General features: G+C 35.6%; 105 protein-coding genes (1 of these 105 only partly in view). 91 read left to right on the top strand and 14 right to left on the bottom strand.

Annotation, left to right across the window (positions count from 1 at the left end):
- On the bottom strand, positions 1-501 hold the 5' portion of the coding sequence (locus tag TEPIDINF_RS03010) for a 2-phosphosulfolactate phosphatase (protein WP_069797603.1). It extends 222 nt beyond the left edge of the window; the window shows 501 of its 723 coding nt (coding positions 1-501); it begins with the start codon at positions 499-501; its stop codon lies off the left edge, out of view.
- Positions 502-741: 240 nt separating this feature from the next.
- Between TEPIDINF_RS03010 and TEPIDINF_RS03015 the strand changes: the two genes are divergently transcribed.
- From TEPIDINF_RS03015 to ltrA, 46 genes are all read left to right on the top strand, one after another.
- Entirely contained in the window at positions 742-1,011 is a 270-nt protein-coding gene (locus TEPIDINF_RS03015) for a YqhV family protein (RefSeq protein WP_421691339.1), read from the top strand.
- A 62-nt stretch (positions 1,012-1,073) separates the two neighbouring features.
- Entirely contained in the window at positions 1,074-1,538 is a 465-nt protein-coding gene (locus TEPIDINF_RS03020) for a CD1247 N-terminal domain-containing protein (RefSeq protein WP_421691340.1), read from the top strand.
- 128 nt (positions 1,539-1,666) lie between these two features.
- Positions 1,667-2,641 carry a stage III sporulation protein AA gene (gene spoIIIAA, locus TEPIDINF_RS03025; protein ID WP_068723590.1) on the top strand — a complete coding sequence of 325 codons (975 nt, stop codon included), beginning with the start codon at positions 1,667-1,669 and terminating at the stop codon, positions 2,639-2,641.
- Positions 2,634-3,152, top strand: a complete 519-nt coding sequence (gene spoIIIAB, locus TEPIDINF_RS03030; protein WP_068723592.1) for a stage III sporulation protein SpoIIIAB — start codon at positions 2,634-2,636, stop codon at positions 3,150-3,152. The genes spoIIIAA and spoIIIAB overlap by 8 nt, the downstream gene beginning before the upstream one ends.
- 11 nt (positions 3,153-3,163) lie before the next feature.
- The gene (gene spoIIIAC, locus TEPIDINF_RS03035; RefSeq protein WP_068723595.1) at positions 3,164-3,367 is read left to right on the top strand and encodes a stage III sporulation protein AC; all 204 of its coding nucleotides are present in this window, start codon (positions 3,164-3,166) and stop codon (positions 3,365-3,367) included.
- A 21-nt stretch (positions 3,368-3,388) separates the two neighbouring features.
- Complete coding sequence (spoIIIAD, locus tag TEPIDINF_RS03040) at positions 3,389-3,784, top strand: stage III sporulation protein AD (protein WP_068723597.1); 396 nt, start codon at positions 3,389-3,391, stop codon at positions 3,782-3,784.
- Positions 3,784-4,965 (top strand): stage III sporulation protein AE, encoded by a 1,182-nt coding sequence (gene spoIIIAE, locus TEPIDINF_RS03045; RefSeq protein WP_421691341.1) that lies wholly within the window; start codon positions 3,784-3,786, stop codon positions 4,963-4,965. The genes spoIIIAD and spoIIIAE overlap by 1 nt, the downstream gene beginning before the upstream one ends.
- 11 nt (positions 4,966-4,976) lie before the next feature.
- Positions 4,977-5,666 (top strand): stage III sporulation protein AF, encoded by a 690-nt coding sequence (gene spoIIIAF, locus TEPIDINF_RS03050; RefSeq protein ID WP_068723601.1) that lies wholly within the window; start codon positions 4,977-4,979, stop codon positions 5,664-5,666.
- Positions 5,667-5,682: 16 nt separating this feature from the next.
- Positions 5,683-6,318: a stage III sporulation protein AG gene (spoIIIAG, locus tag TEPIDINF_RS03055; protein WP_068723603.1), complete on the top strand. Its 636-nt coding sequence runs from the start codon at positions 5,683-5,685 to the stop codon at positions 6,316-6,318.
- 11 nt (positions 6,319-6,329) lie between these two features.
- A complete protein-coding gene (locus TEPIDINF_RS03060; RefSeq protein ID WP_069797595.1) occupies positions 6,330-6,911 on the top strand; it encodes a SpoIIIAH-like family protein in 582 nt (193 codons plus the stop codon).
- 171 nt (positions 6,912-7,082) lie between these two features.
- On the top strand, positions 7,083-7,595 hold the full coding sequence (gene accB / locus TEPIDINF_RS03065) for an acetyl-CoA carboxylase biotin carboxyl carrier protein (protein ID WP_068723608.1): 513 nt from the start codon (positions 7,083-7,085) through the stop codon (positions 7,593-7,595).
- A 19-nt stretch (positions 7,596-7,614) separates the two neighbouring features.
- Entirely contained in the window at positions 7,615-8,961 is a 1,347-nt protein-coding gene (gene accC, locus TEPIDINF_RS03070) for an acetyl-CoA carboxylase biotin carboxylase subunit (RefSeq protein ID WP_068723610.1), read from the top strand.
- Positions 8,962-9,030: 69 nt separating this feature from the next.
- Complete coding sequence (locus tag TEPIDINF_RS03075) at positions 9,031-9,408, top strand: Asp23/Gls24 family envelope stress response protein (RefSeq protein ID WP_068727455.1); 378 nt, start codon at positions 9,031-9,033, stop codon at positions 9,406-9,408.
- Positions 9,409-9,466: 58 nt separating this feature from the next.
- Positions 9,467-10,015, top strand: coding sequence for an alkaline shock response membrane anchor protein AmaP (amaP, locus tag TEPIDINF_RS03080; protein WP_161937280.1), 549 nt, complete (start codon positions 9,467-9,469; stop codon positions 10,013-10,015).
- Positions 10,016-10,028: 13 nt separating this feature from the next.
- The gene (locus tag TEPIDINF_RS03085) at positions 10,029-10,244 is read left to right on the top strand and encodes a DUF2273 domain-containing protein (RefSeq protein WP_068723616.1); all 216 of its coding nucleotides are present in this window, start codon (positions 10,029-10,031) and stop codon (positions 10,242-10,244) included.
- A gap of 120 nt (positions 10,245-10,364) precedes the next feature.
- Positions 10,365-10,799, top strand: coding sequence for a transcription antitermination factor NusB (nusB, locus tag TEPIDINF_RS03090; RefSeq protein ID WP_068723618.1), 435 nt, complete (start codon positions 10,365-10,367; stop codon positions 10,797-10,799).
- Between the two features lie 8 nt (positions 10,800-10,807).
- Positions 10,808-11,767, top strand: a complete 960-nt coding sequence (locus tag TEPIDINF_RS03095) for a Kae1-like domain-containing protein (RefSeq protein ID WP_068723620.1) — start codon at positions 10,808-10,810, stop codon at positions 11,765-11,767.
- Between the two features lie 87 nt (positions 11,768-11,854).
- On the top strand, positions 11,855-12,712 hold the full coding sequence (gene folD / locus TEPIDINF_RS03100; protein ID WP_421691342.1) for a bifunctional methylenetetrahydrofolate dehydrogenase/methenyltetrahydrofolate cyclohydrolase FolD: 858 nt from the start codon (positions 11,855-11,857) through the stop codon (positions 12,710-12,712).
- A 13-nt stretch (positions 12,713-12,725) separates the two neighbouring features.
- On the top strand, positions 12,726-14,087 hold the full coding sequence (gene xseA / locus TEPIDINF_RS03105; RefSeq protein WP_421692134.1) for an exodeoxyribonuclease VII large subunit: 1,362 nt from the start codon (positions 12,726-12,728) through the stop codon (positions 14,085-14,087).
- Positions 14,077-14,343: an exodeoxyribonuclease VII small subunit gene (xseB, locus tag TEPIDINF_RS03110; RefSeq protein ID WP_068723625.1), complete on the top strand. Its 267-nt coding sequence runs from the start codon at positions 14,077-14,079 to the stop codon at positions 14,341-14,343. Before xseA ends, xseB begins: the two co-directional genes overlap by 11 nt.
- A gap of 8 nt (positions 14,344-14,351) precedes the next feature.
- Entirely contained in the window at positions 14,352-15,242 is an 891-nt protein-coding gene (locus TEPIDINF_RS03115) for a polyprenyl synthetase family protein (protein WP_421691343.1), read from the top strand.
- Positions 15,243-15,933: 691 nt separating this feature from the next.
- Positions 15,934-16,557, top strand: a complete 624-nt coding sequence (locus tag TEPIDINF_RS03120; protein ID WP_068723628.1) for a hypothetical protein — start codon at positions 15,934-15,936, stop codon at positions 16,555-16,557.
- Complete coding sequence (gene dxs / locus TEPIDINF_RS03125; protein WP_421691344.1) at positions 16,538-18,424, top strand: 1-deoxy-D-xylulose-5-phosphate synthase; 1,887 nt, start codon at positions 16,538-16,540, stop codon at positions 18,422-18,424. The genes TEPIDINF_RS03120 and dxs overlap by 20 nt, the downstream gene beginning before the upstream one ends.
- Complete coding sequence (locus TEPIDINF_RS03130) at positions 18,424-19,239, top strand: TlyA family RNA methyltransferase (RefSeq protein ID WP_421691345.1); 816 nt, start codon at positions 18,424-18,426, stop codon at positions 19,237-19,239. The genes dxs and TEPIDINF_RS03130 overlap by 1 nt, the downstream gene beginning before the upstream one ends.
- Before the next feature lie 103 nt (positions 19,240-19,342).
- On the top strand, positions 19,343-19,792 hold the full coding sequence (gene ahrC, locus TEPIDINF_RS03135) for a transcriptional regulator AhrC/ArgR (protein ID WP_068723634.1): 450 nt from the start codon (positions 19,343-19,345) through the stop codon (positions 19,790-19,792).
- Positions 19,793-19,828: 36 nt separating this feature from the next.
- Positions 19,829-21,559, top strand: a complete 1,731-nt coding sequence (recN, locus tag TEPIDINF_RS03140) for a DNA repair protein RecN (RefSeq protein WP_421691346.1) — start codon at positions 19,829-19,831, stop codon at positions 21,557-21,559.
- A gap of 227 nt (positions 21,560-21,786) precedes the next feature.
- Positions 21,787-23,100 (top strand): SpoIVB peptidase, encoded by a 1,314-nt coding sequence (gene spoIVB / locus TEPIDINF_RS03145; RefSeq protein ID WP_068723638.1) that lies wholly within the window; start codon positions 21,787-21,789, stop codon positions 23,098-23,100.
- 179 nt (positions 23,101-23,279) lie between these two features.
- Positions 23,280-24,071: a sporulation transcription factor Spo0A gene (gene spo0A, locus TEPIDINF_RS03150; protein WP_068723641.1), complete on the top strand. Its 792-nt coding sequence runs from the start codon at positions 23,280-23,282 to the stop codon at positions 24,069-24,071.
- A gap of 118 nt (positions 24,072-24,189) precedes the next feature.
- A complete protein-coding gene (gene steA, locus TEPIDINF_RS03155; RefSeq protein ID WP_220126412.1) occupies positions 24,190-25,350 on the top strand; it encodes a putative cytokinetic ring protein SteA in 1,161 nt (386 codons plus the stop codon).
- A gap of 9 nt (positions 25,351-25,359) precedes the next feature.
- Positions 25,360-26,010, top strand: coding sequence for a copper transporter (locus TEPIDINF_RS03160; RefSeq protein ID WP_068723643.1), 651 nt, complete (start codon positions 25,360-25,362; stop codon positions 26,008-26,010).
- On the top strand, positions 26,010-26,702 hold the full coding sequence (locus TEPIDINF_RS03165) for a glycosyltransferase family 2 protein (protein WP_068723646.1): 693 nt from the start codon (positions 26,010-26,012) through the stop codon (positions 26,700-26,702). Before TEPIDINF_RS03160 ends, TEPIDINF_RS03165 begins: the two co-directional genes overlap by 1 nt.
- Complete coding sequence (locus tag TEPIDINF_RS03170) at positions 26,699-27,493, top strand: MraY family glycosyltransferase (protein WP_421691347.1); 795 nt, start codon at positions 26,699-26,701, stop codon at positions 27,491-27,493. Before TEPIDINF_RS03165 ends, TEPIDINF_RS03170 begins: the two co-directional genes overlap by 4 nt.
- A 13-nt stretch (positions 27,494-27,506) precedes the next feature.
- Positions 27,507-29,570 (top strand): sigma-54 interaction domain-containing protein, encoded by a 2,064-nt coding sequence (locus TEPIDINF_RS03175; protein WP_068723653.1) that lies wholly within the window; start codon positions 27,507-27,509, stop codon positions 29,568-29,570.
- Positions 29,571-29,757: 187 nt separating this feature from the next.
- Positions 29,758-30,666: a phosphate butyryltransferase gene (gene ptb, locus TEPIDINF_RS03180; RefSeq protein ID WP_068723656.1), complete on the top strand. Its 909-nt coding sequence runs from the start codon at positions 29,758-29,760 to the stop codon at positions 30,664-30,666.
- Positions 30,667-30,717: 51 nt separating this feature from the next.
- Positions 30,718-31,809 carry a Glu/Leu/Phe/Val family dehydrogenase gene (locus TEPIDINF_RS03185; RefSeq protein ID WP_068723659.1) on the top strand — a complete coding sequence of 364 codons (1,092 nt, stop codon included), beginning with the start codon at positions 30,718-30,720 and terminating at the stop codon, positions 31,807-31,809.
- A 56-nt stretch (positions 31,810-31,865) separates the two neighbouring features.
- Positions 31,866-32,975 (top strand): butyrate kinase, encoded by a 1,110-nt coding sequence (gene buk, locus TEPIDINF_RS03190; protein ID WP_421691348.1) that lies wholly within the window; start codon positions 31,866-31,868, stop codon positions 32,973-32,975.
- Positions 32,962-33,639, top strand: coding sequence for a hypothetical protein (locus TEPIDINF_RS03195; RefSeq protein WP_069797556.1), 678 nt, complete (start codon positions 32,962-32,964; stop codon positions 33,637-33,639). Before buk ends, TEPIDINF_RS03195 begins: the two co-directional genes overlap by 14 nt.
- A gap of 30 nt (positions 33,640-33,669) precedes the next feature.
- Positions 33,670-33,900, top strand: coding sequence for a 4Fe-4S dicluster domain-containing protein (locus tag TEPIDINF_RS03200; RefSeq protein ID WP_069797554.1), 231 nt, complete (start codon positions 33,670-33,672; stop codon positions 33,898-33,900).
- A gap of 25 nt (positions 33,901-33,925) precedes the next feature.
- Positions 33,926-34,987 (top strand): 3-methyl-2-oxobutanoate dehydrogenase subunit VorB, encoded by a 1,062-nt coding sequence (locus tag TEPIDINF_RS03205; protein WP_421691349.1) that lies wholly within the window; start codon positions 33,926-33,928, stop codon positions 34,985-34,987.
- The gene (locus TEPIDINF_RS03210; protein ID WP_421691350.1) at positions 34,987-35,736 is read left to right on the top strand and encodes a thiamine pyrophosphate-dependent enzyme; all 750 of its coding nucleotides are present in this window, start codon (positions 34,987-34,989) and stop codon (positions 35,734-35,736) included. Before TEPIDINF_RS03205 ends, TEPIDINF_RS03210 begins: the two co-directional genes overlap by 1 nt.
- Before the next feature lies 1 nt (position 35,737).
- Entirely contained in the window at positions 35,738-36,277 is a 540-nt protein-coding gene (locus TEPIDINF_RS03215) for a 2-oxoacid:acceptor oxidoreductase family protein (protein WP_069797550.1), read from the top strand.
- A 200-nt stretch (positions 36,278-36,477) separates the two neighbouring features.
- Complete coding sequence (gene lpdA / locus TEPIDINF_RS03220) at positions 36,478-37,905, top strand: dihydrolipoyl dehydrogenase (protein WP_069797546.1); 1,428 nt, start codon at positions 36,478-36,480, stop codon at positions 37,903-37,905.
- Between the two features lie 27 nt (positions 37,906-37,932).
- The gene (locus TEPIDINF_RS03225; RefSeq protein ID WP_421692135.1) at positions 37,933-38,925 is read left to right on the top strand and encodes a thiamine pyrophosphate-dependent dehydrogenase E1 component subunit alpha; all 993 of its coding nucleotides are present in this window, start codon (positions 37,933-37,935) and stop codon (positions 38,923-38,925) included.
- A 14-nt stretch (positions 38,926-38,939) separates the two neighbouring features.
- Positions 38,940-39,923: an alpha-ketoacid dehydrogenase subunit beta gene (locus tag TEPIDINF_RS03230; RefSeq protein WP_068723678.1), complete on the top strand. Its 984-nt coding sequence runs from the start codon at positions 38,940-38,942 to the stop codon at positions 39,921-39,923.
- Between the two features lie 14 nt (positions 39,924-39,937).
- Positions 39,938-41,248: a dihydrolipoamide acetyltransferase family protein gene (locus TEPIDINF_RS03235; protein WP_068723680.1), complete on the top strand. Its 1,311-nt coding sequence runs from the start codon at positions 39,938-39,940 to the stop codon at positions 41,246-41,248.
- 457 nt (positions 41,249-41,705) lie between these two features.
- Positions 41,706-43,115 (top strand): group II intron reverse transcriptase/maturase, encoded by a 1,410-nt coding sequence (ltrA, locus tag TEPIDINF_RS03240; RefSeq protein ID WP_421691351.1) that lies wholly within the window; start codon positions 41,706-41,708, stop codon positions 43,113-43,115.
- Positions 43,116-43,208: 93 nt separating this feature from the next.
- Here ltrA and TEPIDINF_RS03245 read toward each other — a convergent pair whose 3' ends face one another.
- Together TEPIDINF_RS03245 and TEPIDINF_RS03250 are read right to left on the bottom strand one after the other, a co-directional pair.
- Positions 43,209-44,756, bottom strand: coding sequence for an MDR family MFS transporter (locus TEPIDINF_RS03245; protein ID WP_068723682.1), 1,548 nt, complete (start codon positions 44,754-44,756; stop codon positions 43,209-43,211).
- A gap of 162 nt (positions 44,757-44,918) precedes the next feature.
- A complete protein-coding gene (locus tag TEPIDINF_RS03250) occupies positions 44,919-45,557 on the bottom strand; it encodes a hypothetical protein (protein WP_421691352.1) in 639 nt (212 codons plus the stop codon).
- A gap of 217 nt (positions 45,558-45,774) precedes the next feature.
- Here TEPIDINF_RS03250 and TEPIDINF_RS03255 point away from each other — a divergent pair, with 217 nt between their 5' ends.
- Positions 45,775-46,515, top strand: a complete 741-nt coding sequence (locus TEPIDINF_RS03255) for a hypothetical protein (protein ID WP_068723690.1) — start codon at positions 45,775-45,777, stop codon at positions 46,513-46,515.
- A 33-nt stretch (positions 46,516-46,548) separates the two neighbouring features.
- Here TEPIDINF_RS03255 and TEPIDINF_RS03260 read toward each other — a convergent pair whose 3' ends face one another.
- The 5 genes from TEPIDINF_RS03260 to TEPIDINF_RS03280 all read right to left on the bottom strand — a co-directional run bounded on the left by TEPIDINF_RS03260 (position 46,549) and on the right by TEPIDINF_RS03280 (position 49,306).
- Entirely contained in the window at positions 46,549-46,881 is a 333-nt protein-coding gene (locus TEPIDINF_RS03260) for a hypothetical protein (RefSeq protein ID WP_068723693.1), read from the bottom strand.
- 227 nt (positions 46,882-47,108) lie between these two features.
- A complete protein-coding gene (locus TEPIDINF_RS03265) occupies positions 47,109-47,339 on the bottom strand; it encodes a hypothetical protein (RefSeq protein WP_068723695.1) in 231 nt (76 codons plus the stop codon).
- Positions 47,340-47,344: 5 nt separating this feature from the next.
- Positions 47,345-47,506 carry a YvrJ family protein gene (locus TEPIDINF_RS03270; protein WP_082732368.1) on the bottom strand — a complete coding sequence of 54 codons (162 nt, stop codon included), beginning with the start codon at positions 47,504-47,506 and terminating at the stop codon, positions 47,345-47,347.
- Positions 47,503-48,330, bottom strand: a complete 828-nt coding sequence (locus TEPIDINF_RS03275; RefSeq protein WP_421691353.1) for a sigma-70 family RNA polymerase sigma factor — start codon at positions 48,328-48,330, stop codon at positions 47,503-47,505. Before TEPIDINF_RS03275 ends, TEPIDINF_RS03270 begins: the two co-directional genes overlap by 4 nt.
- Before the next feature lie 634 nt (positions 48,331-48,964).
- Positions 48,965-49,306, bottom strand: coding sequence for a glycoside hydrolase domain-containing protein (locus TEPIDINF_RS03280; RefSeq protein ID WP_268807451.1), 342 nt, complete (start codon positions 49,304-49,306; stop codon positions 48,965-48,967).
- Positions 49,307-49,786: 480 nt separating this feature from the next.
- Here TEPIDINF_RS03280 and TEPIDINF_RS03285 point away from each other — a divergent pair, with 480 nt between their 5' ends.
- Positions 49,787-50,272 carry a hypothetical protein gene (locus tag TEPIDINF_RS03285; protein ID WP_068723703.1) on the top strand — a complete coding sequence of 162 codons (486 nt, stop codon included), beginning with the start codon at positions 49,787-49,789 and terminating at the stop codon, positions 50,270-50,272.
- 34 nt (positions 50,273-50,306) lie between these two features.
- On the opposite strand, the gene TEPIDINF_RS03290 is transcribed toward TEPIDINF_RS03285, so the two are convergent.
- Positions 50,307-50,630, bottom strand: a complete 324-nt coding sequence (locus TEPIDINF_RS03290) for a hypothetical protein (RefSeq protein WP_068723706.1) — start codon at positions 50,628-50,630, stop codon at positions 50,307-50,309.
- A gap of 628 nt (positions 50,631-51,258) precedes the next feature.
- Between TEPIDINF_RS03290 and TEPIDINF_RS03295 the strand changes: the two genes are divergently transcribed.
- Positions 51,259-51,687 (top strand): hypothetical protein, encoded by a 429-nt coding sequence (locus TEPIDINF_RS03295; RefSeq protein ID WP_068723708.1) that lies wholly within the window; start codon positions 51,259-51,261, stop codon positions 51,685-51,687.
- Positions 51,688-51,901: 214 nt separating this feature from the next.
- On the opposite strand, the gene TEPIDINF_RS03300 is transcribed toward TEPIDINF_RS03295, so the two are convergent.
- Positions 51,902-52,306, bottom strand: coding sequence for a hypothetical protein (locus TEPIDINF_RS03300; RefSeq protein ID WP_068723710.1), 405 nt, complete (start codon positions 52,304-52,306; stop codon positions 51,902-51,904).
- A 473-nt stretch (positions 52,307-52,779) separates the two neighbouring features.
- Here TEPIDINF_RS03300 and TEPIDINF_RS03305 point away from each other — a divergent pair, with 473 nt between their 5' ends.
- The 7 genes from TEPIDINF_RS03305 (at position 52,780) to TEPIDINF_RS03335 (ending at position 60,130) form a co-directional block, all read left to right on the top strand.
- Positions 52,780-52,980 (top strand): Mu transposase domain-containing protein, encoded by a 201-nt coding sequence (locus TEPIDINF_RS03305; RefSeq protein ID WP_421692136.1) that lies wholly within the window; start codon positions 52,780-52,782, stop codon positions 52,978-52,980.
- Positions 52,981-53,237: 257 nt separating this feature from the next.
- Positions 53,238-54,890 (top strand): acyl-CoA mutase large subunit family protein, encoded by a 1,653-nt coding sequence (locus tag TEPIDINF_RS03310; RefSeq protein WP_068723713.1) that lies wholly within the window; start codon positions 53,238-53,240, stop codon positions 54,888-54,890.
- 15 nt (positions 54,891-54,905) lie between these two features.
- Positions 54,906-55,718 (top strand): methylmalonyl-CoA epimerase, encoded by an 813-nt coding sequence (gene mce / locus TEPIDINF_RS03315; protein WP_068723715.1) that lies wholly within the window; start codon positions 54,906-54,908, stop codon positions 55,716-55,718.
- 12 nt (positions 55,719-55,730) lie between these two features.
- On the top strand, positions 55,731-57,272 hold the full coding sequence (locus TEPIDINF_RS03320; protein WP_068723718.1) for an acyl-CoA carboxylase subunit beta: 1,542 nt from the start codon (positions 55,731-55,733) through the stop codon (positions 57,270-57,272).
- A 14-nt stretch (positions 57,273-57,286) separates the two neighbouring features.
- A complete protein-coding gene (locus TEPIDINF_RS03325; protein ID WP_068723720.1) occupies positions 57,287-57,481 on the top strand; it encodes a hypothetical protein in 195 nt (64 codons plus the stop codon).
- Positions 57,482-57,503: 22 nt separating this feature from the next.
- On the top strand, positions 57,504-58,616 hold the full coding sequence (locus TEPIDINF_RS03330) for a M20/M25/M40 family metallo-hydrolase (protein WP_421692137.1): 1,113 nt from the start codon (positions 57,504-57,506) through the stop codon (positions 58,614-58,616).
- 422 nt (positions 58,617-59,038) lie between these two features.
- The gene (locus TEPIDINF_RS03335) at positions 59,039-60,130 is read left to right on the top strand and encodes a DUF3866 family protein (protein ID WP_421691354.1); all 1,092 of its coding nucleotides are present in this window, start codon (positions 59,039-59,041) and stop codon (positions 60,128-60,130) included.
- On the opposite strand, the gene mciZ is transcribed toward TEPIDINF_RS03335, so the two are convergent.
- Positions 60,127-60,255 carry a Z-ring formation inhibitor MciZ gene (gene mciZ, locus TEPIDINF_RS03340; protein ID WP_082732371.1) on the bottom strand — a complete coding sequence of 43 codons (129 nt, stop codon included), beginning with the start codon at positions 60,253-60,255 and terminating at the stop codon, positions 60,127-60,129. The genes TEPIDINF_RS03335 and mciZ overlap by 4 nt on opposite strands.
- A gap of 97 nt (positions 60,256-60,352) precedes the next feature.
- Between mciZ and TEPIDINF_RS03345 the strand changes: the two genes are divergently transcribed.
- From TEPIDINF_RS03345 to TEPIDINF_RS03510, 34 genes are all read left to right on the top strand, one after another.
- Positions 60,353-60,898 carry an NUDIX hydrolase gene (locus TEPIDINF_RS03345; RefSeq protein WP_068723725.1) on the top strand — a complete coding sequence of 182 codons (546 nt, stop codon included), beginning with the start codon at positions 60,353-60,355 and terminating at the stop codon, positions 60,896-60,898.
- 5 nt (positions 60,899-60,903) lie between these two features.
- Complete coding sequence (locus tag TEPIDINF_RS03350) at positions 60,904-62,064, top strand: endonuclease Q family protein (protein ID WP_421691355.1); 1,161 nt, start codon at positions 60,904-60,906, stop codon at positions 62,062-62,064.
- Positions 62,065-62,126: 62 nt separating this feature from the next.
- Positions 62,127-62,771, top strand: a complete 645-nt coding sequence (spoIIM, locus tag TEPIDINF_RS03355; RefSeq protein WP_068723727.1) for a stage II sporulation protein M — start codon at positions 62,127-62,129, stop codon at positions 62,769-62,771.
- A 75-nt stretch (positions 62,772-62,846) separates the two neighbouring features.
- Entirely contained in the window at positions 62,847-63,302 is a 456-nt protein-coding gene (gene fur, locus TEPIDINF_RS03360) for a ferric iron uptake transcriptional regulator (RefSeq protein WP_421691356.1), read from the top strand.
- A gap of 111 nt (positions 63,303-63,413) precedes the next feature.
- Positions 63,414-64,532, top strand: coding sequence for an alanine dehydrogenase (gene ald, locus TEPIDINF_RS03365; RefSeq protein ID WP_421691357.1), 1,119 nt, complete (start codon positions 63,414-63,416; stop codon positions 64,530-64,532).
- Between the two features lie 138 nt (positions 64,533-64,670).
- Positions 64,671-64,910: a DUF4227 family protein gene (locus tag TEPIDINF_RS03370; protein WP_069798782.1), complete on the top strand. Its 240-nt coding sequence runs from the start codon at positions 64,671-64,673 to the stop codon at positions 64,908-64,910.
- A 112-nt stretch (positions 64,911-65,022) separates the two neighbouring features.
- Positions 65,023-65,913, top strand: a complete 891-nt coding sequence (gene xerD / locus TEPIDINF_RS03375) for a site-specific tyrosine recombinase XerD (RefSeq protein ID WP_421691358.1) — start codon at positions 65,023-65,025, stop codon at positions 65,911-65,913.
- A gap of 179 nt (positions 65,914-66,092) precedes the next feature.
- Positions 66,093-67,268: a phosphopentomutase gene (deoB, locus tag TEPIDINF_RS03380; protein ID WP_421691359.1), complete on the top strand. Its 1,176-nt coding sequence runs from the start codon at positions 66,093-66,095 to the stop codon at positions 67,266-67,268.
- 33 nt (positions 67,269-67,301) lie between these two features.
- Complete coding sequence (locus TEPIDINF_RS03385; protein WP_407701947.1) at positions 67,302-68,102, top strand: purine-nucleoside phosphorylase; 801 nt, start codon at positions 67,302-67,304, stop codon at positions 68,100-68,102.
- Positions 68,103-68,115: 13 nt separating this feature from the next.
- Positions 68,116-68,946, top strand: coding sequence for a purine-nucleoside phosphorylase (locus tag TEPIDINF_RS03390; RefSeq protein ID WP_421691360.1), 831 nt, complete (start codon positions 68,116-68,118; stop codon positions 68,944-68,946).
- Positions 68,943-70,271, top strand: coding sequence for a pyrimidine-nucleoside phosphorylase (locus tag TEPIDINF_RS03395; RefSeq protein ID WP_421691361.1), 1,329 nt, complete (start codon positions 68,943-68,945; stop codon positions 70,269-70,271). Before TEPIDINF_RS03390 ends, TEPIDINF_RS03395 begins: the two co-directional genes overlap by 4 nt.
- Positions 70,272-70,351: 80 nt before the next feature.
- Positions 70,352-71,518 carry a D-alanyl-D-alanine carboxypeptidase family protein gene (locus TEPIDINF_RS03400; protein ID WP_068723744.1) on the top strand — a complete coding sequence of 389 codons (1,167 nt, stop codon included), beginning with the start codon at positions 70,352-70,354 and terminating at the stop codon, positions 71,516-71,518.
- Between the two features lie 147 nt (positions 71,519-71,665).
- Entirely contained in the window at positions 71,666-72,016 is a 351-nt protein-coding gene (gene spoIIAA, locus TEPIDINF_RS03405) for an anti-sigma F factor antagonist (RefSeq protein WP_068723747.1), read from the top strand.
- Positions 72,017-72,454: an anti-sigma F factor gene (spoIIAB, locus tag TEPIDINF_RS03410; protein ID WP_068723749.1), complete on the top strand. Its 438-nt coding sequence runs from the start codon at positions 72,017-72,019 to the stop codon at positions 72,452-72,454. It abuts the gene before it with no gap.
- A 10-nt stretch (positions 72,455-72,464) separates the two neighbouring features.
- Positions 72,465-73,217, top strand: coding sequence for an RNA polymerase sporulation sigma factor SigF (sigF, locus tag TEPIDINF_RS03415; RefSeq protein ID WP_068723751.1), 753 nt, complete (start codon positions 72,465-72,467; stop codon positions 73,215-73,217).
- Between the two features lie 95 nt (positions 73,218-73,312).
- The gene (locus tag TEPIDINF_RS03420) at positions 73,313-73,936 is read left to right on the top strand and encodes a stage V sporulation protein AA (RefSeq protein WP_069798770.1); all 624 of its coding nucleotides are present in this window, start codon (positions 73,313-73,315) and stop codon (positions 73,934-73,936) included.
- Positions 73,937-74,368: a stage V sporulation protein AB gene (locus TEPIDINF_RS03425; RefSeq protein WP_068723754.1), complete on the top strand. Its 432-nt coding sequence runs from the start codon at positions 73,937-73,939 to the stop codon at positions 74,366-74,368. It begins immediately after the preceding gene.
- A 17-nt stretch (positions 74,369-74,385) separates the two neighbouring features.
- Positions 74,386-74,859, top strand: a complete 474-nt coding sequence (spoVAC, locus tag TEPIDINF_RS03430; protein ID WP_082732373.1) for a stage V sporulation protein AC — start codon at positions 74,386-74,388, stop codon at positions 74,857-74,859.
- Positions 74,860-74,872: 13 nt separating this feature from the next.
- Complete coding sequence (gene spoVAD, locus TEPIDINF_RS03435) at positions 74,873-75,883, top strand: stage V sporulation protein AD (protein ID WP_068723756.1); 1,011 nt, start codon at positions 74,873-74,875, stop codon at positions 75,881-75,883.
- A gap of 2 nt (positions 75,884-75,885) precedes the next feature.
- Positions 75,886-76,239 carry a stage V sporulation protein AE gene (gene spoVAE, locus TEPIDINF_RS03440; RefSeq protein WP_068723758.1) on the top strand — a complete coding sequence of 118 codons (354 nt, stop codon included), beginning with the start codon at positions 75,886-75,888 and terminating at the stop codon, positions 76,237-76,239.
- A 14-nt stretch (positions 76,240-76,253) separates the two neighbouring features.
- Positions 76,254-76,835, top strand: a complete 582-nt coding sequence (gene spoVAEA, locus TEPIDINF_RS03445; protein WP_068723760.1) for a stage V sporulation protein SpoVABEA — start codon at positions 76,254-76,256, stop codon at positions 76,833-76,835.
- Positions 76,813-78,375 carry a spore germination protein gene (locus TEPIDINF_RS03450; protein ID WP_235589061.1) on the top strand — a complete coding sequence of 521 codons (1,563 nt, stop codon included), beginning with the start codon at positions 76,813-76,815 and terminating at the stop codon, positions 78,373-78,375. The genes spoVAEA and TEPIDINF_RS03450 overlap by 23 nt, the downstream gene beginning before the upstream one ends.
- A gap of 129 nt (positions 78,376-78,504) precedes the next feature.
- Positions 78,505-79,830 (top strand): diaminopimelate decarboxylase, encoded by a 1,326-nt coding sequence (lysA, locus tag TEPIDINF_RS03455; RefSeq protein WP_069798763.1) that lies wholly within the window; start codon positions 78,505-78,507, stop codon positions 79,828-79,830.
- A gap of 240 nt (positions 79,831-80,070) precedes the next feature.
- The gene (locus TEPIDINF_RS03460) at positions 80,071-80,847 is read left to right on the top strand and encodes a segregation and condensation protein A (RefSeq protein ID WP_068723763.1); all 777 of its coding nucleotides are present in this window, start codon (positions 80,071-80,073) and stop codon (positions 80,845-80,847) included.
- Positions 80,828-81,394, top strand: coding sequence for an SMC-Scp complex subunit ScpB (gene scpB, locus TEPIDINF_RS03465; RefSeq protein ID WP_068723765.1), 567 nt, complete (start codon positions 80,828-80,830; stop codon positions 81,392-81,394). The genes TEPIDINF_RS03460 and scpB overlap by 20 nt, the downstream gene beginning before the upstream one ends.
- Before the next feature lie 84 nt (positions 81,395-81,478).
- Positions 81,479-82,150 carry a DUF2953 domain-containing protein gene (locus TEPIDINF_RS03470; RefSeq protein ID WP_068723768.1) on the top strand — a complete coding sequence of 224 codons (672 nt, stop codon included), beginning with the start codon at positions 81,479-81,481 and terminating at the stop codon, positions 82,148-82,150.
- A complete protein-coding gene (gene ytfJ / locus TEPIDINF_RS03475) occupies positions 82,120-82,563 on the top strand; it encodes a GerW family sporulation protein (RefSeq protein WP_068723770.1) in 444 nt (147 codons plus the stop codon). Before TEPIDINF_RS03470 ends, ytfJ begins: the two co-directional genes overlap by 31 nt.
- Positions 82,564-82,669: 106 nt before the next feature.
- The gene (locus TEPIDINF_RS03480; RefSeq protein ID WP_068723773.1) at positions 82,670-83,794 is read left to right on the top strand and encodes a D-alanyl-D-alanine carboxypeptidase family protein; all 1,125 of its coding nucleotides are present in this window, start codon (positions 82,670-82,672) and stop codon (positions 83,792-83,794) included.
- Between the two features lie 3 nt (positions 83,795-83,797).
- A complete protein-coding gene (locus tag TEPIDINF_RS03485; protein WP_068723776.1) occupies positions 83,798-84,382 on the top strand; it encodes a nucleoside recognition domain-containing protein in 585 nt (194 codons plus the stop codon).
- Positions 84,383-84,396: 14 nt separating this feature from the next.
- Entirely contained in the window at positions 84,397-84,927 is a 531-nt protein-coding gene (locus TEPIDINF_RS03490; RefSeq protein WP_068723778.1) for a spore maturation protein, read from the top strand.
- Positions 84,928-84,984: 57 nt separating this feature from the next.
- Entirely contained in the window at positions 84,985-85,704 is a 720-nt protein-coding gene (locus TEPIDINF_RS03495) for a pseudouridine synthase (protein WP_421691362.1), read from the top strand.
- An 83-nt stretch (positions 85,705-85,787) separates the two neighbouring features.
- A complete protein-coding gene (locus tag TEPIDINF_RS03500) occupies positions 85,788-86,510 on the top strand; it encodes a response regulator transcription factor (protein ID WP_068723783.1) in 723 nt (240 codons plus the stop codon).
- On the top strand, positions 86,511-88,259 hold the full coding sequence (locus TEPIDINF_RS03505; RefSeq protein ID WP_069798751.1) for an ATP-binding protein: 1,749 nt from the start codon (positions 86,511-86,513) through the stop codon (positions 88,257-88,259). It begins immediately after the preceding gene.
- A 196-nt stretch (positions 88,260-88,455) separates the two neighbouring features.
- Positions 88,456-89,358 (top strand): M14 family metallopeptidase, encoded by a 903-nt coding sequence (locus TEPIDINF_RS03510; RefSeq protein WP_068727464.1) that lies wholly within the window; start codon positions 88,456-88,458, stop codon positions 89,356-89,358.
- A 50-nt stretch (positions 89,359-89,408) separates the two neighbouring features.
- Here the strand turns inward: TEPIDINF_RS03510 and TEPIDINF_RS03515 are convergent, their stop codons facing one another.
- The 3 genes from TEPIDINF_RS03515 to TEPIDINF_RS03525 all read right to left on the bottom strand — a co-directional run bounded on the left by TEPIDINF_RS03515 (position 89,409) and on the right by TEPIDINF_RS03525 (position 91,174).
- A complete protein-coding gene (locus TEPIDINF_RS03515; RefSeq protein WP_068723785.1) occupies positions 89,409-89,903 on the bottom strand; it encodes an inorganic diphosphatase in 495 nt (164 codons plus the stop codon).
- 137 nt (positions 89,904-90,040) lie between these two features.
- Complete coding sequence (locus tag TEPIDINF_RS03520; RefSeq protein WP_068723788.1) at positions 90,041-90,250, bottom strand: ferredoxin; 210 nt, start codon at positions 90,248-90,250, stop codon at positions 90,041-90,043.
- Between the two features lie 117 nt (positions 90,251-90,367).
- Positions 90,368-91,174 carry a YneF family protein gene (locus tag TEPIDINF_RS03525; protein ID WP_068723790.1) on the bottom strand — a complete coding sequence of 269 codons (807 nt, stop codon included), beginning with the start codon at positions 91,172-91,174 and terminating at the stop codon, positions 90,368-90,370.
- A gap of 174 nt (positions 91,175-91,348) precedes the next feature.
- Between TEPIDINF_RS03525 and TEPIDINF_RS03530 the strand changes: the two genes are divergently transcribed.
- Positions 91,349-91,641: DUF4372 domain-containing protein (locus tag TEPIDINF_RS03530; protein ID WP_421691363.1), on the top strand; the 293-nt coding region annotated here is incomplete at its 3' end.

Genomic DNA, 91,641 nt, shown 5'->3' on the forward strand with positions numbered 1-91,641 from the left:
CTTCATTAAGCGATCAATAAGAAAACCGGCAGCTAAACCGTCTTCAAGCGCAAATTCATTTCGCTCACCCACACATAGTAAGACTAAATCTTTTTTAAAATGCAAAGCTTGCTCGATACATTTATCACCATTTAAAAAACTTCCTATTAATACTTCTTCTCCTTTTAATGCTTTATTGATTGCTCGAGTGCCATTTGTCGTGGTTAAGATGATACTTTTACCATTTAATTGTTGTTTAACAAAATCTAAAGGAGAATTTCCTAAATGGAAGTTAGAAATTTTCTTGAAAAATCGATCACCAGCTAATAAATACTCTTGTTTTTGACTTTGCAAATTTTTTGCCTGACCTATTGTTTCAACGGGAACAATCATCTGAACACCATTAGCGATTGCAGTAATAATGGTGCTGGAGGTTCGAAGAGCATCGATAATGATAACTGTTTTATTGAATAATTCTTCTGTTTTTATTTCATCTACATGAGAAACCACATCAATTCGCATCTTTCTTCTCCTTCCCTTTAAGGATTCCAGCACAAAAACGAACTTCTTTGCTTTCCTATACCTATTCCTTATGTCACAATATATGCATAAATTCTATAGATGAGCCAATTAAATTTAGTTTTTTATAAAATAATTTGATGTTTAGTGCCATTTTGGCACTCATTTTTTTTTATAAAAAATAATAGAAATAATAGGAAGAGAGCTTTTCCATATTTCAAAAAAAATCTTGGGGGGCGGAAAATGGAATTATTAAATAAGTTTGTTCTAAGTATGGCCTTATTACGTTTTATCTCGGGGAGCCTTGAAATTTTAGCCGGTTTAACGATGTTAAAGTTAAATGATTTAAATAAAGCCTTAGTAGTCAATTCACTTCTTGCATTAGTAGGACCAACTGTGCTTATTCTGACTACCTCCATTGGATTGTTTGGAATAAGTGATAAAATCTCTTTTTCAAAATTTTTTTGGATTTTTTTCGGTATAGGATTTATTTTAATTGGTGTTAGAAAATAGAATGGGATAAATCCCTTAAAAACGTACATACTACTGATGAAAAAAAATGAGGGGGATTTTTGATGAGTAACATTCAAGAAAGAATTGCCTATTTAGAAGGATTAGCTGAAGGATTAGAGATGTATCAAAATAAAAAAGAAGGTAAATTTTTTGAAGAAATTGTAGGTATTATGACAGAAATGAATCAAACCTTACAACATTTCATGGATCGACTAAGCGAATTAGAAGAGTATGTGGAAGCGATTGATGAAGACCTTAATGATTTAGAATGGGACTTTTATGAAGATGATGAAGACCTAGAAGACGATGAGCTCGAGGAGGGGATAGATGATGAATTATTGGTGATGGAAGACGACCAAAATGAAGGTTATTACCAAGTGGAATGTCCAACATGTCATGAAACGGTCATGATCGATCATCATTTACTTGAACATGATGAACCAACTGAGGTTGTTTGTCCGAATTGTAATGAAGTAATAATTATTGATGATGAGGATCAATATATTGGGACGAATACCACTTTATAAGTAATAATTCTTTTTATTTTACGGGACCCTTTTTAAGGGTCTCTTTTTCATTCTTTTAGCATAATTTGGTCAAGCAGGCATATGTATTAGTGAAGATTCTTAGTGGACAGGTTTAAGGGGGCAATGTGGTGAAAGAGGAGATCTTAAACGTTTTGCCAACAGAGATTCGGAAAATCATCCAGCAGATTGAGCAAAAACTCAGTGAACAAATTGAAGAAATAAGAATACGGGAAAATCGTCCTCTCGAGATTGTTTACAGTGGTCATCATGCATTTCTCACTATAAAGGGAGAACTTACTTTAGATGTTAAAAAATCCTATCTACCTACAAATGAAGATACAATGAAAATGTTAAATTTAATTAGTAACCATTCGCTTTATCGTTTAGAAGAAGAATTAAAAAGAGGTTATATTACTGTCCATGGTGGACATAGAGTAGGTATATCAGGAAAAGTAATCATGGAAAAGGGAGAGGTTAAGACCATTAAAGATGTGACAAGCTTTAATATTAGAATTGCAAAGCAGAAGCTCGGAATGGCAGATCCCCTTATTCCATTTCTCATCAATTTAAGAGAAATGAAGGTGCACAATACTCTAATCATTTCACCCCCTCAATGTGGAAAAACAACGATATTAAGAGATTTGGCAAGACAATTAGGAACAGGGATTTCAAAATTTGCTTTTTTAGCTAAAAAAATAGGGATTGTGGATGAACGATCTGAAATAGCAGGAAGTGTAAGGGGAGTTCCACAAAATGATGTTGGATTAAGAACCGATGTATTAGATGCATGTCCTAAAGCTGAAGGAATGATGATGATGATTCGTTCCATGTCACCAGACATTTTGATTGTTGACGAAATAGGTCGGCAGGAGGACACATTAGCCATATTGGAAGCTAGAAATGCTGGTGTTCAAGTGATTGCAACTGCTCATGGAAGTGATATCCATGAAATCATAAAAAGGCCTTCCCTTTCTTCTCTTATCCAACAAGAGATCTTTACTAGATACGTCATATTAAGCAGGGAACGGGGAATAGGGACGATTGAAACGATTCTTAATGAACAGCTAAGGCCAATCACGGGAAAGGTGAAAAACTATGTTTAAGTTAATTGGTGCCACACTGATTATAGGTGCTTCTACTATAGCTGGATTTCAAATTGCAAGAAATTACCATGAAAGAACGAAACAACTAAGAATTCTTCAACAAGCTTTACAAATGCTTGAAACAGAGATCGTTTATGGGGCAGTACCCCTCCATTTAGCAATGGAGCATATTGGTCAGCGAATTACTAATGTTGTTAAAACATTTTTTCTTGAGATGAGTGAGAATTTAAAAATGCTGGACGGAGCTTCAACCTATGAATGTTGGCGGTTAAGTATAGAAAAACATTATCAAAAGACGGCATTAAAAACCCAGGACAAAGCAATCTTAATTCAATTTGGCCATACACTTGGCATCTCTGATCGAGAAGACCAGATGAAGCATATTCGTTTAACAATGCAAAATTTAGCTACGGAGGAACAGCTAGCAAGAGACGAACAAAAAATAAATGAAAAATTAAGCAAAAATTTAGGCGTATTATTAGGAATCTTAATCGTAATTTTGATGTATTAGAGGTGGGGAATATGACATTTGACGTAAATACTCTTTTTACAATTGCAGGAATCGGAATCGTTATCGCCATGATGCACACGATATTTAAACAAATGGGAAAAGAAGATATTGCTCACTGGATCACAGTGATTGGGTTTATCATTATCCTTTATATGGTTGCTACGTTCTTGAACGATCTTTTTCAAGAAATCAAAAGAGTTTTTTTATTTCAATAACGATACTTAGAGGGTGAAATGATGGAAATCATCCAAATTGTAGGACTGGCTTTTATAGCAACCATACTTTCCGTTTTATTAAAAGATCAAAAACCTCAATTTTCTTTTTTAATTACTGTTTTTACTGGAGTTGCTATCTTCTTATTCTTAATTGGGAAAATATCATCTGTAATCAATGTATTAGAAAGATTAGCTGTTCAAAGCAACGTCAATATAATTTACCTTGAAACCATATTAAAAATTATAGGTATTGCCTACATTGCAGAGTTTGGAGCACAAATGACAAAGGATGCGGGGCAGGGTGCAATTGCAGCGAAAATTGAATTAGCAGGGAAAATTTTGATTATGGTTATGGCAATCCCTATTATTAGTGTAATTATTGAAACGGTTATTCAATTGCTTCCTACTAAAGGATGATGAATATGAGAAGAAAACATGCTTTAATAATATTCTTAATTACATTTATTTTTCTTGGGTTAAATCACCTTTCAGTAAAAGCAGCAATAAATCCTTCTGAAGAGATGATAAAAGAGCAACTAAAGGGAGTGGAAACCCAAAAAATAGAGCAATACTGGGATAAGCTCATGAATGAATATGGTGGTTTTTTTCCTGAAAATAAAAAGAGTTTGTTTGATATGGTTCTTCCTAGTCGTGATTTCAAATTACAGTCATTTTTTGTAGGACTTTTAAAATACTTTTTTTATGAAATTTTATACAACGCCAAACTAATTGGAACTATTATTCTTTTAACCGTATTTAGTACTGTTCTTCAACATATTCAAACCGCATTTGAAAAAAATACAGTGAGTAAAGTCGCATTTGCCATCTCTTACATGGTTCTTATCATCATTGCCATCAATAGTTTTACTGTAGCTATTAATTCAGCTAGAGATGCTATTCAAGAAATGATAAACTTTATGGTCGCCCTTATTCCTTTGGTATTAACCCTATTAGCCTCCATGGGAAATGCAATCTCTGCGGCCATGTTTCATCCGTTAATTATTTTCCTCATCAATGTGATCGGGACTGTAGTGTATAAGGTGATCTTTCCGTTAATCTTCTTTTCTGCTGTCCTATCCATTGTAAGCTCGATCTCAGATAAATTTCAGGTATCGCAATTGGCCAAGCTTCTAAGAAATATAAGTGTCGGGGCTTTGGGTGTTTTTTTAACCATCTTTTTAGGAGTGATCTCTGTTCAAGGGGCGTCGGCTTCAGTGGCTGATGGAGTTACTCTTCGAACTGCTAAGTATATCACTGGGAATTTTGTACCTGTCGTTGGCAAAATGTTCTCCGATGCTGCAGATACGGTAATCGGAGCTTCATTGCTAGTTAAAAATGCAGTAGGAATGGCAGGTGTCTTAATCCTTTTATTGATTGTTATCTTTCCAGCGGTTAAAATTTTAACTTTAGCCTTTATTTACAATTTGTCTGCTGCAATCATGCAGCCTTTAGGAAACAGTCCTATTATAGGAACACTTAATATGATTGGGAAAAATTTAATTTTTGTCTTCGCAGCTCTTGCCGCAATTGGTCTTATGTTTTTCCTTGCACTAACCATAATTATTACAGCTGGAAATATTTCTGTCATGATGCGATAGGATGTGAGCATATGATTGAGTGGATAAGCTCTTGGTTACAAAATATTATCTTAATCGTATTGTTAGCAACCTTTGTCGATCTTTTACTACCAAATTCCGACTTGCAAAAGTATTCTAAGATGGTTTTGGGGTTGTTGATTATGTTAACAATTCTTTCACCTTTATTAGATCTTTTCTCTAACCAATTTTCAGTCACAACGCTACTTCAACAACTGGATCAAAAGGCTTATTCAAAGGAAGATAGCGTTATTACGATGGAGGGATTTAATCAAAGCAATCAAATACCAGATACCTACCAAAAAAACTTAGTTGATAATGTAGAGAAAATTATGAAGGAGTATTTAAAAGAACAGCTAGAAAAACGTTTTAATATCACGGTCTTTGATGTCAATCTTGAAGCATCGATTGTTAATGAAGTATGGACGATCCAACAAGTTCGACTTAGCATAGTTGAAGGGCAAGGAAAAAGTGAACAAAACAACAAAAGTAATCAAAACGATGCACCCAATGAAATTGAAAATGTAAAGGCTGTATCGATTGAGATAGAACCATCTAAGAATCTTACGCAGTCTGGATTATTAGAATCTGAAAAAAGTATACATTCGATAGAAAATAAGCAAGTAAATGAGATTATAGCATTTATTCAAAAAGAATGGGGCTTACAAAAGGAACAAATTTTGATTAACTTTAATTCTGATTAGAGTGAGGGGGAAAGCAATGGACAAAGAAAAGCAGCAACATTGGTTACTGAAATGGCTTGGAGGTGAATCTGGAGAAAAAAAGCGTACGAATAAGTTGTTTGGGCTCGTCCTTTTGATCTTACTTGGCATGGCGATTATGCTTTTATCCCCAATTTTTGGGATTACTGAACAAGTGAAGCCCTATGATGCACCACCATTAACTGTACAAGAAACAGCTGGAGTGATTGATAAGACCCCATCTCCGAAAACCATGCAAGACTATGAAAAAATTTTCGAAAATCAATTAACAGATATACTTACAGATATGATTGGTGTTGAAGAGGTAACAGTTAAGGTAAATCTTGATTCAACTGAAGAGATTGTGATTGAAAAAAACAGGAATTATACAGAACAGCAAACAAAAGAAAGAGATAAACAAGGTGGAACTCGTGATATTACAGATATAAAAAAAGATGAACAAGTCGTACTTTATCAAACAGATAACCAAGAACAACCAGTCGTTCTTAAAACCCTAAAACCAAAAGTAAGGGGGGTTGTTGTCATAGCGAAGGGGGCTGAGAAAGTACAAGTTAAAGCGATGATTGCTGAAGCAGTCCAACGTCTTTTGGATGTCCCGCCATATAAAATTGCTATTCTACCGAGGAAAGGTTAGGAGGAATGAAAATGAAAATGAAAAAAACAGTTGAAAAATCTAAACAAACTGTGTGGGTATTGACAATGTTAACCGTAATGGTGGTCCTATCTGCTTACTATTTAGTGACAGATCCAATTACTCCCACACAAATGGCAACTACTAAAGAAATAACATCACCTGAGAAAACAACAATAGATGTAAATACAGAGGAGGTTAGTAAAGCTACAGATTTAACTGACGAAATCGGCTCAAATGAGAGTGATTACTTTGTTAGTTTAAAAATGGATCGTAATACGATGAGAACCAAACAATTAGATGATTATTACATGATGATGAAATCAGATTTATCTGAAGAAGCAATCGCCAATATTCAAGATAAAATCGATTACCTTCAATCGATCGAAGAGTCTGAGTTGGTATTGGAAAATCTAATCATTGCTGAAGGATATGATGATGCAGTTGTTTTAACAAAAGAAAATGGCGTTGATATCATGATACAGACCAATTCGATGAAAAAGGAAGACGCTGTAAAGATTATAAAGTTGGTTAGTGATCGACTTAATATTCCAGCAGTGAACGTTCATATTAAGCCAGTCGCATTCAATAAATAGGAATAAATAATAAAAATATTCGTAAAATTTTTAAAAATACGCCCGGTCAGCAGGAGATCGGGTTTGTTTGTATAATAATCTAATGTAGAATAAAAACAACTAGTGGCTTACCACTGGAATAAACCTATGGTATAATGTCGATTATGATTAAAGGAAACGGAGGTTAACAAAATGTTTAAAATTCATGAATTAAGAGAACTAATCAAACTGATTGATCAATCAAGTATCCAAGAATTTGAACTCGAGGTTGAAGGATCAAAATTGTCGATGAAAAAAAGAGGTGAGGAGCCGGTATTTATCACCGCACAACCACAAGTTCAGGCTCCAGTTGCTCTTCAACAACCTACTCCGACACCACAAGTGGTAAAAGAAAAAGTAGAACCTGAAACGAAGGCGAATGCATCGGTAGTTGAAACTGTCCCAGCAAAAGTAGAGGATAAAAATCTTCATAAGATTAATTCGCCAATGGTGGGAACCTTTTATAAAGCACCTGCTCCAGATGCAGACCCATATGTAAAAGTTGGGGATAAAGTAAATGAAAAGACCATTGTTTGTATTGTTGAAGCAATGAAATTAATGAATGAAATTGAAGCAGAAGTAAAAGGAGAGATTGTTGAGGTTCTTGTAGAGAATGGGCAATTGGTTGAGTATGGCCAACCATTGTTTTTAGTCAAGGTTGAGTAGAGGTGGGAAGGAGATTATCATGTTTCATAAAGTATTGATCGCAAATCGTGGCGAAATTGCAGTAAGAATCATTAGAGCATGTCGTGAAATGGGTATTTTTACGGTAGCAGTTTATTCAGAAGCAGACCGTGATTCTTTACACGTAAAAATGGCCGATGAAGCCTATTGCATAGGGCCAACTGCTTCAAGGGATTCATATTTAAACTTCGCAAATATTATAAGCGTTGCTAAACTAACTGAGGCAGATGCAATCCATCCTGGGTATGGTTTTTTAGCCGAAAATGCCGATTTTGCTGAAGTATGCTCCTCTTTTCAAATTGAATTTATTGGACCAACACCTGATGCGATACAGAAGATGGGAGAAAAAGCTGTTGCAAAGGACACAATGAAAAAAGCAGGTGTACCTGTTGTACCAGGATCTGATGGTTTGATTGAGGATGTAGAAGAAGCCATTCAGTTAGCAAAGAAAATTGGTTATCCAGTGATTATCAAGGCGACAGCTGGTGGTGGCGGCAAAGGAATGAGGGTCGCCTATAATGATGAAGAATTGCGAAAATCCATTCGTATGGCACAACAAGAAGCAAAATCAGCATTTGGTAATTCAGGGGTTTACCTTGAAAAATACTTAGAAGAACCTAGACATATAGAAATACAAATTATTGGAGACAAGTATGGAAATGTGGTACATTTAGGCGAAAGAGATTGCTCTATTCAAAGACGACACCAAAAATTGATAGAAGAAGCACCTTCACCTGCCTTAACAAAAGAACTAAGGGAAAAAATGGGGGAAGCTGCTGTTCGTGCAGCAAAAGCAGTCAATTACCATGGAGCCGGTACCATTGAGTTTTTATTAGATAAAGACCAATTTTATTTTATGGAGATGAATACAAGAATTCAGGTTGAACATCCTGTGACTGAACTTGTTACAGGAGTGGATCTGATAAAAGAACAAATTCGTGTAGCAGCAGGGGAGCCCTTATCGTTTAATCAAGAAGATATCCAATTTAATGGATGGGCGATAGAATGCAGAATCAATGCAGAAGATCCTTTTAAAAATTTCATGCCATCGCCTGGGAAAATCGACTTTTATTTACCACCAGGAGGGCTTGGAGTCCGATTGGACAGTGCCGCTTATCCAGGTTATACAATATCTCCTTTTTACGATTCTATGATTGCAAAATTGATCGTTTGGGGAAGAGATCGTGATGAGGCGATCTCAAGAATGAAGCGTGCTTTAGATGAATTTACAGTCGAAGGGGTTAAAACGACGATTCCTTTTCACTTAAAACTCTTAAATCATGAGTTATTTATAAAGGGTGATTTTGATACCAAATTTTTAGAAAAACACCCCATTCATAAAACATAATGTAAACTTGTCTTTTTTTACCTCCCATTGGTATAATAAACCCAAAGGACATTGGGAGGTAAAATCATGATGGAAAATGAGATCAAGGATTATGAAGTAACTGAAATCGGAACGATTCAGATCTCTCCGCAAGTTATTGAGGTCATTACCAAATTAAGTACGATTGAAGTAGAAGGTGTTGCAGGTTTAAGTGGTGGATTTACAGAAGGAATTGTAGAATTCTTGGGTCGTAATAAAAATACCACAAAAGGTATTAAAGTAGAAGTTGGGCAAAAAGAAACAGCTGTTGATGTCTCCGTGATTATAAAATACGGATATCCTATTCCTAAAGTGGCTGAGGAGATTCAGCAAAGTGTAAAAAATGCGATTGAGAGTATGACTGAATTAACCGTAGTTGAAGTGAATGTACATATTGATGCCATTCAAATTGAAGAAAAGGATGAATAATGAATGGAAAAGTCCCCCTGTGCACAAACAGGGGGTTCATAGGTTGGGAGGACGTCAAATGAAAAGTTTCGATCGTTTTTTCCTATTCCTTTACAGTATTACTTTCTTAATTGTATCGTTGGTTGCACTACTGGTAGGAGTGGGATTTCTACAATATAACTTGCTTATTGAACTTATTGAAAAGATCTATTTTGATTATCCACTTGTTTTATTAGGGATAAGCATAGTTACTTTGTTTTTTAGCATTTATTTCTTGGCTAGAAGTTTACAATCTAAAAAGGGAATCTCCACATTTCGTAAACGTTTAGAAATCGGAGAGGTTCAAATTTCAATGGAATCATTAGAAACTCTTGTAACTAGAGTTTCTTCTAAAGTCAAAGGTGTAAGAGAATTAAAAGCAAGGGTAAAACCGGAAGAAAACGGGACGATTACGATTCTAGTGAAAGTATTTGTTGATGGAGAAACGCCTATGCCTTTAATTACAGAAGAAATTCAACAACAGGTTAAAGAAAATATAGAACATATTTCTGGTATTACAGTTGGACAAGTGCATGTAATGATCTCCAATATTAGCCAAAATACTGTGAGAAAGCCTCGTGTAGAATAGGGGGGCTAATAGAGTGTTCTTAAAACTTTGGGAAGAGCATCCAGGTACTATAGTTGGGCTGATTAGTGGTTTATTTGTTGGATTTATCTTTTTATTCGTTGGGTTTTGGAAAACAATTATTTTTCTAGGATTTGTTGGTATGGGGTTGTACATCGGGAAAAAAATAGATGCTAGAGAAGACTTGCATGATGTCTTAGCGGAAATCCTTCCAGAAAAATTCTTAAAATAAGATAGTCAACTAAGTAGAAACCTATCATTCTTTTACACGTATTAAGCCACCTAGTATGGTGGTTTTTCTTTTTTGGTATGATAAGATAAAAGAGGAAATTTTTAAGAAGGAGAAATGACTGTGAAACGTAGTGTCTTAAGAGAAAAAGTATTACAAATTTTATTTCAAATGGATCTAGCTGATATTGAAATAGAGAATGCCATAGATTCAGTAACAGAAGACGAAAATTTTAGCGAGGAAGATCTCTCATTTATCAAAAATCGAGTAAATGGATCGTATCATCATCTTAAGGAAATTGATGAGGAAATTAGTCAATTTTTAAAAGGATGGCAACTAGATCGACTTGCAAAGGTTGACAGAGCGATTTTAAGGATGTCAACATTTGAACTGATGAATATTGAAGATGTACCAGTTAAGGTAACCCTTAATGAAGCAGTAGAATTAGCTAAAAGATTTGGTTCAGATCAATCTCCAAAATTTATAAATGGTGTATTAGGTTCAATGGTTAAAGCCAACCCACAGTGGGATTCAAAGGGACAGACGGTTACAGAATAGGAGTTAAAATGAGGAAAAAAAGTTTTTTGGGAATAGATACCAGCAATTATATGACATCAATCTGTTTTATTGATAAAAATAGGGAAGTACTCTATGAAGCAAAAAAGCTCCTTCAGGTTGGACATGGGAAAAGAGGACTTCAACAGTCGGAAGCCTTATTTCAACATGTCAGGAATTTACCTGAACTATTTAAAAATTGGTATGGAACAGAGGAGTTTGAACTAAGTGGAATTGCAGTTAGTCGTGCACCTAGGCCTGATAAAGATTCTTATATGCCCGTATTTTTAGCAGGGTTAAGTGTTGCTGAAAGTATGTCAGCAACGTTTCATGTTCCAATCTATTTTACAACGCATCAAGAAGGCCATATCGCTGCAGGGTTATATAGTGCAGAAAAACGACCAAAAAATAAGCATTTTCTTACAGTTCATTTATCTGGTGGAACAAGCGAGATTTTATTTGTAGATCAGATGGATTCAGGTTTTCAAATCATAAAGCTTGGGGGAACCCTTGATCTTCATGCTGGTCAACTCATTGATCGTATTGGTGTGCTACTCGGATTTTCATTTCCAGCTGGACGTTTTGTCGAGGAACTCGCCTTGTCAAGTCACACTGAGTTCAAAAGAATTCCTTCTTCAATCAAAGAGCTTTCTTTTCATTTTTCAGGTGCAGAGAATGAAGCAATGAAAAGAATTAAGAATGGTGAGCCTAAAGAAGAAGTAGCTAGGGCAATAGAGCACAATATTGCAACAACGATAAGTAAGGTATTAAGAAAAGCTATTGAACAAGGCTATCCAAAAGAAATTTTAATTGTTGGTGGGGTTGCTCAAAACCAATATATTCGAGAATATTTAATCAAACGTTTAGAACATAGAAGTGTTGGAGCAGCTCTGTTTTTTGCAAAAAAGGAATACTCTGGGGACAATGCTTTTGGAGTAGCAAACATCGGACTTAATCAATGGAATGTTTAGAATATTATTATGTTTTGCCTTTACAAAATCTTTCCTATCCATATACACTAGATGATAATGATGAAATAATTTTTAGGAGGTCTATTTATGTCCGCGCAAATCATTAGTGGTAAAGAGGTAGCAAAAAGTATAAGAGAAGAATTAAAATTAGAAGTTGAAACGTTAAAAGAGCAAGGAATTACTCCTGGATTATCGGTTATTTTAGTAGGAAATGATCCTGCTTCCCACTCCTATGTCAAGGGGAAGGCAAAGGGGTGTGAAGAAGTTGGAATTAAATCTGAAGTGATTTACTTGGAAGAAACAATTTCTCAAGAGACCCTTTTGGCAGAAATAGAAAGATTAAATCTAGATTCAAATGTTCATGGTATATTAGTTCAGTTACCTCTACCGAAACATATTGAAGAAGACGCGATCATTAATGCGATTGACCCTAAAAAGGATGTAGATGGTTTTCATCCAATCAATGTTGGGAAAATGATGATTGGTGAAGATGCTTATCTACCTTGTACACCACATGGGATCATTGAGTTAATTAAACGTACGGGCACTGAAATCAAAGGTAAGCATGCAGTTGTGATTGGCAGAAGTAATATTGTAGGTAAACCCGTTTCAATTCTTTTATTAAAAGAACATGCCACTGTCACCATTGCCCATTCTAGAACACAAAATCTTAAGGAAATTACGAGACAAGCAGATATTCTGGTGGTAGCAATCGGAAAGCCTCAAATTATCACAAAAGATTTTGTATCACCAGGAACACTCGTGATTGATGTTGGGGTTAATCGTTTAGAAACTGGGAAATTGGTTGGAGATGTTGATTTTGAAGGAGTCTCTAACGTCGCTAGTTATATCACGCCAGTACCAGGTGGAGTAGGGCCAATGACCATCACCATGTTATTAAAAAATACGATTGAAGCTGCAAAAAAAATAAACAAACTGAAGTAGGAGGATTTTTTTGATAATTGATCAAAATAAAGTATATAGTATTAAAGAATTAACCTTATATCTTAAGACTTTATTGGATCATGACCCAATCCTTTCAAATGTATGGTTGCAAGGAGAAATCTCTAACTATACCCACCATTCTAGCGGGCATATGTATTTTACGTTAAAGGATGAAGAAAGCCGATTACGTTGTATTATGTTTGCTGGAAATAACCGTTTTCTAAAGTTTATTCCGAAAAACGGAATGAAAGTGATGGCAAGAGGGTATATATCTATTTTTGAACGAGATGGTCAATATCAATTCTATATTCAGGAAATGCAACCTGATGGGATTGGTCAACTTTATTTGGCTTATGAACAATTAAAAGAAAAATTAGAAAAAGAAGGATTATTTGATCCGCTAAATAAAAAATTATTACCCCCCTACCCACAAACAATCGGGATTATTACATCTCCGACTGGCGCAGCAATTCGGGATATGATTATAACCATGAAGAGGAGATATCCTCTGGTAAACATCTTGCTTTTTCCTGTCTTGGTACAAGGACAAGGAGCTGCTGAATCAATCGCAGAGGCCATACAGAAGTTGAATCAATACGCTGGGATCGATATCCTAATTGTAGGGCGTGGTGGGGGATCGATAGAAGAATTGTGGGCTTTTAATGAAGAGATTGTTGCTAGGAGTATTTATCAATCAAAGATACCGGTGATTAGTGCAGTAGGGCATGAAACAGATTTCACCATTGCTGACTTTGTCGCAGATATCAGAGCAGCAACACCAACTGCAGCAGCTGAAATTGCTGTACCTCATATTGACGAATTAAAGGTAAGCTTAGCTTATTTAGTAAAGAGATTAGAAAAACGATTATTACAAAATGTAGAACATTCAAAAAACTTGTTATCCAATGTTCTACGCTCTATTATTTTTCGGCGCCCTGAACAACTGTGGTCTAACCAGATACAACAATTGGATCGATTGGAAGAAAGGTTAAACCACTCCCTACAACGTTATGTGTCGATTCACAAGGAAAAGGTTCAAAATGTTTATCAGCAGTTATTATTAGAAAAACCTGATCAAAAACTGAAAAGGGAAAGAGAAAAACTAAACTTTTTAAAAACACAGCTCATTCGCGAACTTAAAGTGATTAAAGATCAATCCGAAAAAAAATTAGCAGTAAAAATGGGACAATTAGATGCTTTAAGCCCTTTAAAAGTAATGCAAAGAGGATTTTCAATCGCATATAATGAGGAAGGCACCCAATTATTAAAATCTATCCAACAAGTGAACTTAGGTGATATTATTCGACTTCGCTTGCAAGATGGACAGTTACACTGTCAGGTGTGGAGTTTGGAGGAAGAAAAAAATGAAAAATGAAGAGTTATTAACTGATGATCAAATCAATGAACTTTCTTTTGAACAATCATTAGAACGGTTGGAAATCATCGTGGAGAAGCTGGAGTCTGGGAATGTACCTCTAGAAAAAGCAATCGATCTATTCCAAGAGGGAATGAAATTAGCAAAACGTTGTCATTCAAAATTAGAAAATATCGAGCATAAAGTTGAAGTTTTGTTAGAAAAAGATGGCGAATGGCTTAAAAAACCATTTGAATATGATGAGGGAGCGGAATAAATACCAAGATGACAGTCATTAGTAATTACATCACTGAAAAAGCCCATCTGATTAACCAAGCAATTACTAAATTTTTACCATCAGATGGGGTGCCTTCCATTTTAAAAGAAGCTATGGAATACTCTTTAACCGCTGGAGGAAAACGGATTCGACCTGTTTTAGCAATTGCAACTTACGAAGCTTTTAATAAAAATGGTAATGACATTCTACCCATAGCAATTAATCTTGAATATCTTCATACCTATTCGTTAATTCATGATGATTTGCCTTGCATGGATAATGACGATTTTCGAAGAGGAAAACCAACGAATCATAAAGTGTATGGCGAAGCAATAGCCGTTTTAGCTGGTGATGCGTTACTAACTCATGCCTTTGGTAATATGGCTAAATTTCTAAAAAAAATGTCTGTATCTATTGAAACGGCTTTACAAATAATTGAAGAGTTTGCTAACTACACTGGTGCAAGTGGAGTGGTTGGTGGCCAAGTCCTAGACATGCTAGGTGAGCAAGGTACCACCACATTAGAAAATTTACTTCAAATACATACACATAAAACAGGTGATTTATTGGTTTTCTCTGTTCGCTTGGGAGCCTTAGCAGCTGGTGCATCAGAATTTCAATTACAAAAACTAACAGAATTTGCGCGGAAAATAGGATTAGCTTTTCAAATCCAAGATGATATTCTTGATATCATTGGGGATTCGAATAAATTAGGGAAGAAAGTTGGAAGTGACCAAATCAATCAAAAAGTTACTTATCCATACTTTAAAGGGATCGAACAATCGAAAAAAGAAGTAGACGAACTAATTACATCAGCAAAAAAATCGATTCAGGATATTGGTATTGAGACCAATCATTTATATGAAATTGCTAATTTCCTCATATACCGGGAAAATTAAGATGAAATGGCTTTTGTTAATTTAATAGATTTATGGTATAATTATTGCTGTTTATTGGAGTGGTGCAGTATTTCTAGTCAATCTACCTATCTTGAAGACGGGCCTAAAAATCCGTCAAAGGGCACATCGATGAAGTTCTTGGTGTTGGCTTCTGACGCCCAGTCGGGGGTCGATGCTGGGAGTTAAGGTTGAAGGGCGATCCACAATGGCATGTGGGCGTAGACCCTTCTTCCGCGGAGGCCCAAGTTCGTAGTAAGGAGGTTCCTACCAAATTATTATGGCTTGGGGTATGAACCTGCAATGCGAGGTTTCACTTGTATGCAGCGTAGCCTGCCTTGAGTGATATAGTGTGGGATTATAGGCTAACAATAAATCATCTTCGGCCAAGATGATTTATTCGTTCTATATGAAATCTATATTGCAAAAGAGGCTAGGGATAGGTTAAAGGTTGTTGAGGAAAACTCCTAGACTGCTCATAATGAGGCTCTTTGAGGATTGTAGTGTGGACTAAGTGGTAATCTAGTCCAATGTTTGGTGACAACATTGAGGAGAGCGTAAAGGGAAACCGCCTTTTTGGCGACGAAAAGGTGTCTCTCTTGGGAAAACCTACTGGACCTAAGCCACAGTGTTTACTCAAAGAGTTACCACTCCAATATTGGCTTAAAAGATTAATATTAGGAGATTTACATAAATGAAATTTTCCTTTAAGGACTCTATAAAATGGAGTCTATTGATTAGTTTGGTTACCTTACTACTTTCCGCAACATTTACAATTGTTTCTACTATTGTATTAGCGGGTGTTGGTTGGGGAATAGGTATGGTCGTTGTCTTGATTATTGTGATCATAGGAGTCTTTTTTGATATGTTAGGGCTAGCTGCGGCCTCTGCACAAGAAAAACCTTATCATTCTATGGCTGCGGAAAAATTACATGGTGCTAAGCAAGCGATTAAGATTGTAAGAAATGCGGATAAGTTTTCTAATTTTTGCAATGATGTAATTGGAGATATTAGTGGAATTGTAAGTGGTACGGCTAGTGCAGCGGTGGTTTTACAGTTAGTATATACCTTTGGCGAAACGGAACAGTCTATGTTGTTTAAAGCGCTTTCTGTGCTGTTCACTGCTACTGTGGCGGCACTTACCGTGGGTGGTAAAGCATTGGGGAAAGCATTTGCCATTCAAAACTCGATAAGAATCGTTTTAAAAGTAGGTCAATTTTTTTATTTACTCGAAAAAAATTTTAACATAGAAATATTTAATGGAGATAAAAAGAGTAAAAAGAAAGTGAGGGGGAAAAATGGAGTTAAATCAAATTAAAGATCCAAAGCAAATTAAACCCCTTTCAGTACAGGAATTACAAGTTCTTGCAGAAGAAATCAGATATTTTTTAATTGAAAAGTTGTCCTTAACAGGTGGTCATCTTGCTCCAAACTTAGGGGTTGTTGAATTAACATTGGCTCTACACTATTTATATGATAGCCCAAAGGATAAGATTTTATGGGATGTTGGTCACCAAGCTTATGTTCATAAAATTTTGACAGGGAGATCAGATCAGTTTGATAGTTTGCGACAGTTTAAGGGGTTAAGTGGTTTCCCTAAACGGTCTGAAAGTGAACATGATGTTTGGGAAACCGGACACAGCAGTACATCTCTATCTGCAGCAATGGGATTAGCCATTGCTAGAGATTTAAAAAAAGAAAACCATCGAGTGATTGCTGTGATTGGCGATGGAGCAATGACTGGTGGGATGGCTTTAGAGGCTTTAAATCATATTGGACATGAGCAAAGAAATATTATGATCGTATTAAATGACAACGAGATGTCCATTGCGCCTAACGTAGGGGCTATCCATAATTATTTAGGTAAGCTACGAACGAATGTCCATTATATCAAAGCAAAAGATGAATTAGAGGCATTATTAAATAAAATCCCAGCAATCGGTGGGAAACTGGCCAAAACTGCTGAACGGATTAAAGATAGTTTAAAATATTTGGTATTAAACGGAGTTTTGTTTGAAGAATTAGGTTTAACTTATTTAGGGCCAATTGATGGGCATAATATAGAAGAGCTAATCACAACTTTTAAGCAAGCTAACAAAACGGAAGGGCCTGTACTCGTTCATGTTGTCACCAAAAAGGGTAAGGGATATAAACCTGCAGAACTAGATTCTGATAAATTCCATGGGATTAGCCCATATAAAATTGAATCTGGAGAAGTTATGAAAAAAGATGGTCCACCAAGCTATACAGAGGTTTTTGGAAGCTCAATTGTAAAGATTGCAGAGAATAATACCAAAGTAGTTGCGATTACAGCTGCCATGCCAAGTGGTACAGGATTGAAAAAGTTCCAAGAAACGTTTCCAGATCGTTTTTATGATGTCGGTATCGCTGAACAACACGCTACTACAATGGCTGCTGGATTAGCGGTTGCTGGAATGAGTCCTGTTTTGGCTATTTATTCAACTTTTTTACAGAGAGCATATGATCAATTGATTCACGATGTTGCAAGGCAAAATTTACATGTAACCTTTGCGATTGATCGTGCAGGATTTGTTGGAGCTGATGGTGAAACACATCACGGCGTTTTTGATATTGCTTATCTACGTAGTTTGCCTAACATGATAATTATGGCTCCAAAGGATGAAAATGAATTACAACATATGCTTTATACGGCTATTGAAGAATGTGAAGGACCAGTTGCTATTCGCTATCCAAGAGGGAATGGAGTCGGGGTAGCGTTAGAAGATGCCTTTAAAAGAATACCTATAGGTAAATACGAAATTCTTAGATCAGGTCAAGATATTGCTATTCTTGCAGTGGGATCTATGGTACAGATTGCTGAACAAGCTGCTGATCAACTGATGGAACTGGATATTTATCCAATGATTATTAATGCTCGATTTGTAAAACCATTAGATGAAGATTTACTGATGCAATTAGCTGAACAGCGATATAAAATCATCACGATTGAAGAAGGTGTTGAAAAAGGTGGTTTCGGTAGCGCAATTTTAGAATTTTATTCGAAACACCTTCAAAACGAAATGGAAGTAACAATCATGGGTATACCGGATGAATTTGTGGAACAAGGTAGTATGGCACAACTTCGAAATCTTGTAGGGTTGTCTGTTGGAAATTTAGTCAATCAAGTAAAAAACTTGGGAACTCAAATAAAGCAAAGGGCATAATGATGGCAAATAAAGAAAGACTTGATATTATTGTAACTCAAAAAGGTTTTTTTCAGTCGAGAGAACAGGCCAGAAGAGCGATTATGGCTGGTCTAGTCAAAGTAAATGAAGAAGTGATCGATAAACCAGGTATGAAGATAGCAAATGATGCTAAAGTGACCATTAAAGGGGAGATACATCCTTTTGTTTCTAGGGGAGGGCTTAAGCTTTTAAAAGCGATAGAAACCTTTAAGATCAATCTGACAAATAAAATTGTGATTGATATTGGTGCTTCAACAGGTGGATTTACGGATTGTTCTTTACAACATGGTGCAAAAGAAGTGTACGCTGTGGATGTAGGATATGGACAATTGGCATGGTCTTTGAGACAAGATGAAAGGGTACATGTAATGGAAAGGACTAACTTCCGTTACTTAAAAAAAGAGGATCTTGTTTCCTTGCCACCAAACTTTGCAACCATTGATGTTTCATTTATTTCATTGAAAACCATTTTAGCCCATTTAACTTCTATTCTACAACCTAATGGTGAAATTGTGGCATTAGTAAAACCACAATTTGAAGCTGGTAAGTATCTAGTAGGGAAAAATGGAATTGTTAAGGACCCCAAAATTCATCTGGATGTTCTTAAAACAATGATAACTTTTGCCATAGATCATGGTTACAAAATACTAGGAGTTACCTATTCGCCAATTAAAGGTGGAGAAGGAAATATTGAATTCCTCTTATACCTTCGTTATCAAACTAGTGAACAGTCGATAGAAGATCTTGAGGATTTAATTTTTCAAACAGTGAACCTCGCTCATCGTGAGTTATAACAACCCTTCAAGGGTTGTTTCTTTTTTAAAATAGATGGTTTGCTTTATTTTAAAATTAACGTATAATTATTCATAAGAATACATTGTTTCTTCCTGGAGGGAAATCATGAAAGGAAAAAGACATCTTAAAATCCGTGAACTAATAGCTAATAAGGATATAGAGACCCAAGATGAATTAGTTGATGAGTTAAGAAATGCTGGGTTTCAAGTTACCCAAGCAACGATTTCTAGGGACATAAAAGAACTTCATTTAGTAAAAGTTCCTATAGAAGATGGGAGATATAAATACTCCTTACCTGCTGATCAACGATTTAATCCATTACATAAGTTAAAGCGAACTCTTAGTGACAGCTTTGTTGGGATTGATTCCACTGAAAACCTGATCATATTGAAAACGCTTCCTGGTAATGCTAATGCACTAGGAGCGTTAATTGACCATTTACAATGGAATGAAATCATGGGAACAATTTGTGGAGATGATACCTGTCTAATTATTTGTCGCACTAAAGAAAATGCAAAGGAAATTTCAAAAAAATTTTTAGAAATGTTATAAAGCCAATATCAGATTAAGACAAAGTGGTGAAATGAAATGTTAGTAGAATTAGCGATTCGCCAATTTGCAATTATTAAAGAGTTGAGAATTAATTTTAAAAAGGGACTCAACATTTTAACTGGGGAAACAGGTGCAGGTAAATCAATCATTATCGATGCGATACAACTTATAATTGGGGGAAGAGGGTCCGTTGATTTTATTCGTAATCAAGCTGAAAAAGCTGAAATAGAAGCTTTATTCGATTTACCTGATCAACATCCTGTATTTCAGATTCTAAGTTCTTTAGGTATTGAACTACCTCAAGATGGTATGCTTTTGATTAGAAGAGAACTGTTGCAAAATGGAAAAAGTATATGTCGAATCAATGGGCAGTTAGTGACATTGGGTATGTTAAAAGAAGTTGGGCAGTGGTTAATCCAACTTCATTCACAACATCAAAACCAGAGCTTATTTTTTCAGGACAAACAATTGGCTTTGTTGGATGCATACGGTGAATTAAGTCTAGACAAGACTAAAAAAGAATTTAGGCATTTATTTGATCAATATGATACCCTAAGGAAAGAGGAAAAACTCTTACTTGAAAATGAAAAGGAATTAGTTCAACGTTACGATTTATTAAAATACCAATTGAATGAAATTATTACTGCTGAATTACAACCTGGAGAGGATCAAGAACTCATTCAGAAAAGGGATCAAATTAGATATTCAGAAAAAATCGTAAAGGGGATTGGTCATTCTTATAAAATTCTTTCCAAAGAAAATGGTGTTATTGATTTATTATCACATACACTTAGCATACTTGATCAAATTACTCAGTACGATACAAAGATTAAAGAATACTATAATCAGCTTATGAACTCTTATTATCAAATTGATGATATAAGTGCTCAACTTAATCAAATGTTATATCAGATGGATTTTGAACCGAACCAGCTTAACCAAATTGAAGAACGTTTATCGGTTATTCACCATTTAAGACGGAAATACGGTGAATCTGTTGATGCTATCTTAGAATATGCCGCCTCTATTGAGGATGAAATCGACGTGATTGAAAATAGGGATCAACACCTTCAACATATACAACAAAAATTAAAAGATATTACACATGATTTAATTCTTGAGGCTACTGAGTTATCTAATCAAAGGAAAAAATTAGCTAAAGAACTAAGTCAAAAAATTGAATACGAATTGCGTGATCTTGAAATGAAAAATGCAATTTTTAATATTGACATTTATTATAAAGAAGATACAGATGGTATTGATATAAATGGAAAAAAGCTACATATAAACCATTTAGGTATTGATAAAGTTAATTTTCTTATCGCTCCTAACCCAGGAGAACCATTAAAAGCCATTCAAAAAATTGCCTCTGGTGGGGAATTATCTAGAATCATGCTAGCGATTCAAACCATTTTGGCAAATAATGATGAAGTAGAAACCATTATATATGATGAAATTGACGCTGGTGTAAGTGGTCGTGCAGCACAAGCGATTGCAGAAAAATTAGCGTTAGTTGCAAAGAATAAGCAAATTTTTGTTATTACCCATTTACCACAAGTTGCTTCTATGGCTGACCATCATTATTTGATTCGAAAACATATAAAGGATCAGACTACTACTACAGAAGTAACAGTTCTTAACCATCAACAAAAAGTGGATGAAATTTCTCGTATGCTTAGTGGTGTAGAAATGACAGAATTAACAAAGAAACATGCTACAGAAATGCTTGAAAAAGCTTCATCCTTTAAAAAAACAAAAATAAATTGAGCTAGGGGAAAGCTGTCTTTTATGGTGGTTTTCCTTTTTTTTCATTATTAATTGTGACCCCACAAAGTAATCGGAATACGCTTCTAAGGAGATCGTCACTTTTGTGGGAATAATATCTTTACCGCTAAAGGAATGATTTAGATGTTTAAATCAATTTGAGAAAGGATACCTTAAGTGTACAGAGAAATTGGAGGTGTACAGGTAGGTGGCCTAGGAGAGTGATGTGATTGTCCCTTAATAAGCGCAAATGGTTTGGGTTATTTGTTGCAACATTGATTGTTGTTTTCTCTTTTACTTCATCCTTTCAGTCCTTTGTCAATTTTCCTAAAGAAATTCGCATGTTTGAATCTGCAATTAAACAATTAAAATTAGCTTTTCCTCTTTCAGTAATAGTAAGTTCAAGTAATCCTGAGATTTTAGAAGTAAATGGTCATCAAGATGAATTTAAGGCAAATTTAAGTTATCCTTTAACAGTAAAGCCAAAGAAAGACGGAAACACAAAAGTTTCAGTTAAATTATTTGGGGTTATTCCTTTTAAATCACTTGATGTAAATGTGATGAAGGATATTAAAGTAATACCTGGTGGACAAACCATTGGCGTCAAATTAAAATCCGCTGGTATTATGGTTGTTGGGCACCATGTTATTCAACAAGAGAATGGTGTCACTGTGTCTCCTGCAGAAAAGGCAGGTATTCGAGCAGGGGATTTAATTATTAAAATCGGAAATAAAAAGATAAAAGATGTCACAGAAGTGGCTGAAATCGTAAACAAAATGGGGAAAAAGAAAGAAGAAATTGTACTGGATATCGTGAGAAATAGGGAGAAAATAAAAGTAAAAGTAAACCCATTATATGACAAAAAGGCTCAGCTTTATCGTCTAGGTTTATATATACGTGATTCAGCTGCCGGAGTTGGTACATTAACTTTTTATGACCCTGTAAACCATAATTATGGCGCACTGGGGCATGTGATCACGGATATGGATACTCAAGAACCAATCATTGTTGGCGATGGTCAAATTTTATATTCAAACGTAACTTCGATTGATAAGGGGATAAGTGGAAAACCTGGCGAAAAAAGAGCCATATTTGTAGATGAAGATCATGTAATTGGAAACATTAGTAAAAATACGCCATTCGGTATTTTTGGGAAGATGGATCAACAGCCGATCAATGGTGTTATCAACCAATCAATTCCAATTGCATTTCCTGAAGAGGTAAAAGAAGGACCAGCTGAAATCTTAACGGTGATTGAAGGCCAGAAAGTAGAAAAATTTAAGATTGAGATAGTTAATGTAGTTCCCCAAAAATATCCCGCAACTAAAGGGATGATTATCAAAGTCACGGATCCAAAATTATTAGAAAAAACAGGTGGTATTGTCCAAGGAATGAGTGGAAGTCCAATCATTCAAGATGGCAAACTTGTTGGGGCAGTTACTCACGTCTTTGTTAATGACCCAACATCTGGGTATGGTTCCTTTATCGAATGGATGATTAGAGATGCAGGGATGTTAGATGATGAAAAACTCAAGGCAAGCTAAGCCTTGGGTTTTTCTCCGTTAATAAAAAATAAGTGAAAAGTGGAGAATACGGGCGTAATACGGAAAAAAATGCTGAAAAAGTTTTTTCGACAAGAAGGAAAAAAGTTCTAGATGTCGAATAATTTTTAACAGAAATAAAAAATGGAAAAGTTTAGGGCGAGGCTGAAGGAGGAAAAAACTTGTCAAAAATTAAAATTTTAATTGCAGATGATAACAAAGAATTTGTAGATTTGTTAAAAGAATTTATGCTAGCCCAGTCAGATATTGAAGTGATAGGGGTAGCATATAATGGGAATGAGGTTTTAAAAATATTAGAACGTGAAACCCCCGATGTTATGATTTTAGACATTATTATGCCTCATTTGGACGGACTTGGGGTTTTAGAAAAAATGAAAGAAATTCATTTTTCAAAGCCGCCAAAAATCATTATGCTCACCGCTTTTGGCCAAGAAAATATTACACAGCGAGCTGTTGAATTGGGAGCATCTTATTACATACTAAAACCATTTGATATGGATGTATTAACAAATCGTATTAGGCAGGTTGTTAGTAACAAAATTGTCACTCCTCCAACTAAATTAACAACTAATCAAATGATTACTGTTCCTGTAAAAACCAAAAATTTGGATGCCAATATTACGAATATAATCCATGAAATTGGGGTGCCTGCCCATATTAAAGGCTATATGTATTTACGTGAAGCAATTACTATGGTTTATAACGATGTTGAAATTCTTGGCTCGATAACAAAAGTCTTATATCCAAAAATTGCAGAAAAGTTTAACACAACACCTAGTCGTGTCGAGCGTGCCATTCGCCATGCTATTGAAGTGGCTTGGAGTAGAGGAAATGTAGATGCTATTAAGAACTTATTTGGTTATACCGTGAATATTAGTAAAGCAAAGCCGACGAACTCAGAGTTCATCGCCATGGTGGCAGACAAGTTAAGAATTGAAAGTAAAGTAGGATAAAATAACAATATCTAAATTATGCAAAACCCTTGTGGTTTTGCTTTTTTTGTTTCCATAGAATGGCATTTAATATTATGCAAATACTATAAAAGAGCTAAAAAGTAAGGGAATGATTTTGATGATATTTACTAAAACTAATAAAACAATGAAAAGTACCTATATTGTGGATAAAAAAACAAAACACTTATTAACTCGTATCAAACCCAATCAAATTGCAGTCGTTCGTCATTCGGATATTGATGAGATTGCGGCATCTGGTTTTATTGAAAAAAAAGTAAAAGCAATTATTAATTTTTCTCAAACGATGACAGGTAGATATCCTACATTAGGGTTAAAAACATTATTAGAAGCAAAAATACCTGTTTTTGATGTTTTAAAAGGTTATCATATATTTGAACAATTACATGATGAAAATGAAGTTGAAATTAATTTTGATGAAAATATAGCATTTTTTTATTCAATTTGGAAATCGCAAATGGAAGTAGCAATTCAAGAGTGGACTTTTGATAAGTGGAAACAGATTTATAGAGTCGCGACAGAGAATATTGAACAAGAATTGAACAATTTCATCGATAATACCTTAGAATACGCATCAAGAGAAAAAGATTTTGTTTTAAAACCGTTAAAAATTCCACCTCTAAAAACAAAATTTAAAGGTAAACATGCTGTTGTTGTTGTAAGAGGAAAACATTACCGAGAAGATTTGGCAGCCATTCGCTCCTATATTGAAGATTATCATCCGATTTTAGTTGGTGTAGATGGTGGTGCAGATGCTTTAATGGAGCATGGTTTAATCCCTCAGGTGATTCTAGGGGATATGGATAGTGTGTCGGATGAAGCTCTAAAATCAGGCGCTGAAATTATAGTCCACGCTTACCCAGATGGCAGGGCGCCAGGGATAACAAGGGTTAAAGAATTGGGGCTTGAGGCTAAGGTGATTCCCTCATTAGGGACCAGTGAAGATGTGGCGATGTTATTAGCATATGAACAACAAGCGGAAATCATTGTGGCACTAGGCGCCCATTCCCATATGATTGATTTCTTAGAAAAAGGAAGAAAGGGAATGGCTAGCACAGTATTGGTTCGAATGAAAATTGGCACCAAGTTGGTGGATGCAAAAGGTGTTAGTCAGCTGTATCATCCAAGTACACAATGGAAATCAATTAGTTTAATCGGAATTGCGGCAATTACCCCAATCTTAGCGATTAGCTTAATCAATCAAGATATGGTAAGACTTTTAGAAATGATGTGGCTCAATATAAAAATGCTTTTTACGTAGGTGAAACTATTGATTACCAACAAATATTACATTACAACGATCATTGCAATTTTTTTATCTTTAAGTTTGGGAATTTTAATTGGAGGAACATTAGGCCAACAATGGATTAATAACAACCAACAAAAACTGGTTTCCTATTTTAAAGCAAAGTCAGAAGAACTACAAAAAACCAATCAAGATTTAGAGAAAAAAAATGATGAATTACTGTCCTCATATCAGTCCTTAAAAGATGATTTTCAAATTCTTTTCACCAAAAGCATTACTCATACAATTGATGGTCGCAAACTCTTATGGATTAACTCAACGAATGAAGATTTTGAACCGATAAAACGATCAATTAAAATCGCTGGGGGAATTATTTATGAATTAGATCATGAGATTAGTACTGTTGTGATGAAGGGGTCATCTTTTTCAATGAATGCCTCTAAACAGTACGACGCGATTATATTTGTTCCAGAGAATAATGAGCAATTAAAGGAAAGCCAACAACTAGCTCAATATGGAATTCCAGTCATTTATATGGCCAATCAATCAAATGAGTGGATTGAAAAATTGGATTTAGAAGCAGAAGTTTATGAACAGAAGATCAATATCGAATCATTTAATGACCAGTATCAGTTTATTACTTTTCTTAAAAACTTGTTTGAGGAGAAATCTTAATGACTCAACCCAAGATTTCGATTATTGTTCCAGCGTTTAATGAAGAAAAATATATCGAAAGTACGATTCAGGCGATTCGTAAGTGGACCTATGATAAAGAAATTATTATAGTTGATGATGGAAGTACTGATAAGACGAAAGAGATTTTAATGAAAATAGCTTCAGATTCAGTGATAAAGCCAATTTTTCTTAAACTAAACCAAGGAAAAGGACAGGCTCTAAAGGCAGGTATTAAACAAGCTGAAGGAGAAGTGATTATGTTTTTAGATGCTGACCTTGGTGATTCCGCAAAGGATGCTGATCGTTTGCTTGATCCAATTTTTAAGAATGATGCAGATATGACCATTGCTATTCTTCCGCGATCAAGTATGAAGGCAGGTTTTGGTCTAGTTAAAAAATTAGCTAGGAGTGGAATCTATTTCATGACAGGTTATCAACCTATTGCCCCATTATCTGGTCAAAGGGCAATGAAAAGAAAAGTAATCGATCAAATCACAGAATTAGTTAGTGGTTTTGGAATAGAAGTAGGTTTAACCATTGATGTACTTAGAATGGGGTTTAAAATAAAAGAAGTTGAAGTAGCTCTTTACCATCGAGAAACGGGCAGGGATTTAAAAGGGTTTATTCATAGGGGGAAAGAATTTATTGCGGTGGCAAAAGCTTTATTTATTAAGTGGAGGCAGCAACGATGATTATAATATTTGTTACTTTTTTTGTGACGTTCGTATTCTTTCCGTTTTATCAAAGATTTTTAATAAGGTTTGGTAGCTTAAGATTTAATTTTCAAAAACAAATAATTCCTGTTAGTTTTGGAGGCTTTATTTTTTTGATCGAGTCGATCATCATTTATTTATTTCAATTAAACGAAAATAGGTATATATGGATTTCATTGTTAATTATAACTCTTATAGGTACATATGATGATTTATTTGGTGATACTAAAGTAAAAGGACTACGAGGACATATAAAGGCTTTCTTTCATGGGAAGATCACTTCTGGATTTTTAAAAGCAGCTATAGGAGGGCTGATCGCTTTATTTCTAGCTATCTATATCGGTGATTCAAACTTAGTTAAAGTAACGAACTTTTTACTTATATTATTTATGATCAATACGATTAATTTGTTTGACCTTCGCCCAGGGAGAGCGCTTAAGGTTTTTTTTATTTTATTTTTTTTGTTAAGCATATCTAGCACTTTTTTATCTAAAAATCAGTTAGGTTTAGTGGTTTTTACAATATTAACAATAGTGTTCTTTCAAGATGTTCATGCTAAAATAATGTTAGGTGATAGTGGAGCCAATCTAATCGGTTTACACCTTGGGATTTGGTATAGTATGTATTTCTCAATGAGTGGAAAATGGATAATGATTCTTTTTTTAATTGGCTTACATATCTACACAGAACGCTATTCGCTTTCTCGATTAATAGAAAATAATAAAATCTTAAAAAGGATAGATTTATGGGGCCGTCGGGGTACGGTATAGAGGATGTGGGGAAATGAAGGTAAGAAAAGTTTTAATTATAGGTGCTGGTAATGGTGGGAGCTCCCTGCTTAAGGCTTTACAAGGAATGGAAAAACTTAAAATTGTGGCTATCGTTGATCAGAATCTTTTAGCACCAGGGATTCAATTAGCAAAAGAATTAGGAATTGAGGTTTCATTAGAATTTTATTCTTTTTTAAATGAGAATATAGATGTCATTTTTGATGCGACAGGAGATGTACGTGTATTTGAGGAGCTTCAGAATCATAAACCAGAGCACACTGTTATCATTCCTGGAACCATCGCTAATATTATTATGAGCTTAATTGAAGAGAAGGAAAGTTTAATACAGGAATTAACGCGGCAACAAAGGGAACTAGATGTGATTCTTAATTCAACCCATGACGCCATGATTGCAGTCAATAAAGACGGAAGAATTACACTATTTAATCGAGCGGCTGAACTTCTATTAGACAAAAAATCTTCGTCTATTTTGGGTACGTTAGCACAAGTCTCTATTCCAAATACTAGGCTACACTTGGTTTTACAAACAGGGAAACCAGAATTAAATCAAGAACAACAATTGGATAATAATAAAAAAATTGTGACCAACCGAGTGCCGATGATTAATGCAGATGGAGAGATTATAGGTGCTGTAGCAGTATTTAGAGATATAAGTGAAGTATCTAACTTATCAGAACAAGTCTCCGATTTAAAATCGATACAAAGCATGCTTGAAGCGATTATCAATTCTTCTGAGGATGCCATATCTGTTGTCGATCATGAGGGAAAAGGATTGATGATTAATCCGGCATACACAAGACTAACAGGTCTAACAGCAGAAGAAGTGATCAATAAACCAGCTGATGTGGATATTTCTGAAGGAGAAAGCATGCATATGCAAGTATTGCGTACGAAAAAACCAGTGCGTGGCGTTCATTTAAAAGTTGGTCCCAAACGTAGAGATGTTGTTGTCAATGTTGCACCTATTCTTGTGGATGGACAATTAAAAGGTAGTGTAGGAATCATTCATGACACGTCAGAAATCAAAAAGCTAACAGAAGAACTTGAAAAGGCAAGAAGAATTATTCGTACGTTAGAAGCTAAATATACCTTTGATGACATTGTAGGCAGTAGTGAAGAAATGAGATTAGCTATAGAGACAGCTAAAAAAGCAGCGTTAACCCATGCAACAGTATTAGTTAGAGGAGAATCAGGAACTGGAAAAGAACTCTTTGCCCATGCAATTCATAATGCCAGTGATCGTAAATATAACCAATTTGTAAGAGTGAATTGTGCAGCCATTTCTGATTCATTGCTAGAGAGTGAATTATTCGGCTACGAAGAAGGAGCCTTTACTGGTGCTCGAAAAGGTGGAAAAAAAGGTTTTTTTGAAGTAGCTAGCGGTGGAACGATTTTTCTTGATGAGATTGGTGAATTAGAATTAAACACCCAAGCCAAATTACTGCGAGTCCTACAAGAAAAGGAAATTGTTAGAGTAGGTGGCACAAAGCCAATACCTATTGATGTTAGAGTGATTGCAGCGACAAATGTAAATTTGGAAAAAGCAATACGGAATGGGAAATTCCGTGAAGATTTATATTATCGTCTAAATGTTCTTCCGATTATGATTCCATCTCTAAGGGATCGGAAGTCGGACATTCCTTTATTAGTAAGTTATTTAATTAAAAAGTTAAATATTGAATACGGGAGAAAAGTGGAAGGGATAGCAGAAGAAGTCCAGCATATTTTCCTTGAATATGCTTGGCCAGGAAATGTTCGGGAACTAGAGAATGTTATTGGCCGTGCGATTATGAATATGACTTTTAACGAAACGTTTATTCAAATAGAACACTTACCTTCTTTAGGAAAGAGTATTGTTCCTTCCAATTACGAAAAGGTCACAACCGTTCCTTTGGAAGATCATATTCTTCCATTAAGTGACATGATTTCTAAGATGGAAAAAATGTATTTAAAACATGTTCTTAAGAAAGTAGATGGAAATAAGACGAAAGCAGCCCATTTTCTAGGAATCTCGATCAGAAACTTATATTATAAATTGGAAAAATACGGATTATAACGAATAATCATGAAAAATACTGCTTGCAAAAATTTGCGCATGTGCAATTTTTTGCAGGCAGTATTTTAATATAAACTTATTTAAACCTGAAAAAGTAAAGCGCTTTCATAAAGAAAATCTTGGCATGGTTTTTGCTATTTGTTATATTGAAAAGATAAAATGTGTTGTTGAATGAAGGTGGTTTTAAATGAATTCTTTTAAAAAAATCATCTCGAAGATAAAAAGGGATGCCCTACCTCAAGTTGCGGTTGCCGTTGCTGAAGATGAGGAGGTTTTAATTGCTGTACAAAACGCGTTAGAGAAAGGATTTGCTCGCTTTCATTTGTTTGGAGATGAAAGCAAAATAAGGCAGCTAGCTGAAAAAAGTATGATCCCACTAGATCAAGTGAAGATTACAGATGAGAGAGATCATGTTAAGGCGAGTCTTAAAGCGGTAAATTCGGTGAATACTGGAGAGTCGCAAATTTTGATGAAGGGATTAGTACCAACTCCAATTATTTTAAAAGCGGTTCTAGATAAGGAGATAGGTCTTAGAACCCATCGAATTTTGAGTCATATTGCGTTATTTGAAGTAGAAGGACTTGATCGTTTGATCTTTTTAACAGACGCGGCAATGAATATATCTCCGTCGTTAGAACAAAAAGTACAAATTACTCAAAATGCGATTGACTTTGCTCGTATTATAGGACTCACAGAACCAAAAGTTGCTGTTCTTACTGCATTAGAAACTGTAAATCCTAATATGATCGCTACATTGGATGCTGCACTTTTATCAAAAATGGCTGAACGAGGACAAATTTCTGGTGGGATTGTTGATGGGCCATTAGCACTTGATAATGCAATTTCCTTGGAGGCTGCAATGCATAAAGGAATTAAAAGTAAAATAGCTGGCCAAGCAGATATTTTATTAGTTCCTAATATTGAAGTGGGAAATACTTTATACAAATCCCTTGTTTATTTTGGAAAGGTCAAGGTTGGTGCAGTGATTACCGGAGCAAAATCACCCATTGTATTAACTTCAAGGGCTGATTCTTTTGAAACAAAGTTAAATTCTATTGCATTAGCGGTTCTTTTATCACAACAAGCAAATATTTAGTTTTTATTTTTCTATTAAGATATAAATTTATTTAAATGGGAGGAAGAAAGAATGAAAATTTTTGATTACATGGAGAAATTTGATTATGAACAACTGGTATTTGCTCACGATGAGGCTTCAGGGCTAAAAGCAATTATCGCTATTCACGATACTACGTTAGGCCCTGCATTAGGTGGGACAAGGATGTGGACATATGCTTCTGAAGAAGAAGCGATTATTGATGCCTTGCGTTTAGCAAGGGGAATGACCTACAAAAATGCTGCTGCTGGATTAGATCTAGGCGGTGGGAAAACGGTAATTATAGGTGATCCAAGAAAAGATAAAAGTGAGGCATTATTCCGAGCGTTGGGACGATATGTACAAAGTCTTAATGGACGTTATATTACGGCTGAGGATGTAGGGACTACGGTTCAAGATATGGATTATATTCATTTAGAAACTGATTATGTAACTGGTATATCCCCAGCATTTGGTAGTAGCGGTAATCCATCACCAGTCACAGCATATGGAGTTTACCGTGGGATGAAAGCTGCTGCTAAAGTAGCTTTTGGTAGCGATAATTTATCTGGTAAAACAATAGCTGTTCAAGGTGTAGGAAATGTTTCTTACAATCTTCTCAAACATTTACATGAAGAAGGAGCAAATTTCATTGTTACCGATATCAATGAAGATAATGTAAATAAAGCAGTAAAAGAATTTGGGGCCAAGGCTGTAGGTATCAATGAAATATATGGTGTTGAATGTGATATCTTTTCACCGAATGCATTAGGTGCAGTGATTAATGATGATACTATCCCACAACTTAAGGCAAAATTGATCGCAGGATCAGCAAATAACCAATTAAAAGAGGAAAGACATGGAGATATTCTTCAGGAAAAAGGGATTATTTATGCACCTGATTTTGTGATCAATGCTGGTGGTGTGATTAACGTAGCTGATGAGTTAAACGGGTATAATCGTGATCGGGCAATGAAAAAGGTAGAGACCATCTATGATAATATTTTAAAAGTGTTTGAGATTGCTGAAAGAGATGGAATTCCATCCTATAAAGCGGCTAATAAAATGGCTGAGGAAAGAATTGAACAAATGCGTAAGATCCGCAGTAATTTTATTAGGCAAGAAAAAAGTATTCTAGGCCGTTAGACCTTATTGAGTGAAAAGCACTTATCAAGTGCTTTTCACCTTCTCTAAGAAATGGAGTGGAAGTGATGGAGCAAATTTTTCGTTTATTGGTAATCAATCCTGGGTCAACATCCACTAAAATAGCGTTATATGATAATGAAAAATCGGTTTTTGAAGAAACATTAAGACACGACCTCGATGAGTTGAAGCAATTTAATAAAGTAATCGATCAATATGATTTTCGTAAAAATATGATCTTAGAAACCCTTCACAACCAAGGTATCAATTTAACCAAATTAAATGCGGTTGTTGGCAGGGGGGGGTTGTTAAAACCTATTCCGGGTGGAACATATCTAGTGAACGAACATATGGTCAAAGATTTGAAGGATGCTCGATATGGAGAACATGCCTCTAATTTAGGAGCGATGATTGCATACGAAATCTCAAAACAATTAAATATTGCTGCTTATATTGTAGATCCAGTTGTAGTAGACGAATTACAAGCGATTGCTAGAATCAGTGGTATGCCAGAAATTAAACGCAGGTCAATTTTCCATGCTCTCAATCAAAAAGCAGTTGCGCGTAAAGTAGCAACTGAACTTAACCTCACTTATGAATCAGCAAATTTTGTTGTATGTCATATGGGCGGTGGAATCACGGTAGGTGCTCATCATCATGGGAAAGTAATCGATGTTAATAATGGTTTAGATGGAGAGGGTCCATTTTCTCCAGAACGTACAGGAAGTTTACCTGTTGGAGATTTACTTTCATTAGGTTTTTCAGGACAATTTACCCAAGAAGAATTAAAGAAAAAGATAAGTGGCCAGGGTGGAGTTGTTGCCTATTTAGGCACAAATAGCATGGTTGATGTTGAGAAGATGATTACAAACGCCAATGAGAAAGCAAAACTGGTTTGGGATGCGATGATCTATCAAATCGCAAAGGAAATTGGGGCTAGTAGTGCAGCACTTAAAGGAAAGGTTGATGCAATTATATTAACAGGGGGGATTGCATACAGTAAAACCTTTATTGACCAATTGGTAGAGTATATTGCATGGATCGCACCTGTGAAAATACTTCCTGGGGAAAATGAATTGCAGGCATTAGCTGAAGGTGGTTTAAGGGTACTCCGTGGGTATGAACAAGTAAAAGAATACGCTCTAGAGGAAGTTTATGTTGAATCATAATGCTAGAATAACCATTATCACTGGTCACTTTGGCAGCGGGAAAACGGAGATTTCTATCAATTTAAGTTTGAAGGAGAAAGAACAATTTCTAAAAGTTGCAATTAGTGATTTAGATGTCATCAATCCTTACTTTCGTTCTAGGGAGGCTCATTCTCTTTTTGAACAAAAAGGGATAGAACTGATTGCTCCAAAGGGGCAACTCGCTACTGCTGATCTACCAATTGTTTCAGGGGAAATTTATCGTGTACTTCATGATCCCAATTATCATGTAATCATCGATGTAGGTGGGGACAAGGATGGAGCTACTGCTTTAGGACAATATTACAATGATCTAAAGCGAATGAATGTACAAATGATTTTTGTTGTCAATATCAATCGTCCTTATGTGAGTACAGTAGAAGGTATCATCGAAACCATACAGCAAATCGAAAGGGTCTCCCGTCTTAAAGTTTCAGCTTTAATCAACAATACAAACTTAGGTAGAGAGACGACGATTGCGGATATTCAAAAAGGGTTAGAAATGACAAAAATAGTTAGTGAAAATTTGGGGATTCCATTTTTATATACAACGATCTCTAGCGACCTAATGGAAGAAACAGCTGATTTTTCAAGCAATCATGATGTTGTTTATATAGAACGTTTTATGAAATTACCTTGGGAGTAGAAAAATAGAGTAAATTAGGGGGTGGGTTTTATGGAAAAACGTGTTGTTTTTAACGAAGATTTGTGCAAGGGTTGTAGTTTGTGTGTCTCAGTATGTCCAAAAGATATTATTTTCTTAGCTGATCATTTAAACGGGAAAGGGTATCGCCCAGCAACTGTAGTAGACCAAGAAGCATGTATTAGTTGTGTAGCATGTGGGCGGATTTGTCCTGATGGGGTCATCACCGTTTATCGTCCAGAAAGAAAAAAGACAGCATCCTAAATGATCAGTTAAAGGGGGAAAAAACATGGGGAAAGTGTTAATGAAAGGGAATGAAGTGATCGCAGAAGCAGCAGTGCATGCAAATTGTAAATATTTCTTTGGATATCCAATTACACCTCAAAGTGAACTTGTTGCATATATGGCAAAACGATTGCCAGAGGTAGGTGGATTATTTTTACAAGCAGAAAGTGAAGTTGCAGCGATCAATATGGTGTATGGTGCTGCAAGTGCTGGAGTTAGAGTGATGACTTCCTCATCAAGTCCTGGGGTAAGTCTAAAGCAAGAAGGAATTTCTTATTTGGTTGGTTCAGAACTACCTGCGGTCATTGTGAATGTCATGCGTGGTGGACCTGGGTTAGGAAGCATTCAGCCTTCTCAATCTGACTATTTTCAAGCTACAAAAGGAGGCGGTCATGGCGACTATCGTATCCCTGTTTTAGCACCGGCAACATTACAAGAAATCGTTGATTTAATGCAAGATGCCTTTGACATTGCAGATCGTTACCGTACGCCTGTTATTCTGATGGGAGATGGAATGTTAGGGCAAATGATGGAACCGGTTGAATTTATAGAAAGACAGCCAGTGGAGCTACCGGCAAAAGATTGGGCTACAACTGGCACACGTGGGGATGGGGGACCGAAAATCGTCAACTCTCTTCGTCTTGATCCAGAGGAATTAGAAAAGCACAATCAACATCTTCAATTGAAATATTCAAAGATCAAAGAGAAAGAAGTTAGGTTTGAAAAATATTTAACTGATGATGCAGAGCATATTGTTGTTGCCTATGGTACCGTTTCAAGGATTGCAAAAAATGCGATTCAAAAGGCTAGAAATAAAGGAGTTAAGGTAGGAATGATTCGTCCTATTTCCTTATGGCCATTCCCTGAACAACCTTTTATAGAGACAAGAGAAAAAGTAAAATCTTATTTAACGGTAGAGATGAGTGCAGGGCAGATGGTAGAAGATGTTCGCCTAGCAGTCAATGGATATCGACCTGTTCATTTCTACGGAAGAACAGGTGGAATGGTACCAAGTCAAGACGAAATCTTCCAAAAGATCATTGAAATAGCTGGGGGTGAGCAATAATGGAATTAATTTTTGAAAAAACAAAAGGTTTAACAGATAAGCCAACCCATTATTGTCCAGGTTGTACTCATGGGGTGATTCATCGACTCGTTGGTGAAGTACTTGAAGAAATGGAGATCTTAGAAGATTCTGTAGGTGTGGCCTCTGTTGGCTGTTCTGTTCTTTCTTATGAGTACTTTAACTGCGACATGACTCAAGCAGCTCATGGTCGTGCTCCAGCAGTTGCTACAGGATTGAAACGAGTTTTGCCAAAAGATCGTATTGTCTTTACCTATCAGGGCGATGGTGACCTTGCTTCAATCGGTATGGCGGAGATCGTTCATGCTGCAGCACGGGGAGAAAATATTACCGTCATTTTTGTGAATAATGCGATCTATGGTATGACTGGTGGACAGATGGCACCCACCTCATTGGTTGGTCAAAAGACAGCCACTTCACCATTTGGAAGAGATGTAAGTTTACAAGGTGCTCCTATTCGTGTTTCCGAATTATTGGCCACTTTGGATGGCGCAGCCTATATTGAACGAGTTTCTACCCATGATGTTCCACATATCATAAAAGCAAAAAAAGCTATTCGTAAAGCATTTGAAATACAGAAAAAAGGATTAGGCTTTTCCATGGTTGAAGTTCTATCAACCTGTCCAACAAACTGGGGGTTAGATCCAGAAGAATCTTTAAATTGGGTAAAAGAACAAATGGTACCTGTATACCCTCTTGGCATTTATAAAAATATTGAGGGAGGGAAATAAGATGTTACACGAAATCATTATCGCTGGATTTGGTGGGCAAGGTGTGATGTCGATGGGGCAACTTTTGGCTTATGCCGGAATGATTGAAAATAAGCATGTTTCCTGGTTACCTTCCTATGGACCTGAGCAACGAGGTGGTACAGCGAATGTTTCAGTCATTATTAGTGATGAGCCTGTTGGTTCTCCAGTTATTTCCCACCCAACAACAGCAATTGTTCTAAACAAACCGTCTTTTGATAAATTTGAACCGCTTGTGATCCCAGGTGGGGTCTTAATTGTAAACAGCTCGTTAATCGATGTTAAATCAACTAGACAAGATATAACGATCATCGAAGTATCTGCATCGGAATTAGCCAATGAAATGGGAGAACCTAAGGTTGCTAACTCTATTATTTTAGGGGCCTTTTTAGAAATTTCAAAAGCTGTAAGTCCTGAGTCGGTCATTGAATCTCTAAAAAAGGTTCTTCCCGAAAGAAGACACAATTTAATTCCAGTGAATCAATTAGCTCTAGAAAAAGGAGCACAAATCGTAAATAACTAAATCATCATCTCTGAATGCTTTTTGGATTACTTTAGCTACTAGTCTATCATTTTGTAGGCTAGTAGTTTTTTTATAAAAATTAAATTTTGTTTACACTTTTTGCTTGTGTACTTTTAAGAGCTTTTATAAAATGATACTGAATCTAAATAAAATATATAAATAAAGAATTTAAAGGGCAAATGGGAAGGAAGATGAAAGAAATGTCAGAGCAAAAACAATTTGATGTAGTATTCTTGGGAGCAGGTCCTGGCGGATATGTTGCAGCGATTCGTGCTGCACAGTTAGGTTTAAATGTCGCTGTTGTGGAAAAAGATAAAGTAGGGGGGACCTGTTTACATCGGGGCTGTATACCAAGTAAATCCTTTTTACGTAGTGCGGAAATCTATCGAAATGCAAAAGAGGGAGAAGAATTTGGTGTTGTAGTAGAGCATGTTACACTTAACTTTGAACAAGTGCAAGCAAGAAAACGTAAAGTAGTAGAGCAACTAACAAAAGGAATCGAGCATCTTTTCAAGAAAAATAATGTTACTTTGGTAGAAGGGTTCGGCCGTATTATGGGACCTTCGATCTTTTCACCACTAAGTGGAACAATTTCGGTAGAAAAAGCCAATGGGGAAAACGAATTGCTAGCAACAAAACATGTCATTATCGCTACTGGCTCTCGTCCGAGAACATTACCTGGTTTACATATTGATGGAAAGTTTATTATGACGAGTGATGAGGCATTAGAGATGACAGAACTTCCAAAATCGATGATTATCATTGGTGGCGGAGTCATTGGTATGGAATGGGCATCCCTTTTAACTGATTTTGGCGTAGAAGTGACGGTAGTTGAGTTTTTACCACGTATTTTACCTCTTGAAGATGGCGAAATTAGTAAAGATATGACTCGTGTCATGAAAAAGCGTAAGGTCAAAATCCATACAGATACAAGGGTTTTACCTGAAACAGTAAAAATTGTTGATGGACATGTAGAATTAGAGGCTCAAAAGGGAGATAAGACGATCCAACTTTCAGCTGACAAAGTACTTGTTTCTGTTGGACGACAAGCAAATGTTGAAGGAATTGGACTAGAAAATACTGAAATAAAAGTTGAAAGAGGAGTTATTCAAGTAAATGAATATTTCCAAACTGCGGAATCACATATTTACGCAATTGGTGATGTTATTGGTGGTTTACAGCTAGCTCATGTTGCATCACATGAGGGGATTATAGCTGTTGAACATATAGCGGGCAAGAATCCTAAACCATTAGATTATTTGGCTGTTTCCAAATGTACCTTTACCTCTCCTGAAGTTGCTAGTGTAGGGATGACAGAGGAAGAGGCGATAGAAAAAGGTTATGAAGTAAAAGTGGGTAAATTCCAATTTAGAGGAATTGGGAAAGCATTAGTTCATGGAGAAGTAGATGGTTTCGTAAAATTAGTTGCAGATAAAAATACAGGGGATCTTCTAGGGGTTCATATGATTGGGCCACATGTAACAGACATGATCTCTGAAGCAGGGTTAGCAAAAGTATTAGATGCAACTCCATGGGAGATTGCACATACCATTCATCCACATCCAACCTTATCTGAAGCTGTAATGGAAGCTGCTCTAGATGTTGATGGCAAAGCGATTCATGCCTAGAACATAATAAAGGGGCTGTTTGATTTGATTCAACCAAACTCCCATCAGCACTTGGGATTAAGTCAACAAAATGTTCTAGATATGTATTATTACATGCTTTTAACCAGAAAAATTGATGAAAGAATGTGGCTATTAAATCGGGCTGGGAAAATTCCTTTCGTCATTTCATGTCAGGGACAAGAGGCGGCGCAGGTGGGGGCTGCGTTCGCCTTAAACAAACAAAAGGATTATACTTTACCTTACTACCGGGATATGGGTGTTGTCCTAGTGCTAGGTATGACCGCAAAGGATTTGATGTTGTCTGCATTTGCCAAAGCAGAAGATCCGAATAGTGGTGGTCGTCAAATGCCTGGACATTTTAGTAGCAAACCACTCAATATCGTGACTGGATCTAGTCCAGTTACTACTCAATTGCCACATGCTGTTGGTATCGCCTTAGCAGCTAAAATGAATCAAGAAGAATTGGTATCGTTTACAACGCTAGGCGAAGGTTCAACAAATCAGGGTGATTTTCATGAAGCCCTCAACTTTGCTGGAGTTCATCAATTACCCGTTATTTTCATGGTTGAAAATAATAAATATGCAATAAGTGTACCTCTAAAAAAACAGATCCCAACTGAGAATATTGCTGTTCGGGGAGCTGGTTATGGCATGCCAGGTTTCACAGTAGATGGCAATAATCCTTTAGAGGTTTATCAAGTGGTTCATGAAGCTAGACAGAGAGCTATTCGGGGGGAAGGACCAACACTGATTGAAGCTGTAACATATCGCCTTGTTCCACATTCTAGTGATGACGATGATCGAAGCTATCGTTCAAGAGAAGAAGTGGAAGAGGCGAAAAAAAATGATCCGATTCTACTATTTCAACAGTATTTATATGATTCGGGTTTGTTAAACGATCAGTTACATCAAGAAATCATGGAACGTGTCAACAAAGAGGTCAATGAGGCGACGGATTGTGCCGAGAAAGCTGCATATCCAGATCCAGAGACTATTCTTTTACACGTTTATGAAGAGTAGGGGGTTGGATCCTGATGGCTATGTTAACCTATATAGAAGCAGTAACTCAAGCATTACGTGAAGAAATGAAGAGAGATCAAAAAGTTTTTGTTTTAGGTGAAGATGTAGGAGTACGTGGTGGTGTATTTCGTGCAACAAATGGATTATATGAGGAATTTGGGGAACAACGGGTATTAGATACACCTTTGGCTGAGTCAGCAATCGTTGGTGTGGCTATTGGGGCTGCATTGTATGGAATGAGACCTGTTGCAGAAATTCAATTTGCTGATTTTATCTTTCCTGCGGCAAACCAAATTATTAGTGAAGCGGCAAAAATCCGGTACCGTTCCAATAATGACTGGCATGTTCCTTTAGTGATCCGTGCCCCTTATGGAGGAGGAGTTCATGGGGCCTTATACCACTCACAAAGTGTTGAGGCAGTATTTAGTAATGTACCTGGTCTAAAAATAGTCGCTCCATCTACACCATATGATGTCAAAGGACTTTTAAAATCCGCTATTCGAGATAACGACCCTGTACTATTCTTTGAGCATAAACGTTTATATCGTCTGATTAAAGGAGAAGTACCTGAAGAAGATTATACTTTGCCAATTGGGAAAGCAGAACTGAAGCGAGAAGGTCATGATGTCACAGTCATTACCTATGGTTTAATGGTTCAATATGCCCTTCAAGCTGCTGAAAGTCTTGAGAAAGAAGGTATCAGCATTCATCTTCTAGACTTACGTACTCTTCAACCATTAGATAAAGAAGCAATCATTGAAGCGACAAAACGGACAGGAAAAGTATTAATTATTCATGAAGATAACAAGACTGGTGGAATTGGTGGAGAAGTTTCGGCGATCATTGCTGAAGAAGCTTTATTTGAACTTGATGCACCAATAAAACGTCTGACTGGAATTGATATTCCTGCCATGCCGTATAGTCCACCTTTAGAAAAAGCATTTATGCTGACCCCAGAAAAGATTGCAAAATCAATCAAAGAATTAGCTGAATTTTAAAGGAGGTGGAATAGATGGCAACTAAAGTATTAATGCCTCAGTTAGGCGAAAGTGTCACAGAAGGAACGATCACTAAATGGCTAAAAAAGGTTGGCGAGCAAGTTGCTCTTTATGAGCCTTTATGCGAGGTAGAAACAGATAAAGTTAATGCAGAAGTTCCAGCGACTGTAGCTGGTATAGTGACCGAAATCGCCGTTGAAGAAGGAACAACTATTGCGGTTGGCCATTTAATTTGCTATATCCAAGAAGATGAAGCTATTTCACCTGAATCAATAGATGGTATTGAACAAACTTTAGAAAACCCTGTTCAATCCGAAATAGTCCAGTCTAAAGCCCAGCCAAATGAAAATCAAGGGATAAAACATGCAGGAAAAATTCGCTATTCTCCAGCAGTGATGAGGCTTGCACAAGAAAACAATATTGACTTTACCAGAATAAAAGGAACAGGTTTGGAAGGACGTATTACTAGAAAAGATGTCCTACAATATATTGAAAATAACAATAAGCAGGAAGTATTAAATGATTCACCATCAATGATTGAGTCAGCTGAGTTAACAACTGGATCAAATGTTGATTTTACTTCTCCTATTATACAAACAACTCCTATTTCAAACGGAATTGATCATGGAGATCAGGTAATGAAGGTTAACACTGTAAGGAGAACCATTGCGAAACGAATGGTGCAAAGTAAACATGAGGCTCCTCACGCTTGGTTAACTGTAGAAGCTGATGTAACAGAACTAGTAAATTACCGAAATAGCATCAAGAAAGAACTTATACAAAAAGAAGGATTCAACCTTACCTTTCTACCATTTTTTATTAAAGCGGTCGTTGAATCGATCAAAGAATATCCCATTTTAAATTCAGTATGGGACGAAGATCAAATTATTTTAAAGAAAAATATTAATATCTCGATTGCAGTGGCTACAGAGGATGCTTTATTTGTTCCAGTTATCCATGATGCCGATCAAAAAAGTATTTATGGGCTGGCTAAGCAAATTGATCAATTAGTTAAAAAGACCAAAGCTGGAAAATTAACGATGGATGATATGCAAGGTGGAACCTTTACAGTGAATAATACTGGAGCGATAGGATCTGTTTTATCAGCACCGATTATTAATCATCCCCAAGCAGGGATTATTACGATGGAATCTATTGTAAAAAGGCCAGTAGTGATTGAGGATATGCTTGCAATTCGTTCTATGGTAAATCTTTGTATGTCGTTCGATCATCGAATTATAGATGGGTTCATTGCAGGTCGCTTCATTCAGAATGTAAAATCAAAGCTAGAATCGTTAGGGAAAAATAAGGTTTCCATTTATTAGTAGGATTGGTTATATGCAAAAGGATAGCAATTTGTCTGCTATCCTTTTTGTTGTGGTGCGCCACGCATGGCGATTAACTAGGCGGTGAAAGTCCGCTATGGGGGTATGTAGCGACCAACCATTAGCTTAAGGCAAGGGTGTCCATCGCGAGGTGGAATCTGAAGGAAGCCGGCGGCAAAGTTCTGACCCGAGGAACACGAACAATATTAGGCGCAAAACGTGGGGTAAGACTGCCTGACAAGTCAAAGCCCAAAAGCTACACGGACACGTCAGCGTAAATGTTGCGGGTACATGGAATGAAAGTGAATCGTCTTACCGTGGGAGGCCTCACGGACGGGTGGAAACGGAGTATGAAACCCGGTTGAAACAAGATTTGTCGTGAGGAGTCAGCCGAAGCCATAGTACAGAGGTGTTCTAGACACCGAAGGAAGGGCCGAACCAAAGGAGGTGTGGGTCAATGAAAGTTACTGAAAGTGGCAATTTAAAACACAGACAACTTTCTTTTGAAGACTATCTGCAAATGGTATCTGCGGAACAGAGAGAGTATGCAGAAGTGTGTGCGCCACCAAAGATGACCGAAACCGACAACACCAACACAAACGAGCAGACAGAGAGACTGATGGAGAAAATCCTCAACGCCGAAAACCTCAATCGAGCCTATAAACAAGTGAAAAGGAATAAAGGTGCAGGTGGAATTGACGGCATGCAGGTGGATGAACTTCTACCCTTCCTGAAAGAACACAAGGACGAACTCCTGAAATCCCTCTGGGACGGAAAATACCGTCCAAAACCCGTGCGGCGGGTTGAAATACCCAAAGAGAACGGACAGACCAGAAAATTAGGAATACCGACCGTCGTGGACAGGTTAATCCAACAAGCGATAACTCAAGTGCTGTCACCCATTTTCGAGAAGCAGTTTTCAGACAACAGCTACGGCTTCCGACCGAAGCGAAGCGCACATGATGCCCTGCGGAGATGCCAAGCTCATATTACAGACGGTTATAAATACGTAGTCGATATGGACTTGGAAAAGTATTTCGATACGGTAAACCAAAGCAAGCTGATTCAGATTTTGTCGGAGACGATAAAAGATGGGCGGATCATATCGCTAATCCATAAATTCCTGAAAGCAGGAGTTATGGATGGCGGGATGTTTGAAGAAAGTCCAGAGGGTGTACCACAGGGCGGCCCCCTAAGCCCCTTACTTGGCAACATTATGCTCAACGAATGCGACCACGAGCTGGAAAAGCGGGGACACCGCTTTGTACGCTATGCAGATGACATGATGATTTTCTGCAAAAGCAAGAAAGCGGCAAAGCGAACGCTCGACCACATCCTCCCGTATATTGAGGGAAGGTTATTCCTGAGAGTTAACAGGGAGAAAACGAAGGTATCGCATGTAAATTACGTCAAGTATCTGGGATATAGTTTCTACATCTACAGAGGAGAAGGGCGGTTAAGAATCCATCCCAAAAGCATTCAGAAACTTAAGGACAAAATCCGGGAAGTTACTGGGCGCAGCAACGGAATGGGAATCGAAGAACGAAGAACCAAACTCAATCAAGTAGTGCGAGGCTGGACAAATTACTTCAAACTGGCGGATGCAAAGAATCTGCTCAGTAGTTTAGACGAGTGGCTGAGAAGTCGCATACGAATGGTGACCTGGAAACGATGGAAACGAATCCGGACACGCTTTGAAAACCTCAAGAAGGCAGGCGTGAGTGAGGAGCAAGCGTGGATGTGGGCGAATACAAGAAAAGGCTATTGGCGTACTGCTCATAGCCCTATCTTGACAAAAGCCCTATCTAACGAGCGATTTAAGCGAGCTGGATATCTTAGTTTTAGTGAGTGTTATTCTGCGAAGTGACGTGTAAACTTTGGAAGCGCCGTATACCGAACGGTACGTACGGTGCTGTGGGAGGTCGGCTGGTCAAATAAGGGCCAGCCTCCTACCCGATTCTTAAGCTTTACTTAAATTCTCACTAACTGGTGATTTTTCCTCAACAGATAAAGATTGAGCACTACCTCGTGGAATGATGAACCATGCCGTGATAAGTGCCAAAAAGGAGAGGACAAAGGCTGTCCACATCGTGTTATGAATCGAATTTGCTAAGAAAGTAGCCATCCGATCTAAGATATCTGGAGGAATCAAAGCGGCTTGGTCTCCTTCAAAAACACCTTGAGATTGTTCAATTTGCTGTAGTAATTCTGTAGGTAGCTTACCCTGATTTTGTAGAATAAAGAATTCTACTTGTGGCTTCATATTCATCGTTAAAACAGATCCGAGAATGGTCACACCAAGCGTTGCACCAATACTTCTTGCAAACATTTGGCTTGATGTTGCTAGTCCACGCTGTTCAAAAGTAACAGCACTCTGGACGGCAACAGCAAATGTAGTCATCGCTAATCCAAGTCCACCACCTAAGATGAACATCGAAACAAGAACATAAACATAAGATGTATTGACACCTACTTGTGCAAGCATGAAACCAGAAATTGTCATTAAAGAGGCGCCAAACAAAATCGGTAATCGATAACCATTCTTAAGAATCAGGCGACTAGCAACAATGGAGAAAAGACTCCAACCAATCACTTGGGGAGTGATACTAAGTCCAGCTTGTGTAGCACTTGTTCCGAGAACACCTTGAACATATAACGGAACGAACTGGATAGAGCCAAACATTCCAATCCCCATTAAGAAAGCTGTGAGATTGCTTGAACCAATGATTTTAATCTTAAAAAGGGATAATGGAATAAAAGGTTCTTTTGCTTTTTGTTCCACATAGATAAATAGAACAAGTAAGATAAGTGATAACCCAAAGAATGAATCCGTGATGATATGAAACCAACCGTAACGGCTAACAAGCAATGTACCATAAAGGAACATTACAATACTTGTGGAAAGCAAGGTTACGCCAAGAATATCAATTTTATGGGTATGTTTAGTCGTCTTCTGTTTGGGGAGAAAAATCGCAACTAATGTAATGACCAATATTCCAATCGGAAGATTTAAATAAAAAAGCCATCTCCAGGAGAAGTGATCTACAATAAAACCACCAATAAAAGGACCTATAATAGCAGATAATCCCCATATGCTTGAAAACAATCCTTGAACCTTTGCTCTTTGTTCTAGTGTGAACATGTCTCCAGCAATTGTCAATGCAAGGGGGAGAACACCACCAGCGCCTAATCCTTGGATTCCTCTAAATAAAACCAATTGAACCATTGTATTTGCTTGTCCACTTAATGCGGAACCTAGCACAAACAATGTCACTGCAATAATAAACATCACCTTACGTCCATACATATCTGCCAATTTACCATAAATCGGCACAGTTGTTGTATTGGTCAACATAAAGGCTGAAAATACCCAGCTATATAATGAAAAACCACCTAAAGCACCAACAATCGTCGGCATTGCTGCATTGACAATGGTGGCCTCCATTGCTGCAAGGAACATGCCAATCATGATTGCAAATGTTAGAATCTTACGCTGATAAGAAGACATAGATAACCTCCATTTCTAAAAGTAAAAATACAATATATTATTATGTGCTTTTTCTGGCTAAACATCAATAATCAAAGGTTTTTAAAACAGCATATCCCATCGTAATAAATTTTATAGATAAAAAAGAAGATTTCCCAAGTAACTGGAAAATCTTTAAACCCACTATGATTCATTAACGAATCGTATATGTTTGATGACTTCAAGAAATGTTGGGAGTACTTTATCTACGTTTCTTTGGAAGTATCGGAACTTAACAATCGTTCCTTGGTTCTTATCGTGTTGATAAAAAAAGAAATCGTTCCTGACCCCATTCTCATTAATTGTTGAAAATAGATATTCATCGAATATCATGAGATTTTTATCTTTTGTGAGAGGTGATCTAACTAATTCCTCTATAGCAAATTCTTCGGCTATTTCTCTATTGACTATGTTAGAATCAATGGGACGTATAGAAATAAATTCAGCAATACTAAACCCAAATTCATTACCATCTTCAAACATATTTTCTTTTAGTATTTTCGGAACATATAAACCATATGAAGTAAATTTAACTTTTTTAAATTCGGCAGGTTCTATTTTTCCCTCAATGGTGATATTAATACTTTTTTCTCCATTGTATGCCGCATAATCAAATAGTTTTTGTTTCATCATTTCATTTTCTATGTTTTTTTCTTCTATTTTTACTTTCTTTGTTTCTTCTATTGATTCTTTAGGTTTTTGATTTATCTCTTTTTGTTCAAAACTACCATTTTGACAACCAACTAAAAAAATGAAAAATAGAATAAATACTAACTTTTTCACATAAATACCTCCTCTAGAATAATTTACATGAAAGAAGACCAAGTGTAAAGTAACACTGGTCTTCTTTCGTTATGATTATTAAATAATTCTATGGTGAAAGGTTTATCAACGTTTACCAAAGGTATGATAATTGCTAATTAAAGTTAAATATATAGAAGGATTTTATTTATTTTATAAGAATACATGAATATACTGGTAAAAGAGGTGATCTTAAATAATGAGAAATTTTATTGTTAAAGGTTTATTAGGATTTTTATGGAGTGCTTTGTTAAGTATCATCACAATGCTAGTCATATGGATTATTTTCAAAGATAAGAAGGACATTGGAACAATTGCCATGTACTTTTTTTATACTTCCTTTATTTATTTGGCTATTGGAATAGCAAATACAATAGGAACCTATAGAGCAAGAGGGGATTTTAATTACCAACAAGCTAGAACGATTTCGAGCCAATCAGGCCTTGAACGGTCAAGAGAAGATATATTAGCAATAAGTAAATTCTATCGTTTATCTTCCATAATGTATACTGTTGGCTTAATTTTATTTTTAACTAGTTATTTTATCCTATCTGGGTATGAACCAAACTTGTCAAAACTAAAACCACCATTGCCAACAGTTACGGTTAATGAAAGGGAAATACCTGTGACACTAAGAGATTATTCAGTTCGCCAATATGGGATGGAATATCGTAATGTAGAACTTTCAACAGAAGAGATAGCTAAAAGTATAATTCCAACGAAAGTTGATCCTCATTCCAAATTAGTTGTTAAATTCAATGAAGAACCAAAGCGGATTTTTATAGGTCAATTAAATCAACCTTTTGGATTAGATAGAATGGTTGAAAATATGGTGTTTCTTTCAAAAGAAGAAGGAAAATATATTTACGAACTCCATGTAGAATGGGACGAAAAGAATGCCAATTATGTTCTTGTTGTTCAAATAGATAGTAGTAAATAATAGGACTTGGAAAGGATCCAAGCCCTTGAAAAATTAACCAGCTGCACGACAATTTCCATCAGATGTACAGAATTGGTAGCCCGGTAAGGTTGAACTATCTGTGTAATAAATCAAATTTGAATCAACTTCAAATAGATAGAGACTACTAATGTTACCGTAACCTTTAATAGCCCCTTCAGTACAATAGTCTGTGATTGCTCCTCCAAAATGAGGCCAGCCTCCACAAATAAATCGTTCTCCACAATCACATTGGTACCAACCTACTAAAGAATCGATTTCTTGACCAGTATCAGCATCAACCACAGAACAGTCTCCTCTTGACAACATTTTATGATTTCCATAGATAGGACATGGTGCAATAGCCATTTTAGATCATCCTTTCCCTTTTTATTTTCCAACAGAAGGAGTATAAAGAGTAATGGTTCACCCCTAACCATACTCTTTGTTCTGTCTATTATATAAAGGGGATTGAAAGTCAAAAATAACAACCATAGTTTCAAAAAAGATTGAAAAAAATAAAAAAATCTGATTCAGAAGTTTCCAAATCAGATTTAAATTATAATAAAGTAGGTCTTATTTGTATGCAAATGTCTTTACATAATTCTACGGTGAAATTCTTCAAAGTCGGGCACCTCATCTAACTTATATTTTTTTGCTGTTAAAAAAATCTTCAAAAATAGTTCTTGTCGAAGATCTTCTCTATCGTTATAATTGGCTTGGTTTAATAAACGATTGACTTTTGGCTCTAATTGATGAATAAATTTGATTAAAGACGAATCGTTTCCATCTTGGACTTCTCTTATCAATTGATATAACTCGCTCAACCTATTCACCTACCCGATGTATATTCCCGGATAGCTTGTCCCAGTTGATCGATACTTTGTCTTAAGGTATCAATTTTCTTTTCAAACCGTATTAACAAATAAATAGCGATTACGATAGGGAAGCCAACATTGCCAATAGCATTATACCATTCGCTTGCTTCGTTCATGTTCTCACCCCCATGGCTTTTCTAATCTTTTCTAATGCAGTCTTTCTTGTTTTGGAAACAGCTTGTTGGGATACATTTAGCACCATTGCAATCTCGACATCTTTTAGCAATTTGACAAAGGAGAGGTAAAGGATTTTTTGTTGATGATTCGTAAGCTGTTTAAAAGCTTGATATAGATGATCGTCGGATAAATAGGAATCCAACGAATCTAACCCATCTATATCTTCTAAACTAATGGTTTCTGTATCTGCAATCGTATCAAGTAATGTGGTTTCACGATCATTACCGATAGGTTGTTCAAGGATCAATGCTTCCCTTTTATGGTGTTGGGACCGTTTTTTACTAAATGTGATGGCTTCGAAATATAGAATCTGATTAAGATAAACCTTAAAACGATATTCGAAATAAAATTCTTTAAACAATTGATTCAGCGATTCTGTATAGTATTTGTCGTTGAAGAGAGATAAAACAAAAACATTCAGATGAATTTCTTCTTCAAGAAAACGTGAAAAGAGATGATTTTGGTTGAATTCTGGATTTTTTATTAGATAATAGTCTAGTTTTTGTTTTAAAAAGGGAAAACGATTTAACTTGAAAAACTTCTTTTTCATGTTAATTTCTTTCGCTTCTAAGTATTCATGGTAAATCTTAATTCCAATCGTTTCGATATCAGATGCAATGAATATGGGATTGTTATTGTCCGAAGGGATAGGTTGAATTTGATTAAAATACACTAACTCTTCAATGTCTACAAAATCTTTTATTGGTAATTCTGGATGGGAAAAATATCCTTTAATTGTATAAAAATCCTTTTTCATATTCATTTCACCTCCAATATAAGGGAAAATATCCTTTTATTTATTTCTATCATAGATGTTTATATATATTAAAGAGTCATTAGAATGAAAAAATACAACCATTCGTCGAACAAATTTGAAAAAACAGTTCTATTTTACATTGTCAGAGGAAGTAGGGAAAAATATTTATGGAAATACAAAAAATGGAATATTATAAGATTGTTGTTGGATACTAGCAAATCTTAGATTCTTATTACTCATAATTGTTTTTACCTCGTTTGAACAATGGGGAGATTTTGGAAAGAAATATTTACCAAATCAATATTTGCCATTATATAATTACATAACCATGGATGATAACATAGATTTTAAAAAAGAATCTTTAATCTTTCTAAGTTCTGTTGGTGCAAAAACTTGGTATAATCTATCTTTAGCGTCAGTAAAAAAAATACTAATCGTTAATAATGAACTAAACTAAGTAATTTGGAAAATATTTATCAGAATGATAAGGATTCAAAGGTGAACAGAATCTCAAAATTAACAAACTGGACATAAATAAAGATGTCCAGTTAGCTAACATAGTTGGGTATAATTTTCCGATAAAAACTTCAGTCCAATTTTGAATATTGAAATGAAGTTTCTAAACGATCAAAATTATTTATTAACTTAAACTAGTAAATCTACCGCGGCTAGTGGTATTTGATCCATTTTTGTCAACTGGGGAGGAAAATACTCCTAAATAATTTGGAATATCTGTTTCGTACTGATATATTTCAGAACCAGTGTAATAATTTCCACTACTCCATGCAATGGTTTGCCATTCTTTTGTAACTCCCCACCTATTATGCATATATTCTACAACACTTTTACTTCCATAAATTCCGGTAGACCACTTATAACCGTTCATATTATAAAATTCATTCATTGCATCTGATATCCCATGAAAATAGTTGTCTACATTAGTTAGATAATTATTCATATCAGCATCAACAGCAAAATAAATGTTCCGTCCATCTTAAACCATCCTTTCCTTTTTTATAATTGAACAGATGGAATGTCCATTATGACGTAATCAACGATAAACTAATAGCAACTGTTGGTGCACAGATTTCACCAATTAGATTTATTGGAAAAATACGATTATAATGGTAAAATGTATAAGAACAAATCGATTAGGTTTGAATCCTTATCCAATTAGACTAGACTTAGAATAAGTTCCTCATCTAACAATCAATAAAACTGGACATAAGATAATATGTGCCCAGTTTTTTTTTTTAATGGTCTTATGCCTCATTTTATAGGCGCATTATACATAAATTGAAGCAAAAATTGTGAAAATTTGCTTATTTTATAGAAATAAAGAGTAACCATCTGGTAAAATGTTCTATAATGAAAGGGTGTCATTACGAAAAGTTCATTCAAAGAATGGTTGGGCATTAACGTGTTAGCAAAAAAAAAGAAAATGAAATGGGAGATGGGTAAATTGTTGAAAAAACTCTCGGTGTTATTGCTTTTCCTTCTTGTTATAGGTTGTTCTAACTCCTCTGACGAACAATCAGCAATGCAACTGGCAAAAGAATTTAAAATGATTCAGTATGAGATTACGGACTATACTCATATTAGTGACCTAACAGAATACCAGAAAAATATATTGGAAAAATTAAAGCCTTATCTTACCGAGGAGGAATACCAAGATTTTTCGGCTAATCGACTAGCTGGGATTGTTCCTTCTATAGCTCAAAAATATAAAACCAATATTCATGTTGAAGATATAACATTTACTAAAAACCAAGAAAACAAAGAAAAAGGAACAATAGGATTTAGTTACACAATCACATTAAAGTCATCTGGAGAAATCAATAAAACTATTGTAGAAAAAGGAAAAATGATTTTGACCAAAACAGCAGAAGGTTGGTTAATTAGCAATGATTCAAGCGAACATAGCCTCTTAAGGGGAATTAACAAATAAAAGACTTGGATTTCTCCAAGTCTTTTATTTGTTGTTATCGACATACTCCGTCTGATGTACAAAAACGATATCCTTCTATTGTTGATTGAGTTGTATTCCAAACTAAATTCTTATCGACCTGGAATAACATTTGGCCACCAATATTTCCATAGCCCTTTATAGCACCTTCAGTACAATAATCACCTATAGCTCCACCAAAATGAGGCCAACCTTCACATAGGACACGTTCTCCACAATCACATCTGTACCAACCAACTAGAGTAGGAATTTCTTGTCCAGTATTAGCATCAACGGCAGAACAATCTCCTTTTGATATCATTCTGTGAATCCCGTATATTGGACATGGCGCAATTGACATTCAAAATCATCCTTTCTCTTTTTTATATTGAACAGAAGGGGGGCAAAGAGTAACGGTTCACCCCTAACCACACTCTTTGTTCTGTCTACTATAAAAAGGGGAACGAAAATCAAAAATAACAACCATAGGTTGTAAAAATTTAATAAAAATCAATTAAAATTGCTTGTGAGTTTATTACGTATATTTAAATTACACTGGTTTAAATTAAAAATCGACTTACATGAATGGTCGGAGATCGCCATACTGATTGAAAATTGGTTTACAGAACTTTCTTTATAATAATGTCCATTATGACGTAATCAACGATAAACTAATAGCAACTGTTGGTGCACAGATTTCACCAATTAGATTTATTGGAAAAATACGATTATAATGGTAAAATGTATAAGAACAAATCGATTAGGTTTGAATCCTTATCCAATTAGACTAGACTTAGAATAAGTTCCTCATCTAACAATCAATAAAACTGGACATAAGATAATATGTGCCCAGTTTTTTTTTAATGGTCTTCTTCCAAAGCTTTGTAAATTGCATTTACAAAATCTAACTTTCCTTCATACTCAGCAATATATGCATCATCATCAGGATTGATTATTTGATAAAATGTCCCTATGGAGAGGTGAATACTATGAGTGAGAGAAAAATAGGCAAACGCATAAAATTTCTTATTTTACTTATTGCAATAGGTTCCTTAACGATTTATATCTTCTATATACAAGGAGTATTTGAGAAAATTTCGTTAGAGAAACAAGAGACGGTTGAAACCAAAGTTGTAAGTAATGATGAACTTTACCAGATTAGGCGAAATCAATATGAATTATCTGATGAGGTAATGCTTAAGAAAACAAGAATTTGGTTAGCAAAAGAAATTCAAATAGGAGCATCCAGAATTGGCTTCAATTTTGATTTTATGACAGACCATCCTGAATACGATTTAATAGAAATTAGTTTTCCAACAACGAAATATATTGATGACGATCAAGTAATTAAGTTTTTTTCTGATAAAGGTGTAATTACGAAAGTTCATTCAGAGGAAGGGTGGATATTAACGTACTAGTAAAAAAATAAAAAAACTTCAATTGAAGTCTTTTCGAAGACGTAGTCTAGTCCTTCTTTTAAGAAAGTTTTTTATGCCGATAGTTCAAGTTTAACCTTTTCTTTAATGCTTTAACGAAGTTAAACCTTCTTACGCGGTAAAAAAGGAATGCTTGGAATATATAGTAAGTATTCCTTTTTGAATATTCGTGATAATTGCTAGGGTGGAAAATACACTACATTACAATCCAACCACTAGATGAATGAACTTTTGTTAGTATGCCTCTACCTGTTACAAATTTAATATCCTCACCTTCATCATTTACGTCAATATATTGTAGAAAAGGATATTTAATTTCAATTAAGTCATACTGTGGGTTATCGTACATGAAGTCATACATTTCGCCCAGCCAACGTTCTCCGTCGGCACTAAGACTATTAAGAATATCTTTTTCACTAGGTACTAAACTTAACCCAAGAGCAACAGCAGATAATGCAACTTGTGCTGGTATAGGGAATCTTACAACAAAGAAAGTTAAAATAGAAGCAAAAAGGCTTAATCCTGATTCTAACTTATTACTGTCGGGATTAAGAATGCCATCAAGCATAATTTCTCTTTGAGCACGTTCGATTTTATACAAATCATCTTTTGAAACAATTACTGTGGAAGTTCCCTCTCGTGTGTTTGCTATAATAAATCATCTCCTTAAATTTATTATAGGACAAATTTTTAATCCGCGGAATTTTATGTCCTATATTATAAAGGGGCTTTAAATTAAAATTTAACAACCTTTTAAAAAATTTTTACGTCTGGAGGTGGGGAAATGTTTTTTATTGGGATCATTTCAATAATAATTTATGGCAGGTTATGCCGTAAGAGCGATCCGGAGAGTAAAGGTCGTGTTGAAGCTGTAGTCAAATACATGAAAAATAATTTTGCAAAGAATCGATACTATATGGATTTAAGAACATAGAACGAATCATTCTGGCAATGGCTTGAGAGGACTGGAAATGCTAAAATTCATGGCACAATTAAAAAATACCGGCTGAAGTATTCAAAATTGAGCGGGAATACTTAAAGCCAGTACCTCAAAGATATAATATTCCTGACCCCATTTTATCGAGGACAGTAAGAAAAGACAATACGATCTGGTATGAAGGCAACCGCTATACAGTTCCTACCGGTACATACAAGCCAGGGCTTGAAGTAGCCATAGAAGTATGTGACGGAAAGCTTTTGATCTATGACGTCATAGACCACAACCTGATTGCAGAGCATTCTATATCCCTTGAGAAGGGCAGACTTTTTTTTTAATGGTCTTATGCCTCATTTTATAGGCGCATTATACATAAAAGGAGAGAAAGGTTTGAAAATAAGCTATGATTGGAGTGAGCATAACCTATTAAGAGAAATTAACTAATAAAAAAACATATTCTTTTAGATCATTTCTTTATAGGAATGGTCTTTTTTATTTAATAGTAGAAAAAATTAGAAGGAAATATATAATAAATATTGAATATAAATAATATTATTATTTTTTAGAAAAATCTAAATTGTCTGGAGGGGGAGTAATGGGGGAGGTACTACACTCTGATCCATTTCAAAAATGGAAAGAAAAAACGGAAGAATCGTTGCAAAAATTTCCTGAAAGAAAAAAGGTGTTTGAAACAAGCTCTAAGATTGAACAAGACCGGTTATATGTGCCTGAGGAGATTAATCAATCTTATATAGAAAAACTTGGTTTTCCAGGGGAGTATCCTTATACACGAGGAATCCAACCAACGATGTATCGTGGCAAACTGTGGACGATGAGGCAATATGCTGGTTTCTCTTCTGCTGAAGAATCAAATAAACGATATAAATATCTGCTAGAACAGGGGCAAACAGGCTTAAGCATTGCCTTTGACTTACCTACACAAATTGGTTTTGATTCTGATGATCCTTATGCAAAAGGTGAGGTTGGAAAAGTAGGCGTTGCGATCGATTCCTTGCAAGATATGGAAATTTTGTTTCAGGACATTCCACTAGACAAAGTCAGCACTTCAATGACGATCAATTCTACAGCGGCTATTTTATTAGCTATGTATATCGCTGTAGCAGAAAAACAAGGTGTTTCACCAAATCAATTAACGGGTACGATTCAAAACGACATTCTTAAAGAATATATAGCCCGAGGAACATATATTTTCCCGCCGAAACCGTCGATGCGCCTAATTACAGATATTTTTCAATATTGTTCAATTCATTTACCAAAATGGAACACCATTAGTATCAGTGGTTATCATATTCGTGAAGCTGGCTCTACTGCTGTTCAAGAATTAGCTTTTACTTTGGCAAATGCGATAGCTTATGTAGAAAGTGCTTTAGTAGTTGGCCTACAAATTGATGATTTTGCTCCAAGACTTGCTTTTTTCTTTAATGCTCATAACCATTTTTTTGAAGAAATTGCTAAGTTTAGAGCTGCTCGGAGAATTTGGGCAAGAATCATGAAAAATCGTTTTCATGCTCAAAATCCTAAGTCATTACAACTACGTTTTCATACGCAAACAGCTGGCTCCACTTTAACAGCACAACAGCCGGAAAACAATATTATACGTGTTACCTTGCAAGCCTTAGCTGCAGTTCTTGGTGGAACGCAAAGTTTGCATACCAATTCAAGAGACGAAGCACTGGCCTTGCCAACTGAGGAATCAGCACGTATTGCTCTTCGAACACAGCAAATTATTGGTTATGAATCTGGGGTTACAGATACGGTTGATCCTTTAGGGGGATCTTATTATATTGAGGCTTTAACGGATTCCCTTGAAAAAGAGGTGGAAGCTTACTTACAAAAAATCGATGAAATGGGCGGAGCTGTTGCAGCGATTGAACAAGGGTATATCCAAAGGGAAATTCATAAAGCTGCTTACGAGTACCAACAAGGAATTGAAAATCAGGATATTAAAATCGTTGGCTTAAACACCTTTCAAATTGAAGATGATACAAAACCAGAAATTTATCGTGTCGACCCTTCGATAGCCAAGATTCAAGAACAGAAATTAAAAGAGCTTAGAAGTCAAAGAAACCAAGCGTTAGTAGAAACTAGTTTAAATCATTTGCAGCAAGCTGCAAAAACAGAGGCAAACTTAATGCCATATATTTTGGATGCAGTAAAAGCATATGCAACGATTGGTGAAATTACAAATGTATTAAGAGATGTGTTTGGTACTTATCAATCGCACTAAATGGGGGGAGAAAAAATGAGTAAGCCAATTCGGGTTCTTATTGCAAAGCCTGGATTAGATGGACATGATCGTGGGGCATTAGTTGTGGCACAGGGGTTACGGGATGAAGGGATGGAAGTCATTTATTCTGGATTAAGGCAAACTCCAGCACAAATCGTTTCCACCGCCATTCAAGAAGATGTCGATTGTATTGGTTTATCCATTCTATCAGGAGCTCATAACGAGCTGTTCCCTGAAGTAACTAGTCTGCTCAAACAAAATCAAGCAGAAGATATTTTTGTAATTGGTGGAGGCGTTATTCCTGAGGAGGACATTCCTTACTTGTTAGAGCAAGGGATTAAAAGTGTTTTTACACCGGGAACACCAATCAAAGAGATTGCACAATGCATTAGAGAAAATGTAGGGTTCAAGCAACAGAAAAAAATTCAAATTAATAAAATAGATCATATTGGTATTGCTGTAAATAATCTAGATTCTACTATTCACTTATTTAAAGATGTTTTAGGTTTGAAAATGGTGGGAACTGAAGAAGTTCCTTCTGAAGGAGTCAAGGTCGCATTCTTTGAAATTGGTAATCTTCATTTAGAATTGTTAGAAGCGACTCATTCAGATAGTCCAATCTATAAATATATAGAGAAAAAAGGTGAAGGCATTCACCATTTGGCCTTTGAGGTGGATCAGATTACTGAACAATTTGCTACATTAAACCAGCTAGGTATTCCTTCATTGCAAAATGAGCCGAAACTCGGTGCCCATGATAGAAAGGTAGGATTTATCCATCCAAAAGCAACATCTAAAGTGCTTATTGAATTGTGTGAAAAGGAGTAAGGGGGAGGAACAATGTTAAATAAAATAGAAGAATTGGATGTAAGAAAAAGAAAAGTAGAATTAGGTGGCGGAGAAAAAAGAATTGAGTCTCAACATGCTAAAGGCAAGTTAACGGCAAGAGAACGAATTTCCATTTTATTAGATGAAGATTCTTTTGTAGAATTAAACCCTTTTATTGAACATCGTGGCACACATTTTGGGCTGGATAAATTAGAAGCGCCAGGAGAAGGCGTGGTAACAGGGTATGGTAAAGTTCATGGTCGTGGAGTTTATGTATTTGCTCAAGACTTTACTGTATTTGGCGGTGCTTTAGGGGAAATGCATTCAAAAAAGATCACCAATATCATGGATTTAGCTGCTAAAAATGGTTGTCCTGTCATTGGGCTTAATGATTCAGGTGGGGCTAGAATTCAAGAAGGGGTTGTTTCCTTAGATGCATATGGACAGATCTTCTATCGAAACTCCATTTATTCAGGTGTTATTCCTCAAATATCGGTCATCATGGGGCCAAGTGCTGGTGGTGCCGTTTATTCACCAGCAATTACTGACTTTGTCTTTATGGTTGAAAAAACAAGCCAAATGTTTATTACTGGGCCAAAAGTGATCGAAACGGTTACAGGTGAAAAAATCACTTCTGAAGAATTAGGAGGTGCAAGGGTTCATTCTACAATAAGTGGGAATGCTCATTTTACCTCACCCTCAGAACCTGAAGTACTAGAAAGTGTAAGAAGATTACTTAGCTTCCTACCACAAAATAATTTAGAAGATCCACCAAGAGTTTATGCAAAAGAGGACGATGGATGGTGTGAAGAATTGTTAGATGTGGTTCCAATAGAAGGAACGAAAGTCTATGATATACGCAATGTCATTCATTTAATTGTAGATGAAGGTGACTTTATGGAAGTCCATGAGAACTTTGCCAAAAATATCGTTGTTGGCTTTGCACGCATAGCTGGGCAAAGTGTTGGCATTGTAGCGAATCAGCCAAAAATGATGGCTGGTGGGCTAGATATTGACTCTTCAGATAAATTATCAAGATTTGTGCGGTTTTGTGATGCATTTAACATCCCTATTATTACATTAGTCGATGTCACTGGATTTTTCCCAGGCGTTATGCAGGAACATCGGGGAATTATTCGTCATGGTGCAAAGATTTTATATGCTTATTCAGAAGCAACCGTACCTAAGATTACAGTAATTGTACGTAAAGCCTTTGGTGGAGCCTATGTAGCACTAAATAGTAAATCTATCGGTGCAGATTTGGTTTATAGTTGGCCAAATGCAGAGATTGCCGTGATGGGGCCAGAAGGGGCGGCAAACATTATCTTTAGTAAAGAAATTAATGAGAGTGAGGACCCTCTCACAACAAGAGCACAAAAAATTGCCGAATATCGAGAAAAATTTGCCAATCCTTATGTGGCGGCATCAATGGGAATGGTTGATGACGTGATCGACCCAAGAGCAACGAGGAAAATATTAAAGCAATCTTTAGAGATGTTAAAGAATAAGCGGGAAACAAGACCTCCTAAAAAACATGGAAATATTCCATTATAAAGGTGGTGAAATTGATGAGAAACAAAACAAATAAAAGTTTATATCCAACCACAATGTTTATAACTGGGCCAAGAGATCAATCAACATGGAGAACACATAGTAGGCATCAACACCTACAAGAACGGAAAATGCTTTTTCAGAATGAAATCGTTAGACCACAATGGTTTTTAAAACACCTCCATGATAAAATGATAGGGATGAGAAGTTAAATTTTATCTTTGGAGGGAAATGATGATTAACCAAGAACGCTTAATCAATCAATTTATGGAATTAGTTAAGATTGATAGCGAATCAGGAAACGAAAGAGAAATTGCTGATTTCTTAAAAAAGAAAATTACGGAGCTTGGACTAGAGGTAACGGAAGACAACTCTATAAAAAAGACGGGACATGGAGCAGGGAATTTAATCGCCTCACTTAAAGCTACTGAGAATAAAGGTGAAACTATTTATTTTACTTCTCATATGGATACAGTGACCCCTGGGAATGGAATTAAACCATCTATTGATGGGGGTTATATTGTTTCTGATGGGACGACGATTTTGGGGAGCGATGACAAAGCGGGAATTGCAGCAATGCTTGAAGCAATAACTGTGATTAAAGAGGATGGATTGTCTCACGGAAATATTCAATTTTTAATCACGGTTGGAGAAGAATCCGGACTTAAAGGTTCAAGACACCTTCAAGAAGGGCTTTTACAAGCTGATTACGGTTATGCATTAGATAGCAATGGACCAGTTGGTCATATTATTATTGCTGCCCCTACCCAAGCCAAAATTACAGTAACAGTTTATGGGAAATCAGCTCATGCGGGCGTAAATCCAGAAAACGGGATTAGTGCTATTCAAGTGGCTAGTCATGCTATTTCAAAGATGAAGCTTGGGCGAATTGATCATGAGACTACAGCAAATATAGGGAAATTTCAAGGTGGAAGTGCAACAAATATCGTCAGCGACCGTGTAGATATTCTTGCTGAGGCAAGAAGTTTAGTGAATGAAAAATTAGAAAAACAGATTCAACATATGAAAGAGACTTTTGAACAAACAGCAGATCAATTCTCTACAAAGGTAGACTTTACTAGTGAAATCATGTATCCAGCCTTTCGTTTTGGAGAAGATCATCAGGTTGTAAAGAAAGCAATAGAAGCTATTCATGAAATCGGAAGAACGCCAAAATTATTATCTAGTGGTGGAGGAAGTGATGCCAATGTGATTAATGGTCTTGGCATTCCAACCATCAATCTTGGGATTGGATATGAAAACATTCACACCACTTCCGAAAAAATGCCTATCAGCGAACTAGTGAAAACAACAGAGCTTATCCTTGCTCTAATCAAGAAAAACTAGAAAAACCTCAATTGTAATTCAATTTTCATGGAACCCACAAAAGTGACCGTGGTACTCTTTAAACGGGAGTCGTCACTTTTATGGGTTTTCATTATGAATAAAAAGTTTGATCTAAATCTCCCAAGTATCCTCTGATTTGGGATAACAACCTATTACCTCTTCATCTGTTATTTGATAAGCATGATCAATAGGCGCATGTTCTGTTCATAACCATATTCTTTTAATAGGTGAGTAAATGGGATTAGCTCTTTCTCTGAAATGAGAGAAATAAGGGGTTGGGTCATCTACATCGTCTCCTTTTTAAAAGTTAAAGAAATGAATTACCAATGGTTAGTTTTTGCTTGGTAAAAATCTTTTAAACCCTGAATGGAACACTTTCCATTTACATAAGCTGAAAGGTAAGAGTGATAGGAGGGAATGGAATGGTTTTTTGGGGGAAAGGAAAGGTAATTCAAATCTTAGAAGAAACTGGTCAAAGTCAAGTATTGAAGGTTCAATATTCAGATGGTGAAGGAGTAGCCATTCACTATCTTGAATTTTTTCCTGCTTTACAAATTGGCGATCAAATATGGGTTAACCGTACAGCCACTTTCCTTCAATTAGGCACTGGTGGATATGACTATGTGCTCTCGATTTTAAACCATAATGAGAATGGAGTAGTGAAACAAACAAATGGCCATATTATGAAATTAAGATATACACCCCTTCAATTTTCTGTTCTTTCATGTGAGGAACAAGGTAGTGAATATCATCATATATTTACTAAGCCAAGAATGTTGCAAGGTTTGCCAGTAATGATTGGTGAGTTGCATAGCATGTTGCCCATTGTCGTAACCATTCTAAGACAATTAGAAAAAAAAGGTCAAAAAAGACTAAACATTGTCTACATTATGACTGATGGAGCGGCATTACCCCTTGCTTTTAGTAAACATGTATTGCAACTAAAAAAACTAGGTTGGTTAGATCATACAATAACCATTGGCCAAGCTTTTGGTGGAGATTTAGAAGCGATTAATATCTACACTGCACTAATTGCGGCTAAATATATTTACAATGCAGATGTAGTACTTGTGATGATGGGACCTGGCATCGTAGGAACTGGAAGTTGGTTAGGCCATACTGGGGTTGAACAGGGGATTATCATCAATGCAGTATCCTCTTTAGAAGGAGTACCAATCACAATTGTGAGAGCAAGTTCTAATGATCAACGAGGTAGACATGTAGGGATTAGTCACCATACTTTATCTACATTGAAATATATCAGTTTAACAAGAAGTATTGTTCCTTTTCCAAGTTATCTTAAAGAAACCTTCCCCAATGTTTATTCTCGTTTATCTGAACATGCAATACCCAAACATCAGTTAGAACCAGTTTCTATTTCCCATTCTGATGTAAAGGAAATAATCAAAACCTACCCTTTTCCAATTGCAACGATGGGCAGAACGATAGAACAAGAACCGTTATTTTTTGATTTTATTGCAAGTGCCGCGTATTGGTTTTATCAACATTTTTAATGGGAAAAAAGCTGTAAATATTGCTGAACAGTTAATTTTGATTTAGATAGCTCTGAAAGTTTAGCTCTTATTTCCCAAGCTTTTCCTATCATTTTTAATTGGTGAGGTGTACGAATCACTTTCATATTAAAACCTCCTACGATACAATAAAGTAGACTTCGTTTAATTTACTTTTATGATGTTGATGGACAAGTTATGATCATTTTTTAAGGATGTGAAAAAATGTATTTCGATTATTCCGAAAAGACGATTTCTAGTGAAAAAATTTACCAAGGGAAAATCATTCAAGTAAAAGTAGATACGGTCCTTTTGCCAAATGGGAAAGAAGCAAAAAGAGAGTTGGTCAATCATCCAGGTGCTATTGCTGTTCTTGCTCTAACGCCAGAGGATAAAATCATTCTAGTAAGACAGTACCGTAAACCGCTAGAAAAAACGATTTTGGAAATCCCGGCAGGAAAATTGGAAAAGGGCGAAAACCCTCTAGATTGTGCAATTCGTGAATTAAAAGAAGAAACAGGGTATATAGCATCCAATATGACACAAATTACTAAATTTTATACTTCTCCAGGCTTCGCAGATGAAATCATTTATCTTTACAAAGCCAACAGTTTACAACAAGGTGAAGCAAAACCTGATGAAGATGAGTTTATCGAGACAGTTGAATTGTCCCTAGACGAGGCATTAGAAAGAATAGAAACAGGAGAAGTCATCGATGCGAAAACGATAATGGCTATATATTATTGGCAATTAGAAAGGAACAAAGGTTAAAAACCATGAGAGAATTTTTTGCAGATTTACATATTCATATTGGATGGACAGAAAAAAAGGAACCTGTTAAGATTAGTGCCTCTAAGAATTTAACCTATATCAATATCTTGAAAGAGGCTTATCATTATAAAGGCTTAGATATGATTGGAATCATCGATTGTCACTCGCCAAGAGTTCAAGAAGAAATCCTTTATTATTTAAATCATGGCTTGATTGGTGAGCTGGATGAAGGCGGACTTCAGTATCAAGAATTAACCATCCTTTTGGGTTCAGAAATTGAAGTGAAAGAAGAAGGAAGAGGAGAGGCTCATTATCTAGCTTTTTTCCCATTTTTATCGGATATGATCGATTTTTCCAAGTGGATGCAAAAACATATGAAAAATATAAATCTTAGTTCCCAGCGACTTTATGTAAAAACAAAGGAACTTCAAAAAGAGGTTTATGATCGGAATGGCCTATTTATACCTGCCCATATTTTTACTCCTTTTAAATCAGTATATGGAAAATGTTGTGATCGTATGGAAGAGGTATTGGATTTAAATAGAATTGACGCAGTGGAATTAGGACTTAGCTCGGACACAGAAATGGCAGATCGTATTCAAGAATTACACCAATTTCCTTTTATTACAAATTCAGATGCCCATTCGTTACAAAAAATAGGCCGTGAATATAACAAGCTCCTGATAGAAAGTCCTACTTTTAAGGAATTAAAATGGGCTTTAAAAGGTTTAAATGGAAGAAAAATCTTAAAAAACTACGGACTAGATCCAAAATTAGGAAAATATCATCAAACCAGGTGTGTTCAATGTGATCAATTAGTAGAGAATGAGTCATATTGTGACCACTGTGGAAGCAAGAAAATAATAAAGGGAGTGTCTAATCGGATTGATGAGCTTGCAGATCTTCAAACTGGATTACATCCATCTGGGCGACCAGACTATATTCATCAAGTTCCTTTAGAGTTTATTCCTAAATTAGGGCAGAAAACGCTAGAAAAATTACTCTCTCATTTTGGAACGGAAATGAATATTTTACATCGTGTATCAATGGAGCAGTTGCAAGCAATTATCCCAGATAAATTAGCAGAAATGCTCATTCAAGCAAGAGAAGGAAAATTGTCAGTGGAAGTTGGTGGGGGAGGCGTATATGGTAAAGTTTTAGAATAAGTGGGACATAATCCTTTTTTGTCCATCATACAATGTACTATGTTGGACAAGGGGGGATTTTCTTGAAAGGTAGACAAATAGATTACCGAATCCAAAATTACGTAAAAGAACATTTTTCATTATATATTTTCGCTATTATTTTGTTTATTATGGGTGTGATTTTTGGGTCAATGATTGTCCACTCCTTATCACCTGATCAAAAACAAGAAATGATTACGTATATTAGTAAATTTTTTCATGGGATCAACCAAACGGATCAATGGATGGAATCAAAAGTAGCGTTTAGACAAGTTGTTTTTGAGTATCTAAAATACCTTTTTCTTTTATGGTTTTTGGGATTATCTATTATTGGTATGCCATTCATTTTAATTCTATTATTTATGAAGGGGTTTATGGTAGGCTTTACGATTTCTTTTCTTATTGCCGAATTACAATGGAAAGGATTTTTGTTTTCATTTGTTGCGATTTTACCTCAAAATTTATTGATTGTTCCTGTTATCATTATTGCAGGTGTAGCAGGGATTAGTTTTTCCTTGTCACTGATTAGAGCAAGAGGTCAAAATAGAATACGCCAATATCAACAACCTTTTATTTCTTATTCCTTTTTAATGCTGATTTTAGGTGGTGTTCTTATATTTGCCTCTGGTTTTGAAAGTTATGTTTCACCATGGTTGATGAAAAGTGTTACGACTTTTTTAGTGCGTTAATGATTATCATTTACATTGACTTTTCATATTCTCCTCACTATAATCAGGTTAGATGCTGTTAGGAGGTGATACGTTATGGAAGAACGTATCGAAAAAATAAAACAACAGCTTCATTCATATAATTTTAAATTAACTCCACAACGAGAAGCTACCGTAAGAGTTTTATTAGAGAATGAAGAAGATCATTTAAGTGCTGAAGATATATTTCTTTTGGTAAAGGAAAAAGTACAAGACATTGGTTTAGCAACCGTTTATCGAACATTAGAATTACTATCTGAGTTAAATATTACACAAAAGTTAAATTTTGGTGACAATGTAACAAGGTACGAATTCCGATCTGAAGAGGCTGAACATCATCATCACCATCTTGTTTGTGTGAATTGTGGTAAAGTGGATGAAATTAACGAGGATTGGCTAGACCCAATTGAAGAACGTGTAGAAAATCGATTCCAATTTAAAATTGTTGATCATCGATTAATCTTTCATGGGATTTGTAAAGAATGCCAAAAAAAAGAAAAGGATAATCTATAAATCGCGAATTTTCTGTAAAATTCGTGATTTATTTTTATCTATATCCCTTTTATCAATAAAGTGGTAATATATAAAATATACAAAATGTTATTTTTGTAGGAGGAACATAAGATGAGAGTTGGAATACCTAAAGAGATTAAAAACAATGAAAATCGCGTAGCGATTACCCCAGCAGGAGTACAAGCTCTACGCTTAGCAGGCCACGAAGTGTATGTGGAAACCAATGCAGGGGTTGGAAGCGGTTTCGTTGATGAGGACTATTTGTCTGTCGGAGCAAATATTACTGATTCAGCTAAAGAAGTATGGGATAAATCCGATATGATTATGAAAGTAAAAGAACCATTACCTTCAGAATATCAATATTTCCGTGAAGGACTTATCTTGTTTACATACCTACATTTAGCTCCAGAGCCAGAATTAACAAAAGCCTTAGTGGACAATGGAGTGGTTGCCATTGCTTATGAAACAGTACAATTAGATAATGGATCTCTTCCACTATTAATGCCGATGAGTGAAGTCGCAGGAAGAATGTCTATCCAAATTGGGGCTCAATTTTTAGAAAAGCCACAAGGTGGAAAAGGAATTCTACTTGGAGGAGTACCTGGTGTTCATCCAGCAGAAGTCGTTATCATTGGTGGTGGGATTGTAGGAACTAACGCTGCAAAAATGGCGATTGGTTCGGGAGCAAATGTAACGATCATCGATCTTAATCCTGACCGTTTACGCTATTTGGATGATATTTTCCATGGTCGAATCAATACTGTAATGTCTAACTCTTATAACATAGCTCAAGCAGTCAAAAAAGCTGACCTATTAGTTGGAGCCGTATTGATACCTGGGGCAAGGGCACCAAAATTAGTTTCAGAAGAAATGGTTAAAACAATGAGCCCTGGTTCAGTCATTGTTGATGTGGCAATCGACCAAGGAGGTTCGATTGAAACGATTGATCGCGTAACCACTCACAGTGAACCAACCTATGTAAAACATGGAGTAGTTCACTACGCTGTAGCAAATATGCCTGGAGCAGTAGCAAGAACATCAACACTAGCTTTAACGAATGTAACGGTTCCATATGCATTACAAATTGCCAATAAAGGATATGAAAAAGCGATTCGTGATAATCGAACATTAGCAAAGGGAGTTAACGTCATTCATGGTCAAATAACATACGAGGCTGTTGCTAAAGCTCTAAACCTACCCTATGTTCCATTGGAGCATGTATTAAATTAAAGGATTGAATAATTAAATCTAATAGATCAAAAATAAGAGTAGGCTGCTCAACTGTAGTAGCCTACTTTTATCATATTTATTTATAGGTTCTCATAATCTATTATACGTATGTGTACAAGTTTAATTGGGGGTATCATTATGTTCATTACTTTAAAAAGAATTTTAGAATGGCTTATCTTATTTGTCTTCTTTTTTTTACTAACATTATTTTTATACCAATTAGTACTGATTCTTTCTGATTGGATTCAACCGATCGATCAGTTTAAAGAACCATCTGGTCGAGCGGTTAAGGTCATTGATATGGGGAATGGAACCGAAATACGAAACTCGGAAGATGTAATCGATCGCTTAAAGTTATTTTATTGGTTAGGTGAATAATTCCCATAAAATATTTTCCATAAAAAGAAAGAAGGAGTTAATCAAAAGATGTTGAATAGTAGAATAAATAAGTAATGAGAAGAAAGTTTAATTTAAGGGAGAAATGTTTGGTATGGAAAAGAGAATCGAAGAATTTATTCACTATCTAATGGTAGAGAAAGGTCTCGCTCAAAATACACTAGAATCTTATCATAGAGATTTGCAATCCTACCATACATTTCTTAAACAATTTTATCAGCATGTACCTATCGAGAAAACGAATCGTGCCCATATTATGTCTTATCTCATAGATCTAAAAAATAAAGGCAGAGCAACATCGACGATCTCAAGAAATTTGGCCTCTATTCGTTCTTTTTATCAATTTCTTATGAGAGATCATTTTATTCAAAAGGATCCATCGCAAAATTTAGAATCTCCAAAAATCGATAAGCGTTTGCCAAAAGTTCTTACTGTCAAACAGGTAGAACAATTGTTACAAATGCCAAATATCTCAACGTTAACAGGAGTCAGGGATAAGGCCATGTTAGAGCTCCTTTATGCAACTGGAATTCGTGTTTCTGAGTTAGTTTCTTTAAATATAGAAGATTTGAATTTAAATATGGGATTTGTCAAATGTTTTGGTAAGGGTTCAAAAGAACGAATTGTTCCCATTGGTAGCCTAGCCATAGAAAGTATTCAATACTATGTGAATCGAAGTCGAAAGATGCTTCAAAAAAAACCAACAGAAAATGCACTTTTCTTAAACCACCATGGAAAACGTTTGTCAAGGCAAGGATTCTGGAAAATTATAAAAAAATATGCTAAACTAGCCTCAATAGAGGTTGAAATAACACCTCATACACTTAGACACTCTTTCGCTACACATTTATTAGAAAATGGGGCTGATTTAAGATCTGTTCAAGAAATGTTAGGCCATGCAGATATCTCTACGACACAGATCTATACACATCTTACGAAATCACGTCTAAAAGAGGTTTATTCTAAAGCCCATCCTAGGGCGTGAAAAAAAGGTGATTCAACTTTTTTTTAGGTTTGATGCAATGGGTACGATTTGTACCTTTTCTTTCTCTTGATGTTGTCTGACATCAGTCAACTGCCAAAGATTTGATCATTTAAATTTTGTTGTAGTAAATTTATATCTTTGGTGATACTAAAAAGAAAAAATATAGGAGGGATTATGAAATGAAATTTAAACGAATTTCTTTAATTGTTCTTGATAGTTTAGGAATTGGGGAGTTACCTGATGCTGAAAAATTTGGAGATCAAGGGACCAACACCTTTGCTCACATTGCTGATAAATTAAATGGACTAATCATTCCTCATCTAGAAAAAATGGGTTTGGGGAATATTTACCCAATAAAAGGTGTAAACAACATTGAAGACCCTATTGCTGCTTTTGGGAAGATGAAGGAAGTTTCAGTAGGTAAAGACACCATGACTGGCCATTGGGAAATTATGGGTTTAAAAGTAAATATCCCTTTTAAAACGTATCCTAATGGATTTCCAAATTCTCTAATTAAAGCCTTTGAAGAAAAAATAGGTAGAAAAGTAATTGGTAATAAGCCTGCTTCAGGTACAGAGATTATTGAAGAATTAGGAGAAGAACAAATGAAGATAGGAGCTGTTATTGTTTACACATCTGCAGATAGTGTGTTTCAAATAGCTGCTCATGAAGATGTTGTCCCATTAAATGAACTTTATCAAATATGTGAAATAGCTAGAGAAATGACTTTAAATGACGAATATGCGGTGGGGCGAGTGATTGCTAGACCATTTATTGGTTCTCCTGGTTCTTTTAAAAGAACACCAAATCGAAAAGATTATTCAGTAAAACCACCAGCCAAAACAGTTATGAATCACTTAGTTGAAAATGGATTTGACTCCATTGCAGTCGGGAAAATTGCTGACATTTATGCAAATGAAGGAGTTACGAAAGCGCTTAAGTCAAAGTCAAATATGGATGGTGTAGATAAAACGATTGAGGGATTAAAAACAGACTTTAATGGTTTGATTTTTACCAATTTAGTTGATTTTGATATGTTATATGGACATCGTCGTGATCCTATAGGTTATGGAAAAGCGATTGAAGAATTTGATCAAAGATTACCAGAATTGATAGATGCACTTCAAGATGATGATTTACTTATCATTACTGCCGACCATGGAAATGACCCTACACACACAGGTACAGATCATACACGTGAATATGTTCCATTGTTAGTTTATAGTAAATTACTAAAAGGTGGTATCAATTTAGGGATTCGAAAAACATTTGCAGATGTTGGAGCTACAGTTGCAGACAACTTTGGCGTTCAATTACCTGAACATGGTATTAGTTTTTTAGATGATCTAAAGTAAGGGGAGGAAATCAGATTGAGTTTAAAGCTAAAAATAAAGGATTCTTCAGAATGGATATTAAAGAAGGTCAATATCCAACCTGAGATTGGCTTGATTTTGGGTTCAGGTCTTGGTGTGCTAGCTGATGAAATCGAAGAAGCTGTTCAAATACCCTATTCAGAAATCCCTCACTTTCCAGTATCTACTGTAGAAGGCCATAAAGGCCAATTAGTTATTGGTAAATTAGCTGGTAAATCTGTTATTGCCATGCAAGGTAGATTTCACTTCTATGAAGGATATTCAATGCAAGAGGTTACTTTTCCAGTAAGAGTAATGAAAGAATTAGGTGTACAAAAACTTCTTGTTACCAATGCTGCGGGTGGGATCAATCTTTCATTTAAACCAGGGGATCTAATGATCATTGAGGATCATATCAACTTTATGTTTAATAACCCGCTAATTGGACCTAATGAAAACGAATTAGGTGTAAGATTTCCCGATATGTCTACAGCTTATTCTGAAGTGTTAATCGAGAAAGCAAAAAGCGTTGCAGATCAGTTACAAATTGACCTAAAAAGTGGAGTTTACGTGGGACTAACTGGTCCAACCTATGAAACACCAGCTGAGGTAAGAATGTTACGGACAATGGGTAGTGATGCAGTGGGAATGTCCACTGTTCCTGAGGTGATTGTTGCTAGACATTCAGGTATAGAAGTTTTAGGCATTTCTTGTATTACCAATATGGCTGCAGGAATATTGCCTCAACCTCTTTCACACGATGAAGTAATTGAAACGACCAAACTTGTACAATCGAAGTTTTTAAATTTAGTTAGACAAATTATAGGGACCATTTAAAGGGGGAGTTTTTATGGATAATAAATTTAATAAAATTAATGAAGCTAAGGATTATATCTTTTCTAAATTAAAAGAAGCACCAGAAATTGGATTGATTTTAGGTTCTGGGCTAGGAGAATTAGCTGACAAAATTGAAAATGAAGTAAAAATACCCTATCATGAAATACCGCATTTTCCAGTATCAACTGTAGAAGGGCATAAAGGACAACTTGTCATTGGAACACTTGAGGGAAAAAGAGTTGTAGCGATGCAGGGAAGATTCCATTATTATGAAGGTTATACAATGAGTGAGGTTACTTTTCCTGTTTACGTAATGAAAGCATTAGGGGTAAAAATGTTATTTGTTACCAATGCTTGTGGCGGAATGAACAGAGCATTTGCACCAGGTGATTTAATGATTATTAATGATCATATTAACTTTACTGGAGCAAACCCGCTCATCGGTCCAAACATGAATGAATTTGGTCCTAGATTTCCTGATATGTCAAGAGCTTATGATTATGAACTCATTCAATTAGCGCAAAAGGTTGCTTTAGATAAAGGAATAAAAATACAAAACGGCGTTTATGTTGCGATCAGCGGTCCAAACTATATGACTCCTGCCGAACTGAAGATGTTAGCTCGACTGGGTGCAGATACAGTTGGAATGTCCACAGTTCCCGAAGTCATTGTTGCTAATCATGCAAAAATGAGGGTATTAGGTATTTCACTTATTACTGATATGGCAATTGGTGAAGAATTAGAACCATTGACCCACGAGCAAGTGATGGCAGTTGCGGAAAAGAGCAAGACGAAATTTATTGAGCTTGTAAGAGGAATCCTCTATGAGGTGGATTTAGCATGAGAATGGTTGATTTAATTCAAAAAAAAAGGGATGGAAATAATCTTACAACAGAAGAGATTCAGTTTATTATTGAAGGTTATACTCAGGGAAATATCCCCGACTATCAAATGTCTGCTTTGACGATGAGTATTTTTTTTAAAGGGATGAATGATAGAGAAATTACTGATTTAACCATGGCGATGGTTCAATCTGGTGATCAAATTGATTTAACAGCAATTGAGGGAATTAAAGTTGATAAACATAGCACAGGTGGTGTAGGTGATACGACAACACTAGTGCTTGGGCCTTTGGTTGCAACTGCGGGAGTTCCTGTGGCCAAGATGTCAGGCAGAGGATTGGGACATACAGGTGGAACCATCGATAAATTAGAGTCTATTGAAGGTTTTCATGTTGAATTAAGTAATGAGGAATTTATTAAACAAGTAAATGAGATTAAACTTGCCGTTATTGGTCAGACCTCAAATTTAACACCCGCTGATAAAAGGCTTTATTCATTAAGAGATGTAACTGCTACCGTTGATTCAATCCCACTTATTGCTAGTTCGATCATGAGTAAGAAGATAGCAGCTGGGGCTAATGCGATCGTTTTAGATGTAAAAACGGGTGAAGGTGCTTTTATGAAAACACCAGATAAGTCGTTTGAACTTGCAAAAGCGTTGGTTGATATCGGTACACAAACTGGCCGAAATACTGTGGCTATTGTAAGCAATATGGACCAACCCTTAGGTTTTGCCGTAGGTAATGCATTAGAAGTCAAAGAAGCGATTGATACTTTAAAAGGAAATGGGCCAAAAGATCTTGAAGAATTGTGTTTAGTACTAGGTTCTCATATGTTAGTTTTAGGTGGAAAGGCAAAAGATACCGACAATGCTTATCAGACACTGAAGGAGCTTATTCAATCTGGAAAAGCATTAGAAACTTTAAAAGAATTTGTGAGTAGGCAAGGTGGTAACCCAGAATTGATAGAACATCCTGAACGATTACCACAAGCAAAATCTAAAATTGAAGTAACAGCTCTAGAAAGTGGTTATATTCATCATATTGATGCAGAAGAAATAGGAATCAGTGCAATGATGTTGGGAGCAGGGCGAGAAACCAAAGAATCTAAGATTGATTTATCGGTAGGCATCGTATTACATAAAAAAGTGAATGATTATGTAAGTAAAGGTGGGGTTTTAGCTACTTTACATGTAAATGACGAAAAAAATATTGCAGAAGTCACAGAAAAAGTACTTCAAGCCTACACGATAAAAGAAGAAAAAATAGAAGATGTTCCGCTTATATATGGAATTGTTAGTAAAAATGGGATACAAAGGTGGCATTAAGCCATCTTTTTTTTGTAATTGGAATAATTCCCCTTAATCTGTGAAAAATAAGACTATGATTAAAGGAGGGACTACATTTTATGTTGAAAAAAATTTGGATATTAGGAGTAATCCATCTACTACTCTTTTCTTTACTTTCCATCCCTATTGTAAATGCTGAAGAAGTAAACTTGACCCCAAACGCACGTTCAGCCATACTAATTGATCAAGACACAGGTACAATTTTGTATGAAAAAAATAGTCATGATCGGTTGCCACCGGCAAGTATTACAAAAATCATGACTATGCTTTTGATCATGGAGGCATTAGATCAAGGTAAAATTGCATTGGATGATAAAGTCAGAGTGAGTGAAAATGCTGCTTCAATGGGCGGTTCCCAAATCTTCTTAGAAGTTGGCGAAGAGATGACCGTCAAAGATTTATTAAAAGGAATTGCGATTGCATCTGGTAATGATGCTTCTGTTGCTATGGCTGAATATATTGCTGGATCTGAAGAGGGTTTTGTTCATATGATGAACAAAAAAGTAGAAGAACTGGGGCTTAAGAATACACATTTTGTAAATTCCAATGGTCTTCCAGAAAATGATCATTATACTTCTGCATATGACATTGCGATCATGTCAAGAGAGCTATTAAAATATGAAAAAATCACGGAATTTACCGGGATATATGAGGATTATTTAAGGAAAGATACAGATAATCCCTTTTGGTTAGTCAATACAAATCGTTTAGTTCGGTTTTACGAAGGGGCCGATGGATTAAAAACAGGATACACTAGTGAAGCAAAGTATTGTTTGTCCGCAACGGCAAAACGAGGATCACTAAGGGTGATCGCCGTTGTGATGGGTGAGCCAAATACGAAGACAAGAAATAAAGAGATATCTCAATTATTAGACTTTGCTTTTAGTCAATATAAAAACGAGGTGATCTACCAAAAAAATCAAATGATAACGAAAGTGGAAGTAAGCAAAGGAAAAGAACACGAAGTTCAACTAGTTGCTCCTCACCAAATAAGTATACTTATGAAAAAAGGGGAAAAAATAGAAGATTATGAACAAATCATAAAAATAAAAGAGCAAATTCAAGCACCTATTAAGCAAGGTGATATTCTTGGAGCGTTGGAGATCATTCGAAATGGGAAAATAGTGCAATCTATCTCTTTAGAATCATCTACTGATATTTCTAAAGCAAATTTATATCATTTAATTAAAAAAGTTGTCAAGGAACACTTGTTTTTAAACCAATAAAAAGATAACATATACTGATTTATTTCGACATCGAGATGCTGCATTTTGACAAGGCTTCTCGATTTTTTTGTTCTTTTGTCGACTAGCAGGAAAAGGAAAAAGAGAAGGAGAATTAGTTTGGCATGAATGGAAGAAGGAGGATAAAGAATGAGCTTACATTTAGAAATGGAAGTAGAAAGAAGTACTTTAATTGTAAGATTAGATGGTGAATTAGATCACCATACTTCAGAAATGGTTCGTGAAAAAATCGAGGCGGAATTGGACAAGGGGATTGTGAAAAACCTTATCTTCAACCTAGAACAATTATCATTTATGGACAGTTCTGGACTAGGAATGATGCTTGGGCGCTATAAGAGAGTTGTTCAACAAAATGGGAAAATGTCCATCTGTTGTCTTCAAGCGAATGTTTATAAGATCTTCGAACTTTCTGGTATGTTTAAGATCTTACCTGTTTATGACAACGAATCTGAAGCCATTAAATCATTGGAGGTGGCGTAATTGGAGAATTTTATGCGATTACAATTTGCCTCCAAGTCAGAAAATGAATCTTTTGCCCGGGTTGCTGTAGCAGCGTTTATTTCTCAAATCGATCCAACGTTAGATGATTTAAATGATATTAAAACGGTTGTTTCAGAAGCAGTAACTAATGCGATCATTCATGGATATGATCAAGAACCTAATGGGATGGTAGAAATAACCGTACTCCTTAAAGATTCAATCGTGGAAATCACAATTGAAGATCAAGGAAAAGGAATTGAAGATGTTCAGGAAGCAATACAACCACTTTTTACGACAAAACCGGAGTTAGAAAGATCTGGAATGGGCTTTACGATCATGGAGAATTTTATGGATGAAATGAAGGTTCAATCTGAAGTAGGAAAAGGAACCAAAGTGATTTTAAGAAAAGAGCTTGCACTGAATCGTATTATAAGTTAGGGGTGGTCATATGGAAATTGATATTAAGAATAGCCACCACTCTTATCTGGACGATGCAGAAATTAAAGAATTAATAATTCAAAGTCAAAATGGTGACGATAAAGCGAAAGAACTCATCGTAAATAGTAATATTCGGCTTATCTGGTCTGTTGTTCAAAGATTTTTAAATAGAGGTTATGAGGCGGATGATTTATTTCAAATAGGAGCGATTGGGTTATTAAAAGCAGTAGATAAATTTGATTTGTCGTTTGATGTGAAGTTTTCAACCTATGCAGTACCCATGATTATTGGAGAAATACAGCGTTTTATAAGAGATGATGGGACAGTTAAAGTGAGTAGGTCTCTAAAAGAGACTGCTAACAAGGTCAGAAAAGCGAAAGATGAATTATCTAAGCAATTAGGTAGATTACCGACCATTAAAGAAATTGCTGATCATCTTCATATTTCACCCGAGGATGTTGTTTTTGCTCAAGAAGCCAATAGAGCTCCATCCTCGATCCATGAAACTGTATTTGAAAATGATGGGGATCCGATTACACTGATGGATCAAATTTCTGACGATTCACAAGACAAGTGGTTCGAAAAATTAGCATTACAAGAAGCCATACGATCTCTAAATGAAAGAGAACGATTAATTGTTTATCTTAGGTATTATAAAGATCAAACCCAATCTGAAGTTGCTGAACGCTTAGGAATATCTCAAGTTCAAGTATCAAGATTGGAAAAGAAAATACTTTCGATGATAAAAGACCAATTAGGTTAATCCATTTTGGTCTTTTTTCTTTTTCATTGCATGGCTTTCAACGGGATAACTCATAATAAGAAAGACACTCTTTATCATTAAAGGGGGAAAAGTAAATGAGTGACAGAAATATAGTCTACCTACGTTTGCGCAACCGACATTTTGCAAAACCGAATGCACAAATATTTTTATCAGAAATTGCACAAATTATTGCTCCTAAACAATATGAATCAGCAATAAAAGGGTTATCCTTGTACCAGATCACTGCTGAAGACCAACACTTAGTAGTTTTGGATCTCATTCATGTGATAAAAAAAATCAAGGAAGAATTCCCTAATTTAGACATTAGGAGTATCGGTTCTCCAGAAATTATCATTGAAATCGTAACGGCTGAAATGAAGAAGCAGCCAAGTATATGGTTAATTGCATTTGTTTGGACATTACTATTTATTGGATCAGGCCTTGCAATCATGAATTTCCATCATGATGTCAGTATGCAAGAGGTACACCAGCGTATTTACTATTTGATTACAGGGATCGAGAATAAAAAACCTTTACTTTTACAAATCCCTTATTCCTTCGGTTTAGGATTTGGGATGATCCTATTTTTTAATCATATTTTCAAGAAAAAAATAAACGAAGAGCCTAGCCCATTGGAAGTAGAGATGTTTTTATATCAAAAAAATTTGGACGATTACGTTGTATTAAATGAAAACAAAGAAAATAGGAAGAAGGATTAAATGCTTCTACTTTTTCAATATTCATTGGTGGTATTAATTGGCTTAGCTGGAGGGTTAGCTGTAGGTAGTGGGCTAGTCGCTTTTGTCACTGTTCTAGATATTATTCCGAGGTTAACTCAACTCATAAAAGGGTTTAGATATATGAAATGGTTTGAAAGAGCATTGGTAAGTGGTGCTGTCATTTTTACTTGGATTGATTTAAGGGAAATAATCTTTCATTTACCTAAAATCTTAATCTTTATTTTTGGAGCCTTTTCCGGAATATTCGTTGGAATGCTTGCTGGTGCACTCACAGAAGTACTTAATGTTTTGCCCATTTTGGCAAAACGTGTGAATATGGCGAATGCTATATTATTTCTTTTAATGGCAATGGTATTTGGAAAAATTGCAGGATCATTGATCCATTGGTTAATCTATGTGCCGAATTCATGATTTAAAGGGTGATGTATATGAGTCAATCTACTGGTAAAAAAAGAAAACAAAATGAAGAAAAAAGAAAATATCAACAAATGACCATGCAAATGAGACCAAAGCCTCCTGTTTTAATCAATAGTGTCAAAGCTTTTGTGATCGGTGGACTGATAAGTCTGTTGGGTCAAGCCTTTCAAAATATATACCTTCATTTAGGATTTTCAAAAGATCAGGTAGGGAATCCAACAGTAGCAACTTTGGTCTTTATATCAGCTCTTCTAACAGGCCTTGGAATTTACGATAAAATTGGACAATTTGCTGGTGCAGGATCAGCTGTTCCGGTAACTGGTTTTGCTAACTCCATTGCTTCAGCAGCTTTAGAACATCGTGCAGAAGGTTTGGTACTTGGTATAGGTGGAAATATGTTTAAACTAGCTGGTTCCGTTATTGTTTATGGTGTGGTAGCCGCTTTCTTCGTTGGATTGGTTAAAACCTTAATTCGCTTGATCTAAGGAGGTAAAACATTTGAGTCATCAACTAGGAAGAAGTACATGGGAATTTTCAAAGGTTAGAATACTAGCAAGTGCTGTTTCTGTAGGACCAAAAGAGGGTCGGGGTCCTTTAGCAAAGGATTTTGATATTATTCATGATGATTTACATATAGGTCAAGATACATGGGAAAAAGCTGAACGCAAATTATTTGAAGAGGCACTTGATCTGGCGGTTCAAAAAGCTGGATTAAAAAAAGACCAGATTGATCTTTTGATCGCAGGGGATTTATTAACCCAAATCATTTCCGCTTCTTTTACTGCTCGTTATGCTCAAATTCCTTATTTAGGTGTATATGGAGCTTGTTCAACCTCGATGGAATCATTGGCTTTAGCGGCTTCTCTTGTTGAAGGCGGTTATGCGAACTATGTTGTTTCTGGTTGTAGTAGTCATAATGCAACGGCTGAAAGGCAATACCGTTACCCTACAGAATATGGAGGACAAAAACCTCCTTATGCACAATGGACCGTAACCGGTGCAGGTGTAGCAGTAGTAGGAAAGGGACTGATTGGACCTAAAGTCCGGTATGCGACAATTGGTAAAATTATTGATATGGGACTTAAAGATCCATTTGATATGGGTTCAGCTATGGCGCCTGCTGCAGTTGACACCATTGAACAACATTTTATTGATACAGGTAGACGTCCTGAAGATTATGATCTAATTGTTACAGGTGACCTTGCTGGAGTAGGCTATCCATTAGCAAAAAAAATGTTGCTTGAGCGGGGTTTTGATTTATCATCTGTTTATAATGATTGTGGCTTAATGATTTATTACTCAGACCAAGAAGTTTTTGCAGGGGGAAGTGGTTGTGCAAGTAGTGCCTCTGTAACATATGGTCATATTATGAAAGAGTTACATAAAAAAACTTTAAATAAAGTTCTTGTTGTAGCAACGGGAGCGTTACTGAGCCCTGTGACCTATCAACAAGGGGAATCCATTCCATGTATTGCCCATGCAGTTGCAATAGAGAATGAGGAGGAATAGTAATGGGAACTTATTGGTCTGCGTTTTTAGTTGGGGGCTTAATTAGCTTAATTGGCCAATTACTCATGGATTTAACAAAAATGACTCCTGCACATGTGATGACAACATTAGTGGTGTCTGGGGCTGTTTTAGATGGTCTTGGATTATATGAGCCTTTGATCGAGTTTGCAGGGGCAGGTGCAACAGTTCCTATCACAAGCTTTGGTAATGCGCTCGTTCATGGTGCATTAGCAGAAGCAGAACAACACGGATTGGTCGGGATTATTACTGGAATTTTTGAAGTAACTAGTGCCGGTATTTCTTCAGCTATCGTCTTCGGTTTTCTGGTAGCAATTATATTTAAACCTAAAGGGTAATTTGGTGATCAATGATGAAAAAAAGAAAGGTAATTGTTATTACAGATGGGGATGACGTTGCCAGACAAGTAATAGAAGAAGTTGCGAAGATAATCGGTGGCCGATGTATTTCACGTTCTGCAGGGAATCCAACACCATACAATGGCAATGAATTAGTTGAAATGATCAAGAGCACTCCCAATGATCCAGTTTTGGTTATGTTTGATGACAATGGGCGTGGGTATAAAGGTGAAGGGGAAAGAGCGATTGAATTTATCACCAAACATCCCGACATTGAGGTGCTAGGGGCCATCGCTGTAGCATCTAATACTAAATTTGTTGAGGGAACAACCATTGATTTTTCAATCGATCGCAATGGGAAAAGAGTAGAAAGTGGGGTAAATAAAGATGGAGACCCTGTTGGTGGACCACTTCGTGTATACGGAGATACAGTGGATATCTTAGACAAACTAGATATGCCTGTTATTGTGGGAATTGGAGACATTGGAAAAATGAGAGGGAGAGATCATATTAAACACGGTTCTCCGATTACATTAAAAGCGATCCAAACCATTTTGGAATGGAGTGAGCAACATGAAGAAAAACATGAAACTTAAATATCAGTCAAAAACCAATGAAAAAAAAGCAACAGAAGCTGAAAACAAATCAACAACAAAAATCAACACAGTGGAAGAGAAACTAAATCAAACGCTAAAGATTTCTAAAGAATTAAGTAAAAACAAAAAGATATTAGAAGAGAGATTGGGAGTAGGCGAAAGCTTTGATATGGTCTGTAGGGAGATGAATTTTGCAGGAAAAGATTTTGCTCTCTTCTTCGTAAATGGCTTTGCTGATTCTGATATCATGACCCAGATATTAAAAGAATTAGCTGACTTAAAAAGAGAAGAGATAGTACCCAATATCCTAGAACACCTTCTTGAACGATATGTGTCTCACATACAGGTAAAAAAACTGAAGACAATCAATGAAGCGATGGATAACATTCTTTCTGGACAATTAGTGATGTTTATTGATGATCAGGAGGAAGCCCTTGTGATAGATGCAAGGAAATATCCTGGCAGAAATCCGGAAGAGCCAGATATTGAGAGAGTAGTTCGTGGAGCAAGGGATGGTTTCACTGAAACTTTGCTTTTGAATACGGCTTTAACTAGAAGACGAATCCGGGATGAACGTTTAAGAATGGAAATTAGCCAATTAGGTGAACGTTCAAAAACCGATATTTGTATTGCCTATCTTAAAGATGTTACAGACCCAGGGTTAATTAAGCTAATTAAACAGAAGTTAGAAGAGATAAAAATTGATGGACTTCCGATGGCAGAAAAGTCACTAGAAGAGTTTATCATTGGTCGATCATGGAATCCTTATCCCTTAGTACGTTACACGGAGAGGCCAGATGTGGCAGCTGCACACTTATTAGAAGGACATGTTATTCTTTATGTTGATACTTCACCAAGTGTGATAATCATGCCTACCACGTTTTTTCATCATGTTCAACACGCAGAAGAATACCGACATACACCAATGGTAGGCACCTTTTTGAGATGGATACGCTTTTTCGGAGTCTTTTCCTCTTTGTTTTTATTACCAATATGGTTAATCTATGTCCAAGAGCCGGAAATACTTCCTAAAGCTATCGATTTTATTGGTCCCAAGGAAACAAGCAACATCCCCATCTATTTACAAATTATATTTGCTGAATTAGGATTAGATCTGATGAGGATGGCAGCTGTTCATACACCAACCCCATTAGCTACTGCAATGGGATTAATAGCAGCAGTTTTGATTGGGGATATTGCTATTAAGGTAGGTTGGGTTGTTCCTGAAGTGATTCTATACTTGTCGATAGGTGCAATTGGTATGTATGCTACACCAAGTTACGAGCTAAGCTTAGGTAATAAATTAGCTAGATTGTTTCTTATTTTTGCTACATTCATTTTTAAGATTCCTGGTTTTGTTATCGGAACGATGTTATGGATTGTTTTACTTGCAACGACTCATTCCTTGAATACCCCCTATTTGTGGCCATTTATTCCTTTCAATTTTAAAGCATTGATGGCAATTCTTTTAAGAGAACCTATTCCGCTTGCAAATAAACGGCCAAGTATCGTCCATCCACAGAATGAAAATAGGCAATGATTTTGGCTTATTGCAAAACATAACTCTTTATGTTATATTCACATATAATTTAATAGTCTAACATAATAAAGTCGAAGGTAGAGGTTTTTAAATTAGTCCTTCCTGTCTAATTAAAAAAGGAGGAGAAACATGTATTTACCAGGTTCTAGCAAAATAAACGAAAATAACCATCTTGAAATTGGCGGTGTGGATACCGTCCATTTAGTTGAACGATTTGGAACACCACTATATGTATTGGATGAATGGGAAATTAGAAAAAAAATGGGGGAATTTGTTAATGCATTTAAGCAGATGGAGGTTCCATTTCAAGTTGCTTATGCAAGCAAGGCTCTATGTACCACGGCTTTGTGTCATATTGCTAGAGAAGAGGGATTATCTCTAGATGTGGTTTCTGGTGGTGAATTATACACAGCGATCAAAGCTGGGTTTCCTGTAGAAAGAATTCATTTTCATGGCAATAATAAGAGCTATGAAGAGATTGAAATGGCAATTGATGTAAATATTGGTACCTTCGTGATTGATAATTTACATGAAATAGAGCTAATTGAACATTTAGCAGAAAATAAACAAAAAAAGGTAAAAGCCTTAATACGGGTTACTCCTGGAATAGAAGCGCATACTCATGAGTATATTCAAACAGGACAAGAAGATTCAAAGTTTGGTTTTAACATAGGGGAACAAGCTTTGTCTGCTGCAAAATTGGTTTATCAATCCAAGTGGATTCAATTATTAGGGTTTCATTTTCATATTGGCTCTCAAATCTTCGAGATGACTGGTTTTGAAAAAGCGATTGAGCGAATGGCTGACTTTTATGAAAGGATTCACAGTGAATTAAATACATCACTTCCCATTTTAAATACTGGTGGTGGATTTGGGATTCGTTACATTGATGAAGATCGGCCTCTTTCAATTCATCAATATGTAACCTCCCTTGTAAAAGCAGTGAAAGAACATTTTTCTAAAAGAAGCTTACCGATTCCAGAGATATGGATTGAACCAGGAAGAAGCATTATTGGTGAAGCAGGAACAACTTTGTATACCATTGGTTCTAGTAAAGAAATTCCAAATGTAAGAAAATACATTGCGGTCAATGGAGGCATGATGGATAACCCAAGACCAGCTTTATATCAAGCAAGATATGAAGCAGCTATTGCCAATCGAATGATTTCTGATGGTTTAGAGACAGTATCAATCGCCGGAAAAGCATGCGAAAGTGGTGATATGTTAATTTGGGATATCAAGCTTAATAAACCGCAAACAGGGGATATTTTGGCCGTATTCTCTACTGGAGCATATAATTATTCCATGGCAAGTAATTATAATCGAATTCCAAGACCTGCAATGGTTTTAGTGAATAATGGAGAAGCTGAGTTAATCGTAAAAAGAGAGACCTATGAAGACCTTGTTCAATTTGATCAAGTGCCAGAACGCTTTTTAGCAAAAACTAGATCATAGCTTTTATTTAAATAGTAAGCATAACTTTCTTTTAAATTTAATATTTCCCCTTATTATTTGGGTTTGTATATTCCATAAGCAGCGACCTTTGAGAGTGTATTTCTTTACCTTATTTTTTATTCAAAGAAATACACGGACAACGGAGCGCATTGTAATATACAAACTTATTTTATTTGTTGATAGATGAGGGATATGTTATAATTTCACCAGTAAAGTTGGTATTATAGGCAGGAGAACATGATGACATATCAAATTAAATTAGATGTTTTTGAGGGACCTCTCGATTTATTACTTCATTTAATCGATAAAGAAGAAATGGATATTTATGATATTCCTATTGCAAAAATTACGGATCAATATTTGCAGTATATTCATACCATGCAAACTTTAAAGTTGGATATAACGAGTGAGTTCCTTGTCATGGCTGCTACCCTATTGTCAATTAAAAGTAAAATGTTATTACCAACTCGAACAGATCCTTCTTTACAGCAACTATTAGAGATGGACATTGATGAAGTAGATCCAAGAGAGGAATTAATACATAGATTATTAGAGTATAAAAAATATAAACAATTAGCTGGGGTGTTAAGGGAAAAAGAGATTGCCAGAAATCAAATTTTTACTAGACCACCATATAATTTAACTCCGTATCTTGTTCAAGAAAAAGAAAACCCTGTTGAGGGAATTAGTCTTTACCATTTAGTGCACGCTTTCGAAAAGGCTTTAATAAAGTATTCCTATCGTGAGCCTTTAACAAAGGTAGAGCGAGAAGAAATATCGGTAAAAGATAAAATGATACAAGTGATAAATTTGTTAAAGACCCAAGGTATATTGTACTTTTCAGAGTTAATAACATCTCAAGCTACACGAACTGACATTGTCATTACATTTCTAAGTATCTTAGAACTGATGAAGCAAAAACGAATCTATTGTATTCAAAACAAAACATTTGACGATATTGTAATTCACTATTCTTCAGACAAAGGGGGAACAGAATTTGGATTACAATCATATTAAATCGATCATTGAGGGATTGATCTTTGTGGCTGGCGATGAAGGAATAGAAGCAAAACAATTAGCTTCTATTATTGAGATTGATCAGGAAACGATTGAAGATCTGATCCACGATATGCAAGGGGATTATAAAAGGGAACATAGAGGACTACAAATTGTACAAATTGCCAATGCATACTTATTAACAACACTGCCAGATCATGCTATTTATTTTGAACGTTTAGCTTCTTCTCCAACCCATTCTACATTGTCCCAAGCCGCCTTAGAAACATTAGCTATCATCGCATATAAGCAGCCAATAACTAGGGCGGAAGTTGAAGAAATTAGAGGTGTTAAATCTGAAAAAGCGATTAATACTTTAAATAGCAAAGGATTAATAAAAGAAGTTGGCAGGGTAGAAGGAATTGGTAGGCCAATTCTTTATGGGACGACGATAGAATTTCTAGAATATTTTGGTTTAAAGAATTTAGAACAATTACCTCCACCAAAAGAAACTCAAGAATTGAATGAAGAAGAAGATTTATTTTCATTTAAATATCAAGAGGAATAAGAGCCTTACTTTAAAGGCTCTTTTTTGTTGTATTGAAAACTTGTATATGGAGAATACTACCAATTAGTGAGTGGAGTGATGAAAATGCATTGGACTTGGTATGTCTTATTTTTCCTTTTACTAATATTAATGATTATCATTTTTTCACCAATTAAAATTCAGATTCAAGTTCATAAACAAGGGAAGAATGATGAAGTGATTATTGATTTTTGGTTTCTGTACCAACTATTTCATCTTCGTAAAATGATTCCAATGATTGCTATAGAATCGATTCACGAGGGGACAAAATTTAAGACAGAGACAAAAGTAAGCATGGTTAGTGAATTAGAGCCAAAAAAAGATCGTTTAACACCAGAAAAGGTAACTCATTGGAATAAACAGTATCATAGGTTTTTAAAACATGTCACGGATTTTTATGAAGTAATGAAAAGATTTCTTTCCCATGTTCACATAGACAAACTTTATTGGCAATCACAAGTAGGAACTGGAGAAGCAATGGAAACTGGATTATTAACAGGGGTGGTTTGGAGTATAAAAGGATCAATTTTAGGAATTATTTCTAAGTATATCATTTTAACGAAAGACCCCATACTAGTAGTAGAACCTAATTTTCAACAAAGGGTATTCAGAACCAATTTTGAATGCATAATAAGTTTTCGACTAGGGCATGTTATATTAACAGGAATACGTATCATCTTGAAGTTTTTAAAAGGGGGCGGGAAAAGATGGCTGGAGAACATCCCATTCAGGGCTTGATGAAAACAGCAATGGAAAACCTTAAAGAGATGGTAGATGTTAATACGATTGTTGGTGAACCTGTTGAAACACCAGATGGAAGTGTAATTCTTCCAATATCGAAAGTTGGTTTTGGGTTTGCTGCCGGCGGTAGTCAATTTAACTTCGATGTAGAAGGAAAAACTACGTCTGACCAATCAAACTTGAATGAAATACCGTTTGGTGGCGGAAGTGGTGGTGGTATATCCATTACCCCAGTAGCTTTCCTTGTTGTAAGCAAAACATCAGGTGTACAATTACTTCCACTTGATTCACAAACACATATTTATGAGCGGATCATTGATTTAGCTCCTCAGGTGATGGATAAATTACAAAATGCGTTGAAAAAAAATACGAATCAGCAAAATAACGAGAATACTCAACCCATCATGTAGAAAAGCTCTAAGATAAAAAGCGCATTTGATTGCGCTTTTTTCTTTCATTTCTTCATACTCATAAGAACCAAGCATATATATGTACAGATAAGTTAGGAGGACAAACATGATTTTCAGAAAAATAATCACGATATGGATGGTTGTCTCTATTCTAACCTTTGGAAATTCTTCTCAGGTTTTTGCTATGACAGAGATTCAGCCATTGCATATTAGTGCGCAAGGAGCAGCATTAATTGATGTAAAGAGTGGTCGGATTTTATTTGAAAAAAATGGCGATCAGAAAATGCGAATAGCAAGTTTAACGAAAATCATGACTGCAATTGTTGCTATTGAGAATGGTAATCTAGAAGATATGGTAACAACCAGCGATAATGCCTATGGAACAGAAGGGTCGTCAATCTACTTAAAAAGAGGTGAACAATTAACCCTAGAAGATATGTTATATGGCTTGATGCTAAGATCAGGAAATGATGCTGCTGTAGCTATTGCAGAACATATTGGAGGGTCTGTAGAAGGATTTGCTTTTTTAATGAATGAGAAGGCTAAGATCTTAGGAATGAATCATACCCATTTTGTGAATCCCCATGGATTAGATGATAAGGAACATTATTCTACACCAAAAGATATGGCAATTCTTACCGCTTATGCGCTTAAAAATTCAACTTTTAAAAAAATAGTTAGGACAAAAGTAAAAACAGCTCCTTTGGCTGATGAGTCGTGGGATCGACAGTGGATCAATAAAAACAAACTATTACACATGTATCAATGGGCAGATGGTGTAAAAACAGGTTATACAAAAATTGCAAAAAGATGCTTGGCTTCTTCTGCAACAAAAAATGGATTTCAATTGGCCAGTATTACCTTAAACGCATCAGATGACTGGAATGATTCGATGCAAATGTTAGAATATGGATTTAACAATTATTCCCCTTATGAAATTACAAAAGGAACCTATGCAGGATATGTAAAAGTAAATAAAAACCAAGTAGTGCATTTAGAAACGGCTCATGATTTCTTCTATCTTTTAAAAGAAGATGAGAAACAAAGATTACGAAAAAAGGTAAATATTCAGTATGTAAATACATTCGTATCAGAGCAAATTGTAGGCAACATCCAACTCTATTTAGATAATCAATACATTGGGAGTATTCCGGTAAAAATAAGAAAAGAAAAAGAGAGTTGGAAAGAAAATATCTTAAGTGTCTTTAATCGATGGTGGAGAGGAGAATAATCATTGGTTAATTGGCTTTGGGCAATGTTTATTATGATTGGAATTGTGACAGCAGCAATTCAAGGAAAGATCGAAATCGTTAATCATGCCATATTTGAAGGAGCCAAAACTGGTGTAACGATTAGTTTTGGCTTGATTAGTATTTTGGTTTTTTGGTTAGGAATCATGAAAATTGCCGAAGAAGCTGGTTTATTAATAGTAATAAGCCGACTTCTTCGCCCAATTGTTCGGTGGCTTTTTCCCGATGTACCTAAAGACAATCCGGCACTTGGATATATTTTATCCAACATTGCAGCAAATATTTTTGGACTTGGAAATGCTGCCACACCCATGGGTATTAAAGCCATGCAAGAATTGCAAAAAATAAATCCTTACCCAGATAGAGCATCCCCTACTATGGCCACGCTTCTAGCTCTGAACACCTCAAGTATTACGCTTATTCCAACACAAGTGATTGCCATTAGAATGAGTTATGGTTCAGTAAATCCTACAGAAATAGTAGGCACAACAATCTTAGCTACTCTTTTTTCTACCCTTTCAGCCATTCTTTTAGATCGTTGGTATAGAAAAAAAACATATAAATCTTAGGGAGAGGTTAAAAAATGACCCAATGGATTACAACAATATCATTATGGATTATTCCTGGTCTTATCAGTATCATTCTTCTTTTTGCCATTTGGAATCGGGTACCTGTTTTTGAGACATTTGTTGACGGAGCTAAGAATGGATTTCAAACAGCGATAAATATCATGCCACATTTAGTTGGGATGATGGTGGCAATTACCGTTTTTAGAGAATCTGGTGCATTACAACTCGTGATCGATTTTATCCATCCATTCCTAACAATGTTTCATTTTCCGACAGAGGTATTTCCTTTAGCCATGATGAGACCAATTACTGGTACAGGGGCATTGGCCATAACAACTGATCTCATTGCAACCCATGGACCCGACTCATTTATTGGAAGATTAGCTTCTACGATGCAAGGAAGTTCTGATACAACTCTATATATTATTACCGTTTATTTTGGAGCTGTAGGAATCAAAAAAGCTGGGTATGCATTAAAGGTTGGATTATTTGCGGATCTGATCGCAGTGATTGCATCTTTAATGATTGTGTCTTATTATTTTTAAATATTTATTTGATGTTGAAAAAAACTTTGATAAAGTAATTTTTAAGAGGTGTTATCGTTGGAGAGATTACAAAAAGTTATTGCAAAAGCAGGAATTGCTTCTAGAAGAAAGGCAGAGCAATTAATTACCAGTGGACAAGTCTTAGTAAATGGAAAAGTTATTACAGAATTAGGAACAAAAGTTAACTTGGATGAAGATGAAATTAAAGTAAATGGGAAGCTATTAAAAATTTCTGAAGAAAAAATTGTTCTTTTGTTTTATAAGCCTAAAAAGGTGATTACAAGTATGAAAGATCCTAAAGGCAGAGAAACGGTTATGGATTATATAGATGTAAACTTACGTGTGTTTCCAATCGGGAGATTAGATTACGACACAGAAGGCTTATTGCTTTTAACAAATGATGGAGAATTAGCGAATCGCTTAATGCACCCGAGATATGAATTTAACAAAACCTATGAAGCGGTGGTAAAAGGAATACCAAGGGAAGAGGATTTGGACAAGCTCAGAAAAGGAATTTTATTAGAAGATGGGCTAACCTCTCCAGCGGAAGTGGTTAAATTGAGAGACCATAGAAACGAATCAATTATAAGAATCACAATTCATGAAGGGAAAAATCGACAAGTGAGAAGAATGTTTCAACATATTCAGTTTCCTGTACTTCAACTTAAAAGGATTCAGTATGGATTTTTAACGTTGAAAGGGTTAAAGGTGGGAGAATACCGTCTTTTGGAAGCTGAAGAGATTTCCAAACTAAAAAAAATGGTACAGTTACATTAAAAATTAAAGAATATCACAATAGAAATAAAAAATAAAATCAGATAAAATAAACATAAACATCGAAATGATGAAGAGGTGAAACCATGAATTCGGAAAGAAATTACCATGTTTTAATCGTTGATGATGAAGAAAGAATACGTAGATTATTAAAAATGTACCTTGAAAGAGAAGGATTTAAGATCGATGAAGCGGAGGATGGTACGACTGCATTAGAAAAAGCATTAAAAGCAAACTATGATTTAATTTTACTCGATTTAATGCTACCAGGTATGGATGGAATTGAAGTCTGTCAATCATTAAGGGAAAAGAAATCAACTCCGGTTATCATGTTAACTGCTAAAGGAGAAGAATCCAATCGTGTTCATGGCTTTGAAGTAGGTGCAGACGATTATGTGGTAAAGCCATTTAGCCCTAGAGAGGTTGTATATCGGGTAAAGGCTGTTTTAAAAAGAGCTTCCACTACAGCTTATTTAACCACTAGTCCTACAAAAACATCTAATATGATTGTATTTGATGATCTAGTTATTGATCATGATGCTCATAGAGTGACTGCCAATGGAATTGAAATCAACTTAACACCAAAAGAATATGAATTGTTACATTACCTCGCTTCTTCGCCGGATAAAGTATTTAGTCGTGAAGAACTATTGAAAGAGGTCTGGAATTACGAGTTTTTTGGTGACCTAAGAACAGTGGATACACATATAAAGCGTTTAAGAGAAAAACTAAATAAAGTATCAGTAAATGCTGCCAAGATGATAGGAACTGTTTGGGGAGTAGGTTATAAGTTAGAGGTGCAAAAATAGGTGATATTTCGAAGTGTTGTTGGAAAATTATGGATTACAATTATTATCTTTGTATCTATTATTTTGTCCTTATTAAGTTTATTTTTAATTCGATATTTTGACTATTATTATTATGAAAGGCAATCGACCAATCTCACAAACTTGGCAACAAGGTTATCTACAATTTTAACCGAAAATCCAGATAATCAAAACGCAGTAATCATGGCAAAAGATTTGATTGAAGCTTATAATAACACAAAGATGACTCTTTTTGATAAGGATTCATTAGATCAAAAAAAACTTTTGCAACATGGACTTACAGCTAAAGATATAGAACGAGTCTTTGTGGGAGAAACTTTAGTTTTACGTGTAATTGACCCAGCTAATCAAAAATCTGAACAGAGGAACGGGGATGAATTATTAGTTGTTGCCGTTCCAATTAAACAAAATCAAGCAAATGAAGCGCTTATATTGTCACAATCTTTAAGGGGATTATATAAATCCACGAAGGATACAAATAAAATTATTTTGTTTTTTACTGCAATGGGAATCGTGGGAACGACAATTTTTGCCTTCTTCTTATCTAGCAGAATTACAGACCCCATTCGACAGATGCAAAAGGCGGCAAATCGAATGGCACAAGGTGATTTTCATACTAAGGTTAGAATTCGTTCATCCGATGAAATTGGCGACCTAGCAATAAGCTTTAATCGAATGGCAAGCCAATTAGTAGAAACTGTACAAGCCTTATCAACTGAAAAGGAAAAGTTAGCCAATATTTTAAAAAGTATGGCTGATGGGGTTATTACGATTAATTCTGAGGGAAAAATCATCATGACCAATCCACCTGCAGAGAAATTATTTAATCATTGGCATGATGAGGATAATCAACTATACACGATTTTGAAAGAAACATTAAATGAGGTTTTAAAAGGAAAAGTGCCAATTAGCAAAGATATTCAATGGAATGGACAGATTTTTTCGATTGTCATGGCACCTCTTTATTCAGGCCAAGTGATAACTGGTGCGGTTACCTTACTTAGAGAAGTAACGTATGAAAGAAAACTAGATAAATTAAGAAAAGACTTTCTTGCTAATGTTTCTCATGAATTACGAACGCCAATCTCGATGCTTCAAGGTTATAGTGAAGCAATTATAGATGATATAGCACAAACAGACGAAGAAAAAAAAGAACTTGCCCAAATTATTTATGATGAGTCGTTAAGAATGGGGAGGTTAGTCAATGAATTGCTAGACTTGGCAAGAATGGAGTCAGGAAATATTCAACTCCAATATTGCAAAACGAATATTACGGTAACTTTAAATAAAGTGATCCGTAAGTTTTCGGCTTTAGCAAAGGATTTGGGAATAGAGTTAACAACTGAGGTAGATCCTAATATTAAGGAAGTATTTATTGATGTTGATCGCATCGAGCAAGTGATTACTAACTTAGTAGACAATGCAATGAGACATACTCAAAGAGATGGAAGAATTACCATGAGAGCAAAACCAAAAGGAATTAGAAAAATATTATTAGAAGTCGAAGACACTGGTGTTGGAATCCCTGAGGAGGATTTACCATATGTTTTTGAACGTTTCTATAAGGCTGACAAAGCGAGGACAAGGGGTCACTCAGGTACTGGGTTAGGTCTTTCTATAGTAAAAAATATTGTACATGCCCATGGTGGAAGCATCTCAGTTTCAAGCCAATTAGGACAAGGAACGACATTTTCTATTATTCTTCCGACTCATAATTTGACAAAAGAATAAGGTTACCGTCGAAAAAAATATGAAAATCTTGTTTAACGTGAAACAATCTTATTTACCAGGCAGAAGTTGGCATAGATGTCAATTTCTGCCTTTTTCATAATGTAGGAGGTCGTCACTTTTGTGGTAGAAACATTGGGAAATTGTAGGCATATTTTAATAGTAACTGTATAAAAGGAGGGTTCTGATTTTGAAATATATGATAAAAAAAGATGATATCGTGCAGACCAATGAAGAATATAGTTATGAGGACTTAGTTGCAGATATTGAGGCATTAAAAAGTAGATATCCTTTTATTCAAACCGATATTATAGGATCATCAGTAATGGGTAAATCAATTTATGCGATTCGCTTAGGAATAGGACAAAAAGAAGTATTTTATAGTGGTGATTGGCATGCAAATGAATATTTAACTGCACCATTATTAATGAAATTTGTAGAGGATTATGCAAAGGCATATACACAAAAAAGAACATTACGCGGATATGATATTGAATACCTTTATCGTAACAATTCGATCTGGATTGTGCCTATGGTAAATCCAGATGGTGTTGAACTCGTGATAGAAGGAATCACACCATCGCATCCGTTTTATCAAAGTGTACTTAGAATCAATTCTGGTTCGAAAGATTTTAGAGGTTGGACAGCAAATATAAGGGGTGTTGATTTAAATCATCAGTGGCCAGCAGATTGGGAGCAGGAAAATGATCGAAGTCCGCAAGTTCCATCTCCACGAAAATATGGGGGTACTAGACCATTAACTGAACCAGAAACTATAGCCATCTATGATTTCACAAAAAAACATAATTTTAGAATGGTGTTAGCCTTTCATTCTCAATGCCAAGTTATTTATTGGGGATTTAAAGGAATGGAACCACCCGAATCAGAAAAAATCGTAAACCGAATGGCTATTCTGACTGGATATGTCCCAGAAAAAACAGCATATAGTGGGGCAGGTTATAAAGACTGGTTCATTCAAGAATTTCGAAAGCCAGGATTTACAATTGAGGTAGGTATTGGGATTAATCCTTTACCTGTATCTCAATTCCCGCAAATTTATCGAGAAAATCTAGCTGTTTTATTAGAAGCCCCTTTACTTTAAAAAATTAACAGAGTTCATCGTTAGATGAACTCTGTTAATTTTAATGTCACTTATTTACCTTCACTATATCTTGCAACACATTCTTCGTATAATTGAATAGCTACTTCTTTGTCCTTCCATCCTTCAATATTGGTTATCTTGTTTTCTAAGTCTTTATAGACTTTAAAGAAATGTTCGATCTCCTTCAAAATATGTGATGGCACATCGTTTAAAGTATTGACTTCTTTAAATCGAGGATCATCAGCTGGAACAGCTAATAGTTTTTCATCTTGTCCTTTATCATCAGACATAATAAGAACTCCGATCACTCTTGAACTGATCACACAGCCAGGAAAGGTTGGAAATGTTGTCAGTACAAGAATATCTAATGGATCTCCATCAAGAGCCAAGGTGTTTTCAAGATAGCCATATTCAGTAGGATAATGTACAGGCGAGTATAATACTCGGTCTAAACGAAATACCCCCTTTTCCTTATCAAATTCATATTTGTTTTGACTACCTGTTGGAATTTCAATAAATGCATCGACGATTAAGTCTTTAGACATGAATGTTGCCTCCTCAATTCATTATGTATCATATTTTTTGTTTACATTTGACATTATAGCAATTTGAACAAATAAAGCAAATATAGGTAGAAGCAAAAAACCACCTAGGAAATCTAGGTGGTTTTATGTAAGTCATATTATTCTTCAACTTTGATGGAGTCAGTTGGGCAACCTTCAGCTGCATCACGAACATCATCTTGAAGTTCTTCAGAGATTTCAGCTGTTCCTTGGTTGTCGTCTAAAATGTTATATGCAATACCATCATCATCGTAATCGAATACATCAGGAGCTGTTGCACCACATGCTCCGCATGCAATACATGTATCTTTATCTACCCAAGTTTTCATATTTTTCACCTCCCATATAAGTTGGATGTCCACCAACTCATTGTCCACTTCCCTTTTCTATTGTAGAATGTCTTTTAATATAATGCAATACTTGAAATTTAAAGTTTTTTAACTCAATCAATTAAAATTTGGAATTTTGGGTAAGGGTGCTCCTTGATACCAATCTTTATATAATAAAAAGTCCTTTTCATGAATTGCATTTGTCGAGATAAGAAATTGAATCAGTTCTTCTAAATTCATTGTAGTGTCTCGATTTGCTTTGGCATAGGCATCAATATGAACCGTTATATCTTCAGGTTTGTAAAAAGTGATGATTGTATCCTTCGCCAAGATCATGGCAATGATATAGTTCTTTTGGTGAATACTTGCCTTATTCCACTCATTCCAATTCACAAGTGACTCATCAATGTATTGGCTGATAGGATTCCTATTTTCCTGCTCCCAAACCCATATATGTCGATAAAATTGAGTTTGGCTTTGCAAATAATATTGAATCGCTTGATTTAATAATTCATGTCTATTAGGATTTTCTAGATATTGTTTCATTTGCTCCAAGCTTTGTTGAATTAGTTCAATACTCTTTTGTAAATAGGGAGAACTAAATTGATACTTGGTCATGTTCGTTTTCATTTCTTCAACCGATTTTTGCATGGAATTTACCATGTTAAGATCTATAGGGGATTGGTTTATTTTCCCATACACTTCTTTAAGCCACAGTTGAGTTGGTAAAAAAATAAGTTTATTAAAACTGATGATTTCACCTTCTGTATAGGTGTTTTGATCAATATTTGTTGGCACATTAGCTTTTAATTGTTTTTCCATCACTTTTGCTCCTAAGAAAAAGCCTGTTAAAAATAAAATCAAAATAAACAAAATATAGTAAATAACAAAAAAATCTTTTTTAGATAAACGACTTGAATTCATAGAATCCTCCTACCAAATTTTAATTCTAATAGTTTTAGTCACTAGCGTTGCATTAATTAAATCTGATGATTCAAAATAATAGCAATCTTCAAAAATTGTCCATACAACAAAAAAATCCTTTACAATGGAAGTACAGGTGATTCCTGTCCAAATCCAATAGTAAAGGACCACATTATGGACAAGAATACACTAATTTCGTCATTTGGTAAATGGGTTTCACCCATAAATTTTAAAAAAATTTTTGAACATGTTGAAAATGGTAAACAAGATTACTACATCAAGAAACTAACAACAGAGGCTTTTATTAAACTTCTGCTTTTTGCTCAGCTGCATGAAACCGAGAGTTTACAAGCCATGAGTGATGCACTACTTAATGAAGATCTGCAAAAAACACTTGGATTTGAATCGATAAGTGCCTCTCAATTATCACGAAAAAACAATGAAATCAATCCAGAAATTCTTTCAAC

This window comes from Tepidibacillus infernus (assembly GCF_048898065.1).
In the GTDB taxonomy this organism is placed as follows: domain Bacteria; phylum Bacillota; class Bacilli; order Tepidibacillales; family Tepidibacillaceae; genus Tepidibacillus_B; species Tepidibacillus_B infernus.

Excerpts from the sequence above, each read along its gene's own strand:
- TEPIDINF_RS03015 (WP_421691339.1), top strand. The coding sequence starts at position 742 with ATGGAATTATTAAATAAGTTTGTTCTAAGTATGGCCTTATTACGTTTT.
- TEPIDINF_RS03020 (WP_421691340.1), top strand. The coding sequence starts at position 1,074 with ATGAGTAACATTCAAGAAAGAATTGCCTATTTAGAAGGATTAGCTGAA.
- spoIIIAB (WP_068723592.1), top strand. The coding sequence starts at position 2,634 with ATGTTTAAGTTAATTGGTGCCACACTGATTATAGGTGCTTCTACTATA.
- spoIIIAC (WP_068723595.1), top strand. The coding sequence starts at position 3,164 with ATGACATTTGACGTAAATACTCTTTTTACAATTGCAGGAATCGGAATC.
- spoIIIAD (WP_068723597.1), top strand. The coding sequence starts at position 3,389 with ATGGAAATCATCCAAATTGTAGGACTGGCTTTTATAGCAACCATACTT.
- spoIIIAE (WP_421691341.1), top strand. The coding sequence starts at position 3,784 with ATGAATATGAGAAGAAAACATGCTTTAATAATATTCTTAATTACATTT.
- spoIIIAF (WP_068723601.1), top strand. The coding sequence starts at position 4,977 with ATGATTGAGTGGATAAGCTCTTGGTTACAAAATATTATCTTAATCGTA.
- spoIIIAG (WP_068723603.1), top strand. The coding sequence starts at position 5,683 with ATGGACAAAGAAAAGCAGCAACATTGGTTACTGAAATGGCTTGGAGGT.
- TEPIDINF_RS03060 (WP_069797595.1), top strand. The coding sequence starts at position 6,330 with ATGAAAATGAAAAAAACAGTTGAAAAATCTAAACAAACTGTGTGGGTA.
- accB (WP_068723608.1), top strand. The coding sequence starts at position 7,083 with ATGTTTAAAATTCATGAATTAAGAGAACTAATCAAACTGATTGATCAA.
- accC (WP_068723610.1), top strand. The coding sequence starts at position 7,615 with ATGTTTCATAAAGTATTGATCGCAAATCGTGGCGAAATTGCAGTAAGA.
- TEPIDINF_RS03075 (WP_068727455.1), top strand. The coding sequence starts at position 9,031 with ATGGAAAATGAGATCAAGGATTATGAAGTAACTGAAATCGGAACGATT.
- amaP (WP_161937280.1), top strand. The coding sequence starts at position 9,467 with ATGAAAAGTTTCGATCGTTTTTTCCTATTCCTTTACAGTATTACTTTC.
- TEPIDINF_RS03095 (WP_068723620.1), top strand. The coding sequence starts at position 10,808 with ATGAGGAAAAAAAGTTTTTTGGGAATAGATACCAGCAATTATATGACA.
- folD (WP_421691342.1), top strand. The coding sequence starts at position 11,855 with ATGTCCGCGCAAATCATTAGTGGTAAAGAGGTAGCAAAAAGTATAAGA.
- xseB (WP_068723625.1), top strand. The coding sequence starts at position 14,077 with ATGAAAAATGAAGAGTTATTAACTGATGATCAAATCAATGAACTTTCT.
- TEPIDINF_RS03115 (WP_421691343.1), top strand. The coding sequence starts at position 14,352 with ATGACAGTCATTAGTAATTACATCACTGAAAAAGCCCATCTGATTAAC.
- TEPIDINF_RS03120 (WP_068723628.1), top strand. The coding sequence starts at position 15,934 with ATGAAATTTTCCTTTAAGGACTCTATAAAATGGAGTCTATTGATTAGT.
- dxs (WP_421691344.1), top strand. The coding sequence starts at position 16,538 with ATGGAGTTAAATCAAATTAAAGATCCAAAGCAAATTAAACCCCTTTCA.
- TEPIDINF_RS03130 (WP_421691345.1), top strand. The coding sequence starts at position 18,424 with ATGATGGCAAATAAAGAAAGACTTGATATTATTGTAACTCAAAAAGGT.
- recN (WP_421691346.1), top strand. The coding sequence starts at position 19,829 with ATGTTAGTAGAATTAGCGATTCGCCAATTTGCAATTATTAAAGAGTTG.
- steA (WP_220126412.1), top strand. The coding sequence starts at position 24,190 with ATGATATTTACTAAAACTAATAAAACAATGAAAAGTACCTATATTGTG.
- TEPIDINF_RS03165 (WP_068723646.1), top strand. The coding sequence starts at position 26,010 with ATGACTCAACCCAAGATTTCGATTATTGTTCCAGCGTTTAATGAAGAA.
- TEPIDINF_RS03170 (WP_421691347.1), top strand. The coding sequence starts at position 26,699 with ATGATTATAATATTTGTTACTTTTTTTGTGACGTTCGTATTCTTTCCG.
- TEPIDINF_RS03175 (WP_068723653.1), top strand. The coding sequence starts at position 27,507 with ATGAAGGTAAGAAAAGTTTTAATTATAGGTGCTGGTAATGGTGGGAGC.
- ptb (WP_068723656.1), top strand. The coding sequence starts at position 29,758 with ATGAATTCTTTTAAAAAAATCATCTCGAAGATAAAAAGGGATGCCCTA.
- TEPIDINF_RS03185 (WP_068723659.1), top strand. The coding sequence starts at position 30,718 with ATGAAAATTTTTGATTACATGGAGAAATTTGATTATGAACAACTGGTA.
- TEPIDINF_RS03195 (WP_069797556.1), top strand. The coding sequence starts at position 32,962 with ATGTTGAATCATAATGCTAGAATAACCATTATCACTGGTCACTTTGGC.
- TEPIDINF_RS03200 (WP_069797554.1), top strand. The coding sequence starts at position 33,670 with ATGGAAAAACGTGTTGTTTTTAACGAAGATTTGTGCAAGGGTTGTAGT.
- TEPIDINF_RS03205 (WP_421691349.1), top strand. The coding sequence starts at position 33,926 with ATGGGGAAAGTGTTAATGAAAGGGAATGAAGTGATCGCAGAAGCAGCA.
- TEPIDINF_RS03210 (WP_421691350.1), top strand. The coding sequence starts at position 34,987 with ATGGAATTAATTTTTGAAAAAACAAAAGGTTTAACAGATAAGCCAACC.
- TEPIDINF_RS03215 (WP_069797550.1), top strand. The coding sequence starts at position 35,738 with ATGTTACACGAAATCATTATCGCTGGATTTGGTGGGCAAGGTGTGATG.
- lpdA (WP_069797546.1), top strand. The coding sequence starts at position 36,478 with ATGTCAGAGCAAAAACAATTTGATGTAGTATTCTTGGGAGCAGGTCCT.
- TEPIDINF_RS03230 (WP_068723678.1), top strand. The coding sequence starts at position 38,940 with ATGGCTATGTTAACCTATATAGAAGCAGTAACTCAAGCATTACGTGAA.
- TEPIDINF_RS03235 (WP_068723680.1), top strand. The coding sequence starts at position 39,938 with ATGGCAACTAAAGTATTAATGCCTCAGTTAGGCGAAAGTGTCACAGAA.
- ltrA (WP_421691351.1), top strand. The coding sequence starts at position 41,706 with ATGAAAGTTACTGAAAGTGGCAATTTAAAACACAGACAACTTTCTTTT.
- TEPIDINF_RS03245 (WP_068723682.1), bottom strand. The coding sequence starts at position 44,756 with ATGTCTTCTTATCAGCGTAAGATTCTAACATTTGCAATCATGATTGGC.
- TEPIDINF_RS03255 (WP_068723690.1), top strand. The coding sequence starts at position 45,775 with ATGAGAAATTTTATTGTTAAAGGTTTATTAGGATTTTTATGGAGTGCT.
- TEPIDINF_RS03260 (WP_068723693.1), bottom strand. The coding sequence starts at position 46,881 with ATGGCTATTGCACCATGTCCTATCTATGGAAATCATAAAATGTTGTCA.
- TEPIDINF_RS03270 (WP_082732368.1), bottom strand. The coding sequence starts at position 47,506 with ATGAACGAAGCAAGCGAATGGTATAATGCTATTGGCAATGTTGGCTTC.
- TEPIDINF_RS03275 (WP_421691353.1), bottom strand. The coding sequence starts at position 48,330 with ATGAATATGAAAAAGGATTTTTATACAATTAAAGGATATTTTTCCCAT.
- TEPIDINF_RS03290 (WP_068723706.1), bottom strand. The coding sequence starts at position 50,630 with ATGTCAATTGCGCCATGTCCAATATACGGGATTCACAGAATGATATCA.
- TEPIDINF_RS03295 (WP_068723708.1), top strand. The coding sequence starts at position 51,259 with ATGAGTGAGAGAAAAATAGGCAAACGCATAAAATTTCTTATTTTACTT.
- TEPIDINF_RS03310 (WP_068723713.1), top strand. The coding sequence starts at position 53,238 with ATGGGGGAGGTACTACACTCTGATCCATTTCAAAAATGGAAAGAAAAA.
- mce (WP_068723715.1), top strand. The coding sequence starts at position 54,906 with ATGAGTAAGCCAATTCGGGTTCTTATTGCAAAGCCTGGATTAGATGGA.
- TEPIDINF_RS03320 (WP_068723718.1), top strand. The coding sequence starts at position 55,731 with ATGTTAAATAAAATAGAAGAATTGGATGTAAGAAAAAGAAAAGTAGAA.
- TEPIDINF_RS03325 (WP_068723720.1), top strand. The coding sequence starts at position 57,287 with ATGAGAAACAAAACAAATAAAAGTTTATATCCAACCACAATGTTTATA.
- TEPIDINF_RS03330 (WP_421692137.1), top strand. The coding sequence starts at position 57,504 with ATGATTAACCAAGAACGCTTAATCAATCAATTTATGGAATTAGTTAAG.
- TEPIDINF_RS03335 (WP_421691354.1), top strand. The coding sequence starts at position 59,039 with ATGGTTTTTTGGGGGAAAGGAAAGGTAATTCAAATCTTAGAAGAAACT.
- mciZ (WP_082732371.1), bottom strand. The coding sequence starts at position 60,255 with ATGAAAGTGATTCGTACACCTCACCAATTAAAAATGATAGGAAAAGCT.
- TEPIDINF_RS03345 (WP_068723725.1), top strand. The coding sequence starts at position 60,353 with ATGTATTTCGATTATTCCGAAAAGACGATTTCTAGTGAAAAAATTTAC.
- TEPIDINF_RS03350 (WP_421691355.1), top strand. The coding sequence starts at position 60,904 with ATGAGAGAATTTTTTGCAGATTTACATATTCATATTGGATGGACAGAA.
- fur (WP_421691356.1), top strand. The coding sequence starts at position 62,847 with ATGGAAGAACGTATCGAAAAAATAAAACAACAGCTTCATTCATATAAT.
- ald (WP_421691357.1), top strand. The coding sequence starts at position 63,414 with ATGAGAGTTGGAATACCTAAAGAGATTAAAAACAATGAAAATCGCGTA.
- TEPIDINF_RS03370 (WP_069798782.1), top strand. The coding sequence starts at position 64,671 with ATGTTCATTACTTTAAAAAGAATTTTAGAATGGCTTATCTTATTTGTC.
- xerD (WP_421691358.1), top strand. The coding sequence starts at position 65,023 with ATGGAAAAGAGAATCGAAGAATTTATTCACTATCTAATGGTAGAGAAA.
- deoB (WP_421691359.1), top strand. The coding sequence starts at position 66,093 with ATGAAATTTAAACGAATTTCTTTAATTGTTCTTGATAGTTTAGGAATT.
- TEPIDINF_RS03390 (WP_421691360.1), top strand. The coding sequence starts at position 68,116 with ATGGATAATAAATTTAATAAAATTAATGAAGCTAAGGATTATATCTTT.
- TEPIDINF_RS03395 (WP_421691361.1), top strand. The coding sequence starts at position 68,943 with ATGAGAATGGTTGATTTAATTCAAAAAAAAAGGGATGGAAATAATCTT.
- TEPIDINF_RS03400 (WP_068723744.1), top strand. The coding sequence starts at position 70,352 with ATGTTGAAAAAAATTTGGATATTAGGAGTAATCCATCTACTACTCTTT.
- spoIIAA (WP_068723747.1), top strand. The coding sequence starts at position 71,666 with ATGAGCTTACATTTAGAAATGGAAGTAGAAAGAAGTACTTTAATTGTA.
- sigF (WP_068723751.1), top strand. The coding sequence starts at position 72,465 with ATGGAAATTGATATTAAGAATAGCCACCACTCTTATCTGGACGATGCA.
- TEPIDINF_RS03420 (WP_069798770.1), top strand. The coding sequence starts at position 73,313 with ATGAGTGACAGAAATATAGTCTACCTACGTTTGCGCAACCGACATTTT.
- TEPIDINF_RS03425 (WP_068723754.1), top strand. The coding sequence starts at position 73,937 with ATGCTTCTACTTTTTCAATATTCATTGGTGGTATTAATTGGCTTAGCT.
- spoVAC (WP_082732373.1), top strand. The coding sequence starts at position 74,386 with ATGAGTCAATCTACTGGTAAAAAAAGAAAACAAAATGAAGAAAAAAGA.
- spoVAE (WP_068723758.1), top strand. The coding sequence starts at position 75,886 with ATGGGAACTTATTGGTCTGCGTTTTTAGTTGGGGGCTTAATTAGCTTA.
- spoVAEA (WP_068723760.1), top strand. The coding sequence starts at position 76,254 with ATGAAAAAAAGAAAGGTAATTGTTATTACAGATGGGGATGACGTTGCC.
- TEPIDINF_RS03450 (WP_235589061.1), top strand. The coding sequence starts at position 76,813 with ATGAAGAAAAACATGAAACTTAAATATCAGTCAAAAACCAATGAAAAA.
- lysA (WP_069798763.1), top strand. The coding sequence starts at position 78,505 with ATGTATTTACCAGGTTCTAGCAAAATAAACGAAAATAACCATCTTGAA.
- TEPIDINF_RS03460 (WP_068723763.1), top strand. The coding sequence starts at position 80,071 with ATGACATATCAAATTAAATTAGATGTTTTTGAGGGACCTCTCGATTTA.
- TEPIDINF_RS03470 (WP_068723768.1), top strand. The coding sequence starts at position 81,479 with ATGCATTGGACTTGGTATGTCTTATTTTTCCTTTTACTAATATTAATG.
- ytfJ (WP_068723770.1), top strand. The coding sequence starts at position 82,120 with ATGGCTGGAGAACATCCCATTCAGGGCTTGATGAAAACAGCAATGGAA.
- TEPIDINF_RS03480 (WP_068723773.1), top strand. The coding sequence starts at position 82,670 with ATGATTTTCAGAAAAATAATCACGATATGGATGGTTGTCTCTATTCTA.
- TEPIDINF_RS03490 (WP_068723778.1), top strand. The coding sequence starts at position 84,397 with ATGACCCAATGGATTACAACAATATCATTATGGATTATTCCTGGTCTT.
- TEPIDINF_RS03500 (WP_068723783.1), top strand. The coding sequence starts at position 85,788 with ATGAATTCGGAAAGAAATTACCATGTTTTAATCGTTGATGATGAAGAA.
- TEPIDINF_RS03510 (WP_068727464.1), top strand. The coding sequence starts at position 88,456 with ATGATAAAAAAAGATGATATCGTGCAGACCAATGAAGAATATAGTTAT.
- TEPIDINF_RS03515 (WP_068723785.1), bottom strand. The coding sequence starts at position 89,903 with ATGTCTAAAGACTTAATCGTCGATGCATTTATTGAAATTCCAACAGGT.
- TEPIDINF_RS03520 (WP_068723788.1), bottom strand. The coding sequence starts at position 90,250 with ATGAAAACTTGGGTAGATAAAGATACATGTATTGCATGCGGAGCATGT.
- TEPIDINF_RS03525 (WP_068723790.1), bottom strand. The coding sequence starts at position 91,174 with ATGAATTCAAGTCGTTTATCTAAAAAAGATTTTTTTGTTATTTACTAT.